This is a genomic window from Campylobacter sp. Cr9 (assembly GCF_020138295.1).
Taxonomy (GTDB): domain Bacteria; phylum Campylobacterota; class Campylobacteria; order Campylobacterales; family Campylobacteraceae; genus Campylobacter_E.
Map to the genome: position 1 here is coordinate 56,313 of NZ_JACGBH010000001.1, position 115,343 is coordinate 171,655.

A 115,343-nucleotide genomic window follows, 5' to 3' on the forward strand; every position below is an offset into this window, starting at 1 on the left:
TTTGCAAGTTCATTTAAACGATGATCAGGAACTTCTACAACTGCTTTATTTGGCTCAATTGTGCAGAATGGATAGTTTGCCGCTTGAGCGTTTGCTGCTTTTGTTAAAGCGTTAAAAGTTGTGCTTTTACCAACGTTTGGAAGTCCAACAATACCTACACTAAGACCCATTATTTTCTCCTTGCCATTCTAAGTAAATTAATAATATTCATTCTAACTCCTGCCGCACTTGCACCATAACTATTCTCTCCCCAAGCTTTTTCTAAATAAGCAGGTCCAGCTATATCTAAGTGCAACCATTTATCTTTATATTCTTTTCTAATAAACTCACCCAAGAACATTCCAGCACTAATAGCTCCACCATATCTTGAGCTACCTGTATTGCTAACATCTGCTATCTTGCTCTTAATTAATTCTTTAATATGTGGATTAAAATGAAGAACGCAAGTATATTCGCCACTTCTTTTTGAGTTTTCATAAAACTCATTTTGAAGCTCTTCATTATAGCCCATAATGCCACTTGTATATTCGCTAAGCCCTACTACACAAGCACCTGTTAAAGTAGCTAAATCTATTAATAAATCAGGTTTTAAATCTTGTGCAAAACTTAAGCAATCTGCTAAAACTAATCTTCCTTCAGCATCTGTGTTTCTTACTTCAATACTTACACCTTCTTTTGAAATTACTACATCATCAGGCATATATGATTTTTCGCTTATGCAGTTTTGTGCTGCACCTAATATTCCATGAATTTCATAATCTAAATTAAGCAATTTTGCAGCTTTTAAAATACCTAAAACAGCAGCAGCTCCGCTCTTATCAGCTTTCATTGTTAGCATATAATCAGCTGGTTTAAGGCTTAGCCCACCTGTATCATATACAAGTCCTTTTCCTACATAAACAATTCTTTTTTTAGCGTTTTTAGGTTTATATGCTAGATGAATTAGCTTTGCTGGATAAGCACTTGCACGATTTACTGCCAAAAACGCATTCATTCCTTCTTTTTGCATATAATCATCGCTATAAATATTGCATTCTAAATCAAATTCTTTAGCAAGTTTTAAAGCGTCTTGTTCAAAGCTTAATTGATTATATGTACTTGGAATTTCATTTACGATATTTTTTACATCTTCACAAGCGTTTGCTAAAACTTCAGCTAATCTAACGCCTTCTTTAATATCATCATTAGCATTTACTAAAAGACTAATAAGCTCAATCTTGCTATTTTTTGACTCTTTTTGATATTTATTAAACTCATATAAAGCTGCTAAAACCCCATAAATAATCGCATAAGCACTATAAAACTCACAAGCTATATTTAAGTATTCAATACTAAGGCTTTTTATATTTAAGTTTTTAATAGTTTTAATAGCACTTCCAACACTAGCTATTAAACTTGCATAAGTTAGCTCTTCGCTTAGCCCTATATAAAGTGTTCTTTTAGCTAAGTTGCAAATACTTCCAACACCTTTATAATCATTTATCTTAAAAAATTCATCATCATCAAATTTACTTAAATCTTTGTTTTGTATAAAACAAACTTTAAAATCAGTATTTGTATCATTAAATACTATTTGCATTTTTTTTACCTTTCTTACTTAATAATTTATTTTCTAAACTTTTAAACGCATATAAAATTAAGCATAAAAATCCAACTATTAAAATAGCTGCTAAATACCAATGGTTTTTAGCCCAATTTATAATAGCCCAAATTTGCTCTCCAAAAATATAAACCGTAAAAATAGTAATAGCCGCCCAAACTTGAGCTGAAATAAAATTAATTATTGCAAATTTCTTAGCACTATAATTAGTAAGCCCTATACTCATAGGAATAACAGTTCTAAAACCATACATATAGCGTTGAATAAATATTATAGGCCAGCCATATTTTTGAAGTAATATTTGAGCTACTGCGAATTTTCTTCTTTGAGTTTTTAGTTTTTTTCTAATATAATTTTTTGAATATCTTCCTATATAAAAATACACTTGATCTCCAACAAAACCACCACAACCAGCAATAAAAGTAATAAGCCCTATATGAATATGTTCTCCATGAGCTGCAAGACCAGCTAAAATTAATGCAGTTTCTCCTTCAAGCGTGCACCATAAAAATATAATAATACTAGCAAGAACAATTTTATCTCTAAATAAAGCCGTTAAAACCCCTTCAGGATCAGCAAAAAACGAAGAAAAAAATTCTAAAATCATATCCATAGCTAATCCTTTATAACACAATAAATATCATTACAATATTCTTTAAGAGCCTTTAAGCCACCTATATTTATATCTATTAAAAAGCAACTTTTTATTTCGCTTGCACCAGCTAGTTTTAATAATTTCATACAGGCAATACTAGTGCCTCCAGTTGCTAATAAATCATCCATAAAAAGAACTTTTACATCTTTTTTGCCTAAAAATGCGTCCTTTTTCATCTCTACTTTATCGCTTCCATACTCTAAATCATATTCAACGCTAATTACATCTCCAGGAAGCTTATTTTTCTTTCTAATAGGAACAAAAGGAATATTTAAAACAGCACCTAAAGCAGCTGCAAATATAAAGCCACGACTCTCAGCTCCTACAATAAAATCAAATCTTTCATTTTTATATTTTTCTTTTAAATGAGAAATTAGCATATTCCAACCATCATTATCTGCTAAAAGTGTAGTAATATCAGCAAAGATTATGCCTTCTTTTGGATAGTTTGCATATCTTTTAATCTTTTGATTTAATAATTTTTCTATTTCCATAGTTTTTCCTTATAGTAAGCTTTCAATTTTTGCTTCTAATTCTTTGATTTTTGCGTTTAGTTTATTATTTTCTAAACGATATTGAGAATTTCTTGTTCTTAAGCTTGTTAATTCGCTTTTTACCTTGTCTAATTCTTCGTTTAATACATCAATGTTTCCAAGTGATCGTTGGAGTTGGGTTTGTAGCTTTCTCATAACTACTTCAGTATCATCAAAATTTGTCTTTAAAAACTCTTTTGAAGCTCTTTCTTTATTTAACAAAGACCTATAATAATAAGTCATTACAATAAAATATATGCAAATACAAACTAAAGCAGTAATTACCATCCATATAAATAGCATTTAATTTCCTAGCTTACGCACTCTAATTTCATGCCTTCCACCTAGAAAAGGCGTATTAATAAAAGTAAGTATTAGCTCTTTTGCTAAGTCAAAATCAATAAATCTAGCTCCAAGTGAAATAACATTAGCATCATTATGTTCTCTTGCTAATTGTGCGTATTCTTTAGAGTGGCAAAGTGCTGCACGGATGTGCGAATGGCGATTTGCTGCTATGCTAATTCCTATTCCTGTGCCACAAATTATAACTCCGATTGAATTAGGATTATTTTTAAGCTCATTTGCTAACTTATTCGCATAATCAGGATAATCAACACTCTCATCGCTATTACAACCTAGATTTATACATTCATAATCTTTAGAAAAATAATCAATTAAATCAAACTTTAGTTTAGTTGCTGCATGGTCGTTTGCAAAATAAATTCTCATCGTTTCCCTTATAATATAAATGTTTTTTAGTTTAATATTTAAGAGTTAATTAATAATACTCTCTAGCTTCTCGCTTTAAATCTCTTTCTTTAATACTTTGACGTTTATCGTGAAGATTTTTACCTTTTGCTAAAGCTAGAGTTCCTTTTAAAATTCCACGCTTAAAATAGCAATTTAATATCACTAAAGTATAACCATCGGTGCTGATTTTGCCTATTAATTTATCAATTTCTGCTCTTTTTAAAAGTAGTTTTCTAGCACGTCTATCTTCGTGCGAAAAATACTTATTATCAGTATTCATATGTCCTACATGCGAATCAAGCAGCCAAGCTTCGCCTTTAATAATTCTTACAAAAGAATCTTTTAAGTTTATTTTGCCGTGTCTAATAGCTACAACTTCACTACCTTGTAATACAAAGCCGCATTCATAAGTATCTATAATGCTGTATTCAAATCTAGCTTTTTTATTTTCTGCAACGCTTTTCATTAATTTCCTTAAAATGAATATATAAGCCCGATTTTAGCGTAATTTTGATTAGCAATTAAGCTTAAGCGATAATTTTTATAATCATAATATGAATTAAAATTTATATGAGATTTATCAAAACTAAGCTTTATTCCAAAATTACTAAAATCCTTCACAAAGCCAAGAGCTAAACCATAATTATTAGCCCCAACAAACAAACCATTATAAGAATATCCTAAGAAAAAATTAGCAAAAGTTCTAGCCTTTTTGTATCTAATTCCTAATTCAAATTCGTAGCTAAAATTATTAAATTCACTTATAATTATAGGAGAAAAATAGCTTTTATTAAAAGAAAATAAATTTAAACTATGAGATAATTTATCATTTAGGCTAAGCATTGTAATTAAAAAATTAGAACTATTAAAACCATCATACTCATAAAATAAAGCTGCTTTATAAAAATTAATTTTTTTATTAGTATTAAGTGATACAAATCTTAAGGGAATTAAACTTTTTTTTAAACTAACATCATATTTTTTTGCATATTCACTTAAAGCTGATGAGCAGTTTTTGCCTAAAAATGTATAAGTATCAAGAATGTCGCTTTCATAAAATAAAGCCGATAAATTAGCTTCTTCGCTATCATTTAAATTTAGTGGATAGCACTCAACAGATCTTTTATCATCTTCATAAAACTTTACTAATTTATCTTTGGGCAAAATTTGTAAAATTCCTTCTACACCAAAAAGCGCTAATAAATTATCTTTAACATTTAAATCGCTGTTTAAATTAAAACTAACAGCTTTATTATTATATGCTAAAAATAAATGCCCAAACATAGTATCAAGTCGCTTATAATCTTCGCTCACATAACAAACACTAATTTCACTAGCTTTTACAAAAATACTTAAAATCAATAAAAATACAAATCTCATCTTATTATTTTACTTTTTTTGTTAGCATAAAAGTAAAAAAGGAGAAATAATGCAAATAATTGAATTATTCAAAAATGTAAAATATCCTAATTTTCAAAAGGATATTGTAAGTTTTGGCTTTGTTAAAAAATGCGAATTAGCAGGCGATATTATTTTAATGGATATTGAAATTCCAGCTACTAGCATTGAAGTTGCAAACGCTATAAGAAACGAATGTGAAGCAATAGCAAGAAATAATAATTACAAGCTAGAGCTTAAAATCATTCAACCAAAACTAGAAGAGCCAGAAATAAAAAGACCAAAAATCAAAAATCTAGCTCCACAAATTAAGCATTTTGTAATGATTAGTAGCGGAAAAGGTGGTGTTGGTAAAAGCACAACAACTCTAAATCTAGCACTAAGCTTAGCAAAATTAGGCAAAAAAGTTGGGGTATTAGATGCTGATATTTATGGACCTAATATGCCTAGAATGCTTGGAGCTGAAGATGAAAAACCAGTAGTAGTAGGCAATAAACTTCGCCCTATTAAAGCTTATGGAATTGAGCTTATGAGTATGGGAAATCTAATTGAAGCAGGTCAAGGGCTAATGTGGAGAGGTTCTATGGTTATGAAAGCGATTGAACAATTATTAAGCGATGTTCTTTGGAGTGAGCTTGATGTATTATTGCTTGATATGCCTCCTGGAACTGGTGATGCGCAAATTACTTTAGCTCAAAGCGTGCCTGTTAGTGCGGGAGTTTGCGTTAGCACTCCACAAACTGTAAGCCTTGATGATAGTAGAAGAGCTATGGATATGTTTGCTAAATTAAACATACCTGTTGCAGGAATAATTGAAAATATGAGTGGTTTTATATGTCCTAATTGCGAGATTGAGCATGAGATTTTTGGTAAAGGTGGAGCACTTAATTTAGCTCATGAATATGATTGCTCTATTTTAGGCTGTATTCCTATTGATTTATCTATTAGAAGTGGTGGAGATAGTGGCAAGCCTGTATCAATGTGCGAGCCAAACTCAGTTGTAGCTAAAAGATACGAAGAAGCTGCGTTTAAATTAATTGAGTTTTTAAACACTGCAAAGGCTGATAATTCTAGTATTCAACCAACTTCAAATACCCCAGCTTGTCATTAAGCAAAATCCTAATTCAAATTCTTTTAGAATTTGAATTAGGAAATTAAAACTATCTTTGAAATTGTATTATTACAATAATATATTTGTTAAAATATTGATATTACAAATGTTTGAATAAAAATTAAATTTAAAACTCAATAATATTTTTAGCTTTTTAAAAATTTAAAAACCAAATTCCTAATTCAAATTCTCTTTGTTTTTGATATATAAAACCCAAATATTTTAATCTTTTATTTAATTCTAATATTTTGCTTTTACTTACTTAAAATAGATTATTTCAAATAGTTTTAATAGAATTTGATTTTTTAAATTCACATAGAATTTTAAAAATAAACCTTATATTTTAATCAGTATAAAAAACAATTAAAATAACAAGTAGTTAAATTAAGAAATTGATTTTAAATTCATGATATTTTGTTTAAAGAATTTGAAATAGGAATTTGAAATTCCTATCTTATAAAGTTTGATTTAGAGTTGAAGTATTTTTGTATTCTTGCTTATAGCCATTTACTTCTATACTGTCTTTTAACATTTCTTCTAACATAGAATCATAAAATTCTTTTACTGATAATACATATCTTGCATATTCTTTATTTTTTGCTAATAAATAATTTAAATTAAATCTTAATTGCTGTAATAAATCATTAGTTTTTTCGCTTAAAACATCAGTTAAGTTGCCGTTATTTTTATTTGCTAAATCTAATAATGCCATATCTAAAGCTTTTTTTTCTTTTAAAAAAGCATTTAAAGCATCTAATTTTTCTTTATTTTGGCTATCTAATCTATCTTTTCTAGCTTCCCTTATATCTGCAATTCCTTGTTCTGTAAGCTTGATGATAGTTAGTAATAAATTATTTGCAGTGCTTAATCTTTTTTCTATCATCAGCTTAACTCATTTAAAATAGCGTTTGCAGTAGCTTTTAAATCTATTTTATAAGTTCCATTAGCAATTTGCTCTGCAATTGCAGCTGCTTTTGGACTAAGAGAGCTTTGTTTTACATCGCTTTTGCTATCAATATTCTCGCTTTTACTTAACTTAGGTTTTAAAATATCTTGACTTGAATAAGCCATAGATGAACTAACTGAGTTTAACATCTTTCAACCTTTTTTAATAATATTTTCTACTATATCGGACAAAGTTTAAAAATCTTTATAGTCTTTCTTTTAAAAAATTAAATAAAATTTCTGAAAAGCCAAGCCCCCCGCTTAAAGCCTTACTCATAGCATCATTATACATAGAGCCATAAATATCATCGGCTGCATCTTTGCCAAACAAAGGATTTTCAATCTTTAAGCTAATATCTAAAACATTTTTTATCATAAAAGCTTCAAAAGCATCGGTTTGCTCTCTTAATAATTTTTCATCAATATTTTGAGTCTTAAACTCTAAATTATTTGCTATATCAAAATGCTTTTTCTTCTCTAATTCATTTGTTTTTTTCTCTAAAATATTAGCAAAATCGCTTTTTTCATTCTCACTTAGTTTTATTAAAGTATTTGTATTAGGTAAAGTATTTTTATAAGTACTTTCATATATTTTTGACAAATCCATTATAAAATCTCCAATTCAGCATTAATAGCACCTGCTTGTTTTAGATTTTTAATAATAGTAATAACATCAGCAGGACTTGCTCCTAATTTATTCAAAGCTCTTGTAATATTTGCAAGAGTTATTTTATCATTTGCAATTCTTAAAATATTTGCACTCGTATCAATTACACTTCCATCTTTTAAATCAACTTCATTATCTTTTAACTCATAAGGTCTTTTTGGCTCAATTTTAATTGTAATATTTCCATGAGAAATCAAAACAGGGCTAACTTCAACATCAATTCCACTAATAATGGTTCCTGTTTTTTCATTTATTATAATTTTACTATTTGCATTCACTTCGCCTGCATCAAGGCTTAAAACCTTAGCTATAAAATCAACTGCGCTTTCTTCTTCAGGACGCTCTATTATTATTGTTTTACCATCGGTTGCTCTTGCAATATCTAAATCAAATGCTTTATTAATTGAGTTTTTAATCTTACTAGCTAATGCAAAATCATTTTGTTTTAAGCTAAGAGTTATCATATTTTGATTACTAAAGTCAAAGCCAACTTCACGCTCAATACTAGCTCCATTAGTAATCTTTGCATTAGTCATACTAGCACCTTTTCCACTACTATCAATGCTTAAAGCTCCTTGTGCTAAAGCATAAATATTGCCATCAACACCCTTTAAAGCACTCAGTAAAAGTGTGCCACCTTTAAGACTTTTGGCATCTCCTAAAGAAGCTACATTTACATCTATTTTATCCCCTGCTTTAGCAAATGCAGGCAACTTTGCACTTATCATAACTGCTGCTGTGTTTTTACTTTTAATGTCATCAGGGCTTATTTTTATATTCATTGAGCCTAGCATATTAGCAATTGATTGAATAGTAAATTCACTACTAGAACCATCTCCGCTACCATTAAGACCTACAACTAGACCATATCCTATTAATTCGTTATCTCTTACCCCAACAATATTTGCAACATCTTTTATAGAAGTTGAAAAAAGATAGCCACAAAACATGAAAATAAAAACTATAAAACGCATAAATTTTCCTTATTATAAATATGTTTAATAAAGCAAATCATATTCCATATTTTTTACAAAAACATTAACCAATTACTAAAGGAGCTTTTGTAAAATCAAGGAATTACTTTCAATTTTAAGGATAATAAATGCACGATAGTTTATTTTTGTTTAGCGAATTTATTACTGATGATATTAAAATGGCTTATTTAATTCATCTAGTTTTAGTTCTTGCAATAATTTTAGTTCTAGCAAAAGCTGCCACTTCTAAAATGCAATTAGTTCCAAAAGGTGTTCAAAATATCATGGAAATGTTCTTAGAAGGCGTATTAAATATGGGTAAAGATACAATAGGTTCAAAAGAAGCTTCTTTAAAATATGTTCCTTTAATTGCTACCTTAGGTCTTGTTGTTTTTGTTAGCAATATGATAGGAATTATTCCAGGTTTTGAAGCTCCAAGTGCTAGTTTAAATTTAACACTTCCTTTAGCTGTTATTGTATTTTTTTACTATCATTATGAAGGTATAAAAACTCAAGGAGTTTGTAAATATTTTAAACATTTCTTAGGACCTGTTAAACTTATTTCTCCGCTTATGTTTGTTGTAGAAGTGATTTCACACTTTTCTCGTATTGTTTCATTATCATTCCGTTTATTTGGAAATATAAAAGGTGATGATTTATTCTTAGGAGTTATCTTAACTCTAGTTCCATTCGTTGCACCACTTCCACCATATTTTCTATTAACTTTTATGGCTTGCTTACAAACATTCGTATTTATGATACTTACTTATGTATATATTGCAGGTGCTATTGCACTTGATGAGGAGCATTAATGGAATTTGAAGTAGTAATCGGTCTTGAAGTTCATACACAACTAAACACAAAAACTAAAATCTTTTGCTCATGCGCAACAAGTTTTGGAGAAGTTGCTAATACTAATGTTTGCCCTGTGTGCTTGGCTTTACCAGGTGCTTTACCAGTATTAAATAAAGAAGCTTTACAAAAGGCAATATATTTTGGTAAAGCTATCAATGCAAAAATAAATGAAGTAAGTATTTTTAATAGAAAAAATTATTTTTATCCTGACTTACCTAAAGCTTATCAAATATCTCAATTTGATGTAGCAATTGTAGAAGGTGGAAAACTTGAAATTGAAGGCGATTTTGGTAAAAAAACAATAGGAATTACAAGAGCACACTTAGAAGAAGATGCAGGTAAAAATATTCACGAAAATGATAATTCTTTAGTAGATTTAAATCGTGCAGGAACTCCGCTTTTAGAAATAGTAAGCGAACCAGAAATTAGAAGTGCAGATGAAGCAGTTGCATATCTAAAAAAACTTCATTCTATTATAAGATTTTTAGATATTAGCGATGCAAATATGCAAGAAGGTTCATTTAGATGTGATGTAAATATCTCAATTCGTCCTAAAGGTGATGAGAAATTTTATACAAGGGTAGAAATTAAAAACCTAAATAGTTTTAGATTTATTCAAAAAGCTATTGAATATGAAAAAGAAAGACAAATAGCAGCTTGGATGGATGGTAAATACGAAAGCGAAATAGTTCAAGAAACAAGATTGTTTGATACAACAAGACTTGTAACAAAATCTATGAGAAGCAAAGAAGAAGCAGCTGAATATAGATATTTTGCTGACCCTGATTTATTGCCTGTATTAGCTACTAAAGAAATGATAGATGTAAAAATTCCAGAATTAGCAGATGAAAAAATAGCTCGCTATATGAGTGAATACGGAATAAAAGAAGATGATGCAAAGGTTTTAGTAAGTTCTCTTGAAATGGCTAAATTCTTTGAATATTTAATAGAAAGTGGTTGCTCGGCTAAACTTAGTACCACATGGCTTAGCGTAGAACTTATGGGGCTTTTAAAAGGTGAGTTAAATATCACAAATTCTCCTGTAAGTAAAGAAAAATTAGCAGATTTAATCAAAGCGATTGATAGTGGAGAAATCTCAAATAAAGCAGGAAAAGATGTTTTAGCATATTTATTTGAAAATGATATTAGCGTAAGTGAATGTATTGAAAAACTTGGCTTAAAACAAGTTAGTGATGATGGTGCAATAAATACAATCATTGATGAAATTCTAGCTAAAAACACAGATAAAGTAGAAGAATATAAATCAGGTAAAGATAAATTATTTGGTTTCTTTGTAGGTCAAGTAATGAAAGAAGGAAAAGGTGCCTTTAATCCTGCAAAAGTAAATGAGCTTTTAAAGGCTAAGCTTGGATGATTAGCGTAATAGGCTCAGGTAAGTGGGGTAGCGCAATAGCTCATGCTATCTCACTTAATAATAAAGTAAATATTTGTCCTTTTAATAAAAAAGATGGAGATTATATAAGTATAGATGAAGCTAAAAAAAGCGAATATTTAGTATTTGCTTTGAGCGCTCAAGGAACTTATGATTATCTTAAAACTAATTTCGCAAGTATAAATAACAATAAAGTTTTAATCGCATCAAAAGGTATTTATGAAGATATGTTCTTACATGATATATTTTCAAATTTTTTTCATAAAGAAAATATATGTGTTTTAACAGGTCCATCATTTGCAGCTGAAGTTAGCAAAAATTTACCAACTGCTTTAGTAATTAGTGGAATTAATGAGAATTTGAATCAGGAATTTGCAGCCTTTTTTCCAAACTTTATTAAAACATACACAGATACTGATGTAATCGGTGCAGAGATTTGTGGTGCTTATAAAAACATAATTGCAATTGCAAGTGGGATTTGTGATGGATTAGAATTAGGCAATAATGCAAGAGCTGCTTTAATATCTCGTGGCCTTATTGAAATTACTAGATTTGGTAAATTTTTTGGAGCAAGAGATAATACATTTTTAGGACTTAGTGGGGCTGGGGATTTATTTTTAACTGCAAGCTCAACACTTTCTAGAAATTATAGAGTTGGTTTAATGCTTGCAAAAGGATATTCAAAAGAGCAAATATATAAGGAATTACAAGAAGTTGCCGAAGGAATTGCCACTACAAAATCAGTGTGTAAAATCGCTAAAACTAATAATATTTATTGCCCTATTGCAAATGAAATATCATTAATTTTAGATGGAAAAGATGTAAAAATAAGCTTACAAGATTTACTTAAAAGATGAAAAAGTTATTAATATTAATATTTGCAATAAGCATAGGCTATTCTTCAAATTTATCAAACATAAGCACACAAAGACTAGCAGGGCAAATGATTATGATAGGCTTTAATGGAAAAGACATTAAAGAATACACAATAAGAAAGCTAGGTCAAGAAGCAAGCTTAGGAAAATTAGGCGGTATTGTATTTAGAGCAAATAATTTTACCGATACAGAACAAGCAAAAAAACTAGTAAAAAGATTTAAAAATATAGCAATAGTAAATCCATTATTTTTAGCAATTGATTATAAAGATTTAGATAAAAATTATGATTTTATGTATTTTAAAGAGCCTGATTTTGTAAATCAAACACTTAATATAAACGATGCAAGACTTAGTTACTTAAAAACAGCACTAAATCTAAAAGAATTAGGATTAAATCTAAATCTAAGCCTTGGAGTAAATACTCAAATTACAAATGATTTGTTAGATAAACTCAGTATTTATGCAAGAGAGTATTCAGATGCCTTTAAACAAAGCAATATTTTAGTATCAGCAAAAACATTTCCTGGTGATATGAATTACTTAGAAAAAGAAGTAAAAGACTATAAAATAAGCTTTTTAAAGCCATTTTATGATTTTTCACAAACAAATAAAGTAGATATGATCATGATCTCAAATAAAATCTATCCTATGCTAGATACAAATCCAGCAGTAATGTCAGAAAAAATCATAAATATTTTAAAAAATGATTTAGCTTATAAAGGCGTTATTATAAGTGATGATATTTTAGGCGGTGATTTAGATAATATTGACTTTAGCGAAAGAATAATAAATAGTATAAATGCAGGTGTTGATATACTATATTTTGGATTATCAAAAATCAAATACGGAGATACAGCAAGCTATGTAGTAGATATAATCACAAAAGCTGTAAATGATGGTAAAATCACTAGAAAAAGGCTTGAAGAATCGTATTTAAAAATAACTAGCCTAAAAGAAAAATTATGATAAAACAATTATTAGATGAAGCAGCAAGTGTTAAAAATACTTTAGATAACCTTTATTCTCATCCTGACCCATTACAAGTTGTTTATGATAATATAAATCATAAAGATATAGAATTTATTGCACTTATTTGTGCTTTATTTGCTTATGGAAACGCTGGAGCTATTGTTAAATTTTTAAAAAAACTTGATTTTTCACTACTTGATAAAAGTGATAATGAAATTAAAGAACTTAATAATTTATATAGATTTCAAAGCTCACAAGATGTAGCGCAGATTTTCATAAGTTTAAAAAGATTTAAAGAAAAAACAAGCATAAAAGACTTTAGCCATAAAATATACAAATCTAGCAAAGAAAATAAATTACTAAATGTAATTTATGCCTTTATTAATGAAATTTATTCTTTAAATGATTATAGAAGTGCTGGTTATGAGTTTTTCTTTAGCAAGGTAAATAAAACAAGTGCTTATAAAAGATATTGTATGTATTATCGTTGGATGGTAAGAAATGATAATTTAGATTTAGGTTTATTTGATGAGATAAACCCAGCTGATTTATTAATGCCACTTGATACACATACACATAAAATGGGCTTAAAATTAGGACTAATTACAAGAAAACAAGCCGATCAAAAATGTATGCTTGAACTAAGCAAGGCTTTAAGAGAATTTTGTCCGAATGATCCTTTAAAATACGATTTCGCACTTTATAGAATATCACAAACTAATGATGAAAAAGCCTTAAACGAGCTTATTAAAAATGCCAGATCTTAGCATAATTCAAGAAATAATCGTATTAATCTCAGCTACTTTTGCAGGATTTATTGACGCTATTTGTGGTGGTGGCGGTCTTATTATAATTCCTATGCTAATAGCCTTTGGATTAGGAGAGCAACTTGCAATAAGCACGCATAAATTTCAAGCAATGTTTGCTATGCTTTGTTCTTTTTCTACGCTTTTTAAATATATTGAGTTTAAAAAGTTATTTTTAGGCATAATTTTTAGCCTAATAGGTGGAATAATTGGTGCTAGAGTTTTAATCATAATAAATCCTGAACCATTAAAACCGATTATTTTATTTACACTTTTAGCCATATTTATCTATTCTATATTTAATTCAAAACTAGGCTCAATTAAAGCAAAACAAATAATGGGCGAAAAATTATTTTATCCATTATTTGGCTTATTAATCGGTTTTTATGATGGATTTTTAGGGCCTGCTACGGGTTCGTTTTGGATATTTGCTAGCATTAGCTTAATAGGACAAGATATAAAACAAGCTAGCATTAATGCAAAAGCTTTATGTATGGCAAGCGGAATGATTTCTCTTCTTGTATTTATAATAGATTTTAATATTTATTATTCTCTTGGTTTTAAAATGGCAGCTTGTGGGATATTTGGAGCATTTTTAGGAGCTAAGTTTGTTCTAAAATATAAAAGCACATCAATTAAAAAAATCTTTTTAATAATAGTATTTTTAACCCTTTCTAAGCTAAGTTATGAATATTTTATGAATTAAATACTTAACAATTTTTAAACCTTACACAAATTATCAAACCAAATTCCTATTTTAAATTCTTCTGCCCTACCCTTTAAAAACAAAGGAATTTGAAATAGGAATTTAAATAAACAATTAACTAAGTTTTACTCTAGTTTAAAGAAATTTAAGTTTTATAAAAGATGATTTAGCCTACACTCAAACATATCAAAGCAAGGTTTTTCATCATAAGCTCTATTTGTATTGCCACAACGATCAATTTCTACTCTAAACTTAAATTTTGAACCTAAATTATTATCAGTTGTCGTATATGAATACTCTAAAAATCCATCTTTTACATCAAATCCACCTTTAAAAAATACAATATCATATCCTCTGCTAGTTGATAAAAACAAAGGCCTTTCTAATAGTTTTTCTGAATAGTTTTTACTATTTATTTTACGTTTTTGAAGACTTTCTATATCAAATGATTTTAAATCATCAAAATCCTTTATCTCATCAAGGGTATAAAAATATATATGTTTTTTTATATATTCATAAGCAATATTTTTATAATAAGCTCTAGTTTTGTCTAAAAAATCATTCGTAGCTCTTTTTACAAGCTTATCTTTACTTAAAATCTCATTATCTTTTACACAAACCCCAAGTAAGTCTTTTTCATAACTACTTTTTAAAACATAGCTAAAATCATTAAAACTAGAATAATCAACAACAGTTCTAACAAAAAGTGCTTCAAAACTAATGATTATTATACTAATGAGTAAAAATTTTTTAAAGCTAATTTTTCTAATTATTTTAATAATTAATAAAATTAAAATCGTAAAAATTGCTAAAGATATTAAAGGATAAGCAGCATCAAAAAGCCTAAAAGCTCTCCATGCAAAATAAAAAAATTCTAAAAAAACACCGATAAAAATAAAAAATCCAAATAGTAAAGAAAGTAAAATTTGCATAGAAATTCCCCTAAAATAGGGAATTTTATCTATCTTCTAATTTGTAATTATTCACAAAATCAGCATTATTGATATTCTCAACACTTCTTCCACCAAAACCTATGTGAGATTGTGGGATTTCTTCTAGCATTATTACTATTCTTTCACGCTTTTTGCCTAATTTTGTTTCAAAATATTCGGTTAAATCTTTTATGATTTCTTCGCATTTTTCTTTATTTGGCATTGGCGCTGCTAGTTTTATATTAATTACTGGCATTTATTCTCCTTTGTAGATTTTTTTAAGGTTGCTTATTTTAGCACACGAATTTAACATTAAAAAATCAGCTATTATAAAGCTTAACATTGATTTTAAAACAACAGCCCCACGCACTCCAACGCAAGGATCATGTCTTCCATGTATTGAATCTTTTATAAGTTTTAAATCTTTATTTAGCATAGTTTGTTCTTTAAAAATTGATGGAGTTGGCTTAAAATGAGCCTTGATATAAATATTTTCCCCTGTGCTAATTCCGCCAACAACTCCGCCACTAAAATTATGTCTAGTATGCAAAAATAAAGGCTTGTTTATATTAGCTTTTGCTTCTTTAAATGATACAAAATTACTTGATTTTTTCACTATACTGCTTGTGGTGTTTGTATGATTTTCACTATTGCTAACACCTAAAATCTCATCATTTGCAAAAGAGCCATTCATTGAGCTTAGCTTTCTTCCTGCTCCAATTTCAACACACTTTACAGCATTAAGCCCCATAAATGCACTTGCAATTCTAGCATCTAACTTATCATAAAGCCCATTTCCTAGCCCTGCCATTACGCCAAATGCAGCAACACTTACACTAGCACCTACGCTATCATTATTATTTTTTGCTTTTATGATTTCATCTTTAAATAATTCTTTTATTAAATCATCGCCTAAGGCGTTAAAATCCTTAGCTAAAGCGTTTTTGTAATCATTTTCGCTAAATTTAAACTCATCTAAACTAACTCCACCAACCCCACAAATACTTGCATAAGTTCTTATATTAAATTCTTTTAGTATTAAATCTGCAAAACTTCCTGCAATAACCCTTGCAAGGCTTTCTCTAGCACTACTTCTACCACCCCCACGATAATCAAAATGCTCGTATTTTGCATAATAGCTAAAATCAGCATGAGCAGGGCGTAAATGCTCTTTATAATCTTTACTTCTAGTGTTGTTATTTTCTACTAGCACACAAATTGGAGCACCTGTGCTAATATCATTAAATACTCCGCTAATTATATTTATCTCATCAGCTTCTTTTCTAGGAGTACTAAATGCTCCGCCACCTTGCCTTAGCTTTAATTGTGAGTTTATATAATCAACATCAATCTTAATTCCTGCTGGATAATTATCTATCACAACGCCTATTGCTTTTCCGTGACTTTCTCCAAAGCTACTAAATTTTAAAAAACTTCCAAAACTATTCATCTTCTAATCTTTCTAGTGCTAATTTTGCAGCACTTTGCTCTGCTTCTTTTTTGCTATTTCCTATGGCTTTTGTAAATAATTCATCGTTTAAGAAAAGCCCTATTTCAAATTCTTTTTTATGATCAGGTCCTTTTGTGCTAAGGATTTTATATTCTGGTGTTTGTGCCATTATTGCTTGAGTTTTTTCTTGAAGCTTTGTTTTATAATCTTTTATAAGTTCTATATCAATCTTAGGAAAAACTTCATTTAAAATCTTTTCGCCAACTTCTCTTGCTTTTTCATAACCACTTTCTAAATAAATTGCACCTATTATTGCTTCGTAAGCATCTGAAAGTAAGCTTGGCTTTGCTCTTCCGCCGTTATTTTCTTCTGAAGTTGATAATTGTAAAAAATCTCCTATATTTAGGTATTTTGCAATTTTTGCAAATGATTTTTCATTTACAAGTGCAGCTCTTAATTTGCTTAAATCTCCCTCACTAAAATGTCCGAAATCTTTAAATAAAATATTTGCTACTATTAAATCAAGCACCGCATCACCCAAAAACTCAAGCCTTTCATTATGAGTTTTGCCAAAACTTTTATGTGTTAGTGCTTGATTTAATAAAGCTTCGTTTTTAAATTTATAATTTAATTTATCTTCTATCTCTTTGTATTTTGAATGTTTTTTTTCTACTATTACACCTTTTTCATACTCAAGTGCTTTTGTCCTTGCTAATTCATCGCACATTTCATTATAAGTATCGCCATTATGAGCTTTAACCCAAATTGCATTGATTTTATGTGATTTTGAAACTTCTAAATAATTTTTCCATAATTCAACATTTTTTTTACCCTTAAAGTTGGTTTTAACCCAACCGCTAAGCCACTCATTAATTCCTTTTACTACATATTGACTATCGCTATATAAATCAATTTCACAAGCTTCATTAAGACTTGAAAGTGCATTGATACAGGCACTTAGTTCCATAATATTATTTGTTGTAGAGCTTTCTCCACCACTATCTTTTGTAATTTTGCCATCATCTAATTTTATCCAAGCCCAACCACCTGCTCCTGGATTGTTTAGGCAACTTCCGTCTGTATATATAGTTATTTTTTTCATATTTTTATCCTTAAATTAGCTTGTAAGCAATCACATCTAAAGCACTGCGAACAAAACGGAGTGTAAAATAAAGAATGCGATGAACAATATTTGCATAAATAAAATTGATTGATAGAACTAGCATCTATTATTTTATCATCTACTTTTACTTGCTTATATGAAAAATTAGGAGAGTTTTTATAATTTTTTATAAATTCCAAATCCTTTTCATAATCATTTAAAACACATAAGCATTTATAAACTTCTATACAATCATTTATTTCATTTAATTTAAAGTGAATATAAGCAAGACTTAACAACGCTGCTTCATCTCTAGCACGATTTTTTAAAATTTTTAATAAATCTTGCTTAGCGTCATTTAACAAACCTAGCCTTAAATCACATTGTGCTAATAGATATAATAAGTCTTTATCATTGCTAAATTCATTTAATAAATTGATTAAAACTTGCTTACATTCTAAAAACATTGATGCTTTAAAAAATCCATTTGCTAAATTAAGCCTTTCATCAAAACTTAAATTACTTAAATATTTAGGCTCAAGTGCGTTAAAATTAGCAAGATATTTTTTAATATTTTTATTAGTTTGACTTTCTTTTAAACTTGCAAAGATGATTTGAGATAGTGCAATGATTAAAACAAGGCTAATTAATACTAAAATACCAAAAATAGGATTTCTATAATAGCTAAGTATTAAATCCACAAATATCCTTTAAAAAAAATTAATTAATTATACATATAATACTTTTATGATTACAAACGAGAGCATTCAAAGATTAAAAGAAAGTGTTAATATTGTTGATTTAATTTCAAATTATATTCCAGTGCATAAAAATGGTGCGAATTATATGTGCGTTTGCCCTTTTCATGCTGATAAAAACCCTAGTATGGCTATTCGTGAAAATGAAGGTTTTTTTCATTGCTTTGGATGTGGGGCTAATGGCGATGCTATAAGTTTTTTACAAAAATATAATAATTTAGATTTTATAGACGCTGTAAAAGAATTAGCAAATATGTATAACTTCGTTTTAGAAGATGATAAAAAAACAAAGGTCTATCAAAAAAACGATGCTTTAGTGGTATTAAATGATTATTATATAAGCGAATTAAACATTCGTGGGAATTTGATTTCGTATCTTGAAAAAAGAAAAATCACAAGAGATTTAAGAATTAAGTTTAATCTTGGCTACGCACCTAGCGCAAACGATACTTTAAGAGTATTGCAAAAAGCAAATATTCCTTTAGAAAATGCTCTAAATGAAGGAGTTCTTAAAAAAAACGAAAATGGAGTTTATGCTTCTTTTATAGAAAGAATTACCTTTCCTATTTATGATAATACAGGCTTTTTAATAGGTTTTGGAGGACGCACACTAAATCCACAAAATCCTGCAAAATATGTAAATTCCCCTGCTTCGGCTCTATTTGATAAAAGCACTATTTTTTATGCTTATCACTTAGCAAAAAACGATATTAATAAGCACAAAAGAATGATAATTTGTGAAGGCTATATGGATACAATTAGCCTACATAAAGCAGGTTTGACATATGCAGTAGCAGTGTTAGGAACTGCACTTACTAAACAGCATTTAAGACTAATTAAAAAAGATTGCTTTGTATCACTTTGTTTTGATAAAGATGGTGCAGGATTAAATGCTGCATTTAAAGCGGGTGTATTGCTTAGTGCAAATGGCTATAACGCCGAAGTAATAAGGCTAAAAACATACAAAGACCCAGGTGAATATATTGAAAATAACGAAGAATTAAAGCTAAAATCAGAATTAAACAATGCAATAAATATCATTACATTTTGTATTGAATATATATTCAAAAAAGAATTAGAGCTTGAATATTTAGATAAATTAAGCATAAGTAAAATTGAGCCATTTTTGATAAAACAAGCTTATTTAAAAGTCTTAGAATATACAAATACAATTGATAGTTTTTTAGCAAATACTCATCTTAAGATATTTTGCGAAAATTATGGGCTTGATTTTAATCTATTAAATGGAATAAAAGCAAAAGTTGTAGAAAAAAAACCACAAATTAAAAAAACAAGCAATATTCAAGAAGATAGAATAATTTATTTTCTAGCTATTTCTAAGGCAAATTTTAATGTTTTGATTTTAAGAGAATATTTTCAAAATCCACTAATTGATGATGTTTTAGACATGAACTATGCAAGTGCAGGACTAATTGAGTTTTTAAACAATTTTAGCAACGCACAAAAAATTGATAATATTTTAGTTTTTTTTAATAATTTAGCTAATTATTACGCAAGTTTTAATATTCTAAACGCTTCTTTATTTAAAAACTATGCAGCAGAGATTATAAAAAACTTAAAATTAATTCACAGCAAAGAAGGTTTAAAAAAGGCTTATCATTGTTTAGTTGAATTAATCTTAGTTCATAACAAAGCCTTAGATGAAGAAGAAAAAGAAAAATTAAAAGACTATATAAGAAAATTAGGAGAATAAATGAAAGCATTAGCTTTATTTAGCGGTGGTCTTGATAGTATGTTAGCAATCACTACCATTGCAAAACAAGGAATAGAAGTTGAAGCCATTCATATTGATACGGGATTTGGTGGAAGCAATTTTGAATTATTAAAACGCCGTGCAAATATGGCAGGAGCTAGCTTTAGAGTAGTTGATATTAGTAGTGCGTATTTGCAAGATGTTTTATTAAATCCAAAATATGGCTATGGAAAAGCTATAAATCCTTGTATTGATTGTCATGGTTATATGTTTAAGACTGCACTTTCTATGTGTGAAGATTTAGGAGCTTCTTTTGTAATTAGTGGAGAGGTTTTAGGTCAGCGTCCTATGAGCCAAAGAGCACAAGCATTAAATAGCGTTGCAAAACTTAGCGAAGATAAGGATAATAAGATTTTACGCCCTTTAAGTGCTAAATTACTTGCACCAACTTTACCTGAGATTAATGGCTGGGTTGATAGAGAAAAACTGCTTGATTTTAGTGGCAGGGGAAGAACTAGACAAATGGAACTTGCAAATATTTATGGATACAGCGATTATGAAAGCCCAGCTGGTGGGTGCTTACTAACCTTGCAAGCTTATAAAAACAAAATACAAGATTATTTAAAATACGATACTTTAGATAGTGAGAATGCCAAATTATTAAGATACGGAAGACATTTAAGACTACCAAATAATGCTAAGATGATAATCTCAAGAGATGAAGCAGAAGGCATAAAAATCTTAGAATTATTAGCAAATGAAAATGTAAAAATGAGCGAGATTAAAACAGGCTTAATCGGTGCGATTTCTTTACTAGATAATAATGCTAGTTTAGATGATATTAATCTTGCCTGCTCACTTGCACTTGCTTATGCTAAAAGTCCAGATGATAAAGAATGTGAGTTTAAAGGGCAAAAATATTTTGCAAAAGCACTCAGCAAAAACGACGCTAAAAAATACTTTATTGTTTAATGAAATTCCTATTTTAAATTCTAGAATTTAAAATAGGAATTAAAACAAAATTATTTTATAACCACCACTGCTTTTTTGCCATTTATTCCTTTGCTTAAATCATTTACAGCTAATGCTAAATCATTAAAATCATATTGAATAATTTTAGGTAATAATAATTCATTATTTAATGCTTTTTTAAATATATATTCTCCAAAATTAACTAATTCTTTAAAATCACCATCGTTTCCATACTGATGGATTGCTCCTAAAGCTATTTCATGCAAAGATGGACATTTGGTAAATCTTTTTGTTGGATTTTCTTCTACCCTTCCTAAAATCGCTACAATATGTCCATTATATTTAAGTAGTTTTACTAATTCTTTTGCGTTTGCAGTAGTATCAAAAATAGCAAAATAATCATCCCCAAAATTATTACAATTTGTATAATCATAACATTTAACAACGCCGTATTTATATAAATCATCATGATTTTTTACGCTTGCAACAGCACTAACAAATGCCCCTTGTTTAGCCAAAATAGAACAAATAATTTTTCCTACAAAACTTCCTGCACCATAAACTAAAATTTTTTTAGCAACACAACTTGGCACTTTTGCTATACTTTGCATAGCTGTAAGAGCTGCACAAGGCAAAGCTGCAGCTAAAGTAAAATCTAAATTTTGTGGCATAGGAATCAAAGCATTTACTTTAACTACCGTATATTTTGCAAATGAACCATCTTTTGTAAGGTCGGTGTGATAAGCATAATTTGAGCCTAATTTAATTAGTGGCGAATTAGATTTAATAGCTATTCCAGCACCATCAACACCCATAATTTGACCATTATGAGAATGATCAAAAATATTAAGCATTTTATAATCTACTGGATTTATCCCTATTGCTTGATTTTGGATTAATACTTCATCATCTTTTAATTCATTTATAGCTAAATCTAATTTTATAAGTTTATTATCTTGAAAACAAAAAGCTTCATTTTTCATTTAGCACCCTTTACGATTTCACTTAAAATATGCTCTTTATAATCTTTTAGATATTTTTCGCCTTGATTTTCTTTATGCACGTCATAGCAAGCAAAGGTTTTAAGTGCTTTCATACCCAAAAACTCAAGAGTTTTCATAATGCTTATACCAACTCCATCAATACCAACACCACCAAAAAACTGATTTTTATCAGTAAATGCTTCCTCAGGTGCATTCCAAGTCCAAGAAATCATAAATTTTTTATCTTGACAAAGCCCACCTGAGCCGTATTTTTTACTTGCATCGCTTCTACTTCTGCCATCATTTGCGAAAAGAACTCCAGCACCTTCTTGAAAAACTTTTGCAAAATATTCCCATACTATCCAAGGTGCATTCATCCAAAATCCTTGCACTTGAAAGATAATAATATCTGCTCTTAATATTTTTTCTACTTCAGTTTTTGGCTCATACCCTTCATCTATAATGGTTTGCTCTACTTTAAAACCATTTTCACTCAAAGTATCAAATGCAACTTGACAAAGACTTGCACTTAATTTTGCTTCTGAAAACCCAAAAGCTTTAGCACCATTAATAAGTAAAACATTTTTCATAAAATCTCCTTGTGTAAAAAATGAAAAAACATTATAATTTACACCTAATTTTTAGTCAATACGAATAATTTTGTTAGATACTAACCAAAAGGAGAGTGTATGGAAAAATGTCATCAAGATGAAAAATATATCGGTAAATGTGGGTTTTATTATACTTTAAGTCTAATTTCAAGTAAGTATAAAATGAGCATATTATACCTTTTGTCAAAACATAAAATTATAAGATACAACGAGCTTAAAAGAATGATAGATGGAGTTTCTTTTAAGAGTTTAACAAAAGCTTTAAAAGAGCTTGAAAGTGATGATTTAATAATTCGCACCGAATACCCACAAATCCCACCAAAGGTTGAATATAGCTTAAGTAAAAGGGGAGAAAGCTTGATTCCTATACTTGATTTAATGTGTAAATGGGGTGTTGATAATAGACAATAATTTAATTCCTATTTCAAATTCTTATAATTTTTTATTAGATATATAAGAGTTGCAATGAAGCTAATAATAAAAAATACTAATATCAGGCTTTGTTTAAATAAAAATATATTTATTAAAGCAACAAATATAAGTCTTATGATTAATTCTTTTTTACCTAAATTAATATTAAGATTTGTTTCATTATTACACAAGCTCAAAAACAATATCAAGAATAAAAAAGTAAAAAATATGTATATATTATAATCTGTAAAATAGCTTGAAGCAAACAAAATAAAAGGAAAAAATATAATTAAAATAAATACAAATTTTTTATACTTTTTCGCCCTATAAATAAGAGTAAAAATAAGTGTAAAAACTAATATTTCTGCTAAACATCGGTAGAATTCAGTAAATTTTATATAAACACTATAATCAATTAATAATAAACCATGTATAAAAAGCGATACTAAAGAAATAACACCCCAAAACTTAAAAAAGTCATTTTTGCTTAAATTCGCATTGAAGTTTAATAAGAACACATTTAAAAAAGTTTTTAAGAAGATATTTTTAAACATTTAAAACCTAAGCCCTACTTCTAAACTAGAAGTAGGAAAAATAAATTATGCTTTAATATCTACTAGATTTCCGCCTAATTCAGCAATTTTGTCATCTATTGCTTTTACAGCTCTTTCTATTGTAGCATTTGCAATATCATCATAACCTTTGCTAAATCCGCCTAGCATTTTATCAGCTTGTTTAAATCCACGCATGATACCTTCACGACCAGCTTTTAGTTTTTCTATATCATCTCCAGCACCAGCTAGAACAAAACCAGCTATTCTATCGCCTGTTTGCTTACTTCCCCAGTAGCCATCTTCGCTAATTAATTCTTTTGCTTTTGCAGGTGTTAAGTCTTGTAAATTTTCAAAACCACTTCCTAATTTACCTAAAGTTCCTAAGAAAGTACTAAGTTGCATTTCGTTTTTTGAAAAACTTGCGATATTTCCTTGAACGCTAAATTGAGTAGAACTTAATTGCATGCTTTGTGCTATATAAGCATTAGTAATATCCTTACCACTAACACTACTTAAGTCCCTATCTCCTAAGTCAATTCCTATATTTTTTAAATTGTCTTTTATTGCATTTCTTGCATCATCTTGAGTTTTTACGCTTTTTGGCATTGTAAAGCCACTTGAGCCAACTGAACTAATACTCATAATTTCTCCTTTGTTAAATTTAAATTAATATCGGATTAATTTATAAAAACTTTAATATTTTAACAATTATTATTAATTATGAGCATTAAATTTAATTATTTCTTCATCTCAATTGCACGCTTTAGCATTTGATCAGCTGTCGTAATACTTTTAGCATTTGCTTCATAGGCTTTTTGAAATACAATAACTTGAGTAAGTTCTGTGCCTAAATCAACGTTACTTTGCTCTAAATAATTTGATTTAATCTTATATGAATTAATTACATCATTATTTGCGTCTTTAAAAAATATTGCATTTCCACTATCAGGAGTGGTGCTAAACTCATTTTCGCCATTTTTATGAAGACCTTGCTCGTTTATAAAATTAAATATTGCAAACTTAGCAACAGCTTGAGATTTGCCATTTGTAAAATTAGCTAATATATTTCCTCTATCATCAATATTGTAATCTCTTAAAATACCTGCAGGATAGCCATCAGCCGATACATAACGCTCTATTTTTGCATTATCTATGCAAGTTAATCCATCATAACCGCCTTTATTATCCCCACCTGCTGTTCCTAGATTTAGATTAATTCCACCTATATTTGTTAGTTCATTGATTTTTAAAGAGCCATCAGGATTAAAAATAATATTTCCACTTACTTCTTCTAAAACATTTCCTTTAGCATCTTTTAACACAGCAGTAGCCTTAAAATCTAAATCTTTTATCGCTTGAATTTGCAAATCAATCTTTCTTATATTTCCATTTGCATCATAAGTTGCTATGTCAAATTTATTAATAGCTCCTACTTTTACACTCTTTACTTGCTTTGCGCTAAAGCTTTTTACATTTCCACTAATTTGTTTTTCTAATTCCCCAAACTCGTTTGCATAAGCTTCAATAGTTTCGCTTCCGCTCCCTCTATCAACTTCTAAAAATATTCTTGCATTTGGCTCTAAATTACTTGCTTTAAAAGTGCTTTTATTATCTTCTGCAAAAAGCTCAATATTTTTAATTTCTGTATATTCATCTACTTCTTTAAATTCATTGCTAAGATTTGCCTTAACATCTACATTTGTAGTTGCAATTGCATTCATAAAAAGTGTTTTTGGCAATTTTATAGGGCTTTGTGCATTTGGCTCATTTAGTTTAATATTTAAATCATTATTTGATATTGTATAACCAGCGTTTGAGCTAATATTTCCATACATTTGTTTAATATTATCATTCATAGTGCTTGCATTAAAACCTGCATTCATAGTGCCAAGCACAAATCTTCCAAAACTATCAACCAAATTATAATCAGCATCAATGTTAAAAGCACCATTTCTAGTGTAATAAGTATTGCCATCATAATCTTTTATGCCATAAAAGCCTTTTCCTTCAATAGCAACATCAAAGGTATTTTGACTTGCTACTAAAAATCCTTGCTTTTGAGAAAAAGTTGAGCTTAGACCACTTGCAGCAAGTCCTACTTGATTTGCTCCAAAATTATTAAGCCCACCAACATCAACTCCTGTTTGATAAAAAATATCTTTAAACTCAGGAATAGCAGCCTTGTAGCCTACTGTGTTAATATTGGCAATATTATTTGCTAATAAATCCATTCCGAAACTATGGGTTTTTACCCCGCTAACTCCGTTATAAAGTGAACGCATCATAGTTTTTCATCCTGAAATTGTTTAACTTCATCAAAGCTTATTTGTAAATCTCCAGCGTTTAAATAAGCCTTGCCATCTTCAAAGGTAACTCCGTCTATTTTAAAATATCCACTAGGAATTTTTACTATATTTCCATTTTCATCTTCGTATTCTGCAAGGAATTTGAATTCGCCCTTTTCTCTAATAGTTCCATCTTCATATCTTGTATCCCACAAGAAATTGTTATTTCCTTTTATAATATGGTCTTTACTTATAGTAAAACCATCAATTTGTTCGTATTTATCATTAAATACTCCAATTCTTACATCGCTAGGAGCACCGTTTGGAAAGTATAAGTTAAATGGTAAATCCACTGCCTTACCATCATGAGTAAAGCCATCTTTTTTAAGTATTGCCATTTTACCAACCGAATTAATCATTCCAATTCCAACGCTATTGCTAAGCAATTCCATTCTTTTTGCAAGTTCATCCATTGTTTTATTAGTTTTTTCTTGGGTTTCAAGTGCTGCTAATTGGCTTGTTTGAGTTAGCATTTTATCACTATCCATAGGGCTTGTTGGGTCTTGATGTTTTAACTCTTCAAGCAATAATCTCATAAAAGCTTCTTGAGAAATCTTAGCATTAGGGTTTGTTCCATCAGCATCTTTTAAAGCTTTAGCTTCTGCTTCTTGCTTTTTAATATCACTTGTATGAGTTGTATTATCTAAGCTAAATCCTGCATCTCTTTGCTTTTTGGTTAAATTATCTACATTTTGTTTTGATATGTCAGTTCTTACACTACTCATTGTATTATTCATAGGTGAAATTGCCATTTTCTTATCCTTGTTCAAAATAATTTATAACATATAGCAAAGTGTGTTCCACATTTAAAGATTTTTGGCAAAATGCGAAAAAAGGAGAATGAATGTTAAGTGAAATTATAAAAAATCACGAATTAAACTTATTTAATTTATACAATCTAAAAAATACAAACGAACACGAATTAAGCAAAATAATAAATAATGCCTTAGATGAATTAGGCTTAGAAAATAATGATTTAAACTTTAATTCTTTCTTATTAAGAATTATTGAATTAAACACTACAAATTATGAAAATACTTGCAAGAAAAATAATATTAATTTAACTCAGGCAAAAAACTTAGCTTATAAAATAGCAAAAGAATTTTATGAAAAAAGACATTTAGAATTAATCACAAATCTAAGCCCTTATTTAGATGAGTTTTATATAGATTTATTACATTTAGTGCATAAAATTGGGCTTATTTTTAATAGTATTCAGCCAAAATGGGATGAAGTAATTAATAAAAATAATGAGTTTTTTAAAAGCTTAGAAAATCCTTATGATTTTATTAAAAACAATAAGCTTTATTATCTTGATGAAAAAGGCGAAATCGCAACTAGGATTTACGCACTTGCTATTAATTTAGACACTAAACCAGAACTAAAACCATACTCTGAGTATTTTAGTGATGAGTTTAGAAAAATTAATGAATATTTTAATGAATTTTTTGCTAAAAATCACAAAAATGAGCCTTATATAAAATACCTTAAAGCCTTGCAAAATGCTTTAATGAGTAAAGAATTAAGCCTTAAGCCTTTTCAAGATGCTGAGATTGCTTGGATGGGGGTAAAAGACTTTATTCAAGTAGGACATTTCTTAGAATACTATGAAGATGCTTTTACTCACTCGGTTGCTCTTGAATGGGATATTAGAATTGATGATTCATATAATTTTAATAATGAAAACTTTGTAAATAAAATGAAGACAAGCCTAAATAAAATCTATGAAGATAGCAATATAAATTGTATAAGCGCATTAAATCTTAGCCTTGCAAATCTAAACAAAATAGAACTTCATATAAGCAAACCTGCGATTTATTACGGAGCTGAGCTAAATGGTTTATTTTCAGCTCAAGTTGTGCCAAATGATGAATTTGTATCGGCAAATTATGGCAAAAAAATCTTCGCATTTTTAGATTTTGTCTATAAAAAAGCAAAATCAAAACCAAAAACTATGCTAAATCAAAAAGTATTTAGCAAAGACTACAACGACTATACACAAAGCGTTTTAGATGATGAGTTTTTATGGAAAAAGATTTATGAAATTAGCACAATAGGACATGAAGCAGGACATATTTTCTTTATAGATAGCGATACTGAAAGTCTTATGAATAAAGATGGAGTATTTAAAAATATTGAAGAATTTAAAGCTAGTGCTGGTGGGGTGTATGATTTTTTAAATAACTTAGATGAAAAATATCAAAAGCCACTTTTAGCAAATATTACAAGCCGTGCAATATCTTTAATGGCTTATAAAAGCACTAAAGAAATAGAGCCTTATTATTGCGAAGGGCTTATATTTTTAGAGATTTTATTTAAAAGCGAAGTTTTAAAATTAGGCGAAAATACTTTAGTAGAAGTTGATTTAAATAGATTTAGTGAATTTGCTAATGAGTTTTTAAAAGTTTATTTAAATCTTGCTAAAACATATTTAAATAAAGAAAATGCGAATAATTTTTTAAAAAATTATGTAGTGTTAAAAGATTTAGAATACATTAGCAAAAACGAAAATATTGTAAAACTTGGCGATGAGTATAGAAGACTTTATGATGAATACGCTAATGTTTTAATAAAAGGAGAATAAATGAGTAATACCCTAATAATAGTAGAATCACCTAGCAAAGCAAAAACAATTTCAAAATTTGTAAGCAGTGATTACTCAGTAATCGCTAGTAAAGGTCATATTAGGGATTTACCTAAAAATAGGCTTGGAATTAGTATAGAAAATGGACATTTTGAGCCTGATTATGAAATAAGCAAAACTCATGCAGGTATAGTAAAAGAGCTAAAAAGCCTTAGCAAAGGTGCAAAAGTACTACTTGCAACAGATGAGGATCGTGAAGGAGAAGCAATTGCTTATCATCTTGCAAATATCTTAGGCGGCGATGTTTTAAGCTATGATAGAATTGTATTTCACGAAATTACAAAAGATGCTATATTAAACGCTATAAAACACCCTAGAAAAATAGATTTAAACAGCGTAAATGCCCAACAAGCAAGGCGTATGCTAGATAGAATTGTAGGCTTTAAACTAAGTGGCTTGCTATCAAGCAAAGTTGCTAGTAAGCTAAGTGCTGGAAGAGTTCAAAGTGCAGCCTTAAGATTAATCGTATTAAAAGAGCGTGAAATTAGAAATTTCGTAAGCATTGAATATTATGAACTTGATACTAAATTTAAACAAGATTTAGAAGTAGAATTAATAGAATATGAAGGCAAAAAAATAGCAAAAACAAGCCTAACTGATAAAGCCTTAGCTGATGAGATTTTAAAACATATAAAAGGTGCTAGATTTAGCGTAGATGAAGTAAATATAAAAGAGCGTAAAGATAGCCCAAAACCACCTTTTATGACCTCAACACTTCAGCAAGCTGCTAGCTCAAAATTAGGCTTTTCACCGAAAAAAACAATGATGTTAGCACAGACTTTATACGAAGGCGTTCAAACTCATGCAGGTTTTATGGGTGCTATTACTTATATGAGAACAGATAGTTTAAACTTAAGCGAAGAAGCAATTAAGGCTGCAAGAGAGCAAATTAACAAAGATTACGGAAAAGAATATGTTCCAAGCAAAGCAAGAGTTTATGAGACAAAAAATAAAGGCGCTCAAGAAGCTCACGAAGCAATTCGTGTAACTAATACAGCCTTTACTCCAGCAATTGCTAAAGAGTATTTAAAACCAGATGAATATAAATTATATAAGCTAATTTATGATAGATTTTTGATGACTCAAATGGCTGATGCAAGGATAGAAAATAATACGATTTATATCACAAGCGATAAGGCTAAGTTTAAATTAAGTGGAAGAAGAGTGCTATTTGATGGGCATTTAAAACTTAATGATGATGCTAGTGGAGATAAAATATTGCCTAATTTAAATAAAGGCGATGAAATGACTTTGCAAAGTGCTAAAGTAAAGACACTTCATACAGAACCACCTGCAAGATACAATGAAGCAAGTCTTATTAAACAGCTTGAAGAATTAGGCATAGGAAGACCTTCTACATACGCTCCTACAACAAGCCTTTTAATAGATAGAGATTATGTAAATGTTGAGAAAAAACAGCTAATTCCTAGTGAAAAAGGCGAGAAAATTATAGAATTTTTAGAAGAGCATTTTATGCAAATTGTAGATGCTAAATTTACTAGTACTATGGAAGAGCGTTTAGATGAGATTGCAACCCATGGGCGTGATTTAGATGAAGTTTTAAACGAATTTTATGAGCCATTTATTACAAAAATAAATGATGGAAAAACAAGCATTCAAAGTCAAAAACAAGTTGAAAAATTAGGCGAGAATTGTCCTGATTGTGGCAAAGAATTATTAATTCGTGAAGGAAGATTTGGCAAATTCATAGCTTGTAGTGGCTATCCTAAATGCAAATATTCAAGGAATTTAAACGAAACAGCAAACGAAACGAAAGAAGAAAAACCAAAAAAAGAAGTAGTAAAGCTTGAAGTTCCTTGCCCTAAATGTGGTGGGGATTTAGTGCAAAGATTTTCTAAGCGTGGAGCGTTTTATGGATGTAGCAACTATCCAAAATGTAATTTTATAAGCTCATATCCATTAGCTAAAGAAAAATGTGAATGCGGTGGAACCATGATTATTAAAGAGCTTAAAAAAGGAACATTTTTAGAATGCTTAGAATGTAAGCAAAAAACAAACAAGGAATAATTATTAACTTTTAGGAGTAAGTTGATGAAAAAAATTATCTTAGCTTTAGCCTTTTTAGGCTCAAGCTTAGCAAACGAAAGCGATATTTTGATGCTTGTTTATACTATGAATAAAAATAATCAAGCTGAAGCTTTAAGATTAGGCAAATACTATCCAAAATCACAAAAAGATAAAATGAATATAATGACAAAATGCCATGAGGGTGATTTGATATATTGCAATAATTTAGGCTATTTATATACAAATAGCATAGGTTTTGCAAAGGATAGTAATAAGGCATTACAAATCTTTACAAAAGCTTGTGAAAATAATTTAGCAATATCTTGCTATAACCTAGCTCAAATGACAAATAACAGTAATAAAAGGCAAGAATATCTTAAAAAAGCTTGTAAGCTAGGGGATAAGTATTCTTGTGATTTATTAAGCGAATAAATATAATTAGCTTAATAATTTTTGCTAACCAAACGATTTATTAAGCTAAATTCCTAACTAGCAATTCTTTTTATTTGTTTTAACAACTCTTAAGGACTATTACACCAAAATCAAATTATTTTAAAAATTATTATTTATGCCCTACTTTTACACAAAACAAAGGAATTTGAAATAGGAATTTCAAATCCAAATTATTCTTATCCTTAAAATTATTTATTTAGCTTTATTAACTTTTCATTAATGTGGGGGGGGGAATTACAATAGCCTTCTATTAAATCAAAGGAGTTGCTATGGATAAAAAATTACAATGAAATCAAACTAATTTATTTAAAAACAAAAATCTAAAAAATCAATTTAAAAGGAAAAAAAATGAAAAAATTATTAAACTTTAAAATTATGGCAACAAGCATAGCTATTTTATTAATATTAGTAATAGGTATAAAAATATTTACAGGAAATTCACACGAAAAAGACAATAGACCTCATAAGGAAATAATGGCTGAACTATATAAGGTTACTAATGAAGAAATTCAAAAAGAATGCATAGTAAAAAAAGAGGGATATTAAATAAATTAGATATAGAACCTATAGACTATACAAAACAAGAAGGATACATAAAACTAGGCAGTGAGCATTATGAGTTAACAAGAAACTTAGATAATAAGAAACATGAAAACTTTTTAGCGTCTTTACATAATAACCCATTTAAAACTTCTAAAGCACAACAAGAAGTATATAAAGCATATAAAGACTACAAGAGAAAAGCATTGTCTATACTGCTAGAGATACAAAGACGTTTAGAGCTTTTAAAAGACGTTTCTGAAGATAATTTATCAAAAAAAGCATCTAGTGAGGAAGTTAATAATTATATACAAAAAAGAGGACTTATAAGTTTATCACATAAAACAGAAAGACAAATTAAACTATATGAATGTCTTGAATAAATAAAAACAATTTTAAAACCAAACACAGAGCTCTATCTTTTGATATCTCTGTAATGTTTATTTAAAACCTAAAAAACAAAAAAATGAGATTAGACCGTCTTGGTATAAAACAAAAATTAAACCGACAAAAGAAGTAGACTTTAAACATTCAAAAACTATTATTTAAAGACTTTAAAAATTTATATAATAGCTTTTTAGTTCTAATTTAATCGTTTAAAATCTTGATTATAAATACAAACTTACTTTATGTTTAACCCTATTCTTTTATATAAAAATAAAAAATTTAAAATAGGAATTAGACTTTTGTTTAGGCTAAAATTAGATTTTATAATTCACACAAAATCTTAAAATATTTTAAAATCTGATTCGTAATTCTTTGATTATTCTAAATATCAAGTTATCTTGATATTTAGAATTTTATAATATATTTTCAAAATTAAATTATTTTAAAGGATTTTTTATGGAATTTTCAAACGAAAAATTACTATCATTTTTTTATGAGTTTTTGTTTTTAACTGCTGAAATAAGCTTTTTATTTATTTTTATCAATATGATTATGTTTTATATTAATTCAAGATATAGCTTTAATAAATATTTAAAAAATAATGTTTTTTCATATTTTATAGCAATATTTTTAGGCTCAATTACTACTTTTTGTTCTTGTTCAACTATACCTGTTTTTAATTCTTTAATTAAAAACAATATTAATCACGGAGTAGCTAGTGCTTTTTTACTAACTTCGCCATTAATTAATCCTATGCTAATTACTATGCTACTTAGTGCATTTGGTTTTAGTATAACTTTTTATTACATAATTTATATAGTTGTATTTGTATTTATTATAAGCTATTTAATAGGTTTAATACCTGCAAGATTGCTATTAAAAGATATTGTAACTAAAGAATTTCAGTTCAATCAAAATGTCAAGCTTAATTTATATGAATGTCTATACAAATCTTTAAAATCATATAAGGATATTTTTTATTATGTATTAGTTGGCATGTTAATAGGTGCTTTTTTGCATAATTTTATGCCTGTTGAGTTTATTAAAGATTATTTATCTAGTTTTGGAATTTATGGTATATTTTTAGCTAGTTTTGTTGGTTTATTGCTTTATATACAAACTTGCTTGATTATTCCACTAGGAGTAACTTTAATAAATGTCGGGTTTCCTATCGGTATATTTTTTAGCTTTTTAATAGCTGGTGGCGGGTGTTCTTTGCCTGAACTTATACTTTTAAAATCAATGTTTAAAACTCGCATGATGATTATATTTATACTTAGTGTTCTTGCTATGGCGAATGTTTTTGGGGTATTATTATATTTATTTTACTAAGGATTAAGATGAAAGATTTGTTAAATTACACAGCAGCGATAAACGATGAAACAAGACTTAAAATAATGGCTTTTTTAGATATTCATAAAAAGCTTTGTGTTTGTGAGATATGCGAGAGTTTTGATATGATACAATCTCGTATTTCAAGGCATTTAAAGATTTTAAAAGACGCGGAATTATTAATTGCAAGTAGAGAGGGGGCGTATATTTTTTACGAGATAAATTATGATAATTTTCATACAAAACTAACATTAGAATTACTAAAAAATAAAAACATTAAGCTACCTATTTTAAAGAAAATTGAATGCTAAAACAAAAAGAATTTGAATTAGGAATTAAAACTAAAAATATTTAAGAATATCTTTGTTTTCAAGGATATTTATAGGTATTTTTAGCATATTTATTATAAGGCTTCTTGCTAATTTATTTTATTATTATTACTTGCTTTTATTTTTAATAAATCTTCAAATAAATTTAAGTAAAAATTATTTTTAAGACTAATAATAATTGCTATTTGTAAGTTTTGCCTAAAGTAAAGTTTATTAATTTTAGCTAATTTAATCTGCGTTTTAATTCCTAGTTTATAAGAAATAAAAATTATAAGAATTTGAAATAGGAATTTGAATTATAAATCATAATTCAAATTCTTAGGCTTTATTTTTTAATTATTACTTCGTATTTATTTTTTTCTTTTTCTTCTTTTAGTGCGTCTGCAACTTTTTTAGTTCCTAAACAAGCATAACTATCACCTAATTCGCAACCTTTTTTATAATATTTTAAAGCCAAATCATAGCTAAACTCAGCCCCATTCCCGCTAAAATGCATATCTCCTAACTTCGTGCAAGATTTTGCTAAAGGAGAATATTTTCTATCACAACCTTTTAAAAGGCATCTTTTTGCTTCTTTGCCATTTCCTACTTTTAAATACTCTATCGCATACATATAAGCTTTATCTTTATCAGCTCCCATAGGGCAAGTTGATGGGAGCATATATCTTTTGCCATTTCTAACATAATAAGTATTATATGGGTCATAAGTGTTATTTGAGCTTATATCGTTTGGATTATAAGAGTTTTGATTATTAGTATTTGCTTGATTTTGATAATAATTATTTACGATATTTTCTATTCTTTGCTTTGCATTTTTTGTAGCATTTACTTTATTGCAAGCCACTGAACCTTTGCAAGCTTTATTATAATATAAAAGCGCTTTGTCAAGATCGGTATTAACACCATCTCCCATATAGTATTTATCGCCTAATTCTTCACAAACTTTATAATTTTTATTATTGCAATCTTTCTCAAGGTTTGTTAAATTGTTTTGATTATTTGTAAAAAAATCTTGATTATTCATAAGAAAATTATGAATTTTGCTTAATTTATCACAAGAAGCACCATTTCCACTTGCACATTCTACTTGATATTGTTTAATAATTTTAGCAATAGCCTCTCCTTCATTTGCCATTGTAAAAATACTAAATAAGCTTAATAAAAATAATTTTTTCATAATATCTCCTTGTTATTTTAAATAAAAATTAAATATTATAAAAATATTATAAATATTTATTAAATAGCTTTTTATAAGCAAGCGCTTATAAAAAGCCTAATTTTAATCTAATTTCTTTCCTAGTTTAAAGCCTAAATCTTCTAAGATTTCTCTTAATTCATCTTCATCATGATCGGTTATGATTACTTTTAAATCATCACTAAAGCTAACATTGTCTAATTCATTTTTAATTTTATTTACACAATGAGAGCAATTTACATTAAATATTTCATATTTACTCATGTGCTAGCTCCTTTTAATTGTTTTCCGTATTTAGGGAATTTTAATTTCTTAATCGCTGTGCTTTCAATCTGTCTTACACGCTCACGAGTAATTTTAAGCTCTGTTCCTATTTCTTCAAGCGTTCTATCACTTTCGTCTTCTGTTAAGCCAAAGCGTAATTTAATAACGGTTTTCTCACGCTCGTTTAATTGTTCTAAAACTCCGTTAATTTGCTCTTTTAAATCTTCTTTTAAGATATGCTCAAGTGGGCTAATGCTACTTCTATCTTCTACGCTATCGCCAAATCTTCCATCATCATCACTTCCAACAGGAGCATCAAGGCTAACAGGCTCTTTTGCAATCTTCATAACTTGCTTAACCTTATCTTCACTCATTCCGATTTCTTTAGCAATTTCATCTATTGTTGGCTCTTTTCCACATTCTTGAACACGCTTTTTGCTAAATTTATTAATCTTATTAATAGTATCAATCATATGAATTGGAATTCTAATAGTTCTAGCTTGATCAGCTACTGCACGGCTAATTGCTTGTCTAATCCACCAAGTTGCATAGGTTGAGAATTTATATCCACGCTTGTATTCAAACTTATCAACAGCCTTCATAAGACCGATATTTCCTTCTTGAATAAGGTCTAAGAATGCTAAGCCACGATTAGTGTAGCGTTTTGCAATACTTACAACTAATCTTAGGTTTGATCTTGCCATTTTACCTTTTGCAGTATCGCTAATATTTTTACCACGCTTAATTTGCTCTAAAATCTCTTTTAATCTTTCTTTATCCATATCAAAGCAATTTTCGCTAGCTTCTTTTGTCTGGAATAATTTCTTAATTTCCATATATGTGCTTACCATTGTGTTTTCAAGTGCAAGTTCAGCAATTTCTTCTTTGCTTAGATTTGTGATATTATCTAAGATTTTTTTATGTCTTTCTTTTAGTTCATCACTAAACATAGGTAAGCGGTATTCTAAGCGTTTTAATTCTTTATCAAAATCTACATCACTTTTTAAAACAGTTTCCATAGATTTTACAATTTCATTTATTAGCTTAGAAGTTGGTCCAAGTGCTAATAATTTTTCTTTTAAAATATTTTTCTTAAACGCAATATTTATATGATTTTGTAATTCATCTTTGCTAAGTTGTTCTTTATGTGAGCTTTTTAGCCATTCTTTTTTAGCTTTTTCTAAAGCTTTAAAGCTTTCTATTACTTTGATTGCTCTTTTATCTTCTTTTAAAGATTTTGCTGGCTTTCTTTCTTCATCGCCATCTTCAAGCTCATCTTCTTCTAATTCTTCTTCGTTTTCTTCTTCGTCATTATCAAAGTTTTTAAATAGCTCTTTTACACGACGCTCACGATTAATTAAAGCATCTTTATAATCAAGTATGAAATCAATCAAATAAGGAACGCTACAAAAAGCATCAATAATTATGTCTTCTCCTAGCTCAATTCTTTTACTGATTTCTACTTCTTCTTCTTTGCTTAATAAATCAATTTGACCCATTTCACGAAGATACATTCTAACAGGGCTTTCACTTCTACTGATTTCGCTTAAATCATAATCCTTGCTTAAATCACCCTCAAGCTCGTTTTCTCTTAATAATTCTCTTTGTTTTGCTCGCTCTTTTGCTTCTTTTAGATTTCTCATTTTAGCAATTTCTGCTGAGCTTAGAAGATTTACATTATATTCTTTTACTAGATTTTTAATAGTTTTTATATTTGCTGCTGTTGGAGCTTTTTTAAATAACTTAACTATCATTTCATAGGTTAAATAATCATCTGTATTGTCCTTAAACAAAACCTCTAATTCTTTATCTAAATCTGCCATTTTTGCTCCTTTTTGAAAAAACTTACATTATACAAAAAATTAATAAATTAAGGATTATTTAAAAAAGAATTTGAAATAGGAATTTCAAATCAAATTCATATTTCGTAATTCTTAAAATTAAAAGCTATATCCAAGTGAAGCTCTGAATGAATAAGAATCAAAATCTTTATTTAATAAAGTTTTTGATAAATCAAAATAAAGATGCAAATTATCTTTTAATAAAAAGTGAGTTTTGATACCTAATTCTAAAGATTTATGTTTATTAAGCTCTAAGATTTCTTTAGAATATCCATCTCTTAAAATCATTTCTCTTTGTTTTGAGAGTTTTTGATAATAATTTGAGCTAAAAGCTAAATCAAAATCGTAAGTTTGATAAATCAAATCAAAGCCTAATTTATAATATAAATTATTTTGTTTTAATAATTTAACCCTTATATCTTCATTTTTAAACTTTGTCTTAGGAAAATACTCAAAAATCATTGCAATATTTGGCTTAAACATAACAAGATTATCGTATATTAAACCAAATTCTAGCTTTGTATTAGCGTGAAAATATTTACTATCTAAAATTCCAAAATCATCAAGGTTTACTTTATTTGTGTGTTCGCTATACTTAAAATCTGTGTTTATATAATAATCTTTAAAATCAAAATTAGCATATATTCCACCACCTTTGATTTTGTGATAAGTGTTTTGCGTATCAAGTTTATATAAGAAAAATCCTAAATTATTATTAACATTAAAATAATCATTAAATTTATTAAACTTTAATAAAGTCATTTGATAATTATCATCGTTTATATCACCACTATGATATTCGTAATTAAAAGAATCTTTATTAATATCATCAAAATTAAGTCTTAAAATAGCGTAATTTAATAATTCGTTTTTATAAAATTTGTCCTTAATATTTGCTATTATTTTTCTATCTACGCCAACTTTATTTAAGGCTGAATCAAAAGCATAAATTCTATCTTTGCTAACATTTTCAAAAATATTTTTATATTCATCTTTAAATAATTCGTTTATATCGCTAATTCCTAAAGAATTAAAATCTCCTATACCTAATAAAAACGCTCCGTTTTGATTAATCTTAGCTACAAGCTCTTTATCAAAACCAAAAACACTAAAGCCTTTTATAGTATAAAGCGAAAAATCATTCATAATATCTTTATTAGTTTTAGCTAATAATATAGGATAAAAACCTGTGCTTGGGTCGTAATTAAGAATTTTAATTGAGTTATTTTCTCCATTTATTTCTTCGGTAACTACGATAGAACCACTAAAACCATCGTTAAAATATACTACAAACTCACTATCTTTAGCATATAGTTTTTTAGTTCTAAAACCACCATAAACTTGAGAATTATCCACTACATTTAAGCTATCAAAATTCATATTAGTTGAATTAAGCAAAGTATGACTTGCTAAAAAATTTCTAGCATTTATAGAATTATTTACTACCTTACTATAAGCAATCTCATAATCTCCACCATCTAAATCATTGCTAAAAAATGAAGCGTTTGCGTATAAATACGCATTATTAAATTGAGTAATCTTACCTGCAAAATAACTTTTATAAGCACTTAAATTATCATAATTTTTTATTTCTTGAAAATCTGAATACATACAATCAAGATTTAAATGATTTTCTAGACTATTTTGAAAATGTAGCCTTGCTCCTATAATATCGCCTTTATTAATAGTTGGGCTAGCAAAGGTTATTTCATTTCCTATTATCCAACCTTCTTCATAGTTTTCAACTTCGTCTTTAAAATTAACATAATCTCCTAATATCATTGAATTGTTAAAGACTTTTTGAAACTCCATAGTTTCGCCTGAAATAGTGCTTTCTAAATTATTATTTAAAGTCGCATTAAAGACTAAATTTTCACCATTAATAGTATCGTTATTATGCACTTCGCCATTAAAAGTAAGGTTGTTTCCATCAATTACTGAATCATTAACCACTTCGTTAAATTCTGCACCACTGCCTACAAAAATATAAGAATTATCACTATTTGTAACCTTACCATTAAAGTTAAGATTACTACCTGATATTAAACTATTAGATTCGTTTAAAACTTCTCCATCAAAAGTTAGATTATCTCCGAAAATCCAACCATCATAATAATTTATAAAATTATTAAAAGTATTAAAATCTCCGTAAATTAAGCCAAAATTATGAGTATTTGCAAAATAATTACCACTACCTTCAATAATACCATCATAAGTATTTGTAAAAGTATTGTTAATATTAGTATCCGAGCTTAAAAAATATCCATTATTTATAAATTCATTTACAATATGACCTGAGCCTTCAAAAAAGCCATCATTATTTACAATATTAAACATAGAGCCACTGCCACGCAAACTAGCTCCATAATTATTATTAAAAGTTCCTAAAAACTCATTATTATCGCTACTTATAGTGCCGTTATTATTAACTTCTTCGCTGGTTTTAATAGGGGTTGTAATTTCGTCGAACTCATCAATATCTAAAGCAAAAATATAAGATAAGCTTAGTAATAAAATTAAATATTTTTTAAACAATTTGCACCTTCAAAGAAAATAAAGCTTATTATATTTTAAAAATAGCTAATATTTTTATTTTTCAAATTCCTATTTCAAATTCTTGAAAAATAAAAGGCAAATAAATGCCTTTTAAAATCTATAACTTATGCTAAATCTAAAATCTCTTCCAGCTTCCCAATCAGCACTCTTAGCACTTTTGTAGCTTCTTTTGTAGTGTGAAAAATATAATTTATTAAAAATATTATTAACACTAAAACCTAAATCAAGATTTTTATTAACTTCGTAATTTACATAAAAATCATGCTTTGCATAAGCTGGTTTAATATAATCATCTACTAAAATAGAACTAAAATAAATTAAATCATATCCGAAAATGAAATTTTGATATAAATATTCAAGATTTAAAGTATATTTATCTCCTGCATCACTATAAGCTAAAGCATATCCAGCTCTTACTAAACTATCTTTTTCATCATAAGTTCTAGCTCTTGAATAACCAAGCCTTGATTTAAACTGCTTGTAGCTAAAAATTGCTTCTAAATCAACTCCATAAATATTATATTTTCCACCATTTAGCCTTGTATAATATCCACCTGCTTCGCCAATTCTTTTAGTCTCTTCTCTAATTAGGTTTTTGTAAAATCTATTATAGTATTTTGCACTTGCACCCATAGTAAAATCATTTATTTCTTTAAAATAGTCAAGCCCGAACTCATATCCATAACCACTCTCAAATTTTAAATCTTCATTTGTTTTTAGCTTTGCTCTATTTTCACGCAAAACAATCATTTCAAGTGGGTCAATTCCTTTAGAAATCTTAGAATATCCTGCATAAATTGAAAAATCTTTAGAAAAATTATATTTAAGTCTTGCAGCGTAATCAATTGAATTAAAATTATGCTTTATTCTATCTTGATTTAAATTAGCAATTGTATTGATTTTATAATTATTAAACTTAGTTCCTAAAATCAAATCAAAATCTCCTAAACTCATCTTATCTTGTAAAAACACTGAAAGAGTTTGGGAAATATCATTTGAAGCTGGTGTGAATTTTTCATAAATTGCTATATCTTTACTTAAATTATATTTATAATAATTATTCTTAACATAGCTTTGGGTATTAAAATATTCAAGCCCGTAAGTAAAAAGATGAGAAATATCAAATGTTTTTAATTCACTTTTATTATCAAGATATAATCCATAAGTTTTAACTCCACCTTTTAGATATTCTAAAACATCTTCTTTTAATAGGTTTTTTTGCTTCCAGTTATCAAGCTCAAGCACTCTATTTGTATAATAAGTCTTAAAATTAAGATTTATATATTCATCTAAATCATAATTATAATCAAGCACAAAGGTATTTCTTCTCATTTCTTGATTAATCAAATCAAATCCCCTTGTCCCTGCACTAATTAAGTTAGCTCCTTGATAATAATCATAGGCAACACTTCCAGCCCATTCAGGCACTAATGGATAATCGCCTTTATACTCAACATTTTCATAACTTATATTTAAATTATGCTCATCTTTAGTATATCCACCCTTTAAAAGATAGCTTAAATTATTGCCTTTTCCACCACTTTCGTGCTTTAAAGCATCTTTTGAAAAGCTATGGTTTTTATGATTTATATAAGCTAATAAATGTAAGCCATTATCACTTTTGCCATAAGTTTGCAAGCTTTTTTGCCATTCTTTATTATTACTTGCAAAGCTTGTTTTAATCTTTGCTCCTAAATGCTCGTTAGATTCAAGTAAATCAAGCGCATTTAAGGTATTAAACTTAACACTACCTGCTAAAGATGAAGAAATAATATTTAAATTATCAGTATTTATCTCAATTGCTTTTAAAATATCAGTATCAACGACTAAATCGGCTGAGTGATGCCAATTATTTCCAACTTGTCTTGCACCATCTATGCTAATATTTACTGCCCTATCACTCATTCCACGCATAAATATTTTTTGATTTAAATTATTTGTCCCACCTAAATAAATGCTAGGAAGGTTTCTTAAAATATCTCTTGTGCTTGTTGTGTTTTTGTTTTGAATGCTAAACTCATCAATGGAATTTGATTTTACATTTATTAAATCAAGTTCAACATTAGCATAAGCACCCCCCCCCATTAGCAAAATTGCTGCGATACTAAAACGAAACATAAGTTCTCCTTAATTAATAATAAAACCAAGCATTAAAGCATTTTATTATTAATAATTATTTTCATTTTAATAATTCAGCAAGATAATCATAAAATTTTTTAGCCCTTGCAAGGTCAAAAAAAGCATGATGAAAATTAGCATAAATTACTAATTCTTCATTATCTTTTAAGCTTGTAAATATAGGTTGATAAAACTCAAAGCCATTTTTTAAATGCAAAGAAAAAGAATCAAAATACCCCTTAAAACTTGATACATAAAAACAATTAATATCACTTTGTTTTAAGCTAAAAGCTAAAGGTGATTGCAAAAATAATTCATAATCTTTTTCATAATTTCTTACAAATTCTTCGTAATTACTAGAATAATTTGTAAAAGTATTTACAATTTCTTGATTTTTTTCTAAAACATACGCAGGATTTAACACATTAAATTCTATTATTTCACCATTTATTACGCTTAATTTTAATTCTTTTGTATCATTTACAACCTTACTTAAATTAAATAAAAAATCCACATTTTTAAGCTTTTTGATTTTAAATCTTTTGCTTACTTCAAATCTACTATTTGCACTGCTTGTATAAACCTTAAATTTATCTAATTCATAGTTTGATAAAAAAGCTTTTTTATACATTTTAAACCTTTTTTATGATTTCGTAATTCCTATTACAAATTCCTTCTGCGATTTCTTTAACATGGCTTATTAAAATCATAGAATTTTCATAAGCTTGGCAGTGTTTTATAAATTTCTTTATAGCATTTTTATCAAGTCCAGCTTCTACTTCATCTAAGATTAGCAATTTTGGTTTTACAAAAAATGCTCTTAAAAGTCCTATTATTTGAGCTTCTCCACCACTTAGTTCGCTTGGATATTGATACAAAATCTTATCATCGCTAAAAAAATCATAAAATAATTCATCATTAAACCTAACATTATAATTTTTACAAACCATATCAAAATGCCATTTAATATTTTTGAATGGATTTAGGGCTGATTTTTGATTTTGCATTATTAAAATCAAATCTTTTCTTATCTCTCTTTTTTCATTATATGTTAGGTTTTTTAAAGATTTTTGATTAAAAATAATATCTCCATCATTAAAATTATCAAGCATTGCAATGATTTTTACTAAAGTAGTTTTTCCGCAGCCATTTGCACCTTTTAAGTTTAACTTATCGCCTAAATCAAGCTTAAAATTAATATCTTTAAAAACTTCAAAAATCGTAGTTTTTGAATAAAAATGCTCTTTTATTTCAAATCTTTTTGATAAGTTTTTAATTTCTAGCAAGAGAGTCTCCTTTAAATTCATAAATCTCATCACAAAGGCTTAAAAATCTTTTATCATGGCTTGTTAAGATTATATTTATATCAAGCTCTTTTAAATATGCCATTATATTTATAAGGCTTTTTTCATCAAGACCAGCGCTTAATTCATCTAAAATTAATAATTTTGGCTGTTTTACTAAAGCCATTATTAAACTAATCTTTTTAGACTCTCCTATGCTTAATTCATAAGGATTACTATGCCAAACATCTTTTAAATTAAACTTTTCGCAAAAACTTAAGGTTTTTTCTTTTACATTGCTTATTTTTCTATCTTTTGCTAAAAACAGCATTAATCTTCCTATATCAAACAAAGGATTTAAAGTGCTTTTTGCATCTTGAAAGACTATGCTAAAATCATCTATATTTTTTTCTTTTAATAAATCGTGATTTAATACCATAAATTTATTAGCTCTTGTATTTACTCCCATAAACTGAAGTAAAAAAGTGCTTTTTCCTATGCCATTTTCTCCGATTATGCCTATTGTTTTTGCATTTGTTGTAAGGTCAATATTACTAAAAATTACTTTGTTATCTTTAATACAACTTGCGTTTTTAATATCAATCACTTTATTTCCTAATTATTGAGCTTAAATTATTTAAAGAATATATAAGCAAGAACAAATATATCCCTGGAGCTAAAATCAAATGATAATGTCCTAAATAAATACATTTTGCATTATCATTTAGCATATTTCCTATGCTTGCTTCATAAGGTTTAAGACCAAGTCCAAAAAAGCTAAGCGTTGATTCGCTAAGTATGATATGAGCTACATTTTGTATAAATAAAACTAAAATTATATTAAATAAAACAAAGCTAATTTGCTTAAAAATATCAAATTTACTAGCTCTAAAAATAATTAAGTTTAAAATATAATCTTGTTTTAAATATGTGCTAAAAAATACATTTAAAGTTTTAGAAGTAATCGCAAAATGTGTAAAACCAAATAATAATATTATTGTTAATTTTCCGCCATCAAATAAGCTTTGTATAAACATAATTAAGATTAAAGATGGAGTTGCTATTAATAAATCAAGGATTTTTAAAATTGCATTTTTGAAGAAAAACTGCATAAAAATAGCAACAATAACTCCTATTACACAAGCAAGTAATGATGAAAATATTCCTATTTGAAGTGATGAATTGCTTGCATGTATTAATTCAACTACAACATCTTTTCCTAAAAAATCCGTCCCAAAAATATGCTCTAAGCTAGGATTTGCGAACATATTTGCAAGATTTATTTCAGGTCTTTGTATAAAAAAACTAAGCATTGAAAAACAAATACAAAAGACTAAAATCAAAATATTAAGTATTTTCATAAAGCCTCTTTCTTTGCAAAAATTATTTTTTCTAAAAATAAAGCTAGAAAATTAAAAAAACTAACAATAAAAAAGCTAACAATTATCAAAACCAAGCTTAATGGATAATCTTTAAAAATCAAAGAATCAATAAACAAACTTCCTATTCCAGAATAAGAAAAAACTTTTTCAATAATATATGAACTTCCTAAAAGCCCTATAAAATTAGCACTAAAATATCCAAAAATAGAGCTAAAAGCATCATAAATTATAAAAAAATAAACTCTTCTTCTTTTAAACCCCATTAAAAAAGCAGCGTTTATGTAAGGCTTATTTAGAGTTTGTATAAAGGTATTTTTGCAAAAACTTACCAAAATTCCAAGACCACTTAAAATAAGCGCACTAAGTGGTAAGATTAAATGATGCAAATAGTTTAAAAAAGTTGGATTTTGAATATCATTTGATAAAGAACTAGGAAAAAGCTCAAGCCAAATGCTAAAAGTTAAAATCAAAAGAATTCCCATATAAAAACTAGGCAAACAAAAGCAAAGCATTAAAACAAAATTAATGCTTTTATCAATTAAACTTTTATTCATTAATGCAGAAATTAATCCTAATAAAATCCCAAAAACTAGCATTAAAAATCCGCCGCCAAAGATTAAAACAATAGAATTAAACAATCTTTCTTTAATTAATAAAAATATATTTTTATCGCTTGTTAAAGACTTTAAATCAAGGCTTATTAAACCTTTTAAAAACTGAAAATATTGATAAAACAACCCTTCATTTAAACCAAGTCTTTTAAGCTCATTATCTATGAAAGATTTTGATAATAATATGGATTTATTTGCATAAACTGCACTACCATTTGTGTAATAAATCAAACAAAATAGCACAAAGCTAAGTATTAAACTAAGTAATACAAAACTAAGTGCTTTTTTAATAAAATAAATCATTATTTATCTTCGTAATAAAAATCTTCTATTCCGTATAAATATCCGTTTCCATGGTGTCCTAATGCGTGGTTTTTAACACCTTTTAGATTTTTATTGAAAGCAATTACATAATCTATATAAGCTAAGAAAACATAAGGAGGATTGTCCTTTAATGCAAGCATAGCTTTTGTGTAATATTCATTTTTTTCTTTTTCATTATCGGTAATCCTTGCAAGATTTAAGTATTTTGAAACTTCTGCATCATCGTAATGATTATAATTTAAACCATTTTCATTAGTTTCTACATCATATTCTTTAGAAAATACTCTGTAAGTATAAAAATCAGCACCATAAACACTACCCCAACCTATCAAAAAGCTATCAACCTTGTCAATCTCAAAACTTCCATGCTCTTTAGCATAAACATTTGCACTAATTCCAACTTTATCTAATTCTTGCTTAATATAATAAGCCATTTGAGTGCGTAATAAGTCAAAGTTAAATGTATAAATATCAAAGCTTAAAGCCTTACCATCTTTATCATAAAACTTATTGTTTTTTAATGTATAACCTAAATCAATTAACTTTTGTTTTGCCAAATCTTTATTGCAAGTGCTATAAGCAATATCAGTTTTTACTTGTTTTTCAATAGGATTATTTGCAACACTGCCTAAGTTATTTAAAATACCTTTCACTAAATCTTCTTTACAAATAGCTAAATCAATAGCTTTTCTAAAGTCCTTATTATGGAATTTTTTCATATTAAACATTAAAGCTCTATAATCATTTGAAGGCATAATTTGATAATTTACCTTATTATTTTTAGCTAATTTATCTAAAAATATAGGAGCAACGATAGAAATATCTAATTTATTATTTTCTAACTCAAGTGCTACTAGGTTTGGGTCTTGAATAAACTTTAAAATAACTTCTTTTATATGAGCTTTATGCTTATAAAATTTATCATTTGCAACTAATTTAATATATTCGCCTGATTTTCTTTCTACGAATTTATAAGGACCAGTTCCTACTGGATGCTTGTCAAACTCATCAAGACCGATTTTTTCTACAATATGCTTTGGCATAATTCCTAAGCTAAGAACTTCATAAAAGCTAGGATATGGGTGTTTTAAAGTTACTTTAAAGCTTAAATCATCAATTTTGCTAATTTCTTTAATATCTAAGAAATTGCCTAAAACTTCTGAATTGAGTTTTTCATCACGAGCAAGATTAAGAGTATAAATTACATCATCACTGCTAAGTTTTGCACCATCGTGAAAATAAACATCATCTCTTAAAGTAAAAGTATAAACCAAGCCATCTTTTTTTACATCTTTTACCAAATCTTTTTCTAATGTATCATTTCTATAAGAAAATAAGCCATTAAAAACTAAACCTAGCATTACGTTATGATCTTCATCATAAAGTGGATTTAGCCTTTCGGTTTCGTTTTCTACCCCTACAACTAAAACATCTTTAGCATTTAAACAACTAAAGAGTAAAACAAAAATAAAAAATAATTTTTTAAACATCTTCTCCCCTTAAAAATAATTTAAAGTTTTATTATAATAAAAAAAAAAAAAAAAAACGATTAATACTTTTTTAAAAAATTATTTAATTTTTTATTTAATTTAACTTTTATAAAACCTATTTCAAATTCTTATTTTAAAAACAAGAATTTGAATTCGGAATTTAATCTTTTAAATAGTCTAAAACTAAAGTAGAAAAATATTTGCTAGCAAGCAATAAAACTTCATCATTAAAATCATATTCAGGATGATGAAGGTTCGCACTATCGCCATTGTTTATGAAAGCATAAGTTCCTTTTACCTCATCTAAGAATGCTGAAAAATCTTCGCTACCCATTAAATGCGGATGATTAAACTCGCAATCATTTTCACCAAATGATTTTATAGCTGCATTTTTTGCAATGTCGTAAGCTTCATCATTATTTATTGTTGCTTTTATATTTTCTGCTCTTTTAACATTTACTTCTACATTGAATGCTGCTGCAATGCCTTTTGCAATTTCGTTAATTCTTTTATGAATAAAGCTAAGCTCATCATTGCTAAGCCCTCTTACATTTATCATAACAGTTGCTTCATTTGGAATAATATTAAACGCTTTTGTTGTTCCTGCTAAAAAGCCTGTAACATTTAAAACACTATCTTTTAATTCAAGAGATTTGAATGTATATAAAGCATTTACGAAATTGTTTGCAACACTTATTGGGTCTTTACATAAATGTGGAGCCGATGCGTGTCCGCCTAAACCTATAAAATCAACCCTATAAGCACTAACTCCAGCCATCATAACGCCACGCTTCATAAAAAACTTTTTGTTTTCATAGCCTTTCATTTGAGAGCTTGGCATATTGTGAATTCCATAAATATAATCAACCCTAAAGCGTTCTAGTGCTTTATCTTTTATCATTCTCATTGCACCACTTAATAATTCTTCATCACAGCATTCTTCAGCAGGTTGAAAGAATAAATTAAGTGTTCCATTAAATTCAGCATTTGCTAAATACTTTGCAGCCATTAAAAGCCCTGCGGTGTGTCCATCATGTCCGCATGCGTGCATACAGCCGTTTTTACTTGCATAAGAAAAATTATTACATTCATTAATACTAAGTGCGTCCATATCTGCTCTAAGTCCTATGCTTTTAGCTGAACTACCCTTTTTAAGCACTCCTACAACGCCGGTTTTTCCAATGCCTTCATAAACTTCGTATCCAAATTCTTTTAGCTTACTTGCAACTAATTTTGCTGTATTTAGCTCATTAAATCCTAGTTCTGGATTTTGATGAATAAAATGTCTTAGTTCTTTAAATTCCTGATACAAATTCTCTAAATTTTTCATTAGTAATACACCTTATTTTCTTTTAAAAAGCTTCTTAAATCTTCATACTCGCTATTAGTTAAAAATCTATATTTTTTAGGTTTTAAAACACCTAAATCAACTCTACCAAAAGCTACTCTTTTAAGCTCAACAACTTCTAAATCAAACTCAGCAAAAAAGCGTCTTAACTCTCTATTTTTACCCTCATCAATTATTACTCTTAGCTTTGTATATCCGCCACTACTTCCAAATATTTCGTATTCTAAAAATGGCTTTAAGCTAAGATTTGTGATTTTACTTTTTGGGTGCGCTCCTTTTAAGCTATTTACGATTTCAAGCCCATTTTCCATAGCATTGATTACTTCTTTTGTGATAGTTCCTTTAATTTTTAAGTAATATTCACGCTCTAGGTTACTTTGCATTAAAAAATCCGCTATCACAGGACTATCAACCAATAAAAGTATCCCAGTAGATGCGTAATCTAGTCTTCCAACAGGATTAAAATGTCTAAAATCTCTTGGTAAATTATCAAATATCAAAGCTCTTCCACGCTCATCTTTATGACTTACCAATTCGCCTTTATCTTTGTGATATACGATTACGCTAAATTCGCTTTTTTTATAAATTCTTTTACCTTTTACAAAAACTTTATCATCAACCCCAACTTCGCTCCAGTCTTCTAAAACGACTTTATTATTGATTTTTACTAAACCATCTTTAATTAGCTTATCAGCTTCTTTTCTTGAATATTTGCTATTGTGTGCAATAAATTTATTAAGTCTCATCACTCATCCAATAATTGTAATAAACCTATTATTTTTTCATCTTCAACAACTACTAAAATAGATATTTTGTTCTCTTTCATATAAGAAAACGCCTTGTGAGCTAGCTCTGTTTTTATTATTGTTTTAGGATTTTTACTTGCGTATGTTAAAGCTAATTGCTCTAAAGAAAAATCTTCTTTTGCCATTGCTCTTCTTAAGTCTCCATCGCTTAAAAATCCAAGTAATTTTTCATTATCAACTATTAAAGCACAACCAAAACTTGCCTTACTCATACATAAAATTGCCTCTTTTAAATTAGCGTCTTTATTAATAATAGGAAGATTATTTTTATGCATTAAATCACTTACTTTTACATAATATCTCTTACCTAAAGCTCCACCAGGATGATTTATACCAAAATCACTTACACTAAAATCTCTTAAAGCAATTACACAAGCTAGTAATGCGTCTGCTAAAGCTAGTGTTAGGGTTGTTGAGCTAGTTGGTGCAGGTAGATTTGTGATTGCTTCATTACAATTTGTTGCGATATTAAATAAGCATGAATTAGCTAGTGGAGAATTGCTTTGCGAAATGCTAATTAAAGTGCAAGCTCTATCTTTTAAAAAAGGAATAATTTTTAAAACTTCTTCGCTTTTTCCACTAAATGAAATTAAAATCACTAAATCTTCTTTAGAAATATTTCCTAAATCTCCATGCATTAATTCACTTGCATGAATAAAAAACGACTTTACCCCACAACTAGCAAATGAAGCAGCAATTTTGCGTCCAACTATGCCACTTTTACCAACTCCAACCACTATTAAATTACCCTTACAATCATTAACTAAATTAGCAATTTTAATAAAACTCTCATCTAAACTTAAAGCTGCTTCTTCTAAAGCGAAAGCTTCTCGCTTTAGAATGTTTTTTGCAATTTCTAGCATAATTTATCCTTAATGTATATTTAATAATAAATATGGATATTTCTTATACTTTTTAAAGAAATACTTTTTAAGTGCGTTTCTTAGTGCTGGCTCAAAAGCTTTTTTGTCTTTCATAATGCCTTCTTTTGCATCTGCAATGAATAATTTAATGTAATTACTCACATCAGTTCCAAAATCTTGAGCTAGTTTATTTGATACAAGACCAAAATTTATAATATGTGCGTGATTTAGAGTTTTTGCACCCATATTTATATGAAGATTTAGCTGAACTATTCCATGCTCTGCTAGATTTTTTCTAGTATTTAATAAATCATCATGAACTTCTCTATCCACTTGATTATCTATATAAGTCTTTCCTGTTTTAACGCTCTTTAGTTTTCTTAATTTATTCCAGCTTATTTCCATTTGATCGCCGTTATCTAATAAATAAATATTTCTTTCATTTACACCACAAGCAATCGCACTAGCTTTATGTTTGCTAATATGAGAATATTCCCCATGAACAGGTAGAAAATACTTAGGTTTTACTAATCTTAATATTAATTTTTGCTCTTCAGCAGCTGCGTGTCCGCTTACATGAATTTCGCTAAATTCTTGATATGCCACACTTGCCCCATGACGCATTAATAAATCAATCACACCTGAAACACTTGCTTCATTACCTGGAATTGCTTTTGCGCTTATAATTACTTGATCGCTTGGTTTAATCTTTACATGCTTATGCTCGCTTGTTGCCATTCTATATAATGCACTCATACTCTCACCTTGTGAGCCAGTAGTAATGATTAAAATCTCTTCATCAGGGAATTTATCAAGTTCATCAGCACTTATGAAAATCTTTTTATCAAATTTTAAATAGCCTAGCTCAATTGCTGTAAATAAGTTTCTTTCCATTGAGCGACCTATAATACAAACTTTTCTATTATAAACTAGAGCTTGAGAAATCGCTTGATGAATTCTGTGAATATTTGAGCTAAATGTACTCATTATCACACGACCCTTGCAGCGTGAATAAATTAAATCAAATGTAGCCCCCACAGTGCTTTCACTCTTAGTTACACCTTCACGGTAACTATTAGTGCTATCACTAAACAGACATAAAACTCCCTTTTCGCCATAATAAGCTAAACGATGTAAATCACTCGCATAACCATCTATTGGAGTATGGTCTATTTTAAAATCTCCTGTATGAATGATAGTTCCAGCAGGCGTATTTATAGCTAAAGCACAGCTATCAATAATACTATGTGTTATATGAATAAACTCAACCTTAAATGAGCCAATTTCATATATTTCACGCTTTGTTATAGGTCTAAATAATTTGCATTTATCTTTAAGTCCGTGTTCGCTAAATTTATTTGAAATCATTCCTAATGGAAGCGGAGTTGCATAAATAGGAAAATCAAATTCTTTATAAAAATAAGGCATTGCTCCAATATGATCTTCATGAGCGTGAGTAATTAATACAGCTTTAACCTTATCTTTAATCTTTCTAATATATGAAAAATCAGGCACTACAATATCAACACCTAAAGTATCGGCATCAGGAAAGCTCATTCCAACATCAATGATAATTGCCTCATCTTCATACTCAATTACACTCATATTTCCACCGATTGCACCTAAACCACCAAGTGGAGTGAATTTCACGCTAGCATTACCTTTATAATTAATCCATGGGCTTAATCTTTTTTCTTGAGCTTTTTCGTTTGCTTTCATTGATTCAGCTAAAGCTTTTTGCCAATCTAAATCACCTTTTAAAGAAGCTGGTAAGATTTTTTTCTTGCGTTTTTTCTTCTTTTTTGATTTTTTTTCGTCAATTTCTTCTTCTAATTCTTCTAAAAGTTCATCTTCATTTTCTGCGTTTTCATAACTTCTAGCTATTTTTGTCTTATTTAATTCATCTATACTCATTGTCATCCTTTAGTAATTTAAAAATTTCTAAGAATGATTTAACCGATACCTCATGAGCTCTTACATTTTCGTTTATTCCTAATAAATCTAATGCTTTTTTTACTTTTTCTTTATTTGAAAATGAGCTTAGCATTTTTTTTCTAGGTTGATTAAAGGCTGTTTTTATAAAAGCATTAAAGCCTTTTATATCCTTTTTATCCATTAAACTTGGCTTTTTAATAAGCTTAATTACGCTTGAATTTACTTTCGGCATAGGTACAAAAGCACTAGGTGGCACTTCACAAACTAGTGATTTTTCACAAAGTAATTCAGTAATTACGCTTAAAGCACAATAATCATCGCCAAAAAATCTATCAGCAAGCTCTTTTTGAATCATAACAAGCATACCTGTGCAGTTATCATCAAACAAAGCATTTAGGATAATTTGCGAACTAATATAATACGGCAAATTAGCACATATAAAATAAGGCTCATCACTAATTTTCACGCTCATAACATCAGCATTAATTAATGTAAAATCTCCACTTAAAATCTCTTTATTAAAACGCTCATTTAAAATAGGTATCAAACTATCATCTATTTCAATACTAGTGAGCTTAAAACCACTTTTAAGTATAGGAGCAGTTAAATCACCTAAGCCAGGCCCAATCTCAATTAAAATTGACTTTAAATCTTTGGGTATCGCTTGGATGATCTGCTGTTTTACTAATTCATCTTTTAAAAAATTTTGTCCGAATTTCTTTTTTGCCTTAATCATTGCAGGAGTATAAAGAAAAATATTTAATACTTAGAAAAAAATAAAAAAGATTAAAAATAAAAAAATGGGAAAAATAAAAATGGTGGTTAGAGGCAGAATCGAACTGCCGACACGCAGATTTTCAGTCTGCTGCTCTACCGACTGAGCTATCCAACCACCTGAAGTAAAAGCTTGAATTATATGCAAAAATTCTTAAACTTTGCTTAAAATATTTTCTAAAGCAAAAATTTGTTGTTTTAAAAATGAATAATTTAAAATAGAAAGTATAAAAACCACGATACTTGCAATTGTTAAAAACGAAATTCCTATTTCAAATTCCGTGAAAAATAATGCTATAAAAAGTGCAAGGCATATTATAAATGTAATAAAAATTGCTCTTTTTTGCCTTGCTTTTGCATTTTTAAAATTATCTTCATCTTTATTCTTAAATAAAATTACTCTATCAATAGCAACTACAAAATAAGTATTATCAGGGTTTTTTAATTCATCTTGTAATAAAAATTCTTTATTTTTATAAATTAATTTATTTTCTTTTACTTCATAATCGCTATTTATTAAAGCACTTTTTGCAAGTCTTAAAAAACTAAACATCAAGTTCTTTCATATATTTTATAAATAAATCCCCACGCTCAGCATATGAGCTAAACTCATCTAAACTTGCACACGCAGGACTTAATAAAGCGATTTCATCTATTTTTAAATCTTTATATATTAAGGTAGCAGCTTCTTTTAAATTCGTTCTAATAGGATTAAATCCATTTGCCTTTGCTATATCGCTAAAATCTGTCTTTCCTATTAGATAAAGTTTTGTATTTTTAGGTAAATATTTAAAAAACTCATTTAAATCTTGACCTTTAGCATCTCCACCTGCAATTAAATGTAAGGGTTCTTTAAAGCTATTAATCGCTGCAAGTGCTGCAGAAATATTTGTAGCCTTGCTATCATCAATCCAAGTTCTATTTTTACTATCTTTAAATACTTCAACCCTATGACGACCGATTTTAAATAAACTTAATTTATCATATTTAATCTCACCACTAATTATTTTTGTGGCTGCTAATGCTAAACACGCATCTAATAAAAACGGCTCTTTATAGTTTAATTTAGACAAATCAATATCAAAAGTTTTTGCTAAATCGCTTGAGTTTTCATAAAAATATTTAATACATTTTGCACTCTCTAAATATTGTTTATATTTTTTAGGAACTATTACGCTAGCAGTTTTATTCATTCTAAAAATCAAATCAAGCTTTGCTTTTTCGTAATTACTAAAGCTTCCATGCCAACTTATATGATCATCACAAATAGGGAGTAATACATAAAGCTCAGGTCTTGCAACCTTAGTATAATGAAGAGCAAAAGAGCTCATCTCAAGCACTACTAAAGGCGCTTTAAGATTCATTAAAGCCAAAGGTTTTCCTATATTTGCTCCAGCTTCAATGTCTAATAAATGAGCTATCATCTCAGTTGTTGTTGTTTTACCGTTTGTTCCACTTACCCAAATGCTAAGTCCTAAAGCTTCATTATAAAAATCAATCTCGCTTGTAAGATTTCTTGCCTTTTTGCATAAAATATGATTAGGAGCAATTCCTGGGCTTACTACTTCAATGCTACTTAGCTCAGGATTAAACTCATTTACAGGCAAAAGTTTATTGCCAAACTCATCTTCACTAGCTACGCTAAATTTATCATCATATATATTCCACTCGCCTTTTTTATAAGTGCTAGTAATTGCTTTAGCAACATTTCCATATCCAAACATTGATAACATAATCTCACCTTAATTTAATAGTAATTAATGCAAACACATTGCATAAAAACGCAATTAGCCAAAATCTAACGATTATTTTATTTTCACTCCAACCGATTTGTTCAAAATGATGATGAATTGGTGCCATTTTGAAAATTCTTTTATGAAAAATCTTAAAGCTTCCAACTTGTAAAATAACGCTAATTGTCTCAAGCACAAAAACAAAACCTATTAATATAAGCAAAATTTCATTCTTTGAAATAATCGCTAAATACCCAACAATAGCTCCTAATGTAAGCGAACCGCTATCTCCCATAAATACTTGCGCAGGATGGCAGTTATACCATAAAAAGCCTAGTAAAGAGCCAATTAATGCAAGTGCAATTACAACGCATTCTTCAGCACCGCTAACCTTAGGTAATAATAAATAATTAGCATACACAGCATTAGAACTAAGATATAAAAACACAGATAATGTAAATAAAGAAAATACACTTGGCACACAAGCAAGGCCATCAAGACCATCGGTTAGATTAATAGCATTTGAGCTTGAAATTAATACCAAAATCCAAAAAATTAAAGCAAAATATTTCATATCTATTATTGGATATTTATAAAAAGGAACGAAAAGCTCCGTGCTAAAATCGCTAAAAATCATAATAGGAAGTAAGGTAATTAATGAAGCAATTATCATTAAAAGCATTTTTGAGCGTGGTTTAAGACCTGCTTTATTAGCCTTTTTTAAAACCTTACCTAAATCATCAATAATTCCAATCGCTCCAAAGCACACTAAGCACAAAAACGCAGAAATACTATAAATATTAAAAGTAGCAAAAATAAGGCTTGAAAGAAGTGTTGAGCCTAAAAATATCACTCCGCCCATTGTAGGGGTATTGCACTTTTTTTGATGAGTTTTTGGAGCATCACTTAAGATAGGTTGATTTGCACCTATATTTTTTGCCCAAGAAATAAAAAGTGGCATAATAATTAAAGTCATAAAAAAAGACAATAAAAAAGCTAAAAACGCCCTAACGCTAATGTATGAAAATAAGTTTATATCAATGTTAAACATATTTGTTCCTAAAAAATTAATAAAAAAGGCAAATATTATAATAAAATTATAAATTTTTAAGTATTATTTCGCTTCTAATTCATATTAAGGAGCTTATATGTTAAATCCAGTTCTAACGATTGCAGGTAGTGATTGCAGTGGGGGTAGCGGACTTGAGGCTGATTTAAAAACTTTTACAATGCATAAAACTTTTGGAATGGCAGTGGTTTTAGGTGTTTATTCTGTAAATACTCAAGGTGTTTATGGAGCTTGTGTTATGGATAAAGAAATTGTTGCATCTCAATTTGATGCAGTTTTTAATGATATAAGACCAAAAGCTCTTAAAACAGGTTTAATGGGAGATGCTGATTTAATTAGATTAATCACTGCAAAATTTAAAGAATTTAAGCCAGAAAATATAGTAATTGACCCTGTTATGTTTTCAAAAAGTGGCTTTAGATTAATTGGCGATGAAGATTTTAAATTATATGTAGAAGAATTCATACAATTTGCCGATGTTTTAACACCTAATAAACTTGAAGCTGAACTTCTTTGTGGATTTAGCATTGATTCAAAAGAAAAATTAAAAGATTCAGCTAAAAAACTAATTGATTTAGGAGCTAAAAGCGTTTTAGCTAAAGGTGGAAAATATTTTGATTTAGCAGTGGATTATTTTTATGATGGAAAAGATTTTCACGAACTTTGTGGTAAAAACTTGCAAACTTCAAATGACCACGGAGCAGGTTGTACTCTTAGTGCTGCAATAGCTGCAAATCTAGCAAATGGCTTAGATAAATTAAGTGCAGTTGCAAATGCAAAAATTTATACTCAAAATGCTATGGAAAACGCACCAAAATTAGGTGCTGGAAGAGGCCCTTTAAATCATATGTTTGATTTATAGAATTTAAATTAGGAATTTCAAATTCCTAAATGAAATTCCTAAGCAAATTATCTAAAAAATAGCTTTATTTATCTTACTTACTTATTTTTAAGCTTGTGAGTTTATAATTTTTGTTTTTATTTTGAAAAAAGGAGATTTTTTGGACCCCAGTTATACAGCTTTAATGCTGTTTTTAGCATTATTTTGTGTTTTTTTAAATGGATTTTTCGTATTATCTGAATTTAGCATTGTAAAAATTAGAAAAAGTAAGCTAGAAGAATTTGTAAATCAAGGAAGAACTAACGCTAAATTAGCCTTAGAAATGTATAAAAACTTAGATACTTATTTATCAGCTACTCAGCTAGGAATTACTTTAAGCTCACTTGCTCTTGGTTGGTTGGGCGAGAGTTCTGTTGCGGTTTTATTAAACAAACTTTTATCTAATTTTAATGTAAATCCTATCGCAATTCATAGTGTTTCTGTTGTTATTTCTTTTATATTAATTACGCTTTTGCATGTTGTTTTAGGCGAAATTGTTCCAAAAAGTATAGCAATAGCAAAGACTGAAACCGTTGTATTATGGATAGCAAGACCGCTTTATTTATTTAGAATAATTTTTGCACCTTTTATTGCTACATTTGATTTTTTATCTTTATCAATTTTAAAAATGTTAAGAATAAAAACAAACGAGCACGCAGCTCACTCTGAAGAAGAAATTAAATTTATAGCAAGTGAAAGCCAAAAAAGTGGAGTTTTAGATGAATTTGAAACTGAACTTATCCAAAATGCAGTTGATTTTAGCGATATTGTAGCTAAAGAAATTATGACTCCAAGACGCGATATGATATGCTTAAACAAAAGCAATACTTATGAAGAAAATATAAAAATAGTTCATGATTATAAACACACTAGATTTCCTTTCATAGATGCTAGTAAAGATAATGTATTAGGTATGATTCATATTAGAGATTTATTAGATAATCAAAATAAAGACCTAAATGAATGTGTTAGAAAAGTTCTTTTTGTTCCTGAAAATATCAGTATTTCAAAAGTTCTAGTTCAAATGAATAAAGAGCAAATCCATACAGCAATAGTAATGGATGAATACGGCGGAACTGCAGGATTACTTACTATGGAAGATATTATTGAAGAATTAGTAGGTGATATTAACGATGAGCACGACAAAAAAGAACAAGATTATAGAAAAATAAATGATGATATTTATATCGTAAATGGAAGGCTTGATATTGAAAGCGTTGAAGAATTGCTTGATATAAAATACGATGATGAATTAGAAGAGCTAACCATAGGCGGATATATATTTAATCGCTTAGGGCATGTTCCTAGCGAAAAAGAGCGTTGTGAAGACGAACACTGCTATTATGAAGTAAAACAAATGCAATCAAATAGCATAAAATATTTAAAAATAATCAAAAAGCAAAGGAAAAATAATGAATAAATATAGATTAATAACTAGAAGTGATATGGATGGACTTGTATGTGCTGTATTATTAAAGCACATGGATTTAATTAGCGATATTAAATTCGTTCATCCTAAAGATATGCAAGATGGCACAATAGAAATTACAAGCAATGATATAGTAACAAACTTGCCGTATTGCCCTAATGCACATTTAGTATTTGATCATCATGAAAGCGAAAGTATTAGAAATGGTAAGGCTGATAATCATATCATCATACCTGATGCACCAAGTGCTGCTAGGGTTGTGTATGATTATTACACTAAACAAGGCGTAGAATTCCCTAAAGAATGGGATGATATGATGGTTGCAGTTGATAAAGCTGATAGCGCACAATTTTTAATGGAAGATGTGCTTGAGCCTAAAGGTTGGGAATTTTTAAGCTTTTTAATGGATAGCAGAACTGGTCTTGGAAGATTTCACGACTTTAGAATAAGCAACTATAACCTTATGATGGATTTAATTGATTATTGCAAAAATCACAAAATTGAAGATATTATGAAATTACCTGATGTTGTTGAAAGAAGTGATTTATATAAAAAATACGAAAATGAATTTAAAGAACAATTAAAAAGATGCTCAAAAGTATATAAAAATCTAGTTGTATTAGATTTAAGCAAAGAAGAAATTATTTATCCGGGCAATCGCTTTATGATTTATGCACTTTATCCAGAATGCAATATCTCTATTCATAAAATCTTAGGCTTTAGAGGTCAAAATATGGTTTATGCAACAGGTAAGAGCATATTCAATAGAACTAGCAAAACAAATATCGGAGAGCTAATGCTAAAATACGGCGGAGGCGGACACGAAGCAGCAGGCACTTGCCAAGTATCTCACGAAGATGCCGAAAAAGTTTTAAACGAACTAATAGCAAAAATCAACGCAGACGGCTAAAAAAATCACAATTCCTATTTGAGAATTTCAAATAGGAATTTAATTAGGAATTATAGAGTTTTTTCTAGCTGTTTTTTGTAAAGAAAATAAACATAAAATCATAAGAATATAATAAATTATGTTAATTCTAGTCATAAATTCATCAGCGTTTTTACCTTTTAGTAAGGCTTCATTATAAGCATTTAAAATAAGTTCATCTTCTTTGATTATGTCTTTATTAGCTAATAAATCTTTTTTAGCTTGACTTTCGTTTAGATAAATTGCCGTTGGATTTAGCCTATTTGCAATACTTATAGCTTGATAATCTTCAAGATTAATTATGGCTTTATTTAAAAAATGATTTTTGGCATTATCTGAAAATACTCCTATAAATGGAGTGATAATGCTTGGTGCCTGAATTATTCCACACAATGAACTAACAATAAGTGCAAAAACCACATAACGCTTAATTCCATATAGGCAAATTTTGATACCAAAATAACATTCAATAAACGAAAAAACAATACAGCACAATACAATAGATACTAAAAAATAAAACCCATAATTAATTATATTTATAATATCACAATTAAAACCAAAAAAACAACTTTCTACTGCAATACTAAATAAATAATACCCACCTATCACACTAAGAGTAGTAAACACTATTAAAAGTAAATCTGAATGATGATTGCTAGTTGTTTTATATAGACATAATAGAAATCGATCTATTACATTTTTTATTTTATTTTTACGATTAATCTCTAAAACACGCTGTGATTCATTATCTGGACTATTTCCGTATTTTTTACATAGACATTCAATTGTTATTCTATAACATAACTCTACTTCTTTAGCGTATAATTCTAATTGATGCCATTTTTGAGATTCTAACAAATTACTTTGAGCAATTAAAACATTTTTAATAGTCCTAAAACTATCTCTAGCTCCTTGAGCATGTTGTATTAAATAATAATAATCTGCTTTTTTATTTTTGCTATCTGTTCTATTTCTATCTTTATTTTTCATTTTTTTTGTATATTGTTTAATTTTTCCAATATCAATCAATGATAAATCAACACCGATTAAATTTACTAGGTTTGTTTTTTCAAATGCACAAGTTGAAAAATTAGGAACGTATTCAAAAATAGCAAAATAAAAATTTGCAATTTCTTTAAAATTAGTGTTATAAAAATGAACTATACGCTTAGAATGTATCCAAGGAAAATAAGCATGTTTAAAAAATGTGCTATCTGAAAAATCTGCTAATTTATAAAAAATAGAATTATTAAATACAACTTTTTCTTTAAATTCACAATGCGAAAAATCTGCATTTCCTTTAAATTCCACTTTGCTAAAGGTTAATTCCTTAGTAATTTCTAAATGCTTACATTTAAAATCTTTTTCAAACTCGCACTCAATAAACTTTACATTATATTTTTGATTAAATATTTCATAATTTACAAATTCAATATCGTAATTAAATTTAATATTCTTAAAACTAAGATTTTTCGGTTTTTTATCTTTTAATGTTATTGTTTTAAGAATATCAAATTCTATATTTTCAAAAATAATTTCTTCAATATCAAAGCAAAAATCTAAAATCATATTTTTATTCAATTCACAATTATTAAAATGTATTACACCATATTTATCATTTATTTTGCCATCTTGTTTATGCTCTAAGTTTTTGCAATTTTTAAAAATTATATTTGACTTTATTTCAAGGTTATTATTATAGACTTTTCCAAAATTTTTTAATAATTTATGTAAATTAAAGTGTTTAAAAGAAACATTACTAAACTCTATTGTTTTGTATGTGCTTAGATTTTTAGTAATGTCAAGTATTTTACCTGTATCAATTTCACAATCTTTTATAGATAATTGCTCTAATTCTCTTGAATAACTTATTGAGCTTTCATCTATGCTAAAAATTTTACTTATTTCTTCCATTTTAAACCTTTGTTTTTGAAAGATTATACCAAAAGCTTGAAGTTTTATAATGATTAAATAATTTATTAAAAATCCTAATTCCTATTTCAAATTCCAAAGTTTTTTTAAGAATTTGAAATAGGAATTTGAAATTCCTATTTAACCTTTACAGGATATAGCGAAGGGTATTCGTAGATTTTCCACTCGCCGTTTTCGTTGTGTAAAATCACATCTTTACTGAATTTATGCTGCTGTATTTTATAATTTGTATCAACTTGTACCACAGCTATTTCGCTACTTTTATTCTTCTTAGTAAAGCTCATTTCAATAGTATCATCATTACCCTTGTAATCATAATCTATAAAAATCATATCCTTACCTTTATCTTGAAACTTCTTAAAATAATCTACATTATTCTTTTTTGCAAGAAGTTTTGAAGCTTCATTCATTTTTCCAGCTTCACATAAAAGCACAAAATCCTTAACCACCATTTCAGGCTCTTTTTTCTCGTTACCGCAAGCACTTAAAATAAGTGCTGCAGTAACTAAAGAAGAAGCCATAAAACTTAAAATTATATTAGCATCTTTATTTTTCATCAACTCAACCTATCAACATATCTGCAAATGCATAAATTATCAAGAACAGAAAAATTAGTCCAGTAAATAGCATTAAAAATCCAACAACTCTTGCAAAATAAAAATACTTAGCAAAAGAATTGCTTTCATTTTTAAGGCTCTCTAATTTTCCACTAGCCTTAAGCCTTGCATACCATTCAGGTCTATCGTGCTTTAATTCTTCTTCTGTTAATTCTCCACTAAATATAACCATATCCATTGGGAATCTATCAGCTCTAAAGTGAGTATTAAAGAAGTGAACTGCAAAAATAAATCCAGTAGCCAAAAGTGCTTCATCAGAATGCACAAGCGTTGCAAGATTTAGCATAAAGCCAGGTAAAATCTTTGTAAATTCAACAGGGAACCATAATACAAGCCCACTAAATCCTATAATAAACATACCCCAGAATACTGCTATATAATCAAACTTCTCCCAGTAAGTAAATCTATCAAACTTAGGTCTTTCGCCTCTACCAATAAACCATTTAAAGTGAGCTACAACATCTCTTAAGTCTTGCATTCTAGGCATTAAACTATCAGGTCCAAATAATTTTGCTAAGAATAATTTAAAGCTTAGTTTTCCATTAGCATCACGAATAGCGTCACGCTTAATCCAAGAATTATAAATTACTTCAGCAATATGGCTTAAGAACACTGCTATCATAATAAATGCACTAAAGTGGTGTATCTTAGTAGCCATTACAATTCCACCCATCATATCAATCATAGTTTGCGCCCAAGGAGCTGTATAGAACTTTTGTGGTAAACCACTAAAGCTAAGTCCTAAGAAGCTTGAAGCTACGAAGAAATGTTGAATTCTATGCAATGTGCTAAAGCGTTTAATATTTACCTTATCTTTATGCATTTTTTCTTTTGCTGCACGCCACTCATCTTTATATTTAATACTCATATAAATTAGTTTCATACTCCACAAGAACGTGTGTAAGCCAAAGAATGCAAATACACTAATTACAAGCCCTGTCATAAATACATAAGCCCAATAAAGTAATGGGAAATTCTCTTTATCTGTATGGTCAGCATGAGCTATAAAATCACTAAAGTTAGCATTAGCACCTTCATGGCACTTTTCACAAGTTTTGATTTTTGCTTCACCATAAAGCGTTGATTTTTTATCTTCAGGTTTATGAATATTGTGTGCTCCATGGCAGTCAAAACAAGCAGCTATTTTTTTACTCTCACCATCTTGTGCTAAAACCATAGCTTTACCATGGAATGTTTCATGATAATGCTTTTGTTCTTTTTCGTGGCAACTTCCACATTTAACATCGCTTAATTTTTTAACAGCTAAAGAAGTTAATTGTTGTTTATCATGCACATTATGGCAATCCGAACATGATGGAGATTTTTCTCTTGGATTTGTTCTTTTATCATGAACACTTCCGCTAAACTCAGATTTTACTTCTTTATGACAGCTTGAGCAGTTATTATTTACATTATCTTTATCATTTGCTAATTCATTGATTTTTCCACTATCACCATGACAATCTCTACAAGCAGGAAGATTACCAAATCTTAGATTTTTATGTAACTCATCTTTAAAACTACTAACTTCACTACCTTCATGCCAACTATTTATATCATAGCTTTTTACAAGTGGTTTTATTCCGCCTTTTTCAATAGGTCTTGCACTAAGAATCCAGCTTTCAATTCCATCAAGCATTACACGAACATTTGTGTAGCCTAATTTTTGTGCTTTTAAAGCTGCATCAGAGCTTGCATAACACATTCTATTTAAACAATAAAAAATAATCTTAGCATCTTTATTGCTAGGTAATAAACTTACCCATTCAGGAGTATTAATAAAAATAGAGCCTTTTAAATAGCCGTATTTTATTCTTTCTTCTTTTGTGTTTGCATCAAATATATAAACATCTTTTTTACCTAATTCTTTTTCTACATCAGCCATAGATATGGGAATTACCCCATCAACTACTGCAAAATCGCCTTCTGATGCAAAAAGGTTAAAGCTTAAAAAGATGGCAAAAATAAGTCTTAACAACATATTTTATCCTTTCACGAAGGCTAGGAAAACCCCTAGCCTTTTATTTCTTACCATCTAATAAATCTTGAGCTTGTTGTGCATAAACTAATGCTTCATTTATTAATTTAAGAGCATATTTTGGACCATGCACACCCCAGCTGCCGTCTTTTTCAATTTTTTCATAAATTGTTCTTGCTTCTTTTGTAAGTAGAATAATTTCAGCTTTAACTTTTGTGCTTAAATTATCCATTTTTGCTTGTTCTCTATCAATTTTGCGAATTGCAAGCTCAAGTTTTTTAAATCCTTCTTTAACAGGTAATTGCCACTCCATAACCTTGTCATAGATTTGCTCTTGGTCTGTAAAGTGTAATTCTTTTGGTAAAGTTGATTGAACTGCACTATGGCATCCACTAGCCCCAGGCCCAACAAGATTTACATCACTCCAGCTAGTTCTTCCACAACTCCACATTAAATCAACGAAGAATTTTCCATCTTTTCTAGCAATTGTCCAACCCTTAGTATTTTGTGGATCTCTTGGCTTGCCTGCTGGTGGATTTAGAGTTTTTGCGTCTTTATCTACATAAATCTTCCAAATATGACTTGCACGAACGTTATCAAATCCACCTTTATCAGGGTTTTGAACGCTTGCAAAGTTTTCACAACTCATCATATTTGGCATATGACAACCTGTACAATTATCTTTTGAGTGTGCTCCGCCGTATTTAAACATATCAGCTTGAGTTTCGTGGCAATCACTACAAGTTTTCTTAAGCCCTACTTTTGTATATGGATCTTTCCAATCGTTTGCAGTAACTTCGTGTGGGTCATGGCAAGTTGAACATCTCATACCTTTATCATAGTGCATTGTGTTATACATTTGTGAGCCTTCTGTTCCACAAGATGGACATGCTGATTTAAAGTAGCTATTAAATGGCTTTCTTGGATCAATCTTAGCATCTTCACTATCATAAGCAAATCTTTGATGACATCTTTCACAGTTACTTGGCATACCAGCACCTCTTGCTCCATAAAGGTGAGCTCCGGCTCCATGGCATTCTTCACAGCTAATTCCTTTAGAAATTGCGTGTTTTCTAAGCTCGTCTTTATTACCAATTGCTGCTAAAAATTCTTCTTTAGATTTAAAGTCAAATTTAAAGCTATGGCAAACTTCGCAATATGCAGATGCAGGTTGAAACATCATCTTTTCTTTATAAGTCGAACCATAAGAGTTAATTCCCCAAACGCTTGAAGTTTGTTTGCCAAAATCTTCTAATTTTGTAGGGAAATTTGGAGAAAATTCAGCTATTTTTTTCGCAACTTCAGGTGTAAGTGATTCAACCCAAAGGCGTGAGAATTGATTACCACCAGCAACCATTTTACCTGTTCCATCAGCTAATTTTCCATCTTCAATGTGATAAGTTCCACGCACTAGCCACTTATCAATAAAACCATATTTTGTTCTAGGAGTTCCTACGATAACGAATACATCATCAGCTTCAACACCCTTAGGTAAAATTGTAGCTTCGCTACTTCCATACATAGGCTTTTTAGGATCTCCTCCTGCTTCTTCTAGCTCATCAGGAAAGCGAATAACTTTTGAGTGGCGTGAGCGTTGCCAAGCTTCATATTGTGCAGGGTGGCACTCTCCACATTTTTTAGGACCAACGAATTTGTTTGGATAATCTAAAATACTTTCCATACCTAAGCGATATGTAATTGAAGCACCATGTCCTTTGTCTTTTTCATAGTTTGCTGCACCACCAAATTCTACGAATTCTTCTTGGCGATTTGAAATAGAATATTTTCCTACTAATCTGCCTTCTTTTTCGTATTTAAACATAGGGTGGCGATCTTTTAAAAACTCTATAAAATCAGTTTCTTGATTTACATAATCATGAAGAGTTCTAGGTTCTATACCATCAGCTTGCGGCGTAACACCAAATAGCATTGAGCTAATACAGGCACTAAGCACCAATAATCGTTTCATAACATTCTCCTTAAAAAATATTTTGGAACTAAAGTTTAGTCCATTTTCATTTAAAGCTTTCTTAAAAAAACTTAAAAAAATAAATATAATTTATAAATTTAAAATAAGATATAAATAGTATGAAATAAAATTTTATAATTTTTCTATTTTTTAAGGCTTTTATTATAAAATAATAACTTAAGTTTATATGATAAAATTTATCAGTTAATAAAGATTTTAAGAATAAGGTTTGTAATTTATGAAGTTTTTTAATAAGATTTTTTCTTTAAAATTTAGTTTATTTTATATGTTTATATTCGCATTTTTATGTATGATTGCAACTTTTGCTGAGAGCAAAAACGGCACAGCTTATGCAAATAGCTTGATTTATAATGCTTGGTATTTTTACTTAATTATGATTTTGTTATTTTTAAGCACAATTTTTTGTATATTTAAATATAAACTTTATAAAAATCTTTCATTATTTTTAATACATAGTTCTTTTATTTTTATTTTTATAGGTGCTGTGCTTACACATTTTTTTGGCTTTGAAGGAGTAATTCATTTAAGAGTTGATAATAAAGCTAACGAGATTAAAAGCACTAAAACCAAATTAATCTTAAAACATAATGATGAAATAATTAGCACGGATAATTTAAACGAAAGTCTAAAGCTAAATAATGTTAGTTTAAAGTTTTTAGATTTTAGCAACGAAGCAGGTCTTACTAAAGTAAAAAGCGATAATTTAAACGACCCAAGTTATTTGAAATTAAGATTTAACTTCGCAAGTGGTTATAGCGATGTTGAGATTAATTATAATGATTGCCTTTTAGTTGGCAAAACTAATTTTTGCTTTAATAAAACAAGCTCAAATAATTATGTAAATTTTTATATTAAAGATAATGAGTTTTATGTAGCTACAAATGAAAAAATCAAATTCCTAAATCAAATTCTTGATTTTGATTTTAAGCTAAAAGATGGAATATATACTTTAGATGATTTTTCATTTTCTGCTTTAAATTATTTAGTTCATTCAAAAGATGCTCTTAGTATGAGTGGGGGCAATTTACAAGCAATTAAAGTGGAATTTAAAATAGGATCATCAAAAGAAAATATAATCCTAGCTCTAAATGATAGTATTAAAATAAATGATTATGAAATATTGTGGAGCCAAGAAAGCTTAAAGCTTGATTTTGATATTTATTTAAAAAGATTTAATCTAATAACCTATGCAAACAGCAATAGCCCAAAAGATTATGAAAGCGAAATCGTAATAATTGATAAAGATAAAAACATTCATACAAAAATCGCTATGAATAAAGTGCTTGATTATAAAGGTATTAGGTATTTTCAGCATTCATACGATGAAGATTTAAAAGGCTCAATTTTAAGTGCGAATAAAGACCTAGGCAAAACCCCTACTTATATAGGATATTTTTTATTATTTTTAGGCTGCTTTTTAAATCTATTTAGCAAAAAAACCATAAGTTATTTTAAGGCTTTAAGCTTAGTATTTTTAGTATTTTTTAACACTAATTTAAGAGCAAATCATATAGATAATTTAAACACTTTAATTATTCAAGATTACAATGATAGATTTTTGCCATTTTATTCATATTCAAAAAATTTATGCAATAAAATAGGCTGTCCTGATATATCAAATGCAAGTAGCGAGATTTTTAGGCTAATTAGCGATGTTAATTATGTAAATGAAGCAAGATTAATAAAGGTAAAAAATCCTAAATTAAGAGAGTTTTTAAACTGCGAAAAACAAGCAAAATTTAGCGATTTTTACGAAGGTTCAAGCTATAAATTAAAAGATGAACTTAAAAAAACTTATGCAAAAGGCGAAGCAAATTTCAATGATTATGATAAAGACTTAATTAGAGTTGATGAAAGCGTAAATATTCTTTATTTAATTTTCACAGGAGAATTATTCAAAATATTGCCAAACGAAAATCACTTGCAAAGCCCATTTGCAAACAATGTAAGTTTAGAAAATCAAAAGCTTGTAAATGATTATTTAAGCGCATTATTAATTGCTAAAAAAACAAATAATTATGATGAAGCTAACATTGCTTTAGAAAAAATCAAAAATCTTCAAAAAATGCAAGATTTTTTACCTAGCGAAAATCAAATAAAAGCCGAAATACTTCTTAATAAATACGATGTTTTTTATAATCTATGTTTAGCTTATTTGATATTATTTTTCATATCTTTATTTTTTATAAATAAAAGAAGCAAAATCATATTTTATTTAAGCTTAATTCTTTTTGTAATTCATCTAGCCTTAATCATTACAAGGGGCTTTGTGGCTGGATTTGCTCCGCTTAGCAATACTTATGAGAGTTTAATTTATATTGCTTTAAGCTCTGTTTTTGCTGGACTTGTATTTAGAAAAAATCTCTTGCTAAGCTTATGTTTATTGCTTAGCGTTGCTGTCTTAATGACTGCTCATTTAAACGATATAAATCCACAAATTACAAACCTAATTCCTGTTTTAAATTCTCCTTATCTTAGCATTCATGTTAGCTTAATTACAGCTTCTTATGGCTTTTTTGCTTTAAGTGCTTTAATTGCATTTGTAAAATTAGTTTGTATTATCATAAAGCGACCTTACGAAAAAGCACTAATTCAAATGCACTTAGCAAATCTTTTAGGCTTATTATTGTTAGTTTGTGGCAATTTCTTAGGCGCTATTTGGGCGAATGAATCATGGGGAAGATACTGGGGCTGGGATTCTAAAGAAACTTGGTCTTTAATTAGTATTTTAATTTATGCAATATTAGTGCATTTAAAATTAAAATCAGAACTTATTAAAAGTTTGCTTAGTTTATGGAGTTTTGGCTCAATTTTAATGACTTATTTTGGGGTTAATTATTATCTAGTTGGCAAGCATTCTTATGCAGGAGAACAAAGTAATTTTAACTCACCTATGTGGCTAATAATTAGCGTTTTAGTATTGCTAATCTTTAGTTTAGTTGCAGTTTTTAGGAGTAAAAAATGAAAGCTTTTTTAATATTAATAGCGCTTTTTTTTATTGCTTGTAATGATGAAAAAATTGATGAAAATTACTTAAATACTCCGCTTAAATGCTCTATAAATAAAGATATTTGTGAAGTTAGCTTTAAAGGAAAGCAAATTAGCTTTGAGATACTAAACCGCCCTATTCGTTTTATGGAAGAATCTAAATTAATAATTAAAGGCTTACCTAAATACGATAATCTAAGCCTTAATTTATACGGGCTTAATATGGATATGGGAGTAATAAAAGCTGATTTTATACGCTTAGAAAATGGTGATTATGAAAGCATTTTTGTAGTAAGCTCATGCTTATTAAGCACTATGAGATATAGATTAGAATTACTAAATAGTAATAAAAAAATAGGTTTATTTATAGATTTTGATATGAAAAGGTAAAATATGAGAATACTTCTTACAAACGATGACGGATACGATGCGCCAGGTCTTATTGCTCTTAGAAAAAGACTTAAAAAAATTAAAGATTTAGAAGTTTTTGTAGTAGCTCCTTGGTCTAATAAAAGTGCATGCGCACACTCACTAACCCTAAATCACCCACTAAGCTTTGTAAAAATAAAGAAAAATTATTATGCCTTAAAAGATGGCACTCCGAGCGATTGCGTAAATCTTGCATTTTGCACTATTTTTAAGGATAAATTGCCTGATTTAGTAGTAAGTGGGATTAATAATGGAGCAAATCTAGCCGAAGATATCACTTATTCAGGCACGGCAGCTGCTTGTATGGAAAGCGTTTTATGTGGAGTAAATGCCATTGCTTTTTCGCAACTTTATGAAAAAGAAGTAGATTTTAAACGTTCAAGCAAACTTGCCGTTAAATTAATCTTAAAATTACTTAAGATGAATCCACTTAAAAAAAGAAGATTTTTAAATGTAAATTATCCAAGTTGCGAGAGTGATTATAAAGGTTATAAAGTTTGTAAAATGGGTAAAATGAGATATGTATTCTCAAGCAAAATGCAAAAAAATCCTAGAGGATTAGAGTATTATTGGCTAGATAGTTTGTATGATTTAAGCAAGGTAAAAGCAAGTAATGATGATATTGATTTCGTAAGACGTGGCTATGCAAGTATAACTCCAATAAAACTAAACCTAACAGCAAAAAAAGAAATAAAAAAAGTTAAAAAGTGGCTAGAAAATGAATGATAAATATACAAGGTCAAGGCTTTTATTTGCCGAAAATTACGAAGAATTAACAAATAAAAAGGTTTTAATTTGTGGGCTTGGTGGCGTTGGTGGAATGTGTTTTAGCTCGCTTGCTAGAGTTGGGATTAATGTAAGCGGAATTGATAAAGATTATTTTGATATAACAAATTGCAACCGCCAACTACATTCTGAAAATACAGGGCTTAGCAAGGCTAGTGTTTTTGCTAAGTTTTATAATGCAAATTGCTATGAGCTACTAATTACTAAAGAAAGCTTTTTAGAGTTTTTAAAGGATAAAGAATTTGATTTAGTGATTGATTGCATTGATGATGTTAAGGCTAAATGTGATTTAGCTGAAATTTGCTATGAAAAAGGCATTGCGTTTATTAGCTCTGGTGGAGCTGCAAAAAGAATTGATCCCACAAAAATAAAAATTGCTAACTGGGATAAAACCAAAATGTGTGCTTTAGCAAAAGCTGTTAGGCTTGAACTTAAAAAACGCAAGTTTAAAGGTAAGTTTAAAATGACTTATAGTGAAGAAGAGCCTATGTGTCAAGGTTTAGGCTCGTTTATGGGAATGACAGGCTCAATGGGGCTAATGCTTTCAAGCTTAGCAATACAAAAATTACAAAACATTAGCTTTAATAAAAAGTAACAATAAAAGAAATACGCAAATTCCTAATATAATAACTCCTGCCATATTAGGAGCGCATTTATTATTAGTTTCTAATCCTAAATCCGTACTTTCAATAAATTTTTTAATTAAAAAATAATAATGCAATTTGCCAAAAACAAATATACAAGCAACATATACCAAAAAAGATATAATTATTGTCTCAACAATCAAGCTTATAAAATCAACCGTAAATGATATAAAAAAGGCTGTCCAAAGCCTTCTATATACAAAAGAAAATTCAATAAAAAATCCAGAAATCCAAAAAAACGGCAATTGCATAAAATCATAAATCAAAACCTTATCTTGCTTATGCCCTGATAATAATAAATTTGTCATTGTCATAACATTTTGAGTTTGTTCTGGCTCAGCTAAAAACCCAGCTACTTTTTGTCTTAAAGCATTTTCATCTTTTAATAATTCACGTGACCTATCGCCTAAAAAAATATTCATAAAATCTCCTTTTAAAAAATTCAAAAAGAATGATAACCCCCCCCCTTAAATTAAACTTAAAAATTTAATCATCTGGAATTTGAATTCGGAATTAACTTTATTTTATTTTGCTTGGGCGTGGTAAATTTAGCTGTTATCTTTTGCCAATATTTGGCTTTATTATTGAAGTGTATCCACCAAAACCATCTTTATCCCATACGTTATGAAATTCTTTTTTAAGGCTTATATAGATATAAATATTTATTTTACTAAAATGATTGATATTTATTAGATTTAGCAAGGTTGCTAAGTCTAGTAAGATTGTTCATGATTTTATTTAATTAAAAATTCATTTTTAATTTGTCTATAAGAGCAAACTTAACATAAAAACTAGTTAGCATTATAACACTACTAAAACGCAACTCATATGAATATAACAAGCTAAATTAGGCTAATGCTTTCTTCTCTTGCGATTAAAGAACTTTCAAAGAATTTGAAATAGGAATTTCAAATTCTTTTTATATTAAAACTTTCATTTTCATAAAACACTACATAAGAGCTAATTTTGTGATTAGAAAAATTAGTTTTTATAAAGTTTTCATAAGTTTTTAGCTGTTTTTCATAAGATTTATTAAAAAACGAGCTTTTATAATCAATTATCTTAACCTCATCATCGCTAATAGCTAATAAATCTATTCTATTCACTTTATTCTCATACAAAAAGTTATATTCTTTAACCAAATTATGATTTTTGATTAGTTCTTTAAACTCCACGCATTTAAGCAAATCTTCGCAAAGTTTTTTTAATTTATCAAAATCTACCTGATTAAACTTATTATATGCAAGTCTTAAGCACTCATTTAAACTTTCATCATTAAAATCGCTTAATTCGCAAAAATAGTGAAATGCGTTTCCTAACATAATCGCATCAGTGCTAAACTCTTTAGCCTTTACATTTTGAAGTGGCACGCAAGGATTAAACTCATAGCTAATATTTATAACACTTGCTTCATTTTCTTTATATCTAAAATTAAGCAAATCATCATCTAAACTCTCATTAGTAATTTCAGCATAATTAATCCCGCTAAGCCCAGCTCCTTCATTCATAACGATACAAAGTGAGCTAATCGCTCTTGTATAAGCTACATAATAGGTATTTATCTCATCATTTTTTTTCGTGTTTTCATAAATTTCAAGCTTTTTTGCATAATCTTTATCATATACACATCTAAGATTTCTAATAGCACTAGCGTCTTTTTTAAAGCCATACCATTTATGGCTAGAAAAATCATATTCAATTTTAAGCCCTGTATCATGTGGGGCATTTTTACTTAAATGAACGCAGATTAAATGCTCAAATTGTAAGCCTTTACTCTTATGAATGGTCATGATATTTATGCCTTTTGCTTCATTGCTTGATGCAAGTTTGCTGCTAAGATTAAAAATAGTATCTAAAAAATCTTTAGAGCTAATATCATCTAAAAACTCTAAAACATATTCATCTTTACATAAATCAAGATGAGTGATTATTTCGTTATAAATCTCATAAGCGCTTTTTGTAATATCAATTTTAAGCTTTGAATAATCCTTGCCTAGCACAGATTTTACAAAATAGCCATAAATCTCATCTTCTAAAAGAGAGTATTTAGCAAATTCTATTAAAACCCTAACGCTCATTTTTGAAACTAACAAAGAATTATTATTTACATTAGTTTTTAATCCAAATTCATTTAAAAAATTAGCTATTTCATTTGCATTTGCATTATCTCTTGTAAGTATGCAAATATCATCTAATTTTGCTCCATTTTGTAGCAAACTTGCAATTTTTTTATAAACATCGTTTAAGTAATTTTCTGTGATTATTTTGCTTACAGCTCCGTTTTCTTTACTTGCAACTAATTGCTCGTAATAATCATCATAAAGATTTTTAAAATTATTATTTACAAACTCTACTATGGCTTTTTTACTGCGATAATTAGTATCAAGATTTTGCAAGGTTATATTATAGGTTTTATTTTTGTGAAATAAATCAAATACTTCTTGCTTAGCACCCCTAAATGAATAAATTGATTGCTTTTTATCTCCTACATAAAAAAAGCTTTTTTGTTTATCATCTATGCCAATTCCAGCTACTATTTCCTCAACCAAAGGCTTAATGATTTCGTATTGAATAACTGAAGTATCTTGAAACTCATCTATTAAAAGATGGCTTAAGTTTGAGTTAAGTCTAAAATAAAAAAGGTCTTTTAAATCCTTATTTTGCAATATTTTATGAACATAAATCGCAACATCACTAAAGCTTAAAATATTTTGCTCTTTATGATAGTTTTTCGCAACTTCGCTAAATTTATCTAAATAATTAAAGCATAATTTTAATTGATTGCTTTCTAAAAAGCCGTAATATTTAGCAACGATTGATAATAATTCTTCATAAGCAGCTGCAAAAGTTGGCAAATCTAGGGCTTTTTGCACATTTGATTTACTAGCGTCTAAAAGTGAGCTAGAAAGTAAAGAATTTAAATCCGTAATTTTGCCAAGCCATTCATCAACTTTTTTATTCGCTCCAGTAAAATTATCTTTAAGCCTTAAAAACTCATCAAAAGGGCTAATAATTTCTATATCATTTATGATTTTTTCGCCTGTGTAATTTAAATATAAACTCTCAAGCCAGTTTAAAAAATCTCCTAAGCTCATATTAAAATCTTTTAAGTCTTTTACTAATTTTATGGCTTCATTTGTATCTAAAGACTTTAAAAACTCTTCTTTAATATCTAAATAATCAATTAATTCCGCATCAACGCTTAAGCCCTCATGAGTTGCAAAAAGCCTTAAAATCTTAGAAAAAAAGCTATCAAAAGTATAAATCCTAAGCTCATCTTCTTTAAAGTTTTTTAAGAATTTATTTCGTGTATTTATGATTTGCTCTGCACTTAAGCCTAATGAATCTTGCAAAACTTTTAGTTCAGCAGCTCTATTTTCAAGATTTAAAAATACATTTGTAATTCTTTCTTTCATCTCATTTACAGCTTTTTTTGTAAATGTAAGAGCTACTATATCATTAATACTAGCACCACTTAAAACTAGAGCAATATATCTAATACTTAAGGTAAATGTCTTGCCACTTCCAGCACTTGCTGATAATGCGATATGTTTCATGCTCTGTCCTTTTTATTGATTATTAGATGATAATAGCCGTAAGCGTTTTCGTTTTTATCTAAAACAAAGCCATCTTTTAGCGTTGCGATATCGTTTTCAATTTCTTTAGATAATTTATCAAATTTAGCACATTCAAGCACTGCTCCACGGGTGCTTTTTAGATAAATTAAAGCTGTTTTTATTAAAGGCTTATCTAAAAGCATTGCATAAAAGGCTAATTGTTTTTCATGATTTTTGCTTGAGTTTGGCTTATTTGAAGTCTTATAATCAATTATTAGCTCATCACTTATTCTATCTGCAATCCCGTAGGCATTGATATTTGCGATTTTACCCGAGATTTTTTCTTCACATTTTGCACTTGGCTGATTATTATTAATATAATACGCAATTTCATCTAAATTATCGTATATTAAAGCATAATCAATAGGGCTTAAATTATCTTTTAGCTCTTTTTCAAATTCCTGTTTTAAATTCTTAAAATCAGCGTTTTGAAAAAACTCATGAACCTTTAATCCGATTGCTGCTTTTTCGTTTAAATTACTTGGCTCACTTAATTTTAAAATATATTTTAAATAGTATTCATAAGGCGAGTTTAAATAGCATGATAATCTTGAAAAACTCAGTGGCTCTGCAAAAAAATCATGATTTTTTATAAGTTCTAAATCAGGCTCAAGTATGTTTTCATTTGCTTTTGTTTTGCCATTAAATGCTTTTAAAAACGACTCTATAAGTCCTTTTTCATCTACGATTTGTCTTTCACAATTAAAATCTTTTAGCATTCTAGCAGGTGATTTTTCTTCATTTTCAAGGTATAAAACAAAAACTTCCTTAGCATTAAAAAGCTCTTTATAATAATGTCTTTGTAAATTTTCTCTATCAGCATAGCTAATTAGCCCAGCCTTTGTGCGAACTGCGTTGTTTAAAAACATTTCATTCACACTTCTTTTTGGCACTAAATCATCGTTAAAATCAAGAACGATTACTATATCCTTACTCATCCCACGACTTTCTAACACTCCTAGAGCATCAACATTTCCGCCGTTTGTATGAGAGATTTTAATGTTATTAGCGTCAAGTAGCTTGATAATTTGCGAAAAATCTAATTTAAACTCATTATTTAAAAGCTTTATTTCATTTAAGCGATTTTTTAAGATTTCTTTAACTTCAGCGTTTTTACTAAGGCTTAATAGTTGCTCTTTTAATTTATCAAAATCATTTTTATTAAGCTCAATACAACCCAGCAATTTTTTTTGTAAAGTTGCTATTTCATCTTCGTTTAAAATAGCATTTAGTTTTTGTGCGATTTCGTTTGAGTTTAGCCCACTTGCTATATTTAAATAATTATGAATATCAAGAGCTTTTAAGCTACTTGCAACACTTTCATCTGGCATAATAAGTGCGATTTGTTTATCATCTTGATAATATTTTGAAATTAAACTAAGTGCATAAATGTATTGATAAATTGAGCTTTTAAACGAAGCAGTTTTTATAGTGTTATTATAATTTAGCCCAGTTTGTTCTAAGATTTGCCAAGAATTATTAAAGCTTAGAGTATAAGTATAATTTGGCTTAAAGTCTATTTTAAAAGATTTTTTTAATAAATTTGCGTTGTAATCGCTTATATTTGTGATGATTTTTACATTAGTTTCATTTGATAACTTTTCAAAAAATTCTAATTCATATTGCTTTAAAAAGCCGTTTAAATAAAAGGTAATTGATTTAAATTGATTTAATAAAAAATAATTAGGTCTAAGCTCATTAATCGTTATATCATCATATAAATTTTGGCTATCTAGTTCATTTTTATAATGCTTTAAACACTCTTCTAAAATGTCTAAATATTCATCAAAAAAGCTATATAAATCATTATTTCTTAAATCATTTATGCTTACTTTTTGGCTATTTAATTCGCTAAAAAATGAGAATAAATATTCTTTATTTTTTAAAAAACTTAAAAAATCATTTGAAAAATTAAGCTTTTTATAATCTTTAGTTTTATTACAAGCTTTATTCATTGCGATGATTTGCTCTACTTCGGTTGCTCTTCTTTTATCATTTATCGCATAATCTTGAAAAAACTCATTAATACTAATCGTAGTCGCAAAAAAACCATCATTTTTAAGATTTTTTATATAATCTTTTATCTGCCTTAAATTAGAAAATATAATCAAGTCTTTTTTAATCATCTTAATTCCTATTTCAAATTCTTTTTTATCTTTTATTTATTCAGCTTTTTTATCCAAAAAATTATCAATATTTTTAGTAATATACATAAGAACATATAAAACTATCATTATAAGAATTGTTCCTGTAAGTAATGCGAATTGCTCCATTTGAAGCACAGAAAATAACACAGCATAAACTCCACCTAAAAATAACAGCATTCCAAGGCCAAATTTCTTGCTTTTTGTAAGGGCTTTTATATAAAGTGCGTTTGGTATTACAACCATTAATGTAGCGATAATATAGGCAAGTTCAAAACTAAGATACTCTGACATTGAAAGTAAAACCAAATAAAACAAAGTTAGCGAAAATCCAACAACTCCGTATTGAATATAATGAGTTGGTTTTTTGCCTAAAATTTCAAAAACATAAACCACAAATAAACTAAGCATTATAAATAATATGCTGTATTTAGTAGCTCTTATTACTTGTCTATAATGAGTAATGCCTTCGTATAGATTAATTCCGATTAGATTATCGCTTAGATATTGATTTGAATTATTTATAGCTTTTTGATAATTCATAGTAAATGGCATAATTTCATATTTTGCATTAAAACCATTATTATCAAGATTTTTGCTAACTGGCAATGTCCCATAAAAACTAGGCTTGCTTTCTTTTGAATTAATATCTAAGGTATTCTTTTGCGCTAAAGGAAGTATCTCTATGCCTTTTGAACCCCTTAATGTAAAAGAGATTTCAAAAGATGTATTATTTGCTAATAAATTCTTATTAACTAATGATGAGATTCCATATATTAAGTGATAATTTTTACTATTTGTTCCTGCATTTGGTTTTAAATCAACGCCATTTAATTTAAGAGTTGAGATATTTACTAATGATTTTGCATCTAATAAACCTAAAGATAAATAAATTTCATCAAAATCTTGCGGTAATTTTTCATCTAAATCAATAAAATTACCACTAATGCCAATATTTGCATTATAAACACTTGCTTTATATATTCCTTTTTGTCTAATCTCATCTAAAATATCAACTTTTACATCAATTTGGCTTGGGATTATGATTTTTTCGTAGGCGATTTTTTGTGTAGTGATATTGCCTTCTTGATCTTTTATATCTTGCTCTTTAGTACCATTAATTACTAGAAAAATCCCATGTATAGTTTGCTTTTTGCCCCATTCATTGCCTAGATTATCAATCATATTTTCATAAGTATTATTTCTTTCATTTATTATGCCATCTATAAAAAACAATGGGATTTGAAGCAATATTGCAAGTAAAAATATAAAGCCTACTTTTTTGGTTATTGAATTAGATGGTGTTTTAATCATTTTATTTCCTTTAAATACTTTTATAAGCTTAAAATTATCATTAAACTTAGCTTATTTTAAAATGATTATCATATACTAAATAAGCTTAAATTACGAATAGCAAACGAAATTCCTATTTCAAATTCCACTCACAAACCAACCTAAAGGCTAAGCTTAATAAGTTTCATTTTAATTTAGCTTGGATATTTCACTTAGCCTTTTCTAACAATTTTAACCCCTTTAATATCTTAAAGGTATATTAAACAAAAATTATAAAAAATTAACAACTGAGTTTATGGTTTTTAAAATATAGTTTTTTGAAATTTCTAACTTTTCTTTTTCGCTTTCGCTTAGGTTTAAATCAAGAACTTTTTTAATCCCACCTTTGCCTAAAATAACAGGGCGAGAATAAGCTAAATTGCCTTGAACGAAACTTAAAGGCGTGATTAAATTCTCATCATCTTTAATAGCCTTAATAATTCTTGCAATCGTGCTTCCTATTCCAAATTCCGTTTTGCCTTTAACCTTAAAAATCTCTCCGCCTTTAAAACGAGCTTTGTTTTCAATTTCTTCTAAATTTAAATTAAATTCGCTTATATTTTTACCTGCAATACTAGCATTGCTAGCATATAAAAACTGAGTATCTCCATGCTCTGCTAACATATAAGCATTTATATTTTTATACGAAACATTAGTTCTTTTTGCTATTTCAATCTTTACTCTTGCACTATCTAGGGTAGTTCCTGTTCCTATTACTTTTGTAGCATCAATTTTGCTTAATTTTTGAGCATAATAAACTATGCTATCATTTGGATTAGTAGCGATTACAAAAATACCTTTGAAACCATCTAAGCCTTTAATGATTTCTTTTAAAGGTTCATAATTTGCCTTAAGCTCAAGCGTTCTATCAGGCTCAATACAAGCTGTATAAGCTAGAACAATAACATCACATTGAACTAATTCGCTTAAATTATTTGCTGCGATTATTTTAGAATTTGAATTCGTATATTCTAACGAATCTTCAAGATCTTGCATACTTGCAAGTGCAAGACCTTGTATCTTATCAAACAAATAAAGTTCGTTTGCTATATTGCAACTTGCAATCATAAAAGAAGCTGCACTGCCAACTGCACCTAATCCAATAACTCCGACTTTCATTTCGCTAAACTTTTAAAAATCTCAACGCTATCAAGCTTTTCCCAAGGATATGATGCAACGCCAACTTGTCCGTAAGTTGCCACATCAGCATAAGAAAATCCTGCTTTGCTTGGTTCATCTAATCTAAATTTTTCTTTAATCCATCTAGGAGTTAAAGCGAAATTGCTTTCAACAAATGCACTTAAAATATTATCATCTACACTTGTATTTGTTCCCATACAATCAACATTTACGCTTGTTGGTTTTGCAATACCTATTGCATAGCTAATTTGCACTATGCACTTTTTAGCTAAGCCACTTGCTACGATATTTTTTGCAATGTATCTTGCAGCATATAGCCCACTTCTATCAACCTTGGTATAATCTTTAGAGCTTTGAGCACCCCCACCTATTGGACTATACCCACCAAAACTATCTACTATTAGTTTTCTTCCTGTAAGACCACTATCATGTAAGCTTGAGTGATTTACATAGCGACCCGTTGGGTTAATATAAATAATGCAATCGTTTTTATTAAATAATTCTTTTGGTAAGCCTGAGTTTTCTATTAAACTCATAATTTTTGTGCGAACCTCATCAAGACTTAAAGAACTCACACTTGGAGCTGAAACTACTATTGTATGGATTTTTTTAGGCTTACAATTTTCGTAATTTTCTTTGCTCTCATAATCAATTGTAACTTGAGTTTTTATATCAACTCCAAACTCATGCGGATTATTTAGAGCGTATTCATAAACTTTATTGCAAATTAATCTTGCATAATAAATTGCAGCAGGCATAAATTCAGGCGCTTCACTACTTGCAAAGCCAAACATCATACCCTGATCTCCTGCTCCTATTTCGCCGTCTTTTTGATCAACACCTTGATTAATATCATTACTTTGTTCGTTTAATAAAACTTGCACTTTAACATCACTTGGGTGTAAGCACTCAGCCTTGCTAAAATGTGAATCTTCTTTATAACCTATCTTAATTAAAGCGTTTTTTACTAATTCTTCGTATTCTTCTTGACTAACTTTTAAATTTGATTTGATTTCTCCGCCGATTATTACATTTTTACCAGCTACGAATACTTCGCTTGCTACACGAGCATTTTTATCATAGTTTATATGCAAATCAACTATGCTATCAGCAATGATATCAGCACATTTATCAGGATGACCCGCACTAACTACTTCACTTGTGAATAAATACATTTATTATCCTTTATAATAAATTTTTGCTTAATTTTAGCCTTTATAGTTAATGTTTTGTAAGAGTGATTTGCTATATTTTTTCCTTTTTAAGGAGAGTTTATGAGTATGCTAAGTTCAGTTATTACAAGGTATAAAAGCACTAATTTAATCGTGCAAATACTAATAGGCATTATTTTAGGTGTTATTGTTGGAATTTTTGTTCCTAGTTTGGTTGATTTTACTTCACTTTTGGGTAATTTTTTTATAGGTGCATTGAAAGCTATTGCTCCAATTTTAGTATTTATTTTAGTGCTTAGTGCGATTTCTACTAGAGAATACGGAGATGGAACAAAGAAAATTAAAAAAGTTATAATTTTATATTTAATAGGAACATTTTTAGCTTCTGTTTGCGCTGTTATAGCGTCATTTTTATTCCCTACAAAACTAATTTTAGAAATCCCACAAAATACTGATTTGATCCCACCTAGTAGTGTTATTAAAGTATTTCAAGATTTATTATTTAGTATGGTTGAAAACCCTGTAAAAGCCTTAGCTAACGGAAATTATATAGGTATTTTAACTTGGGCGATTGCAGCAGGAATTGCACTTAAGACTTGCTCAAAAGAAGTAAAAAGAGTTTTTATAGATATTAACGAAGGAACTATTAAAATCGTAGCATTTATAGTTCGCTTAGCACCATTTGGAATCTTTGGACTTGTAAGCTCAAATATAGCAAGAACAGGAATTGAAACAATGGCAAATTATGCGATGTTATTAGTAGTTTTGGTTGGCACTATGCTATTTGTAACATTTGTAATAAATCCTTTAATAGTATTTGTTGTAACTAAGAAAAATCCTTATCCTTTAGTTTGGGTTTGTTTAAAACATTCTGCAATTTATGCTTTCTTTACTAGAAGTTCGGCTGCAAATATTCCTGTAAATATGGCACTTTGCTCAAAAATAAATGTAGATAAAGAATTATATGGAGTTTCAATTCCACTAGGTGCAACCATCAATATGGCAGGAGCAGCTGTAACCATTGCTATATTAGCACTTTCGGCTGTGCATACTCTAGGAATTAATGTAAGCTTTACTCAGGCATTATTATTAAGCTTTTTAGCTGCATTTGCTGCTTGTGGGGCTAGTGGGGTTGCTGGGGGTTCTTTACTTTTAGTTCCACTTGCTTGCTCGTTATTTGGAATAAGCGATGATATTGCTATGCAAGTAGTTGGAGTTGGCTTTATAATAGGTGTTATTCAAGATAGCGTTGAAACTGCACTAAATAGCTCAACTGATGTGCTATTTTCTGCGATTTGCTCTGATACACAAATAGATTTAAGTAGGGTTTAAAATGGAATGGGATTTAAGCATAATTTATAAAAATAAAGAAGACTTATATGATAATTTAAAAGATTTAGAAAAAAGAGCCGATGATTTTGCTAGTAAATATGAAAACAAGCTTAACGAATGCGTGGAATTTGAAATAGGAATTAAAGAATTAGAAAATATTTACGAAGGACTTAGCAAGGCTGGTGCTTATGCTTATTTAAACTTTGCAAAAGATAGCTCAAACGGAGCATTTTTGCAAGAAATAAGCGAAATTTGCACAAAAATCTCTTCAAAATTAGTATTTTTTGAAATTGAGTTTTGTGAACTTGAAAACGCACAAGAAATTGCAAACAAAAGTAGCGAATACTCATATTTGCTAAATAACTGGCTAAAAAGCAAAAAATATCAGCTAAGCAAAAGTAACGAACAAATATTTATGAAAATGAGCGTAAATGGAAATGAAGCCTTTTCAAGATTATTTGATGAGTATTTAAGCAATATTACTTTTAAGCTTGATTTAGAAAAAATTAGCGAAGAAGAATTGCTAAGCAAACTTTATAGCCCTGATAGAGCTTTAAGAAAAAGAGCTGCCGACGCACTTACAAAAGGACTTAAGAAAAATATCAAAACTCTAAGCTTTATTTTTAATATGATTAAAAATCATCACAAAACCGAATGTGAATTAAGAGGATATGAAAATCCTTTAAGAGCAAGGAATTTAAGCAATCAAATAAGCGATGAAAGCGTTATGAGTTTAATCAAAGTTGCTGAAAGCAATTATCATCTGGTAGAAAAATATTATAATAAAAAGTGTGAAATTCTAGGCTTAAAAGAGCTAAAAGATTATGATAGATACGCACCGCTTTACTCTGATGCTAGCAATGATTGGGATTTTGAAAAGTCTTGTAAGGTAGTAAAAGATACATTTAATAAATTTAGTCCAAAATTTGCTGATATTATGCAAAAAGCTTTAAATAATCATGCACTTGATGTATATCCAGCTAAAAATAAGCGTGGTGGAGCATTTAGCTATGGTATAAATCCTCAACCATTCGTAATGCTAAATCATACAAATAATAGAAGAGATTTATTTACCTTAGCTCATGAATTAGGACATTTAATTCATCAAAGTTTAGCTGGGCAAAAGCTTGGATATTTTAATGCAAACACTCCATTAACAACGGCTGAAACTGCTAGTGTATTTGCTGAAATGCTAACCTATGATGCTATTAAAGATACGCTTAGTGCAAAAGAGAAAAAAGCACTTCTAGCAAGTAAAATTGAAGATATTTTCGCAACATTTTTTAGACAAATTAATTTTACAAATTTCGAAATAGCTTTACATAATCACGAAGGCGAATTAAGTGTAGATGAGCTTTGCGATTTATGGCTAGCTGAAGGGCAAAAAATGTTTGGTAAAAGCGTAAAATTACGCAAAAAATATAAATATTGGTTTAGCTATATTCCGCATTTTATACATTCGCCGTTTTATTGTTATGCGTATTCTTATGCGCAATTATTAGTTTTAGCTTTATTTGGACTTTATAAGAGTGGAAAATGCCCTAATTTTGTGGATATTTATACTGAGTTTTTAGCAAGTGGGGGTTCTAAATCACCAGCCGAATTAGTTGCTCTTTTTGGTCTTGATTTAAATAGTGATGAGTTTTGGCAATTAGGTATAAATGAAATTTCAAAAATGGTTCAGGAGTTTTGTGAATGAGTTATTTAGATAAACTAAATCCCGCTCAAAAAGAGGCGGCTACTTTTGTAGATGGAAGTTTGCTAATTTTAGCAGGTGCTGGAACAGGTAAAACCCAAACTATGATTAGTAGATTAGTTTATCTAATAAGCGAAGTTGGAATTAGTCCTGAATCAATCTTAAGCCTTACATTTACAAATAAGGCTGCAGCTTCTATGAAAGAGCGAGCAGTTTCAATGCTAAATGATATTGGCTTTAGTGGAAATTTACCAACCCTTAGCACATTTCATAGCTTTGGAATGGAGTTTTTGAGTGAATATATAGAATTACTTGATGGGCGTAGAAGAAAAAATTATAGGCTAATTGATACTGATGATAAAAAAGACATTATAAAAAGCCTAGTCTTAGATAAAATTAGGCTAGATGATATTAATTTCTTAGTAAAAGATAAAAAAGATAAAGAAATTTTAAAAGAAGAAAGAGAGTTTTTAAACGATGAAACAAAAAAAGCTCTTGCTTATATAGAAGAAGTAAAAAATACTTTGGAATTTGAAACAGCAAATACAAATCACGAAATATATGTAAAATACGAAGAAATTTTAACTAGAGATAATTTAATTGACTTTGATGATTTAATCATTTTACCGCACGATATTTTAAAGCAAAACCTTGCAACTGCAAAAAAAGTAAGCGAAAAATACTCTTATATAATGGTAGATGAGTATCAAGATACTAACCTAGCTCAATTAAAATTATTAAAGCTACTTTGCACGGCTCATCAAAATATAGTAGTAGTTGGCGATGATGACCAAAGCATTTATTCATTTCGCCATGCAAGGGTGCAAAATATTTTAGGTTTTGCTGATGATTTTAAGGGTGCAAAGATAATAAAACTTGAAGAAAATTATAGAAGCACGAAAACTATATTAACTCATGCAAACAATGTAATCTCAAACAATAAATCAAGATATGGAAAAGAGCTTTTTACTAATAATAAAATAGATGATGATATTACTAGACTTGAAAATTATCATGAAGTAGTTTATGAGATAAAAAAACTTATAGAAAACGATGTAAAACCTAGTGAGATTTGTATTATTTATAGAATGAATATGAGTGCAAACTTCATTGAGCCTAGGCTAATTAGCGAAAATATTCCTTATAAAGTGATAGGCTCGGTGCCGTTTTTTGAAAGAGCTGAGATAAAACTGCTTTTAAATTATTTAAGGCTTTATATTAATCATAATGATAATTTAGCTTTCAAAAAAATCATAAATATGCCTAAAAGAAAGTTCGGTGAAAAAGCCTTAGAAAAGCTAGAAAATAATGCTACTAAGCTTTCTTTACTTGAAAGTCTAAAGGATAATCTAGCAAGTTTTAAAAATAAAGAAATTAATGATTTTGTGGAGCTTTTTACTAACACACAAGATAAATTTGCTTTATTTTTAAATAAATTATTAGGCTTAGAAGTTCATAAATTATTTGATAATGTAAAGGCTAGAGAAGAAAACTGCTCGGTGTTTTTTGATATTATTAGAAGAGAATGTGGCTTTAATGCTGATATTACTAAACTTACTAATTTTTTAAACAAAATCATCTTACAAGAGCAAATCCTAAAAGAAAGTAATGAGTGCATAAATCTTTTAAGCATACATGCTAGCAAGGGGCTTGAGTTTTCTTATGTATTTTTAATTGATTGTGATAATGGCAAAATGCCTTGTGCTTTTATGGGTGGCGGGGTTGATATTGAAGAAGAGAGAAGGCTTTTATATGTAGCAATTACTAGGGCTAAAAAGAAATTTTATTTTCAATACGATTTAACAAATCCAAGTATTTTTGTAAGCGAAATAATGCTAATTAAAGCAAAAGAAGAAGTAAAAGAAGAAAATTCAGAGTTTAAAATAAATGCTTTAGTATCTCATAAATTATTTGGCATAGGCAAAGTAACAAATGTAGAAAACAACACAATCAGCGTTAATTTTCAAGGAAATATAAGAAAATTAAACAAAAGCTTTTTAACTCTTATCTAAGAATTACGAATAAAAATTCGTAATTCTCTCAATCAATCATTGATATGTGGGCTGCAATACAATGTGCCATACCAAGTAATTGTGCAATGATTTACTGGTCTTTTATATTCATGCCCAGCAGCATATACAACTGAGCTTAAAGCTAACAATAAAACAACAGATGAAAATAATTTCTTCATAATCTCTCCTTTTTTTAAAAATTTAGTAAATTATTACTAAAAACTCTTAAAAAAAAATAAAATTAACCGATATAAGTTAAATAAAGGAGAATAAAAATGGATTTAAGTATTTGCGATATGGGAGGGTTCTTAAACTCTAGCCTACATAAAATAAAAAATGTAAATAGCACTATTAATCTAAGCCAAATAAGAAAAGATATAAAAACAAATAATTTTGAATATAAAACAAGTGATAAAGAATTAAATGTATTTTTTAGCCTTGATAATAAAAGCGTAGGAATTAGCTTAGATAAAGATATTTTAAAAGATTTAAAAAGCTTTTTTAATAAAAATGATTTTTTAGAAGAAAATGGAAAAACTATTTTAAAAGGCGATGTGGCTAATTATGTAGCGGGTTGGTTTAGTGAGATTGCATTTGATTTAAAATATCTTGAAAGCGATAGTGATAATAATGGGGTTTTAAATAGTGAAGAGTTGATGAATACTTTTACCAATGGGCTTTACTTTAACCAACAAAAAAATGGAATATATGTATTAGATGAAATTGTTCTAAATGAAAAAGCAGATGAAGACTATTTAAGTCAAATCGGCGAAAAAAACATAAACACTATTTCAAAAATGATTAATAATAGAATATTTTTTGATAAAGATAAAGATGGAGAAATATTAGTAAAAGAACAATACATTGAAGATGAAAGCGAATATTTTAAAAACTTAAATCAAGCAAAAGAAGAATTAAAAGATAAGAAAGAAAAAATAGAAATTAATCCAAAGCTAAAAGAATACGCAATAAATGAAGAAAACAATCACATAAGAAAACTAAAGCAAGATATACAACTATTTAAAAACTCAAATGCTTTAAAGATAAATGAAGATAAAGAAAAAGAATTAAAAGATAAAAATACCTTAGAAGATTTTTGCGAGTTTAGTATAAAGCTAATTGATGAGCTTAAAGATTATAAACTGCTAGATTTAAAAGCCTAATTCAAATTCTTTTAATTAAGAGGAACATATTTTGCTACTTCTTATCAAATAAAGGAGAGCAAATGATAATAAATGATAGGATTGTTCTTAGTTCTTACACTAAAACAAATAATTTAAAAGATAATAAAAACGCTTCATTTGAAGAAGCCTTACAAACTCAAAGTAAAGCAGCAAATACTATAAATGATGAACTAATCAATAAGTGTATATCAAATGCTGAAGATGATTTTGCTTGGTCTATGTTTGGTTTTTGTACTTACTTTCCAACCGAATGGCACACTCCTAGAAAAGATAAAGAATTAGATAGTGAGTATTTAAATAGAATTCCTAAAGAAGATGTAGGGGTAATGATGTTTTTAGAAGCTTGTGGAATAGCTGAGACTAGAAAATTAGATCCAATTAAAAATGATTTAGATTATAAAGTGTTAAAAGCAGCAGAAGAAGTATTGGAAAACTATCAAATAACACCTGATTTAGAATTAAAAATAATTGAATTTGCTAAAAAATCATCAAAAGAATTTATGAATAATTTTGATTTACCATCTGGAAGTGTAGGACTTGATCACCCTAAATTACAAGCTATTTTTAAAAAACATGGAATTTCAATGGATGAATTTGTAGATAAAGAAAAACTAATGAAACAAAGCTTTAAATTTGATTTTGATAAAGAAAAGGATAAATTATTTGATGAACTTTTAAAACTAGGAGAAAACAATAAAATAAGATTAGGAATTAGTTAATTTAAGTATTAGTAAAAATGGAACTTAAATTTCGGAAAGTCTTTTGTAATTTTAAGATTAGCAATTTAAAACAGATATTGAAATTCCTATTTCAAATTCCTTAAAATTTATGGCAATTTAACTTGCCATAAATTATACAGGAATTACTCTTATATTTGGACTTAAGTTTTCTTGTAAAACATTTTCAATCGCATATAATGTCCCAGTGCTTCCACTAGAACAGCCACTACATGCTCCTAAATAGCGAATATATAAATCGCACATACCATCATTGCCTTTTTGAATATCAATAACTTCTAAATCACCGCCATCCATATGAAGCATTGGGCGAATTTCAGCATCTAATAGCTCTTCTACAGCTTTAATTTGTTTTACAACGGTTAAATCATCAAAATTATCACTTAGCGTAGCTTTTGCTAAACGCTCTTTATCCATTTGTGCTCTAGTTTCAGCTAAAATATCTACTAGATAGTATTCTCTTTTTTCATGTCCGCCAGCTCTTACGCAAGATTTACAAAACGCTCCTGCTTTAGTATATTGCGTGATTTGTTCAACTGATTTTAAATCATTTAATCTTATTACTTCTTTTATTGTCTTAAGGCTAACTCTTGCACACTCACATACTATTATTTCTTCTTCAAAATCTTCAGGATTTACACCTTTATACTGAGCAGCTGCAGCTTTTATAACATCATAAGCCATTACACTACAATGCATTTTTTGAGGTGGAACTGCAGGAGTTTCTGGATTATCACGCATAGCAAACTCAACATCAATATTTGTAATCTTTACTGCTTCATCTACCGTTTTACCTATACATAAACCTGCCATAGTATCGCTACTTGCAATCGCTGTTCCACAGCCAAAGCTTTTAAATTTAGCATCTTTTATGATATTTGTAGCTTCATCAACTAACCAATAAAGCCTAACAGCATCTCCACAACTCTCAGCTCCAAAATCTGCTACAATAAGCTTTGTATTAGTTGCTTTTGCATCTTCTTCAGTTAGCTCTCCCATGTGTCTTGGATTATTCATTAAATCCTGAACTTTTTGTGAATACTCATCCCAAATTGAACCGCTTATTAAATTATTCTTTGCCATTATTTATCCTTTTTAAGAAAGCTTGGTGTATAAGCATAAGTGCTTGAAATTGCTCTTAAACGCTTTGCAGCTATTTTGATTTGCTCTGCTGCATAATCAATTTCGCTTTCTGTATTAAATCTACTTAAACTAAGTCTTAATGCAGTATGGGCTAAATCAGCTTCAGCTCCGATAGCTTCCATTATAGGATTGCTCTCAAGGTTTTCAGATGCACACGCACTTCCTGTGCTTGCAGCTATGCCAGCCTTGTTTAAATCCCAAAGCATTGCTTCGCCTTCAACGCCTTTAATACTTGCTAAAATAGTATTAGGAACTCTATTTTCTCTACTTCCAACCACACTAACATCAGGTATAGTTAAAATCTCATCTTCAAGCTTATCTCTTAATCTTCTTATGTGTGAATTCTCGTAATCTAGCATTAAATTTGCAAGTCTTAAAGCCTCAGCCATTCCAACAATTCCTGCAACATTTAATGTCCCACTTCTACGACCACCCATATGCTCTCCACCATGAAGTAATGAAGTAAGCTTTAAGCCTTGTTTAATATAAAGCCCACCAACTCCTTTTGGTCCGTGGAATTTATGAGCTGAAAATGAAGCAAAATCAACCCCTGCACTTCTAAAATCTACTTTGATTTTACCTACTGCCTGAGTTGCGTCTGTATGAAATAAAGCCCCATGCTCATGAGCAATATCGCATAATTGCTTAATAGGGAAAATCATTCCTGTTTCATTGTTCGCCCACATGATATTTACAAGTGCAGTTTTGTCGCTTATCATTTCTTTTAAATCTTGCACATTGCAAGTGCCTTCGCTATTTACAGGTAAGGTTTTGATTTTTACACCAAGTCTTGCTTCTAAAAAAGCACAGGTAGCCCCAACTGCAGGGTGTTCTACTCCACTTATTATGATTTCGTTTTTATCTTTGTTTAAAATCTCATCAAAATAAATGCCTTTTAAAACCCAGTTGATACTCTCAGTAGCACATGAAGTAATGATTACATCATCTAAATCACTTGCACCTAAACCTGAATATAATTTATCTAAAGCCTCATTTAGTGGCTTATGTGTTGCTTGTCCAAAACGATGAAGCGAATTTGGATTACCATAAATGTTTTCTAAATATGGTTTCATAAGTTCAAAAACGCTAGGATCAATCATCGTTGTAGCGTTATTATCTAAATAAATCTCTTTCATATTTTTTCCTTCTTTTTAACCATTTTAAAAATGGGATAAAAATTATCTTTTATAAATAATATTCCAAATTATTAAATGAATTATTATTCTTCAATTCTAATTAAATTAATTTCACCTTTTACAAATTCTTGAGTTTGTAACTCGCTTAGCAATTTAGTAATTTTTGCTTCATTTGCAATATGTGTTGTTATAAAAATCGTTCTTGTTTGATTTTTTGATGGGCGTTGCATTAGGCTATCTATGCTAATTTCGTTATTACTCATAAAGCTTGTAATTTTGTTTAAAACACCTATTTTATCATCTACGCAAAGTCTTAGGTAGTATTTTGAACTTATATCATTAATACTTACAAGGTTTACTTTTGGCAATTCATTGTAGCCTAACATTTTGCGAGTTTTATTATCAGCAATTTGCATTAAATCGCTTAAAACCGCACTAGCAGTCTCAAGACTACCAGCACCTGCTCCATAATATAAACTCTCACCTAAAGCGTTGTCATTTAGTAAAATTGCGTTCATAGAATTATTTACACTTGCTAAAATATGATTTTTGTCTATTAAAGTAGGATGAACTCTTATTTCTACTTTATCTTCGTTTTGCTTTGCGATTGCTAAAAGCTTAATTCCGAATTCAAATTCCTTTGCAAAATAAAAATCATCATTGCTAATCTTATCAATTCCTTGAACCAAAATATCTTCAGGCTTAACATTAATCCCATAAGCTAAACTTGCTAAAATCGTAAGCTTATGGGCTGCATCCATTCCATTAATATCAAGCGAAGGATTTGCTTCAGCATAGCCTAATTCTTGAGCTTGTTTTAAGGCTATTTCATAGCTTATCCCTTCATTTTGCATTTTTGTTAGAATATAATTTGATGTGCCGTTTAAAATACCTTTTATACAATTAAATTTATTAGCACTCAAACCTTCTTTAATAATCTTAATAATAGGCACTCCACCAGCAACACTAGCTTCATAACCAAAGTATTGATTTGGCTTTAGTATTTTTTCAATATCGTAACGATAATAAGCTAGTAAGGCTTTATTTGCCGTAATTACATGCTTATCTTTAGCTAAAGCTTGTTTTATACACTCATAAGCAAATGTTGTCCCGCCCATTAACTCGCAAACTACATCAACATCGCTATTTAAAATATCTTCAAAATTATTTGTTTGTTTATAAGGACAATTATTTTTATGTGTTCTTGAATAAACTAAAGATATTTCTATATCTTTTCCAAGGCGTTTTTTTATTAATTCCTTGTTTGTTTCTATTAATTTTGCTACCCCACTAGCAACCGTTCCAAATCCTAATAATGCTATTTTCATTACATTCCTTTTATATTTAATCCTAGCTTAATATTTTCTAAGGTAAATGCATCTCCTACAATTATATAAGCACACATTTTTGGCACTGCAAGATTTAATTCTTTAAATGATTTATCACTTTTATAAGTTGAAATTAAATTAAGATTTTTATCTAAAAATTCAATTTTTGGATACCAAATATTATTTAGATTTCTATCAATAATAAGCTTTGAAACATTGTTAATCTTTATAAAATAAGAATCAAGCGGCTTGCTAAGTTCTAATAAACTTCCACTATTTAGCATAAAATCTGCTTGAATACTTGCTCTACTAAAGTCTAATTCATAGCTAAATTCATTGCCATTTCTTTTAGCATCTACTATATAAACACCTGTTTTTCTTAAAGCTTCATATAAAGAACCTGGGTCTATGCTAAATTTTGAATTAATAGTAAAAGCAACGCTCATTTCATCGTTGTTTTTTGAGTATTCGCTTATTAAATAATAATTAATTCCGATTTGCTCATAAGCAAGAGTTATTGCTTTTAAAAATATTCCAGCTTTTGCCTTTGCTTTAAATTTTACTTGCATATTTAAAGCATCGTTATATGCGTAAGTAAGTAATGAATTCATTTTTAAAACTTGCGTAATTGCCTTAATATTTGGCATTCCACCTTGCATATAAGAACCACTTGGAAATAATAATCTAAGCTTAGCATCTTTTGAGCTATCATTTACTAATTTAGAAGCTATTTCATAAGATGAACTTGCATATATTAAAGAGCTAAATACTAATAAAGATAATAATTTTTTCATCATTTCGCCTTGTCTAATTTAGAATATTCTTTTTGTGTTATAAATTTAACTTTTCCATCTTTAAATAATATATATCTTGGGTCGCTATTTTTAGGAAGTTCTACATTCGTTTCGTTTAAAGATAGTGAAAATAAATTATTTCCTACGAAAATCAAAGAATCTTGATTAAAGCTTACATTTTTTGTAACCATATAATTTTTGGTTTCTTTTGTTTTAAGATTTTTTACACTAACCCATGCTTTAGTGCTTGGAGTAAGTAATAATTTGTTTTCTTTTTTTACTTCTACCTTTACTTCTTCTTTAATTTCTTCTTTTGGTTTTGGGGTATCTTTGAGTTCTTTAATTTCTATATTTTCTTGAACTTCTTCTTTTATAGGTTTAATAATTTCTTGCTTATTTTCTTCTACTTCTTTTACTTCTTGTTTGATTTCTTCTTTTACTTCTTGAGCTTGTTTGATTTCTTTTATAGGTTCTTTTATGATTTCTTTTATAGGCTCTTTTTTAATCTCTTCTAAAGGTATTATTATTTCTTCTTTTACTTCTTCTTTTACAAGTTGTTGCGGAGTTTCTTTTACTTCTTCGGTGTCTTCATTATAATAATTAAAATAATAAAAAGCCCCTGCAATTACAACAATCGTAGCTATACTAAGATAGATAAAATAAGCTAAATTACTGCTTGATTCATTACCTGAATTATAGCCCATTACCTTTGGCTTTACTTTTAAAGAATTCTTAGTATTTGTAAGGTTATTGCTTTTGTATTCATTATATTCTTGTAGCCATTCGCTAAAGTCTATATTATACTCACGCTCTAAGATTTTAATATTCATAGCCACATTAACATTACTTAAACTCTCATAATCTTTATTAATAATAGCCTTTATTCTAGCTTCATCTAAATGTGTTTTTGAGGCAATTTCTTTTACCGAAAAACTTTTTAAATAATCTAAATTATTCATTCATTATCCTATCTCCTAAAATAGCAAAAGCATTGCTAACATTTAGGCTATCAAAATTATTCTTCATTGTAATTTTTACTTCTAAATCACAAGCTCTTATTATCTTAGCACTTAAGCCTTTTCCTTCACTTCCCATAATTAAAGCTGATTTAGAAGCAAAAGTTATTTTATTATGCTCTTTTGCATTTTCTGAATGATTTGCTGCATAAAAATTAAAACCAATTTGCTTAAACTCATTAATCAAGCTTAAAATATCTTTAGTTTGAGTAAATTTCATCTCAAGCAAAGCACCTGCACTAGCTCTCATAACAGCTTCAAGATTAACATTATTTCCTGAATGAATTATCCCATCAAAGCCTAAAGCATAAGCACTTCTAGTAATTGAGCCTATATTTCCTACATCGCTTAACTCATGTAAGATTACAATTTTTTGCATATTTTTAAAATCTTTAATATTAGCTAATTCATACTCGCTAACTTTTGCTAAAAAACCTTGATGATTTCCACCCTTAGCCATTGCTTGAGCTTTTATAAAATCAAGTTTTGTGATTTTTTTACCTATTTTATTAATATCTTTAAAAGTTTGTTTATCTAAATCTTTTGCTAAATATATTTCTTCTATTTTTTCTGGTGCTTTGCTAAGATAGTGCATAAACACTTGTTTGCCATAAATTATCATTTTTCTTCACTTTTTAATAAATTTTCATAATTTTGTTTTGGGCTAAGTCCGTTTAATTTACTAAGTAATTTTGACTTATCCTTTAAAGAAATATTAAGGCTTAAAATATCTTCGCTTGAGATATTAGAATTTGAATTAGGAATTTGATTATTAATTACTACTACCCATTCGCCTTTTAAATTCTCATTTTTTAGCAATTTAGCTAAATTTTTTGCCTTGTCTTTGTATGTTTTTTCATACATTTTTGATATTTCTTTAATTAAAAATATTTCCTTATCTTCATCAATTTTAGCAATATCTTGTATCAAATCCATAATTCTTGTAGGTGCTTCATATAAAATAGTAGGATAAGCTTGATTTAGTGCATTTTCTATTTGTGCTTGACGATTTTTTTTGATATTTAAAAATCCTAAAAATATAAACTCTTTATCGCTAAATCCACTAGCTACAAGTGCTGTAATAGCAGCATTTGCACCTGGCATTACACAATATTTTATATCATTTTCTTGAGCATATTTTACTAACGAAATTCCAGGATCACTTATACAAGGCATTCCTGCATCACTTAAAAAAGCTATATTTTTTGAAAAATCAATATTTGAAAAATCAAATTCTTTTTCATTATGTGAATGTAATGATATGTAGTTTTTACTTCCAAAATCTATATTATATTTAGCACTAAGTAAGTTAATTAAAGCCTTACAAACTCGCACATCTTCGCAAAAAATCAACTCACAAACTTGTAAGACTTCTAAAGCACGATATGAGATATCGCCTAGATTTCCTATTGGTGTAGGAACGAAATAAAGCATTATTGCATTTGATATTTTTTCTTAAATTTCTCAACTCTACCTGCAGCATCTACGATTTTTTCACTACCTGTGAAAAATGGATGGCAATTTGAACAAATATCTACTCTTAATTCTTCTTTATTTGATTTAGTAACAAAAGTATTTCCACAAGCACAAACTACGGTGCAATTTTTATAATCTGGGTGAATGTCTTTTTTCATAATATTTCCTTTTTTGCGTAAATAAAAACGCAGATTGTATCTTAAATTACATTAAATCTACATTAAAATTTTTGCACTTATGCCAATTACTGCGGTTTTTGCCTTTAAAATATTTGATATTTTTAATCCTTGAGTTTTGAATAATTTTCTTTCTTTTTCGCTAAATCCGCCTTCAGGGCCTATTACATATAAACAATCTTTATTAAATTCACATAAGTCGTTTTTATTAAAATCAATCAAAATAAAATCTTTATATAGTTTTGCAAGCTCACTTAAGCTATTTAAAATAGTAATTTTTAAAATATCGGCTCTTGCACATTGTGAGCTTGAATTATGCAAAATCTTTTCAAGCTTTGCTAATTTTTTCTCATCAAATTTATAAGATTTTTGAGAAAAATCTGTATAAACTAAAAATAATTCTTCAAGCCCTAATTCATTTAAATAAGGAGCAATTTCTAAAATACTATCTATTTCTATCATTGCAAGGGCTAATCTTAATCCGCTTTTATTTGTTTTAAATTCAAAAGTATTTTTAAGACTTAATCTAATATCATTTCTTTGCATAAATACGATTTCGTATTCGTGTAATAGTCCATCTAATTTACTTAATTTTACGATATCTCCTAAGCTTTGTCTTCTTGCCTTAAAATGAGCTACTAATTCACTATCAAGCCTAATTTCGCTTTCACCTGCGTCTTTATTAAAATAATAAAACATTAAAAAGCCCCATCATAATAAGTAATTTTGCTAGTTCTAAAAACAAGCTTAGTTTTTTAAATTTCGTATATTCTTTACTTCTTCTATATTTTTTAAACTTAATAAATTGAAAGATAGAAATTGCAAGAATTAAAATTAATCCAAACAACATTAAAAATCTAAAATCATTAAAGCCTTTCATTGCTTCAAGCAAAATCCCTGTAAAAAACACACAAGCAATTATGGTGTAATATGCTGGTAGTAGCACTCTAATTCTAAAAATATATTTATGAATGTCTTTAAGATATTGCGAAAAAACAAAATATAAAATTTCTAAAAACACTAAAATATAGACAAAAAACAAATGTATGCTAATAAAATCGCTCATTAAACTTCCTTAGGATTTATAAAAATTTCATTATTTTTTATTTTTTCTAATAATCTAGGGTCGCTAAAATCATCTAAAATAGCTTGTGAGAATGTGATTTTAGAAATATCAATTATAGGCAAATCATTATAAAACGCATCTTCGTATTCGCATTCAGCCCAGCCTGTTCTAGTCTCATTTAGCTTGATTTTATCAACTTTTACGCTTTCATTATTATGCATTTGGGTGTTTTTTAAAATAATTGAAATTAATATAAAAAATACTATGCTTAAATTTTCTGCACTGATATTGCAAGGTAGTTCTATCCATCTTGCTGAATGTTTTTTAATATCTTCTAAATATTCTTTATCATCATCTATATAAAGGCAAGTGCTATGATCAAAAGCATCTATGATTTGCTTAATATTTCCTTTTAAAAGCCCGAAATCATAGACCATTCCAGCCTTATCAAGTGTATTTGCCTTTAATACTAATTCAAGTTTATATGAATGTCCGTGAATGCTAGTTTTGCACCTTTTTGAGCTACAAAATCTAACTATATGAGCGTTTTCAAACTCAAATAATTTTCCTATTCTCATACACCCTCCAAATCATCATAAATTCTAATATGCACCCTATCGGTATAATTAAAACCATTATTAATTGCATATTCTAAAACGCTTTTTGCATTCATACTTAATTCTTTATTAGTTGAGCCTTTTGGCATTAAATAAAAATCATTATTAGAATAATCTTTTCTTAAAGCAAGTAATTCGCTAGTATCATTTAAATCAAACTTATCTAAAACTATTTTAAAAAATGCTCCTTTTGAATTGTTTATAATTGAATTAATTGCTTCGTGATTAATTCTTTTGTTTTTTGGCATTTTGCTATTTTCAAGCTTTACACCCATTGCAAAATAGCACTTTTTGTAAAAATCATAATTTTTTAGTTTTATACTAGCATTTGTTTCAAACTGAACCAAATAATCATTATTCGTTAAATACTCTAAAAGCTCTATAAATTCAGGCTCTTCTTGATGAATTAAAGGCTCTCCACCTGTAATTACTATCATAGGTTTATGCTTAAATGAGCTTAATTTATCTTTTAAAATTCCTATTTCAAATTCTTTGTATTCATCGCTAAAATCTGCTGTATAAACAGCTCTTAAAGTATCACAACCTATAAATTCTTTATTATTCTTACTTTTTTTAACACCAAAACCAAAGCAAGAGAAATTACAACCCGCAAAACGAATAAAATAAGCCAATTTTCCAGCAAAAATTCCCTCACCTTGAATACTCAAAAACTCTTCAACCAGCTTCATCATCCACCCGTTTGCGAAAACGACCTAGCTGAACTTTTATTATCATCTTCGCCCCATTTATTCTTCTCAGGTTTGTTTTCTAAAACCGTATTTAAAATACTTAAAGCCTTATTAATATCCTTATCTCTTAAAGCTTTTTTAATACTCATAGCCTCATCAAAATAAAGGCAAGGTATTAAAAATCCTTCAGCACTAAGTCTTAAGCGATTGCAACTTTCACAAAAATCATGCTTATGTGGATTAATCACACCAAAAACATAATCAAGCTCGTTAATTTTAAATAAACTTGCAGGTGAATTTGGCTCTTTTTCTAAAGCTGTGATTTCATATTTTTCCTTTACTTTACCTAAAATCTCAGCTTCTCTTAAGCCTTTTAATTGTCCGTAAGCGTGTTCGTTTTCCATAAATTCAATAAATCTTATTTGGATATTTCTTTGCTTTGCAAAAAGTATTAAATCACATAATTCATCTTCATTAATGCCTTTTAAAGGAACACAATTTACCTTTACTTTTAGCCCTACCCTTAAGGCTTCTTCAATGCCTTCTAAAACTTCTTTTAATATATCTTTTTGAGAAATTAACTTAGCCCTACTAGGCACTAAAGTATCTAAAGAAACATTAATTCTTACAAGTCCAGCAGCTTTTAGTTTAGCAGCTTGTTCTTTTAATAAATAGCCATTTGTAGTAAGTGCTAAATCTAAATCACTTTTATAATCAATTAGCATTTTTATAAATTTATCCAAATCTGCTCTTACAAGTGGCTCTCCACCTGTTAAACGGATTTTATCCACGCCTTTATCCATACATAATTTTGCAAATAAAAACAATTCTTCATAACTTAATAAATTTTCTTTTGGCACATGATTAAAAGGAACTTTTGGCATACAATATAAACACCTAAAATTACACCTTTGAGTAAGTGAAATTCTTAAATAATTTATTCTTCTTCCATACGAATCTATTAACATTTTTAAACCTTATAAACTTTTTAAAATTATATTAATTACTTGCGGACTTTTATTTAAAAGACTTGCGATTTCATCAACACTTTTGCCATCGCCATAAAGCTTTAAAATCTGCATTCTAGTAGAATCATCATCAGGTTTTAGTCTAGAGATTGGCTCGGTTGCTAATTCTAAATTAGCAATTCTGCTATCTTGACTTTTGGTTACTTCTTGAATACTTTCTTGAATAATGCCTAAATCACTATTTAATTCGTTAATTCTTTCATCAATAATAGAATGTATTAAAAACTCGCAATTTTGCATAATATTATCATTAAATTCGTTTTGTTTTGAATGATTTATTTCAGCGATTTTCATCTTTTCAATAACTTGCTCTAGCCTATGAATTGATTTGTAATTTTCATCAATAGCCTTTAAAACCCCATCTAATTTATCATTTAAATCTCTTGATGTAAGCCTTACATACAAAAACATCAAAATAATAAAAATTATAAAAACAATATAAATTATTAAATCAATCCCCATTTTTTTCCTTTTTAATATGAATTAGATTTCTTTGAGTATCTGCTACGAAAATATTTAAACCTTCTTGATCATATCTTTTCATTTGTGTGATTTTGAAAGTATCTTCGCTAATAGCCTTGAGCCAACAAGATATGGTTCTATCTACTAAAACAAGCCTTGCATAATAGCTTTGATTAACTTCTAAAACGCCATCAACTCTAATAAAATCATAATTAATTGCATTAGCAAATGTTTCATCACTAAGAGTTATTAATTCATCTTTTTTAAGGTTTTTAAGCTCTAAAATATCCCTTTTAATATCACAAAGCATTTCAAAAAACAATTTATCTTCAGGATACATATCCATTTTAGAAGCTCTGTGTCTATAATCTTGCAAAGATTTATGATAATTCATAGCGTTATATTCTTGTAAAAATTTATCGCTTAATTCATCACATTTTTCATATTCAATCTTAAATCTTGTTTCATACATAATCATTAGCTAACCTTTAAATCAATTATAAAAAATACTAAGAATAATATACTAATAAAAGCATTAATATCAAAAAAAGCTCTTTCAATATTTTTTGTATTTTTTCTTACAATAATATGCTCTAAAATAAGCATAAGCCCTACAATAATTAAGCCTAAATATGCATAAAATCCAACATTTACACTAGCTAAAAATACTAGCCAAAACAAAAACGCAATTAAATGAAAAATAGCAGCGATAAATAATGTAGCCTTTTCTCCAAAACATGATGGAATTGAAAATAATTCTTGATTTTTATCAAATTCTAAATCTTGTAAAGCATACAAACAATCAAATCCAGCAGTCCAAAAACAAACAGCAAAACATAAAGCTATAGAATAAGAGCTAACACTATTAGTAAGAACAATTTCTCCAGCAATACAAGCAAAACCTAACGATAAGCCTAAAATTATATGAGCTAGATATGAAAAGCGTTTAAATAAAGAATAAGAACCAAGTAAAATAAGTGTAAAAAAGCTAAGATAAAAGCACAATTCATTTATAAAATATGCTAATAGAACAAAAATACAAGCATTAGCAATTATAAATAAAGCTAAATTAAATCTACCTACCCTACCATCTACGCTAGGACGATTTTTTGTCCTTTCATTTAAGATATCAATATCTGCATCAAGCAAGCGATTTAACGCCATTGCATAATTTCTTGCACTAACAGCACAAAGAAGAGCCAAAATAAACTTAAGCCAAATATCATTAAAGCTTAAATCATATAATTTTATAGCACTAAGCATTGAAACTAATAAAAACGGCAAAGCAAAAATGCTATGCTTAAATACAATTAATTCTAAAATATTTTTTAACTTTTGCATAACTATCCTTTATGCTAGTTTATAATATTTTAATTAAGATTTAAGGATAAAAATGAAAAAAATAGCCCTAATAGGAACAACAGCAAGTGGCAAAACAGCCTTGGCTCATAAGCTTGCTCTAAAGCATAATGCAGTGATTTTAAGTCTTGATAGCTTATGTTTATATAAAGAGCTAAATATTATAAATGCTAAGCCTGATAATGCTATGCTTAATGAAGTTAAATATTTTGGAATAAATCTAATTAGCGTTAAAGATGATTATAATGTAGGGCTTTATTTTGATGAATACAAAAATGCTTTAAATTATGCAAAAAAATATGAAAAAAATCTAATAATAGTAGGTGGAAGTGGATTTTATCTAAGCGCTTTAACTAATGGTTTAAGCCCTAAAATTGATGATATTAAGCATAATTTAAGCCTTGATGAAATCTATAATCTAATGCAAAGTATTGATAAAGATAGCAAAATCGCAGCTAATGATAAGTATCGATTAAATAAATGGTATAGCATTTATTTAACTACAAATGAAATCCCTAGTCTTTGGCTTAAAAATAACACTCAAGAGCCTTTAATAAAGGATATTTTAATTTATGATATTTTATGGGACAAAGAAGAATTAAACAAAAGAATAGAGCTAAGAACTAAGCAAATGCTAGAACTTAATGCCTTTAATGAAGTGATAAATCAATATAAATTACATGGATATACAAAAGCCTTACAATCAATTGGAGCAAAAGAAATAATAGATTGCTATGAAGGAAGAATTAAAAAAGAAGAATTAGAAGAATTAATTACAATTCATACAAGACAACTTGCTAAAAGACAACGCACATTTAATAAGAAATTTAACGCTCATACCTTTGAAATCTCAACGGAATTTGAATTAGGAATTTGCTTTGATAAATTAAGCGAGATTTTGAAATAATCTCGCTTAAAAATAAAAATATACAAACAATGAAATAATAATAACACAGCCTATATTTAAATATCCACCCGCCTTTATCATATCTTTTTGTCTTATATGTCCTGTTCCAAAAACAATAGCATTTGGCGGTGTTGCAACTGGTAACATAAAAGCACAGCTTGCACCAACTCCTATTACCATAACTAAGATTTCTTTAGGCATTCCCATATTACTAGCAATGGTCGCAAATACAGGAACTAATAAAGCCGCTGAAGCAGTATTGCTTGTAAATTCAGTAAGAATTATTATGAAAGTACAAACTACAAAAATAATTCCTAAAGTAGAAAAATCTCCAAATATTCTTGCAACTTCTTTACCTAAAATAAGTGAAGCGCCTGAATCTTTAAGAATTGAGCTAAGTGCTAAACCACCGCCAAATAATATTAAAACTCCCCAATCAGTTCCTTTTGAGATTTGCTCCCAAGTTGCAAGATGAAGCACCACAATAACAGCAGTTGCACTAAGAGCAATCAAAGCATCAGAAAAGGGAATGCCTGTTAGTTTGCTAAGTGGTTTGCTAAAAATCCACGCAAGTGCAGTTACGCTAAATAATATCAAAGTTGCAACTCTTGGCCTTGTCCAAGGGATTTCTTCTATTTGCATATTAATTTTTTGTGATAAATTAGGACGAAATACAAAATAAAGAACAATAATCATTAAAGGTAAAATCATTAGCATTAAAGGTGTTCCTATTTTCATCCAAGATGCAAAATCAAGCCCTAAAGCCTGAGAAGCGATTGCATTAGGTGGTGAGCCAACGATAGTTCCAAGCCCTCCAATGCTAGCAGAATACGCAACGCATAAAAGTGCAAAAACAAAGGTATTTCTATCCTTTTTAGGGTCAAGCTCGCTTAAAATACCCATTACAAGTGGTAACATCATAGCTGCTGTTGCTGTATTTGATATCCACATTGAAAGGGCTGCAGTTGCAATACATATTGCAATTATAGCTACTCCTAAATGAGATTTAGAAAGCGATAAAATCTTCATAGCAATTTTTTTATCAATGCTTTGCATATGAAGTGCAGTTGCTAGTGCAAAACCACCAAAAAATAAAAATATAGTAGGATCAGAAAAATTAGCCAAAGCTTGTTTGATACTAAAAGCAGAAAAGCTCCCATCAGCATTGCTTTTACCTACCCCGATAAAAATAGCAATAACAGGAACTAAAATAGCCGTCATAGAAATATGAATAGCCTCACTAAACCACATAATCGCTACAAAAAGTAACAAAGCTAAACCTTTGTTTGCATTTGTATCATAAGGTAACAAATAATACAAAGCAACGCTTGAAACAATTGCAATAGCGATAATTAGCCAAGATTTAAGCCTTTTGGCTCTATCATCTACAAACAATTCTTCTTGCATAAAACCCTCCTTAATTGATTTACATCAATAAATTATCAAAAAATATAAAAGAAATTTTGATGGAGTTTTAAATATCATAAAAATTACAAAAAAAGTATTACTTAAAGTTACAAGTTATTAAAATAATACAAATAGTTACAAATTAGTTTAAAAATCATTTGATAAAAACCAAAGAATTTGAAATAGGAATTTGCTTTTAACTTATTTAAAAGAAGTTTAAATTCCTAATTCAAATTCTTTAGAATTTTAGCCCTAAATTAAGATAAATCATTCTTCTATGTAGCTAATCTCATCTATAAAAAGATTTCTAATGCCATAAATTTTACTTAATATAACATCGCTATTTTTAACGCTTTTTAGATTGCTTCCTGCATCTATTGTAGTGATTGCAACTTTGCCTACAACGATTCTGCTTTCTTTACCACTATTATAATTTTTAATACCCCATAGATTATGCAAGATATACATTTTATCATTAAACTCACCAAGATATAAAACAATATGACCTTTAAGAGCTAGCAAACTTGCAAAAGGAATTGCGTGTGTTTTTATGTATTTATATTTTTCTTTATTGTTTAATTTGCCTATGTTTATGAAATTTGACCTATTTAAATAGTCTTTTTGCATTATTTGATCTTGCGAATTTCTTTTTAAATATATACCAAAACTTCCAAAAACATCTTTTAAAAACGCCGAGCAATCTCTATTGCCATTCATTCCGCCCCAGCCATAATTTTGACCTATTAATTCATTAGCAATATTTTTTAAATCCTTGCTTGAAAAACTTGAACCTAGCTTAAAAAAATCTTCTTTATTAACCTTAATTTCTACTAATTTTGCTTGATTATTTATGCCTTTTTTAAATGCTTTTATAGTGTAATAATTAGCACTTTCTTTACTAAGCGCTAAAAGCATTCCTATTCTTGCGTATTCAACAAAATCATTGTTTTTATCAATTAAAGGGATTTTATCTTTTTTAGGGCTTATGTAACCAATTGAGCTTTTTAAAGCATTTAAATCATCATCACTAATAAAAGCGATATTTTTATCTTCAACAAAGCCAACTATAAAACTATTATAAATAAAACTCCAGCCAAAATCTTTGCTAAAATGACTAATCTTAACAGGCGTATAGGCATAAATGAAAGAATTTTGTAAATAATCAAACGGATAGCCTTCACCTGCAAGATTTGGATTTTTAAACCTTGGCTTTTTAGTTGGCAATAGCCTTACATTGCTTGAATGTATGATGATTGCGTTTTTAAAAACCGAATTCAAATTCTTAAAATCAGCATTGTTAATTAACTGCTTTAAAAACTCTTTATCATAAGGTTGATAATTTTCTGAATATGATTTTTCATTTAGTAAATTATTTGCAAATTCGTTCATATTGATATTAGTCTTTTCATCGCTCCACGCACTAAAAAAGTTATTTAAATAATCATCTTTTAGCTTAGCAGAAATATCATCATTAATATAAAAATCCTTACTCTCATAATCGCTTAAATCTTGCGATGGCAAGATAAAATCATCATTATAAGCACAAGATGAAAAGAATAAAATAAAAAGAAAAAATATATAATTTTTCATATAAACTTAACTAATATTGCTCCTATAAATTTGTTTTCTTCATAAGCTTCAATTCTATAAATCTTTGCTGCTTTATCTACCGAATACTGCTTTTGCATATTTTTAAGCTCAAGCTTTATATTATCTTCACTGCCCTTACCATTAAAACCTATGATATTAATTCTTACATTTTCTTGTTTTTTTACTAAAAAGTCTTTTTTTACTTCAATTAATTTAGCAAATTCAGTGCTTATTTCTTTTCCATCTACAACTAAATCTAATTTATTTATAATATCGCTATATTCAACATTTTTTTCTAAATACAATTTAGTTTGAAATCTGTTTCCATATTGCACTACATAGCCATTATCATTTTTACTTTTAAAAATAGCTGTTAATTCATTACTTGCCTTGTAATTAAAAGGTAGCTTTATAGGAACGAAATTTATTCTATCTCTTGGCTTTTGCAAACTTAGTAAAAAGCGATTTTCTAAATTAATCAAAATCGGTTTTTCAATTGCATTTCTTACTTCTTTTGGATTTAGCTCAAAACTACGCTCAAACTCAATTCCAGCAGCTTCTAAATAGCTTTCAATCGCAAGTAAATGATAATAAACTCTTTCATGGGTTAAAAGATTTTTACTAGCTTCATTTGCATAAGCTGCTTTTCCTTGAGTAATAGCATAATAAGTAAGGCTTTTTAGCATTTCTTCATCGCCTTTTGCTGTGTTTGTATTTTTTAAATGATAGCTGTGAAGTTTATGAAGTAGTTTTTTATTTATACTCTCACATGCCTTATCAGCAATTTCATTTAAATTACCATATTTAGCATCAATTACTTCTTGATCTATTATGCAAGAATTTCCCCATTTTTTAGGGTTTTTATCTTTGTTTATATAATGTGGAGAATAATAGCCACTACCATCATGAAGATTTATGATTAGCTTTATTTCTGGCATTGTGATTATTTTTTTGATTAATGCAACGGTGTAATAATCAGGATCATTTTCGCTAAGTTCAGCAAATTTGCGATTTAAGTCTCCAAATTCTCCACGACTTCTAGCAATAATAGAATCAAATGCTAGATTTGGCACTACAATTACTTTTCCTTTTTTAATTTTATAATCAGTTAAAAGCAAGCTTGCAGCATGAAATCCCCCTGGCTCATCTCCTTGTATTCCACCAAAGATTAAAACCGTATTATCACAAACCTTATCGCACTCTCCAAGAGTATTTATAGTAAAATTAAGTGCAAATAAATTTATACTTAAAAAGACTAAAAAAATCCTAAGCATTCACAAACTCTCTTGTTAATTTATCTAAGCTAAATACATCATCAATAGTATTTATTTTAGCGTCGCTAAATTTATCAAGAGCTTTAAATACTGCATTACTAATATCATAGAATTTACATTCATCTTTTAAATATTTATAAACAAATTCTTCATTAGCAGCATTTATAATCACTCCTAAATCAGGATTATTCAATAAATCATTTTTTAGTTTAAAAATAGGATATTTATTAGGATTTATTTCAAAAAATTCTAATTTTGCTAATTTTAAAATATCAATATATTCACAAGCTTGAAATTCACTTTCTCCTAAAAGTGCATTTGCAATGCTAAGCTTCATATCAGGCACACTAAAATAAGCACTCATAGCACCATTTACACTTTCACAAAATGCGTGAATGCTTGAGCTTGGCTCAATTATTGCATCTAATTCTATATTTGGATATAAATGTTTAGCTTCTACTAATTCATAAAGCTTATTTGTCATTGTTGCACTATCAATAGTAATTTTTGCTCCCATATCCCAATTAGGATGCTTTAAGGCTTCATTTGCTTTTAGATTTGCAACTTCATTATATTTAAAAAACGCTCCACCACTAGCTGTAATAGTAAGCTTTTTAGGGTGTTTTACGCCCCTTAAAAGTGCTGCTAATGCACTATGTTCGCTATCAATAGGAGAAATACTAAGACAATCTAAAAACTTACCTGCTACAACCAAGCTTTCTTTATTTGCTAGGAATAATTTTTTATCTAATTCTTGAGTTTTTAAAGATATTTTTAGCCCTGCAAAGCCTACAATTGCATTAATAATTCCATCGCTTTTTAAATCTTCCATAACAAATAAAGCATCTTTGATTGAATATTTATTAGAATGATTTACCTTATCTAATATCTCATCACTTGCTAAAACTATTTTTGGATTAAACATTTTTATTTGTTCGTTTAATAATTCATAGTTTTTATAAGCACTTATACATTCAAGCTTAATATCTGCTTGTTTGATGATTTTTAAGGCATTTACTCCGATTGAGCCTGTTGAGCCAAAAAGACTTACGATTTCTGGTTTCATAATATCACCACCATTATAATACTTGCAAAAATTAAAGCATCAACTCTATCTAAAACCCCACCATGACCAGGGAAAAGCTCTCCACTATCTTTTACTCCTGCAAGGCGTTTTAAGTAGCTTTCAAATAAATCGCCAAACACAGCAAAAAATGCCATTAAAAATGTAACAAATAAGCTTTCTAAAACTCCTAAATTAATCACAAAATATGAATAAATTGAAGAAACAATAGTGCTAATTAAAACCCCACCTACAACACCTTCTAAGGTCTTTTTAGGAGAGCTTGGGCTAAAGCTAGTTTTTCCATATTTTTTACCTACAAAATATGCAAAACTATCACATAATACAACACTTAAAAGTAATAATATAAAACCACTTAATCCAAATCTTAAATAACATTCAAATATAAACGCAATCCCTAAACTAGCATATAAAAAAGGTAAAAGCGCTTTTAAATCTTTTTGCTTATACGCTATGTAAGATGCAAAAACAATAATTGCAAATATCATTGACATTACAGGCGTTTGAGTAAATATACTCATGATTAAACCAAAAGCTAAAACCAAATAATTAGCTTCAGTTTTAAATAATTTACAAGCTTCTAAATAACCAATAACACTAGCTAATAAAAACACAATTAGCCATAAATAATATGAATTAATAGCAAGAAAAATTATTGCAAAAATTGCAAAAATTAAACCTGTTTTTACTTTTTCATTAAGCATTTAAACTCCTTTAAACCAACTTATCAAATATTTTATTTTCTTTAATTTCTTCTTCGCAATCTTCATCTTCTTCTATTTCTATGCCGAAAAAATTAGCTTTTTTATGCTCTTTTTTAGGGCGTTCTTGAAAAGATTTTTCTTCATCTAAATCAGTGCTAGTTTTTGCACTTTCGCTACTTTCTTCTATCACTTTTACTTCAGGAGTAACCAAAGTTATTTGCTCATCTGCAAACATTTTTGCGTTATGTTTTGCTAGATTATCAATCGCTACGCCTTGATTTTGATTTATATAATTTATATTTCCTATACCACTAACACTCATAAAAAAACCTTTATAGTATCGTAATTAACGTAATTTACGTAAGCTTTTTCAATAATTTTTACATTTGCTCTTTTTGTAAAATCTACTAAAAAATTACCATCTTTTTTACCTGAATAACAAGCACAAAGACTTGCTGCATGATAAATTAAATCTATATCGTAATTTTTTTTGTTACTTGAGATTATTACATGTGAGCCTTTTAAATCCTTTAAATGAAACCACAAATCATCTTTTTTGCTATTTTTTAGCAAATATTCATTTGCGTTTTCATTAAGCCCAACGCTTATTTTATAATCATTTACATAAAAATTAAGAACATTTGGATTTTGCTCATTTTTACCTTTTTTATTTTGCTTAGCAAAAAGTGAGCGTAAAAATACCTCATCTTTAGTGCAAATTATTGCTTGAAGTTGATTTTGCAAAATCTCTATTTTTTCATTTAAATTATCTTTTTCTATGCTTATGTTTTTTGCTTTTTGGCTTAATTTTTTAGCGTTTTTATAAATATTATTTAGCTCGTATCTAGCTGAATTTATTAAATTATATTTGTAAATTCCTATTTCAAATTCTCTTTCGTAATCTTTGATTTTATATAGATTTTCTTTTAAAGCATCGCCTTTTGCGTATTCGTATTTTGCTTTTTGCTCTAAAATTTCTTCATCTTCTAAAGAAGAAATTAATATTTGCAATTTTTCTATTTTTTTATTTATTTCTAAGATTTTTTGAGCTTTTAGTGAGTTTAATTTCTCATTTTGAAGTTTATTAAAAATATTTGCAAAATATTCTTGAAAATCAATAATTTTTATATTTTTTTCAGTGATTTTTGTAGGTTCTAAATCAATATAAGGCTCATTTTGTAAAATATCTCTAAGATTATTTTTACCATATCTTAAAGCACTTATTATGTTTCTTTTATCATCTAAAATTAGTGCGTTTGTAAATTTGCCAGAAAACTCAAGCACCAAATAAAACTCTAATCTTTTATAAGCATGTGCTAAAGCTAGTTTAAATTCTAAAATTCTATTATTAGTAGGCACATTTATATCTAAAATAGCAGCATTAAAAAGCATTTTTTTAAGCTGTAAATCAAAGGGGCTATTATAATCTTTAGCATATAAATTACCACTATAAATCGCACTTTTGCCTTTTGTTAAATCAAAATATAATTTTTCTTTAAACTCAATGCATAAACAATTATCATTAATTCTATAAGCACGATTTATTTTTTTATACTGCTTTAAATAGTCCTTAATTTGCACTAAATCATAATAATTCATTTTTAATCCTTTTTTTAATTTTAACGGCTAAAATTAATAAAACTAGAAAAAAGGGAAAATTATGACTTTAACAGAACAAATATTTGCTCATCACATAGGTCGTGATGTAAAAGCAGGAGAAATAATTGATTGTCCGATTGATATGGTAATAGGAAACGATATTACAACTCCAATTTCAATCAAACAATTTAAAAAGAGTGGTGCTACAAAATTAGCTAATCCTGACGGCTTTGCAATAGTGCTAGATCACTACATTCCTGCTAAAGACATCTTGAGTGCAAATCAAGCAAAAATTAGTAGAGATTTTGCAAAAGAACATAATTTAAAATATCTTTTTGATGAAAAAAATATGGGAATTGAGCACGCACTTTTACCTGAAAATGGACTTATTAGCCCAGGTGATGTAATAATCGGAGCAGATAGCCATACCTGTACGCATGGAGCTTTAGGAGCATTTGCTACTGGAATGGGAAGTACTGATTTAGCATACGCAATGATAACTGGTAAAAACTGGTTTAAAGTGCCAAGCGCAATTAAAGTTCAATTTCGTGGGAAATTAAAGCCTTGGGTATATGGAAAAGACTTAATATTAGAAATTATTAGAATTTTAGGCGTTGATGGAGCGCTTTATAAATCATTAGAATTTTTTGGCATTGAAGAGCTTGATATGGATAGCCGCTTTAGCTTATGCAATATGGCTATTGAAGCAGGTGCAAAGAATGGAATATGTGCTGTTGATGATACTACAAGAGAGTTTTTAAACTCAGTTCCGTTAAAAAGAAAGGGTGTAGAATTTAGCCATTTACCTAATGCTGTTTATGAAAGAGTAATTGAAATTGATTTAGATAAACTTGATCCTGTGGTAGCTTACCCATTCTTACCAAGTAATGGAAAAAGTATCAAACAAGCTGTAAGTGAAAAGGTAAAAATTGATCAAGCATTCGTAGGCTCATGCACAAATGGAAGGCTAAATGATTTAAGAATTGCAGCAAATATTTTAAAGGGTAAAAAAGTTCATAGCGATGTTAGAATGATTATAACTCCAGCAACAACCAAAATTGCTTTACAAGCTCAAAAAGAAGGCTTAATGAATATATTTGCTGAAGCAGGTGCAGTAGTTAGTAATCCAACTTGTGGTGCATGTTTAGGCGGATATATGGGGATTTTAGCTGATGGTGAGCGTTGTATATCTACTACAAATAGAAATTTCGTAGGTCGTATGGGTGCAAGAACTTCTGAAGTTTATCTTGCAAATAGTGCAATAGCAGCCGCAAGTGCAATCAAAGGCTATATCTGTTCTCCTGATGAGCTTTAAAAATAGTGTTTGCTTAATTTTAGGCGGTGGAAAATCAAGCCGAATGGGACAAGATAAGGCTAATTTACGCTTTAATTATAAAAAGCGTGAAATTAGCCTAATTAATTATTTATATGAAAAATTAAATCCTTTGTTTAATGAAATTTATTTTTGCGCTAAAACTAAGCCAAATGATTTAAAATGCAAGTTTTTAAAAGATGAATATGAATACTTTCATCCTATCAATGGTTTAAAGACTTTTGCAAAAAATGAAATTCCTAATTCAAATTCCTTTTTCATAATCGCAGTAGATTTTGTAAATATTAAAAAAAGTGCTATAAAAAGGCTTTATTACAAGCATAAAAAACGCAAAACCTCAGTGGTTGCAAAAAGCATTAAAACTCACTTTTTATGTGGATTTTATAAAAAAAGTGATTTTATATATTTAAACGAATTTGATGAAAATTGCAAGATAAAGGATTTTTTTAATAAAACTGAGGCTAACACTTTAAGTTTTAAAAATGATGAAACTTTTTTAAATATGAATACAAAAAGCGATTTTCAAAAGTTCTTAAAAAGTAATAAATATTAAACAAAATATGGTATAAATAAGCCTTTTTTCGTGGAGAGTTTGGCCTACTGGTGTAGCCCTAAGACTTCAAATCTTGTGGTGGGATAGTTGACTATTCTGCGGGGGGTTCGATTCCCTCACTCTCTAGCCAGTGTAATATATAGTTAAATTTAAGAATTTAAAGTAGGAAAAATTGAGTAAAGTAAGAATTGTTAATAATTTTGAATACATAATCAAAGCTACGGTAATAATAATATGCCTTGTGCATGTTATATATATGATTAGCTTTAGCTTAACAGGTCTTTATTTTTTATTACCTGTTGTTACTGCTCAATTATTTATTTCAATAATAGTTGCTTATTTTGTATTTTGTAAAAATAAAGGCATAGGATTAGCAGTATTTTACGCTCATTTTGATATTTTATTTTCTTGTTGTTATTGCACTTTTATGCTTGGTTGGGGATATGGCTTTACTATGATTATAGTGCTTTTACTATCCTTAGCATACTTACAAAATTTTAACACTTTTTTAGTTCCAATAGGTATTTGTTTAGTTGAAGCTACTGCGTTTTTTGTTATGTTATATCTTACAAAAGATACGCCAAACTATCCAAATCCTTTTATGCCTTATATAAATATTGCAAACTTTTTATTCATGGTAGTAACTCTACTTGCTTATATCTGGCTAAACGATAGAGAAAATTCAAAGATAATCAAACAGCTAGACGATAGAAAAGAATATCTACAATATAAAGCAGAAAACGATTATCTAACAACTCTTTTAAATCGTCGTGCGATGAATGATATTTTAGATGAGAAATTAGAGAATTTAAAAGAGAAAACAATCAATTCTTTATCGGTTGCAATAGGTGATTTGGATAACTTCAAACATTTAAATGATACTTATGGCCATAATTTTGGAGATTTAGTATTAAAAAAAGTTTCACAAGTATTTAAAAAAGAATACGATTTAAATCCAAATATTTTCGTAGCTCGTTGGGGTGGAGAAGAATTTTTAATTTTATTTATTGATTATTCTTATGATGAAACTTATGCTTTATTAGAAAATATTAGAAAAATAATAGAAAAATTAGAAATAAAAGATGAATTAAATAGCACAAATGTAAGTATTTCCATGGGATTTAGCTATTCAAACAATGTTTATAATAAAGATTTATTGATTACAAAAGCAGATTCAGCACTATATATAGCTAAAGATTCGGGTAAAAATAGAGTAAAATCGGTAAAGTTAGGTTAATATGAATAGTATCTTAAGTAGCGAAGACATCGTAATTGCAAGCAAAATAGGAAAATATATACTAGCAATATTTTCTCTTTTATATTTAACATTATCTGCATTTTTTGCTTACACAGGACATACATTTCCTATGTATATCAATTTATTTTTGGCATTTATATATATATGCTTTTTTATAAGACAAAAAACAATAGGATTAAATAGTATCGCGTATGTAGTTCATTGTGTATGTGTTATATATTCAGTATTTATGGTCTATTATTTTGGTTGGAGCTTTGGAGCACAATATTATCTAATTCCTTGCATAGCCTTTTGTTATGTAGGAAAATTTGATAATAAGATTACAATTTATTCAATAGCTATTTTAGAGAGTATTATTTTTGAATTACTATATTTTTTCATGGAAGTTCAACATTTTTCATTATCTAATGAACTCGTTATATATGGCAAAAATATAAATGGAGTTTTTTATATCATACATAGTTTTGTAGCTTGTGTTACAATAATTTTGGTAATGTATTTTGTAAAAGTTAAAGCCTATAAAACAATAGAATTAAAAGAAAATATAAATGAAGCATTAAGCATAAACGCATCAACTGATCCTTTAACGTATTTATTAAATCGTTGGGCTTTTATGGAAAAAGTCCATTTGATTAAATATAAAAAACCTTTTCATTTTGCAATCATTGATATAGATTTTTTTAAAAAAGTAAATGATACCTACGGACATAGCGTAGGAGATGAAGTATTAAGAGTAACTGCTAGCTGTATTAAGTCAAATTTTAGTAAATACACAGATATGATAGCTAGATGGGGCGGAGAAGAGTTTTTAATATTTGCATTAGGTTGCTCTAATGAAGAATTTTATGAAGCTTGCAACAAATTTAGACTTGATTTAAATAATTCTAAATTTTGCGGTGGTGATTTTAAGGTGAGTGCAAGTATAGGATGTTTGCATATAGACAATGATTTTTCTTATGTTGATTTTGACAAATATATTAAAGAAGTAGATGATTTATTATATAAAGCAAAAAATTCTGGAAGAAATAGAATAGTATCAAAAAGCACTTAACATGAATGACATTAGAAAAATAGACAATATTAAGCAAATCGTTAAAATTACAATGATTTTGCTTACACTAACACATACAACTTATGGAACTATATTTTACTTTTTAAATATTCATGTAATGGCTAAAGTAAAAATTATTGAAGCTTTAATTGCTTTAATATTTACGATAATTACTTTTAGATTTGATAAATTTCATAATATTGCAGTTTATTTTACACATCTTTCAATTTTAATATCATGCTCAATTTGCACTTATATATTAGGTCAAGGGTATGGATTTTTAATAGTTATGATGACAATACTATCACTTGGATATATTCATGATTTTAGAAACTCAAGATACCCTTTTATTATAGGTGCTTTTGAAGTAATACTAGTATTAGTTGTTTTATGTGTAACTAAAGATATTCCTAATTATGAAAGTGAATATAAGACATTTTTTTATGTTTTTAATGTTGTTAATATGGCTTTAGTTGTTATATTTTATTCAAGCTATACAAATAGTATAGATGAAAACGAAGCAAGAAATCTTGAAAAAGAAAATCTTAAATTACAAAATAAAGCTGATTATGATTATTTAACTAGTATTTTAAATCGTCGTGCAATGAATGAGATACTAAAAACTTATCATAGTTATTTTCAAAAAGATCAAATCCGTTCAATGGCTATTGTCTTAGGTGATATTGATAATTTTAAAAGCCTAAATGATGAGTGCGGACACAATTTTGGAGATATTGTTTTAAAAAATACAGCAAAAATAATTAAAGACAAATTAGCAAAAAAACAATCTCATTATGTTTCAAGATGGGGTGGAGAAGAGTTTTTAATATTTATAACAGGTTCTGGAATAGATGAGTGTGAAGAATTAATTGATGATATAAGAAATGAATTTTCTAATTTTACACATAAAGATGGCTACAATGCTAGGAAAACTACAATTACATTTGGAATATGCTATTCTTTAAGAGTTGAAAGTATTGATTATATGCTATCACAGGCAGATAATGCGCTATATCAAGGCAAAAAAAGTGGTAAAAATAAAGTAGAAACCATAGTTTTAGGACAAATATGATTAATTTTTTAAAAAGAAAAGAAGAGCTGATTAAAGTATTACAAGTAGAAAGAATTATAAAAGCTCTTTTAGTGTTTAATTTAGTTTATGCTTTAATTATGCTAATTAATGATATACCTTACTTATTTTTATCATATTTTATGCTATCAGGATTGTTTTTAATATCCTTAGTTTTTGTCAAAAGCAATAATTTTAACGCTTGTGTAGCTGTTGTCTTTTTTGCTGCTGTTGTATTTTCATCAAGTTCTATTTATTATCTTGGGTGGGGATATGGATTTGAATATTATATTTTACCTATGATTACTTATTGCTATATAGGAATTTATTCAAAAAGATGGATAATTTATATAATTGCAACTCTATCTTTAGCATACTATTTAACTATGTATTATTTATTTTGTGTAGAAAATTATTCCTTGGAAGTTCCACTTCATCTATTTAAAGATAATGCTAAATTTGTATTTAAATGTATTAATGCCTTTGTAGTATGCTCTATTTTCATACTAGTATCAAATGTTCTAAGAAAACAAATCTATATTGAATTAGAAAATAGACAAAGCTTAAATAAAAAGCTAGATAAAAGTGCTAATTTTGATTATCTTACAAAGCTTATGAACAGATGGTGTTTTCTTGATAACATAGAAGACTTGGTTATTACTGATAAAGTTGGCATAGCTTTAATTGATATAGATTTTTTCAAAAAAGTAAATGATAATTACGGACACAGCATAGGTGATGAAGTATTAAAAAATTGCGCAAACCTTATGAAAAAACATTTTGGAGAACATACGGAATTAATTTGTAGATGGGGTGGAGAAGAATTTTTAGTATTAGCCTACAATGTATCAGAATATGATTTTGAAAATACTTGTGAAAACTTTAGAGCAGAATACGGAAATTCTATATTTTCAGTTGAAGGGCTTAAATCAAGTGTTAGCATAGGTTTTGTCTATGTAGAGAGCAGTTTTGCAAGCAATATTTTAGATGAATATATTACAAAAGTTGATAAATGCTTATACGAAGCAAAAAATACAGGAAGAAATAAAATTATTAAAAACATAATATAATTTAAGCAAAAATTAATTTTATTAAGATAATATACAGCTTTTATTTTTAGATGCGTTCATAGCTCAGCTGGATAGAGCAACGGCCTTCTAAGCCGTAGGTCAGAGGTTCGAATCCTCTTGGGCGTACCACTTAGCGGATGTGGTGAAATTGGCAGACACGCCAGACTTAGGATCTGGTGCAGCAATGCGTGGAGGTTCAAGTCCTCTCATCCGCACCACTTCTAATTCCGATTTCAAATTCTGTTACCAAAAGTTACAATTTAACATAAAATTAACATTATTTTTTGCATAAAACTAGAAAATATAGTAACATTGAAGCTTTTATTTTCTTAAAAGGAGCTTTAATGGTAGAAAACCAACAAATTAAGCGAAATGGATTTGAAAAAATCTTACACAAAATTGAAGTATTAGGAAACAAATTACCTGATATTACAATTTTATTTTTAATTGCATTTTTTATTGTAATGCTTTTAAGTTTTGCTTTAAGCTTTATTGATTTTTCTTATGTTCACCCAGTAAGTCACGAAAAAATCGTAGTGAAAAATATGTTTGAAATGCATAATTTAACTGAACTTATCGTAAGATTAGGCGTTAACTTTATAACATTTCCTGCTTTACAATTAGTTTTAGTTGCAACTTTGGGTGTAAGTATTGCCGAAGGAAGTGGGTATATTAGAGCTTTACTTATCAAAATGATAGGAATTGTTCCAAAAAATATCGTTGTTCCTGTTGTTATTATTATTTCTATAATTTGCCACATAGTTTCTGATAGTGCTTATGTATTCTTAATGCCAATTGCAGCTGCTATGTATTATAGTGCGGGTCGTCATCCAATAGCTGGAATTACAACTTCATTTGCTGCTTTAGCAGGCGGATTTAGTGCTTGTTATATTCCAAGTGTTGTTGATCCACTAATGCAAGAATTCACTCAAAAAGCTGCAAGAACGATTGATCCTAGCATTGATATAAATGTTTTATGTAATTATTTTTTAAGTATTTTTTCAACCTTTAGTGTAATTGCTGCATGTTGGTTTGTAAGTAGCAAAATAATTGAGCCTATGCTTAATAAAACTATGCCTATTGATAGTGATTGCAAAATTGCACATTTAGAAAACGAAAAGCTTACAAGTATTGAAAACAAAGCTTATTGGGGTGCAACTTTAACATTTATATTTATGGCTGTTGTTTTATTTGCTGTATCTATTCCAGAAAACTCAGTTATGCGTGGAAGCAACGGCTCACTTACTAGTGCTGATGCTGCTTTAATGAAAGCTATTGTTCCTTTAGTATTCTTGTTCTTAGCAATTCCTGGCTATGTATATGGAAAAATAAGTGGCTCAATCAAAACTTCAAGCGATTTATCAAAAATGGCTGCAAGTAGCTTAAATACTCTAACAACATTTATAGTATTTTGTTTTGTTTGTGGGCAATTTTTATATGTATTTAATACATCAAACCTTTCAACATTATTGGCAATTTCAGGTGCTGAATTATTAAAGAGTATGAATATGCCTTCAGTTTTCACCGTTTTAGGGGTTATTATATTTACAAGCTTTTTAAATATATTTGTTACATCGGCAACTTCAAAATGGGCAATTTTGAGCGTAATTTTCGTTCCTATGCTAATGCTTTTAGGAATTAGTCCAGAGCTTACTCAAGCAGCATATAGAACAAGCGATAGTGCGGTAAACGTTATGACACCGATGTTTCCATTCTATCCATTAGTTATAAGCTATTGCCAAAAATACTACAAAAAAACCGGAGTTGGAACGCTAAGCTCATTAATGCTACCTTTTGGTATCGCGTTATGG

The 115,343-nt window shown here is 28.4% G+C and carries 112 protein-coding genes, 4 tRNA genes and 1 pseudogene (2 of these 117 cut by a window edge); 40 read left to right on the top strand and 77 right to left on the bottom strand.

Annotated elements, in window-relative coordinates; translation table 11 throughout:
* The 8 genes in view from ychF to AVANS14531_RS00365 are tightly spaced (at most 49 nt apart) and all read right to left on the bottom strand, a layout consistent with a single transcriptional unit that may run on beyond the window.
* Positions 1 to 170 carry the beginning of a redox-regulated ATPase YchF gene (gene ychF / locus AVANS14531_RS00330; protein ID WP_336610894.1) on the bottom strand. Its footprint begins 934 nt before the window's first position, so the window shows 170 of its 1,104 coding nt (coding positions 1-170); it begins with the start codon at positions 168 to 170; the stop codon falls past the left edge of the window.
* A complete protein-coding gene (locus tag AVANS14531_RS00335) occupies positions 170 to 1,579 on the bottom strand; it encodes a leucyl aminopeptidase (RefSeq protein ID WP_336610895.1) in 1,410 nt (469 codons plus the stop codon). Before AVANS14531_RS00335 ends, ychF begins: the two co-directional genes overlap by 1 nt.
* A complete protein-coding gene (locus tag AVANS14531_RS00340; protein WP_336610896.1) occupies positions 1,563 to 2,213 on the bottom strand; it encodes a DedA family protein in 651 nt (216 codons plus the stop codon). The genes AVANS14531_RS00335 and AVANS14531_RS00340 overlap by 17 nt, the downstream gene beginning before the upstream one ends.
* 2 nt (positions 2,214 to 2,215) lie before the next feature.
* A complete protein-coding gene (gene apt / locus AVANS14531_RS00345) occupies positions 2,216 to 2,749 on the bottom strand; it encodes an adenine phosphoribosyltransferase (protein ID WP_336610897.1) in 534 nt (177 codons plus the stop codon).
* Between the two features lie 9 nt (positions 2,750 to 2,758).
* Positions 2,759 to 3,091 (bottom strand): hypothetical protein, encoded by a 333-nt coding sequence (locus AVANS14531_RS00350; protein WP_336610898.1) that lies wholly within the window; start codon positions 3,089 to 3,091, stop codon positions 2,759 to 2,761.
* Positions 3,092 to 3,517 (bottom strand): RpiB/LacA/LacB family sugar-phosphate isomerase, encoded by a 426-nt coding sequence (locus AVANS14531_RS00355; RefSeq protein ID WP_336610899.1) that lies wholly within the window; start codon positions 3,515 to 3,517, stop codon positions 3,092 to 3,094.
* 49 nt (positions 3,518 to 3,566) lie between these two features.
* Complete coding sequence (gene smpB / locus AVANS14531_RS00360) at positions 3,567 to 4,004, bottom strand: SsrA-binding protein SmpB (RefSeq protein WP_239817243.1); 438 nt, start codon at positions 4,002 to 4,004, stop codon at positions 3,567 to 3,569.
* Positions 4,005 to 4,012: 8 nt separating this feature from the next.
* Positions 4,013 to 4,918 carry a lipoprotein N-acyltransferase Lnb domain-containing protein gene (locus AVANS14531_RS00365; protein WP_336610900.1) on the bottom strand — a complete coding sequence of 302 codons (906 nt, stop codon included), beginning with the start codon at positions 4,916 to 4,918 and terminating at the stop codon, positions 4,013 to 4,015.
* A gap of 49 nt (positions 4,919 to 4,967) precedes the next feature.
* Between AVANS14531_RS00365 and AVANS14531_RS00370 the strand changes: the two genes are divergently transcribed.
* On the top strand, positions 4,968 to 6,047 hold the full coding sequence (locus AVANS14531_RS00370) for an Mrp/NBP35 family ATP-binding protein (protein WP_336610901.1): 1,080 nt from the start codon (positions 4,968 to 4,970) through the stop codon (positions 6,045 to 6,047).
* Between the two features lie 454 nt (positions 6,048 to 6,501).
* On the opposite strand, the gene AVANS14531_RS00375 is transcribed toward AVANS14531_RS00370, so the two are convergent.
* The 4 genes from AVANS14531_RS00375 to AVANS14531_RS00390 form a co-directional block, all read right to left on the bottom strand.
* Positions 6,502 to 6,930, bottom strand: coding sequence for a flagellar biosynthesis protein FlgN (locus tag AVANS14531_RS00375; RefSeq protein WP_239817246.1), 429 nt, complete (start codon positions 6,928 to 6,930; stop codon positions 6,502 to 6,504).
* Positions 6,930 to 7,142 (bottom strand): flagellar biosynthesis anti-sigma factor FlgM, encoded by a 213-nt coding sequence (locus AVANS14531_RS00380; RefSeq protein WP_336610902.1) that lies wholly within the window; start codon positions 7,140 to 7,142, stop codon positions 6,930 to 6,932. The genes AVANS14531_RS00375 and AVANS14531_RS00380 overlap by 1 nt, the downstream gene beginning before the upstream one ends.
* A gap of 55 nt (positions 7,143 to 7,197) precedes the next feature.
* On the bottom strand, positions 7,198 to 7,449 hold the full coding sequence (locus AVANS14531_RS00385) for a rod-binding protein (RefSeq protein ID WP_239818544.1): 252 nt from the start codon (positions 7,447 to 7,449) through the stop codon (positions 7,198 to 7,200).
* 149 nt (positions 7,450 to 7,598) lie between these two features.
* The gene (locus AVANS14531_RS00390; protein ID WP_336610903.1) at positions 7,599 to 8,633 is read right to left on the bottom strand and encodes a flagellar basal body P-ring protein FlgI; all 1,035 of its coding nucleotides are present in this window, start codon (positions 8,631 to 8,633) and stop codon (positions 7,599 to 7,601) included.
* A 128-nt stretch (positions 8,634 to 8,761) separates the two neighbouring features.
* Here AVANS14531_RS00390 and AVANS14531_RS00395 point away from each other — a divergent pair, with 128 nt between their 5' ends.
* The 6 genes from AVANS14531_RS00395 to AVANS14531_RS00420 are packed head-to-tail and all read left to right on the top strand — an operon-like array spanning position 8,762 to position 14,239.
* Entirely contained in the window at positions 8,762 to 9,445 is a 684-nt protein-coding gene (locus AVANS14531_RS00395; RefSeq protein ID WP_239817249.1) for a F0F1 ATP synthase subunit A, read from the top strand.
* On the top strand, positions 9,445 to 10,863 hold the full coding sequence (gene gatB / locus AVANS14531_RS00400; protein ID WP_336610904.1) for an Asp-tRNA(Asn)/Glu-tRNA(Gln) amidotransferase subunit GatB: 1,419 nt from the start codon (positions 9,445 to 9,447) through the stop codon (positions 10,861 to 10,863). The genes AVANS14531_RS00395 and gatB overlap by 1 nt, the downstream gene beginning before the upstream one ends.
* Entirely contained in the window at positions 10,860 to 11,738 is an 879-nt protein-coding gene (locus AVANS14531_RS00405) for an NAD(P)H-dependent glycerol-3-phosphate dehydrogenase (protein ID WP_336610905.1), read from the top strand. Before gatB ends, AVANS14531_RS00405 begins: the two co-directional genes overlap by 4 nt.
* A complete protein-coding gene (locus tag AVANS14531_RS00410; RefSeq protein WP_336610906.1) occupies positions 11,735 to 12,724 on the top strand; it encodes a glycoside hydrolase family 3 N-terminal domain-containing protein in 990 nt (329 codons plus the stop codon). Before AVANS14531_RS00405 ends, AVANS14531_RS00410 begins: the two co-directional genes overlap by 4 nt.
* The gene (locus AVANS14531_RS00415) at positions 12,721 to 13,494 is read left to right on the top strand and encodes a TIGR02757 family protein (RefSeq protein WP_336610907.1); all 774 of its coding nucleotides are present in this window, start codon (positions 12,721 to 12,723) and stop codon (positions 13,492 to 13,494) included. Before AVANS14531_RS00410 ends, AVANS14531_RS00415 begins: the two co-directional genes overlap by 4 nt.
* On the top strand, positions 13,481 to 14,239 hold the full coding sequence (locus AVANS14531_RS00420; RefSeq protein WP_336610908.1) for a TSUP family transporter: 759 nt from the start codon (positions 13,481 to 13,483) through the stop codon (positions 14,237 to 14,239). Before AVANS14531_RS00415 ends, AVANS14531_RS00420 begins: the two co-directional genes overlap by 14 nt.
* 152 nt (positions 14,240 to 14,391) lie before the next feature.
* Here the strand turns inward: AVANS14531_RS00420 and AVANS14531_RS00425 are convergent, their stop codons facing one another.
* The 6 genes and pseudogenes from AVANS14531_RS00425 to AVANS14531_RS00450 form a co-directional block, all read right to left on the bottom strand.
* Complete coding sequence (locus AVANS14531_RS00425) at positions 14,392 to 15,171, bottom strand: hypothetical protein (protein WP_336610909.1); 780 nt, start codon at positions 15,169 to 15,171, stop codon at positions 14,392 to 14,394.
* A gap of 25 nt (positions 15,172 to 15,196) precedes the next feature.
* Positions 15,197 to 15,427, bottom strand: coding sequence for a tautomerase family protein (locus tag AVANS14531_RS00430; protein ID WP_239817256.1), 231 nt, complete (start codon positions 15,425 to 15,427; stop codon positions 15,197 to 15,199).
* The gene (gene aroC / locus AVANS14531_RS00435; RefSeq protein WP_336610910.1) at positions 15,428 to 16,621 is read right to left on the bottom strand and encodes a chorismate synthase; all 1,194 of its coding nucleotides are present in this window, start codon (positions 16,619 to 16,621) and stop codon (positions 15,428 to 15,430) included.
* Positions 16,614 to 17,297: a ribonuclease III gene (gene rnc, locus AVANS14531_RS00440; protein ID WP_239818545.1), complete on the bottom strand. Its 684-nt coding sequence runs from the start codon at positions 17,295 to 17,297 to the stop codon at positions 16,614 to 16,616. Before rnc ends, aroC begins: the two co-directional genes overlap by 8 nt.
* 36 nt (positions 17,298 to 17,333) lie before the next feature.
* Positions 17,334 to 17,723: pseudogene (gene rnhA / locus AVANS14531_RS00445) on the bottom strand (ribonuclease HI); the annotation flags it as partial.
* Positions 17,720 to 18,424, bottom strand: coding sequence for a tetratricopeptide repeat protein (locus tag AVANS14531_RS00450; RefSeq protein ID WP_239817258.1), 705 nt, complete (start codon positions 18,422 to 18,424; stop codon positions 17,720 to 17,722). The pseudogene rnhA and the gene AVANS14531_RS00450, both read right to left, overlap by 4 nt.
* Before the next feature lie 46 nt (positions 18,425 to 18,470).
* Between AVANS14531_RS00450 and dnaG the strand changes: the two genes are divergently transcribed.
* On the top strand, positions 18,471 to 20,195 hold the full coding sequence (gene dnaG / locus AVANS14531_RS00455) for a DNA primase (RefSeq protein WP_336610911.1): 1,725 nt from the start codon (positions 18,471 to 18,473) through the stop codon (positions 20,193 to 20,195).
* Entirely contained in the window at positions 20,196 to 21,167 is a 972-nt protein-coding gene (locus AVANS14531_RS00460; RefSeq protein ID WP_336610912.1) for an argininosuccinate synthase domain-containing protein, read from the top strand. It begins immediately after the preceding gene.
* Between the two features lie 50 nt (positions 21,168 to 21,217).
* Here the strand turns inward: AVANS14531_RS00460 and AVANS14531_RS00465 are convergent, their stop codons facing one another.
* Both AVANS14531_RS00465 and AVANS14531_RS00470 read right to left on the bottom strand, forming a co-directional pair.
* Positions 21,218 to 22,150 (bottom strand): alcohol dehydrogenase catalytic domain-containing protein, encoded by a 933-nt coding sequence (locus tag AVANS14531_RS00465; protein ID WP_336610913.1) that lies wholly within the window; start codon positions 22,148 to 22,150, stop codon positions 21,218 to 21,220.
* Positions 22,147 to 22,740, bottom strand: a complete 594-nt coding sequence (locus tag AVANS14531_RS00470; RefSeq protein ID WP_336610914.1) for an NAD(P)H-dependent oxidoreductase — start codon at positions 22,738 to 22,740, stop codon at positions 22,147 to 22,149. The genes AVANS14531_RS00465 and AVANS14531_RS00470 overlap by 4 nt, the downstream gene beginning before the upstream one ends.
* 99 nt (positions 22,741 to 22,839) lie before the next feature.
* Between AVANS14531_RS00470 and AVANS14531_RS00475 the strand changes: the two genes are divergently transcribed.
* Positions 22,840 to 23,172, top strand: a complete 333-nt coding sequence (locus AVANS14531_RS00475; protein ID WP_336610915.1) for a winged helix-turn-helix transcriptional regulator — start codon at positions 22,840 to 22,842, stop codon at positions 23,170 to 23,172.
* A 599-nt stretch (positions 23,173 to 23,771) separates the two neighbouring features.
* Here AVANS14531_RS00475 and AVANS14531_RS00480 read toward each other — a convergent pair.
* From AVANS14531_RS00480 to AVANS14531_RS00490, 3 genes are all read right to left on the bottom strand, one after another.
* Positions 23,772 to 24,368: a hydrogenase-4 component G gene (locus tag AVANS14531_RS00480; protein ID WP_239817264.1), complete on the bottom strand. Its 597-nt coding sequence runs from the start codon at positions 24,366 to 24,368 to the stop codon at positions 23,772 to 23,774.
* 95 nt (positions 24,369 to 24,463) lie between these two features.
* Positions 24,464 to 26,011, bottom strand: a complete 1,548-nt coding sequence (locus AVANS14531_RS00485; protein ID WP_239817265.1) for a flagellar hook-basal body complex protein — start codon at positions 26,009 to 26,011, stop codon at positions 24,464 to 24,466.
* Positions 26,008 to 26,823: a flagellar hook capping FlgD N-terminal domain-containing protein gene (locus AVANS14531_RS00490; RefSeq protein ID WP_336610916.1), complete on the bottom strand. Its 816-nt coding sequence runs from the start codon at positions 26,821 to 26,823 to the stop codon at positions 26,008 to 26,010. The genes AVANS14531_RS00485 and AVANS14531_RS00490 overlap by 4 nt, the downstream gene beginning before the upstream one ends.
* Before the next feature lie 92 nt (positions 26,824 to 26,915).
* On the opposite strand from AVANS14531_RS00490, the gene ciaB reads away from it, so the two are divergent.
* The 7 genes from ciaB to AVANS14531_RS00525 all read left to right on the top strand — a co-directional run bounded on the left by ciaB (position 26,916) and on the right by AVANS14531_RS00525 (position 33,766).
* Entirely contained in the window at positions 26,916 to 28,655 is a 1,740-nt protein-coding gene (ciaB, locus tag AVANS14531_RS00495) for an invasion protein CiaB (protein ID WP_336610917.1), read from the top strand.
* A complete protein-coding gene (topA, locus tag AVANS14531_RS00500; RefSeq protein WP_336610918.1) occupies positions 28,656 to 30,743 on the top strand; it encodes a type I DNA topoisomerase in 2,088 nt (695 codons plus the stop codon).
* Between the two features lie 24 nt (positions 30,744 to 30,767).
* On the top strand, positions 30,768 to 31,175 hold the full coding sequence (locus AVANS14531_RS00505; protein WP_336610919.1) for a tetratricopeptide repeat protein: 408 nt from the start codon (positions 30,768 to 30,770) through the stop codon (positions 31,173 to 31,175).
* 369 nt (positions 31,176 to 31,544) lie between these two features.
* Positions 31,545 to 31,742 carry a hypothetical protein gene (locus tag AVANS14531_RS00510; protein WP_336610920.1) on the top strand — a complete coding sequence of 66 codons (198 nt, stop codon included), beginning with the start codon at positions 31,545 to 31,547 and terminating at the stop codon, positions 31,740 to 31,742.
* The gene (locus AVANS14531_RS00515) at positions 31,715 to 32,119 is read left to right on the top strand and encodes a hypothetical protein (RefSeq protein WP_336610921.1); all 405 of its coding nucleotides are present in this window, start codon (positions 31,715 to 31,717) and stop codon (positions 32,117 to 32,119) included. Before AVANS14531_RS00510 ends, AVANS14531_RS00515 begins: the two co-directional genes overlap by 28 nt.
* A 460-nt stretch (positions 32,120 to 32,579) precedes the next feature.
* A complete protein-coding gene (locus tag AVANS14531_RS00520) occupies positions 32,580 to 33,455 on the top strand; it encodes a permease (protein ID WP_336610922.1) in 876 nt (291 codons plus the stop codon).
* Positions 33,456 to 33,463: 8 nt separating this feature from the next.
* Entirely contained in the window at positions 33,464 to 33,766 is a 303-nt protein-coding gene (locus AVANS14531_RS00525; protein WP_336610923.1) for an ArsR/SmtB family transcription factor, read from the top strand.
* Between the two features lie 343 nt (positions 33,767 to 34,109).
* Here AVANS14531_RS00525 and AVANS14531_RS00530 read toward each other — a convergent pair whose 3' ends face one another.
* From AVANS14531_RS00530 to mraY, 20 genes are all read right to left on the bottom strand, one after another.
* Positions 34,110 to 34,961: an SEL1-like repeat protein gene (locus AVANS14531_RS00530; protein WP_336610924.1), complete on the bottom strand. Its 852-nt coding sequence runs from the start codon at positions 34,959 to 34,961 to the stop codon at positions 34,110 to 34,112.
* 102 nt (positions 34,962 to 35,063) lie between these two features.
* A complete protein-coding gene (locus AVANS14531_RS00535) occupies positions 35,064 to 35,243 on the bottom strand; it encodes a heavy-metal-associated domain-containing protein (protein ID WP_336610925.1) in 180 nt (59 codons plus the stop codon).
* Complete coding sequence (gene rpoD / locus AVANS14531_RS00540; protein WP_239817281.1) at positions 35,240 to 37,066, bottom strand: RNA polymerase sigma factor RpoD; 1,827 nt, start codon at positions 37,064 to 37,066, stop codon at positions 35,240 to 35,242. The genes AVANS14531_RS00535 and rpoD overlap by 4 nt, the downstream gene beginning before the upstream one ends.
* 117 nt (positions 37,067 to 37,183) lie before the next feature.
* Positions 37,184 to 39,619, bottom strand: coding sequence for a hypothetical protein (locus tag AVANS14531_RS00545; RefSeq protein ID WP_336610926.1), 2,436 nt, complete (start codon positions 39,617 to 39,619; stop codon positions 37,184 to 37,186).
* 111 nt (positions 39,620 to 39,730) lie between these two features.
* Positions 39,731 to 41,758, bottom strand: a complete 2,028-nt coding sequence (locus AVANS14531_RS00550) for a TonB-dependent receptor (protein WP_336610927.1) — start codon at positions 41,756 to 41,758, stop codon at positions 39,731 to 39,733.
* Positions 41,759 to 41,819: 61 nt separating this feature from the next.
* Complete coding sequence (locus tag AVANS14531_RS00555) at positions 41,820 to 42,389, bottom strand: CatA-like O-acetyltransferase (protein WP_336610928.1); 570 nt, start codon at positions 42,387 to 42,389, stop codon at positions 41,820 to 41,822.
* 1 nt (position 42,390) lies between these two features.
* Entirely contained in the window at positions 42,391 to 43,044 is a 654-nt protein-coding gene (locus tag AVANS14531_RS00560) for an ATP-binding cassette domain-containing protein (RefSeq protein WP_239817285.1), read from the bottom strand.
* Positions 43,031 to 43,648, bottom strand: coding sequence for an ATP-binding cassette domain-containing protein (locus AVANS14531_RS00565; RefSeq protein ID WP_336610929.1), 618 nt, complete (start codon positions 43,646 to 43,648; stop codon positions 43,031 to 43,033). Before AVANS14531_RS00565 ends, AVANS14531_RS00560 begins: the two co-directional genes overlap by 14 nt.
* 1 nt (position 43,649) lies before the next feature.
* Positions 43,650 to 44,402: an ABC transporter permease gene (locus AVANS14531_RS00570; protein WP_239817287.1), complete on the bottom strand. Its 753-nt coding sequence runs from the start codon at positions 44,400 to 44,402 to the stop codon at positions 43,650 to 43,652.
* On the bottom strand, positions 44,399 to 45,337 hold the full coding sequence (locus tag AVANS14531_RS00575; RefSeq protein WP_336610930.1) for an ABC transporter permease: 939 nt from the start codon (positions 45,335 to 45,337) through the stop codon (positions 44,399 to 44,401). The genes AVANS14531_RS00570 and AVANS14531_RS00575 overlap by 4 nt, the downstream gene beginning before the upstream one ends.
* Positions 45,337 to 46,848 (bottom strand): ABC transporter substrate-binding protein, encoded by a 1,512-nt coding sequence (locus AVANS14531_RS00580; protein WP_336610931.1) that lies wholly within the window; start codon positions 46,846 to 46,848, stop codon positions 45,337 to 45,339. Before AVANS14531_RS00580 ends, AVANS14531_RS00575 begins: the two co-directional genes overlap by 1 nt.
* Before the next feature lie 160 nt (positions 46,849 to 47,008).
* A complete protein-coding gene (locus AVANS14531_RS00585) occupies positions 47,009 to 48,178 on the bottom strand; it encodes an amidohydrolase (protein WP_336610932.1) in 1,170 nt (389 codons plus the stop codon).
* The gene (locus AVANS14531_RS00590; RefSeq protein ID WP_336610933.1) at positions 48,178 to 48,942 is read right to left on the bottom strand and encodes a pseudouridine synthase; all 765 of its coding nucleotides are present in this window, start codon (positions 48,940 to 48,942) and stop codon (positions 48,178 to 48,180) included. The genes AVANS14531_RS00585 and AVANS14531_RS00590 overlap by 1 nt, the downstream gene beginning before the upstream one ends.
* A complete protein-coding gene (locus tag AVANS14531_RS00595; protein WP_239817292.1) occupies positions 48,942 to 49,865 on the bottom strand; it encodes a KpsF/GutQ family sugar-phosphate isomerase in 924 nt (307 codons plus the stop codon). The genes AVANS14531_RS00590 and AVANS14531_RS00595 overlap by 1 nt, the downstream gene beginning before the upstream one ends.
* 9 nt (positions 49,866 to 49,874) lie before the next feature.
* Positions 49,875 to 51,779 carry a ribonuclease J gene (locus AVANS14531_RS00600; RefSeq protein ID WP_336610934.1) on the bottom strand — a complete coding sequence of 635 codons (1,905 nt, stop codon included), beginning with the start codon at positions 51,777 to 51,779 and terminating at the stop codon, positions 49,875 to 49,877.
* A complete protein-coding gene (gene rsmA / locus AVANS14531_RS00605; protein WP_239817294.1) occupies positions 51,766 to 52,536 on the bottom strand; it encodes a 16S rRNA (adenine(1518)-N(6)/adenine(1519)-N(6))-dimethyltransferase RsmA in 771 nt (256 codons plus the stop codon). The genes AVANS14531_RS00600 and rsmA overlap by 14 nt, the downstream gene beginning before the upstream one ends.
* 80 nt (positions 52,537 to 52,616) lie before the next feature.
* A tRNA-Phe gene (locus tag AVANS14531_RS00610) sits at positions 52,617 to 52,692 on the bottom strand.
* 36 nt (positions 52,693 to 52,728) lie between these two features.
* Positions 52,729 to 53,127: a hypothetical protein gene (locus AVANS14531_RS00615; protein WP_336610935.1), complete on the bottom strand. Its 399-nt coding sequence runs from the start codon at positions 53,125 to 53,127 to the stop codon at positions 52,729 to 52,731.
* A complete protein-coding gene (gene murD / locus AVANS14531_RS00620) occupies positions 53,120 to 54,307 on the bottom strand; it encodes a UDP-N-acetylmuramoyl-L-alanine--D-glutamate ligase (protein ID WP_336610936.1) in 1,188 nt (395 codons plus the stop codon). The genes AVANS14531_RS00615 and murD overlap by 8 nt, the downstream gene beginning before the upstream one ends.
* A 4-nt stretch (positions 54,308 to 54,311) precedes the next feature.
* Positions 54,312 to 55,358, bottom strand: a complete 1,047-nt coding sequence (gene mraY, locus AVANS14531_RS00625) for a phospho-N-acetylmuramoyl-pentapeptide-transferase (protein WP_336610937.1) — start codon at positions 55,356 to 55,358, stop codon at positions 54,312 to 54,314.
* 97 nt (positions 55,359 to 55,455) lie between these two features.
* Between mraY and thiD the strand changes: the two genes are divergently transcribed.
* The 3 genes from thiD to AVANS14531_RS00640 all read left to right on the top strand — a co-directional run bounded on the left by thiD (position 55,456) and on the right by AVANS14531_RS00640 (position 58,595).
* Positions 55,456 to 56,238, top strand: coding sequence for a bifunctional hydroxymethylpyrimidine kinase/phosphomethylpyrimidine kinase (gene thiD, locus AVANS14531_RS00630; protein WP_239817298.1), 783 nt, complete (start codon positions 55,456 to 55,458; stop codon positions 56,236 to 56,238).
* A gap of 163 nt (positions 56,239 to 56,401) precedes the next feature.
* Positions 56,402 to 57,676 (top strand): hemolysin family protein, encoded by a 1,275-nt coding sequence (locus AVANS14531_RS00635; RefSeq protein ID WP_239818546.1) that lies wholly within the window; start codon positions 56,402 to 56,404, stop codon positions 57,674 to 57,676.
* Positions 57,669 to 58,595, top strand: a complete 927-nt coding sequence (locus AVANS14531_RS00640) for a DHH family phosphoesterase (protein WP_239817299.1) — start codon at positions 57,669 to 57,671, stop codon at positions 58,593 to 58,595. Before AVANS14531_RS00635 ends, AVANS14531_RS00640 begins: the two co-directional genes overlap by 8 nt.
* Positions 58,596 to 58,634: 39 nt before the next feature.
* Here the strand turns inward: AVANS14531_RS00640 and AVANS14531_RS00645 are convergent, their stop codons facing one another.
* The 4 genes from AVANS14531_RS00645 to AVANS14531_RS00660 all read right to left on the bottom strand — a co-directional run bounded on the left by AVANS14531_RS00645 (position 58,635) and on the right by AVANS14531_RS00660 (position 65,109).
* Complete coding sequence (locus AVANS14531_RS00645; protein WP_336610938.1) at positions 58,635 to 60,527, bottom strand: pentapeptide repeat-containing protein; 1,893 nt, start codon at positions 60,525 to 60,527, stop codon at positions 58,635 to 58,637.
* A 134-nt stretch (positions 60,528 to 60,661) separates the two neighbouring features.
* Positions 60,662 to 61,102, bottom strand: a complete 441-nt coding sequence (locus AVANS14531_RS00650; protein ID WP_239817301.1) for a hypothetical protein — start codon at positions 61,100 to 61,102, stop codon at positions 60,662 to 60,664.
* A gap of 4 nt (positions 61,103 to 61,106) precedes the next feature.
* Positions 61,107 to 63,143, bottom strand: a complete 2,037-nt coding sequence (locus tag AVANS14531_RS00655; protein ID WP_336610939.1) for a rhodanese-like domain-containing protein — start codon at positions 63,141 to 63,143, stop codon at positions 61,107 to 61,109.
* 40 nt (positions 63,144 to 63,183) lie between these two features.
* Positions 63,184 to 65,109: a multiheme c-type cytochrome gene (locus AVANS14531_RS00660; RefSeq protein ID WP_442862381.1), complete on the bottom strand. Its 1,926-nt coding sequence runs from the start codon at positions 65,107 to 65,109 to the stop codon at positions 63,184 to 63,186.
* A gap of 238 nt (positions 65,110 to 65,347) precedes the next feature.
* Between AVANS14531_RS00660 and ccsA the strand changes: the two genes are divergently transcribed.
* Genes ccsA through AVANS14531_RS00680 form a run of 4 tightly spaced genes read left to right on the top strand, consistent with a single transcriptional unit; the run spans position 65,348 to position 69,928 of the window.
* Positions 65,348 to 68,095: a cytochrome c biogenesis protein gene (gene ccsA, locus AVANS14531_RS00665; protein ID WP_336610940.1), complete on the top strand. Its 2,748-nt coding sequence runs from the start codon at positions 65,348 to 65,350 to the stop codon at positions 68,093 to 68,095.
* A complete protein-coding gene (locus AVANS14531_RS00670; RefSeq protein ID WP_336610941.1) occupies positions 68,092 to 68,508 on the top strand; it encodes a hypothetical protein in 417 nt (138 codons plus the stop codon). The genes ccsA and AVANS14531_RS00670 overlap by 4 nt, the downstream gene beginning before the upstream one ends.
* 3 nt (positions 68,509 to 68,511) lie before the next feature.
* Positions 68,512 to 69,273: a 5'/3'-nucleotidase SurE gene (gene surE / locus AVANS14531_RS00675; RefSeq protein WP_336610942.1), complete on the top strand. Its 762-nt coding sequence runs from the start codon at positions 68,512 to 68,514 to the stop codon at positions 69,271 to 69,273.
* The gene (locus AVANS14531_RS00680) at positions 69,266 to 69,928 is read left to right on the top strand and encodes a tRNA threonylcarbamoyladenosine dehydratase (RefSeq protein WP_336610943.1); all 663 of its coding nucleotides are present in this window, start codon (positions 69,266 to 69,268) and stop codon (positions 69,926 to 69,928) included. Before surE ends, AVANS14531_RS00680 begins: the two co-directional genes overlap by 8 nt.
* Here the strand turns inward: AVANS14531_RS00680 and AVANS14531_RS00685 are convergent.
* The 6 genes from AVANS14531_RS00685 to metK form a co-directional block, all read right to left on the bottom strand.
* Positions 69,899 to 70,399 carry a hypothetical protein gene (locus tag AVANS14531_RS00685; RefSeq protein WP_239817307.1) on the bottom strand — a complete coding sequence of 167 codons (501 nt, stop codon included), beginning with the start codon at positions 70,397 to 70,399 and terminating at the stop codon, positions 69,899 to 69,901. The two genes, AVANS14531_RS00680 and AVANS14531_RS00685, sit on opposite strands and share 30 nt — an antisense overlap.
* A gap of 486 nt (positions 70,400 to 70,885) precedes the next feature.
* Positions 70,886 to 73,534: a UvrD-helicase domain-containing protein gene (locus tag AVANS14531_RS00690; protein ID WP_336610944.1), complete on the bottom strand. Its 2,649-nt coding sequence runs from the start codon at positions 73,532 to 73,534 to the stop codon at positions 70,886 to 70,888.
* On the bottom strand, positions 73,531 to 75,720 hold the full coding sequence (locus AVANS14531_RS00695) for a PD-(D/E)XK nuclease family protein (RefSeq protein WP_336610945.1): 2,190 nt from the start codon (positions 75,718 to 75,720) through the stop codon (positions 73,531 to 73,533). Before AVANS14531_RS00695 ends, AVANS14531_RS00690 begins: the two co-directional genes overlap by 4 nt.
* Positions 75,721 to 75,756: 36 nt before the next feature.
* Positions 75,757 to 77,052, bottom strand: coding sequence for a cell envelope integrity protein CreD (gene creD / locus AVANS14531_RS00700; RefSeq protein ID WP_336610946.1), 1,296 nt, complete (start codon positions 77,050 to 77,052; stop codon positions 75,757 to 75,759).
* Between the two features lie 249 nt (positions 77,053 to 77,301).
* Complete coding sequence (locus tag AVANS14531_RS00705; RefSeq protein ID WP_336610947.1) at positions 77,302 to 78,189, bottom strand: lactate/malate family dehydrogenase; 888 nt, start codon at positions 78,187 to 78,189, stop codon at positions 77,302 to 77,304.
* The gene (gene metK, locus AVANS14531_RS00710) at positions 78,186 to 79,385 is read right to left on the bottom strand and encodes a methionine adenosyltransferase (RefSeq protein WP_336610948.1); all 1,200 of its coding nucleotides are present in this window, start codon (positions 79,383 to 79,385) and stop codon (positions 78,186 to 78,188) included. The genes AVANS14531_RS00705 and metK overlap by 4 nt, the downstream gene beginning before the upstream one ends.
* A 105-nt stretch (positions 79,386 to 79,490) precedes the next feature.
* Between metK and sstT the strand changes: the two genes are divergently transcribed.
* From sstT to AVANS14531_RS00725, 3 genes are read left to right on the top strand one after another with little or no spacing between them, the layout of a single operon-like run.
* The gene (gene sstT, locus AVANS14531_RS00715; RefSeq protein ID WP_336611029.1) at positions 79,491 to 80,714 is read left to right on the top strand and encodes a serine/threonine transporter SstT; all 1,224 of its coding nucleotides are present in this window, start codon (positions 79,491 to 79,493) and stop codon (positions 80,712 to 80,714) included.
* A 1-nt stretch (position 80,715) separates the two neighbouring features.
* Positions 80,716 to 82,413 (top strand): M3 family oligoendopeptidase, encoded by a 1,698-nt coding sequence (locus AVANS14531_RS00720; protein WP_336610949.1) that lies wholly within the window; start codon positions 80,716 to 80,718, stop codon positions 82,411 to 82,413.
* Positions 82,410 to 84,422 carry an ATP-dependent helicase gene (locus AVANS14531_RS00725; protein ID WP_336610950.1) on the top strand — a complete coding sequence of 671 codons (2,013 nt, stop codon included), beginning with the start codon at positions 82,410 to 82,412 and terminating at the stop codon, positions 84,420 to 84,422. The genes AVANS14531_RS00720 and AVANS14531_RS00725 overlap by 4 nt, the downstream gene beginning before the upstream one ends.
* Positions 84,423 to 84,454: 32 nt before the next feature.
* Here AVANS14531_RS00725 and AVANS14531_RS00730 read toward each other — a convergent pair whose 3' ends face one another.
* Entirely contained in the window at positions 84,455 to 84,601 is a 147-nt protein-coding gene (locus tag AVANS14531_RS00730; RefSeq protein WP_336610951.1) for a hypothetical protein, read from the bottom strand.
* A 96-nt stretch (positions 84,602 to 84,697) separates the two neighbouring features.
* Here AVANS14531_RS00730 and AVANS14531_RS00735 point away from each other — a divergent pair, with 96 nt between their 5' ends.
* Positions 84,698 to 85,585, top strand: coding sequence for a hypothetical protein (locus AVANS14531_RS00735; RefSeq protein ID WP_336610952.1), 888 nt, complete (start codon positions 84,698 to 84,700; stop codon positions 85,583 to 85,585).
* Between the two features lie 62 nt (positions 85,586 to 85,647).
* Positions 85,648 to 86,325: a hypothetical protein gene (locus AVANS14531_RS00740; RefSeq protein WP_336610953.1), complete on the top strand. Its 678-nt coding sequence runs from the start codon at positions 85,648 to 85,650 to the stop codon at positions 86,323 to 86,325.
* 132 nt (positions 86,326 to 86,457) lie between these two features.
* Here the strand turns inward: AVANS14531_RS00740 and AVANS14531_RS00745 are convergent, their stop codons facing one another.
* The 16 genes from AVANS14531_RS00745 to AVANS14531_RS00820 form a co-directional block, all read right to left on the bottom strand.
* Entirely contained in the window at positions 86,458 to 87,426 is a 969-nt protein-coding gene (locus AVANS14531_RS00745; RefSeq protein WP_336610954.1) for an iron-sulfur cluster assembly scaffold protein, read from the bottom strand.
* Complete coding sequence (locus AVANS14531_RS00750) at positions 87,426 to 88,622, bottom strand: NifS family cysteine desulfurase (protein ID WP_239817322.1); 1,197 nt, start codon at positions 88,620 to 88,622, stop codon at positions 87,426 to 87,428. The genes AVANS14531_RS00745 and AVANS14531_RS00750 overlap by 1 nt, the downstream gene beginning before the upstream one ends.
* A gap of 83 nt (positions 88,623 to 88,705) precedes the next feature.
* On the bottom strand, positions 88,706 to 89,950 hold the full coding sequence (locus AVANS14531_RS00755; RefSeq protein WP_336610955.1) for a homoserine dehydrogenase: 1,245 nt from the start codon (positions 89,948 to 89,950) through the stop codon (positions 88,706 to 88,708).
* The gene (locus AVANS14531_RS00760; RefSeq protein WP_336610956.1) at positions 89,950 to 90,744 is read right to left on the bottom strand and encodes a hypothetical protein; all 795 of its coding nucleotides are present in this window, start codon (positions 90,742 to 90,744) and stop codon (positions 89,950 to 89,952) included. Before AVANS14531_RS00760 ends, AVANS14531_RS00755 begins: the two co-directional genes overlap by 1 nt.
* The gene (locus tag AVANS14531_RS00765) at positions 90,744 to 91,703 is read right to left on the bottom strand and encodes a hypothetical protein (RefSeq protein WP_336610957.1); all 960 of its coding nucleotides are present in this window, start codon (positions 91,701 to 91,703) and stop codon (positions 90,744 to 90,746) included. The genes AVANS14531_RS00760 and AVANS14531_RS00765 overlap by 1 nt, the downstream gene beginning before the upstream one ends.
* The gene (gene rlmB / locus AVANS14531_RS00770) at positions 91,696 to 92,382 is read right to left on the bottom strand and encodes a 23S rRNA (guanosine(2251)-2'-O)-methyltransferase RlmB (RefSeq protein ID WP_336610958.1); all 687 of its coding nucleotides are present in this window, start codon (positions 92,380 to 92,382) and stop codon (positions 91,696 to 91,698) included. Before rlmB ends, AVANS14531_RS00765 begins: the two co-directional genes overlap by 8 nt.
* A complete protein-coding gene (gene rsmI / locus AVANS14531_RS00775; protein ID WP_336610959.1) occupies positions 92,379 to 93,194 on the bottom strand; it encodes a 16S rRNA (cytidine(1402)-2'-O)-methyltransferase in 816 nt (271 codons plus the stop codon). The genes rlmB and rsmI overlap by 4 nt, the downstream gene beginning before the upstream one ends.
* The gene (gene rpmE, locus AVANS14531_RS00780) at positions 93,194 to 93,394 is read right to left on the bottom strand and encodes a 50S ribosomal protein L31 (RefSeq protein WP_239817328.1); all 201 of its coding nucleotides are present in this window, start codon (positions 93,392 to 93,394) and stop codon (positions 93,194 to 93,196) included. The genes rsmI and rpmE overlap by 1 nt, the downstream gene beginning before the upstream one ends.
* Positions 93,395 to 93,451: 57 nt before the next feature.
* On the bottom strand, positions 93,452 to 94,111 hold the full coding sequence (locus AVANS14531_RS00785; RefSeq protein WP_336610960.1) for a 16S rRNA (uracil(1498)-N(3))-methyltransferase: 660 nt from the start codon (positions 94,109 to 94,111) through the stop codon (positions 93,452 to 93,454).
* On the bottom strand, positions 94,095 to 94,478 hold the full coding sequence (locus tag AVANS14531_RS00790; RefSeq protein WP_336610961.1) for a hypothetical protein: 384 nt from the start codon (positions 94,476 to 94,478) through the stop codon (positions 94,095 to 94,097). Before AVANS14531_RS00790 ends, AVANS14531_RS00785 begins: the two co-directional genes overlap by 17 nt.
* Positions 94,478 to 95,056, bottom strand: coding sequence for a 6-pyruvoyl trahydropterin synthase family protein (locus tag AVANS14531_RS00795; RefSeq protein ID WP_336610962.1), 579 nt, complete (start codon positions 95,054 to 95,056; stop codon positions 94,478 to 94,480). The genes AVANS14531_RS00790 and AVANS14531_RS00795 overlap by 1 nt, the downstream gene beginning before the upstream one ends.
* On the bottom strand, positions 95,053 to 95,784 hold the full coding sequence (locus AVANS14531_RS00800; RefSeq protein WP_239817332.1) for a 7-carboxy-7-deazaguanine synthase QueE: 732 nt from the start codon (positions 95,782 to 95,784) through the stop codon (positions 95,053 to 95,055). The genes AVANS14531_RS00795 and AVANS14531_RS00800 overlap by 4 nt, the downstream gene beginning before the upstream one ends.
* A complete protein-coding gene (moaA, locus tag AVANS14531_RS00805; protein WP_239817333.1) occupies positions 95,784 to 96,752 on the bottom strand; it encodes a GTP 3',8-cyclase MoaA in 969 nt (322 codons plus the stop codon). Before moaA ends, AVANS14531_RS00800 begins: the two co-directional genes overlap by 1 nt.
* 9 nt (positions 96,753 to 96,761) lie before the next feature.
* Positions 96,762 to 97,274 carry a helix-turn-helix domain-containing protein gene (locus tag AVANS14531_RS00810; protein ID WP_336610963.1) on the bottom strand — a complete coding sequence of 171 codons (513 nt, stop codon included), beginning with the start codon at positions 97,272 to 97,274 and terminating at the stop codon, positions 96,762 to 96,764.
* Complete coding sequence (locus AVANS14531_RS00815) at positions 97,264 to 97,752, bottom strand: hypothetical protein (RefSeq protein ID WP_239817335.1); 489 nt, start codon at positions 97,750 to 97,752, stop codon at positions 97,264 to 97,266. The genes AVANS14531_RS00810 and AVANS14531_RS00815 overlap by 11 nt, the downstream gene beginning before the upstream one ends.
* Positions 97,752 to 98,615 (bottom strand): UbiA-like polyprenyltransferase, encoded by an 864-nt coding sequence (locus AVANS14531_RS00820; protein ID WP_336610964.1) that lies wholly within the window; start codon positions 98,613 to 98,615, stop codon positions 97,752 to 97,754. Before AVANS14531_RS00820 ends, AVANS14531_RS00815 begins: the two co-directional genes overlap by 1 nt.
* A 52-nt stretch (positions 98,616 to 98,667) precedes the next feature.
* On the opposite strand from AVANS14531_RS00820, the gene miaA reads away from it, so the two are divergent.
* On the top strand, positions 98,668 to 99,540 hold the full coding sequence (gene miaA, locus AVANS14531_RS00825; protein WP_336610965.1) for a tRNA (adenosine(37)-N6)-dimethylallyltransferase MiaA: 873 nt from the start codon (positions 98,668 to 98,670) through the stop codon (positions 99,538 to 99,540).
* A gap of 6 nt (positions 99,541 to 99,546) precedes the next feature.
* Here the strand turns inward: miaA and AVANS14531_RS00830 are convergent, their stop codons facing one another.
* The 7 genes from AVANS14531_RS00830 to AVANS14531_RS00860 all read right to left on the bottom strand — a co-directional run bounded on the left by AVANS14531_RS00830 (position 99,547) and on the right by AVANS14531_RS00860 (position 107,198).
* Positions 99,547 to 100,947, bottom strand: a complete 1,401-nt coding sequence (locus tag AVANS14531_RS00830; protein WP_336610966.1) for an SLC13 family permease — start codon at positions 100,945 to 100,947, stop codon at positions 99,547 to 99,549.
* A gap of 267 nt (positions 100,948 to 101,214) precedes the next feature.
* The gene (locus tag AVANS14531_RS00835; RefSeq protein WP_336610967.1) at positions 101,215 to 102,537 is read right to left on the bottom strand and encodes an SH3 domain-containing protein; all 1,323 of its coding nucleotides are present in this window, start codon (positions 102,535 to 102,537) and stop codon (positions 101,215 to 101,217) included.
* Positions 102,534 to 103,811, bottom strand: coding sequence for a M99 family carboxypeptidase catalytic domain-containing protein (locus AVANS14531_RS00840; protein WP_239817340.1), 1,278 nt, complete (start codon positions 103,809 to 103,811; stop codon positions 102,534 to 102,536). The genes AVANS14531_RS00835 and AVANS14531_RS00840 overlap by 4 nt, the downstream gene beginning before the upstream one ends.
* Positions 103,804 to 104,877 carry a 1-deoxy-D-xylulose-5-phosphate reductoisomerase gene (locus AVANS14531_RS00845; protein WP_336610968.1) on the bottom strand — a complete coding sequence of 358 codons (1,074 nt, stop codon included), beginning with the start codon at positions 104,875 to 104,877 and terminating at the stop codon, positions 103,804 to 103,806. The genes AVANS14531_RS00840 and AVANS14531_RS00845 overlap by 8 nt, the downstream gene beginning before the upstream one ends.
* Positions 104,874 to 105,599, bottom strand: coding sequence for a phosphatidate cytidylyltransferase (locus AVANS14531_RS00850; RefSeq protein WP_239817342.1), 726 nt, complete (start codon positions 105,597 to 105,599; stop codon positions 104,874 to 104,876). The genes AVANS14531_RS00845 and AVANS14531_RS00850 overlap by 4 nt, the downstream gene beginning before the upstream one ends.
* A 10-nt stretch (positions 105,600 to 105,609) precedes the next feature.
* Entirely contained in the window at positions 105,610 to 105,921 is a 312-nt protein-coding gene (locus AVANS14531_RS00855) for a hypothetical protein (protein ID WP_239817343.1), read from the bottom strand.
* A complete protein-coding gene (locus AVANS14531_RS00860; protein WP_336610969.1) occupies positions 105,918 to 107,198 on the bottom strand; it encodes an NFACT RNA binding domain-containing protein in 1,281 nt (426 codons plus the stop codon). Before AVANS14531_RS00860 ends, AVANS14531_RS00855 begins: the two co-directional genes overlap by 4 nt.
* A 61-nt stretch (positions 107,199 to 107,259) precedes the next feature.
* Between AVANS14531_RS00860 and AVANS14531_RS00865 the strand changes: the two genes are divergently transcribed.
* The 10 genes from AVANS14531_RS00865 to AVANS14531_RS00910 all read left to right on the top strand — a co-directional run.
* Positions 107,260 to 108,513, top strand: coding sequence for a 3-isopropylmalate dehydratase large subunit (locus AVANS14531_RS00865; protein ID WP_336610970.1), 1,254 nt, complete (start codon positions 107,260 to 107,262; stop codon positions 108,511 to 108,513).
* Positions 108,503 to 109,084, top strand: a complete 582-nt coding sequence (locus AVANS14531_RS00870; RefSeq protein WP_336610971.1) for a molybdenum cofactor guanylyltransferase — start codon at positions 108,503 to 108,505, stop codon at positions 109,082 to 109,084. Before AVANS14531_RS00865 ends, AVANS14531_RS00870 begins: the two co-directional genes overlap by 11 nt.
* Before the next feature lie 31 nt (positions 109,085 to 109,115).
* A tRNA-Sec gene (locus AVANS14531_RS00875) sits at positions 109,116 to 109,214 on the top strand.
* A gap of 42 nt (positions 109,215 to 109,256) precedes the next feature.
* Positions 109,257 to 110,321, top strand: a complete 1,065-nt coding sequence (locus tag AVANS14531_RS00880) for a GGDEF domain-containing protein (RefSeq protein ID WP_239817347.1) — start codon at positions 109,257 to 109,259, stop codon at positions 110,319 to 110,321.
* 1 nt (position 110,322) lies between these two features.
* Positions 110,323 to 111,393, top strand: coding sequence for a GGDEF domain-containing protein (locus AVANS14531_RS00885; RefSeq protein WP_336610972.1), 1,071 nt, complete (start codon positions 110,323 to 110,325; stop codon positions 111,391 to 111,393).
* 1 nt (position 111,394) lies between these two features.
* A complete protein-coding gene (locus AVANS14531_RS00890) occupies positions 111,395 to 112,465 on the top strand; it encodes a GGDEF domain-containing protein (RefSeq protein ID WP_239817349.1) in 1,071 nt (356 codons plus the stop codon).
* The gene (locus AVANS14531_RS00895) at positions 112,462 to 113,532 is read left to right on the top strand and encodes a GGDEF domain-containing protein (RefSeq protein ID WP_336610973.1); all 1,071 of its coding nucleotides are present in this window, start codon (positions 112,462 to 112,464) and stop codon (positions 113,530 to 113,532) included. The genes AVANS14531_RS00890 and AVANS14531_RS00895 overlap by 4 nt, the downstream gene beginning before the upstream one ends.
* 52 nt (positions 113,533 to 113,584) lie before the next feature.
* Positions 113,585 to 113,661: transfer RNA gene (locus tag AVANS14531_RS00900), tRNA-Arg, on the top strand.
* 4 nt (positions 113,662 to 113,665) lie between these two features.
* Positions 113,666 to 113,750 (top strand) — tRNA-Leu (locus tag AVANS14531_RS00905).
* A 126-nt stretch (positions 113,751 to 113,876) separates the two neighbouring features.
* Positions 113,877 to 115,343, top strand: partial view of an AbgT family transporter gene (locus AVANS14531_RS00910; protein WP_239817351.1) — the 5' portion only. It continues 90 nt past the right edge of the window; only the first 1,467 of its 1,557 coding nucleotides appear in the window; it begins with the start codon at positions 113,877 to 113,879; its stop codon lies off the right edge, out of view.

Coding starts and splice junctions, on each gene's coding strand:
- AVANS14531_RS00405 (WP_336610905.1), top strand. CDS start 10,860: ATGATTAGCGTAATAGGCTCAGGTAAGTGGGGTAGCGCAATAGCTCAT.
- AVANS14531_RS00460 (WP_336610912.1), top strand. CDS start 20,196: ATGAAAGCATTAGCTTTATTTAGCGGTGGTCTTGATAGTATGTTAGCA.
- AVANS14531_RS00575 (WP_336610930.1), bottom strand. CDS start 45,337: ATGATTTATTTTATTAAAAAAGCACTTAGTTTTGTATTACTTAGTTTA.
- apt (WP_336610897.1), bottom strand. CDS start 2,749: ATGGAAATAGAAAAATTATTAAATCAAAAGATTAAAAGATATGCAAAC.
- smpB (WP_239817243.1), bottom strand. CDS start 4,004: ATGAAAAGCGTTGCAGAAAATAAAAAAGCTAGATTTGAATACAGCATT.
- AVANS14531_RS00640 (WP_239817299.1), top strand. CDS start 57,669: ATGAATAAATATAGATTAATAACTAGAAGTGATATGGATGGACTTGTA.
- ciaB (WP_336610917.1), top strand. CDS start 26,916: ATGTTAAGTGAAATTATAAAAAATCACGAATTAAACTTATTTAATTTA.
- AVANS14531_RS00740 (WP_336610953.1), top strand. CDS start 85,648: ATGATAATAAATGATAGGATTGTTCTTAGTTCTTACACTAAAACAAAT.
- AVANS14531_RS00890 (WP_239817349.1), top strand. CDS start 111,395: ATGAATGACATTAGAAAAATAGACAATATTAAGCAAATCGTTAAAATT.
- AVANS14531_RS00840 (WP_239817340.1), bottom strand. CDS start 103,811: ATGCTTAGGATTTTTTTAGTCTTTTTAAGTATAAATTTATTTGCACTT.
- AVANS14531_RS00590 (WP_336610933.1), bottom strand. CDS start 48,942: ATGAGACTTAATAAATTTATTGCACACAATAGCAAATATTCAAGAAAA.
- AVANS14531_RS00530 (WP_336610924.1), bottom strand. CDS start 34,961: ATGAAAAAATTATTTTTATTAAGCTTATTTAGTATTTTTACAATGGCA.
- AVANS14531_RS00765 (WP_336610957.1), bottom strand. CDS start 91,703: ATGAATAATTTAGATTATTTAAAAAGTTTTTCGGTAAAAGAAATTGCC.
- AVANS14531_RS00535 (WP_336610925.1), bottom strand. CDS start 35,243: ATGAGTAAATATGAAATATTTAATGTAAATTGCTCTCATTGTGTAAAT.
- AVANS14531_RS00595 (WP_239817292.1), bottom strand. CDS start 49,865: ATGCTAGAAATTGCAAAAAACATTCTAAAGCGAGAAGCTTTCGCTTTA.
- ccsA (WP_336610940.1), top strand. CDS start 65,348: ATGAAGTTTTTTAATAAGATTTTTTCTTTAAAATTTAGTTTATTTTAT.
- AVANS14531_RS00525 (WP_336610923.1), top strand. CDS start 33,464: ATGAAAGATTTGTTAAATTACACAGCAGCGATAAACGATGAAACAAGA.
- sstT (WP_336611029.1), top strand. CDS start 79,491: ATGCTAAGTTCAGTTATTACAAGGTATAAAAGCACTAATTTAATCGTG.
- AVANS14531_RS00670 (WP_336610941.1), top strand. CDS start 68,092: ATGAAAGCTTTTTTAATATTAATAGCGCTTTTTTTTATTGCTTGTAAT.
- AVANS14531_RS00515 (WP_336610921.1), top strand. CDS start 31,715: ATGCATAGTAAAAAAAGAGGGATATTAAATAAATTAGATATAGAACCT.
- AVANS14531_RS00340 (WP_336610896.1), bottom strand. CDS start 2,213: ATGGATATGATTTTAGAATTTTTTTCTTCGTTTTTTGCTGATCCTGAA.
- AVANS14531_RS00820 (WP_336610964.1), bottom strand. CDS start 98,615: ATGCAAAAGTTAAAAAATATTTTAGAATTAATTGTATTTAAGCATAGC.
- AVANS14531_RS00410 (WP_336610906.1), top strand. CDS start 11,735: ATGAAAAAGTTATTAATATTAATATTTGCAATAAGCATAGGCTATTCT.
- AVANS14531_RS00755 (WP_336610955.1), bottom strand. CDS start 89,950: ATGAAAATAGCATTATTAGGATTTGGAACGGTTGCTAGTGGGGTAGCA.
- miaA (WP_336610965.1), top strand. CDS start 98,668: ATGAAAAAAATAGCCCTAATAGGAACAACAGCAAGTGGCAAAACAGCC.
- AVANS14531_RS00490 (WP_336610916.1), bottom strand. CDS start 26,823: ATGGCAATTTCACCTATGAATAATACAATGAGTAGTGTAAGAACTGAC.
- AVANS14531_RS00390 (WP_336610903.1), bottom strand. CDS start 8,633: ATGCGTTTTATAGTTTTTATTTTCATGTTTTGTGGCTATCTTTTTTCA.
- AVANS14531_RS00635 (WP_239818546.1), top strand. CDS start 56,402: ATGCTGTTTTTAGCATTATTTTGTGTTTTTTTAAATGGATTTTTCGTA.
- AVANS14531_RS00555 (WP_336610928.1), bottom strand. CDS start 42,389: ATGTATAAAAAAGCTTTTTTATCAAACTATGAATTAGATAAATTTAAG.
- AVANS14531_RS00850 (WP_239817342.1), bottom strand. CDS start 105,599: ATGCTTAATGAAAAAGTAAAAACAGGTTTAATTTTTGCAATTTTTGCA.
- mraY (WP_336610937.1), bottom strand. CDS start 55,358: ATGTTTAACATTGATATAAACTTATTTTCATACATTAGCGTTAGGGCG.
- metK (WP_336610948.1), bottom strand. CDS start 79,385: ATGTATTTATTCACAAGTGAAGTAGTTAGTGCGGGTCATCCTGATAAA.
- AVANS14531_RS00845 (WP_336610968.1), bottom strand. CDS start 104,877: ATGAAACCAGAAATCGTAAGTCTTTTTGGCTCAACAGGCTCAATCGGA.
- AVANS14531_RS00680 (WP_336610943.1), top strand. CDS start 69,266: ATGAATGATAAATATACAAGGTCAAGGCTTTTATTTGCCGAAAATTAC.
- AVANS14531_RS00785 (WP_336610960.1), bottom strand. CDS start 94,111: ATGTTTTATTATTTTAATAAAGACGCAGGTGAAAGCGAAATTAGGCTT.
- AVANS14531_RS00355 (WP_336610899.1), bottom strand. CDS start 3,517: ATGAGAATTTATTTTGCAAACGACCATGCAGCAACTAAACTAAAGTTT.
- AVANS14531_RS00335 (WP_336610895.1), bottom strand. CDS start 1,579: ATGCAAATAGTATTTAATGATACAAATACTGATTTTAAAGTTTGTTTT.
- AVANS14531_RS00830 (WP_336610966.1), bottom strand. CDS start 100,947: ATGCAAGAAGAATTGTTTGTAGATGATAGAGCCAAAAGGCTTAAATCT.
- AVANS14531_RS00570 (WP_239817287.1), bottom strand. CDS start 44,402: ATGAAAATACTTAATATTTTGATTTTAGTCTTTTGTATTTGTTTTTCA.
- surE (WP_336610942.1), top strand. CDS start 68,512: ATGAGAATACTTCTTACAAACGATGACGGATACGATGCGCCAGGTCTT.
- AVANS14531_RS00695 (WP_336610945.1), bottom strand. CDS start 75,720: ATGATTAAAAAAGACTTGATTATATTTTCTAATTTAAGGCAGATAAAA.
- AVANS14531_RS00395 (WP_239817249.1), top strand. CDS start 8,762: ATGCACGATAGTTTATTTTTGTTTAGCGAATTTATTACTGATGATATT.
- AVANS14531_RS00895 (WP_336610973.1), top strand. CDS start 112,462: ATGATTAATTTTTTAAAAAGAAAAGAAGAGCTGATTAAAGTATTACAA.
- AVANS14531_RS00760 (WP_336610956.1), bottom strand. CDS start 90,744: ATGAAAAAATTATTATCTTTATTAGTATTTAGCTCTTTAATATATGCA.
- AVANS14531_RS00615 (WP_336610935.1), bottom strand. CDS start 53,127: ATGTTTAGTTTTTTAAGACTTGCAAAAAGTGCTTTAATAAATAGCGAT.
- thiD (WP_239817298.1), top strand. CDS start 55,456: ATGTTAAATCCAGTTCTAACGATTGCAGGTAGTGATTGCAGTGGGGGT.
- AVANS14531_RS00585 (WP_336610932.1), bottom strand. CDS start 48,178: ATGAAAAATTTAGAGAATTTGTATCAGGAATTTAAAGAACTAAGACAT.
- AVANS14531_RS00720 (WP_336610949.1), top strand. CDS start 80,716: ATGGAATGGGATTTAAGCATAATTTATAAAAATAAAGAAGACTTATAT.
- AVANS14531_RS00600 (WP_336610934.1), bottom strand. CDS start 51,779: ATGAGTATAGATGAATTAAATAAGACAAAAATAGCTAGAAGTTATGAA.
- AVANS14531_RS00865 (WP_336610970.1), top strand. CDS start 107,260: ATGACTTTAACAGAACAAATATTTGCTCATCACATAGGTCGTGATGTA.
- AVANS14531_RS00835 (WP_336610967.1), bottom strand. CDS start 102,537: ATGAAAAATTATATATTTTTTCTTTTTATTTTATTCTTTTCATCTTGT.
- AVANS14531_RS00475 (WP_336610915.1), top strand. CDS start 22,840: ATGGAAAAATGTCATCAAGATGAAAAATATATCGGTAAATGTGGGTTT.
- AVANS14531_RS00470 (WP_336610914.1), bottom strand. CDS start 22,740: ATGAAAAATGTTTTACTTATTAATGGTGCTAAAGCTTTTGGGTTTTCA.
- topA (WP_336610918.1), top strand. CDS start 28,656: ATGAGTAATACCCTAATAATAGTAGAATCACCTAGCAAAGCAAAAACA.
- AVANS14531_RS00365 (WP_336610900.1), bottom strand. CDS start 4,918: ATGAGATTTGTATTTTTATTGATTTTAAGTATTTTTGTAAAAGCTAGT.
- AVANS14531_RS00430 (WP_239817256.1), bottom strand. CDS start 15,427: ATGCCAGTAATTAATATAAAACTAGCAGCGCCAATGCCAAATAAAGAA.
- AVANS14531_RS00745 (WP_336610954.1), bottom strand. CDS start 87,426: ATGGCAAAGAATAATTTAATAAGCGGTTCAATTTGGGATGAGTATTCA.
- AVANS14531_RS00790 (WP_336610961.1), bottom strand. CDS start 94,478: ATGAGCGATTTTATTAGCATACATTTGTTTTTTGTCTATATTTTAGTG.
- AVANS14531_RS00815 (WP_239817335.1), bottom strand. CDS start 97,752: ATGATTATGTATGAAACAAGATTTAAGATTGAATATGAAAAATGTGAT.
- creD (WP_336610946.1), bottom strand. CDS start 77,052: ATGATTAAAACACCATCTAATTCAATAACCAAAAAAGTAGGCTTTATA.
- rpmE (WP_239817328.1), bottom strand. CDS start 93,394: ATGAAAAAAGACATTCACCCAGATTATAAAAATTGCACCGTAGTTTGT.
- AVANS14531_RS00380 (WP_336610902.1), bottom strand. CDS start 7,142: ATGTTAAACTCAGTTAGTTCATCTATGGCTTATTCAAGTCAAGATATT.
- AVANS14531_RS00350 (WP_336610898.1), bottom strand. CDS start 3,091: ATGCTATTTATATGGATGGTAATTACTGCTTTAGTTTGTATTTGCATA.
- murD (WP_336610936.1), bottom strand. CDS start 54,307: ATGTTATCAATGTTTGGATATGGAAATGTTGCTAAAGCAATTACTAGC.
- AVANS14531_RS00650 (WP_239817301.1), bottom strand. CDS start 61,102: ATGAAAAATAAAGATGCTAATATAATTTTAAGTTTTATGGCTTCTTCT.
- AVANS14531_RS00685 (WP_239817307.1), bottom strand. CDS start 70,399: ATGAATATTTTTTTAGGCGATAGGTCACGTGAATTATTAAAAGATGAA.
- AVANS14531_RS00550 (WP_336610927.1), bottom strand. CDS start 41,758: ATGTTTCGTTTTAGTATCGCAGCAATTTTGCTAATGGGGGGGGGTGCT.
- AVANS14531_RS00505 (WP_336610919.1), top strand. CDS start 30,768: ATGAAAAAAATTATCTTAGCTTTAGCCTTTTTAGGCTCAAGCTTAGCA.
- AVANS14531_RS00375 (WP_239817246.1), bottom strand. CDS start 6,930: ATGATAGAAAAAAGATTAAGCACTGCAAATAATTTATTACTAACTATC.
- AVANS14531_RS00510 (WP_336610920.1), top strand. CDS start 31,545: ATGAAAAAATTATTAAACTTTAAAATTATGGCAACAAGCATAGCTATT.
- AVANS14531_RS00480 (WP_239817264.1), bottom strand. CDS start 24,368: ATGAGTATTAGTTCAGTTGGCTCAAGTGGCTTTACAATGCCAAAAAGC.
- AVANS14531_RS00885 (WP_336610972.1), top strand. CDS start 110,323: ATGAATAGTATCTTAAGTAGCGAAGACATCGTAATTGCAAGCAAAATA.
- AVANS14531_RS00705 (WP_336610947.1), bottom strand. CDS start 78,189: ATGAAAGTCGGAGTTATTGGATTAGGTGCAGTTGGCAGTGCAGCTTCT.
- AVANS14531_RS00750 (WP_239817322.1), bottom strand. CDS start 88,622: ATGAAAGAGATTTATTTAGATAATAACGCTACAACGATGATTGATCCT.
- AVANS14531_RS00580 (WP_336610931.1), bottom strand. CDS start 46,848: ATGTTTAAAAAATTATTTTTTATTTTTGTTTTACTCTTTAGTTGTTTA.
- AVANS14531_RS00660 (WP_442862381.1), bottom strand. CDS start 65,109: ATGAAACGATTATTGGTGCTTAGTGCCTGTATTAGCTCAATGCTATTT.
- AVANS14531_RS00485 (WP_239817265.1), bottom strand. CDS start 26,011: ATGATGCGTTCACTTTATAACGGAGTTAGCGGGGTAAAAACCCATAGT.
- AVANS14531_RS00870 (WP_336610971.1), top strand. CDS start 108,503: ATGAGCTTTAAAAATAGTGTTTGCTTAATTTTAGGCGGTGGAAAATCA.
- moaA (WP_239817333.1), bottom strand. CDS start 96,752: ATGTTAATAGATTCGTATGGAAGAAGAATAAATTATTTAAGAATTTCA.
- rlmB (WP_336610958.1), bottom strand. CDS start 92,382: ATGATAATTTATGGCAAACAAGTGTTTATGCACTATCTTAGCAAAGCA.
- AVANS14531_RS00420 (WP_336610908.1), top strand. CDS start 13,481: ATGCCAGATCTTAGCATAATTCAAGAAATAATCGTATTAATCTCAGCT.
- AVANS14531_RS00520 (WP_336610922.1), top strand. CDS start 32,580: ATGGAATTTTCAAACGAAAAATTACTATCATTTTTTTATGAGTTTTTG.
- aroC (WP_336610910.1), bottom strand. CDS start 16,621: ATGAATAGTTTTGGAAGTTTTTTAAAATTTAGTAGCTTTGGAGAAAGT.
- dnaG (WP_336610911.1), top strand. CDS start 18,471: ATGATTACAAACGAGAGCATTCAAAGATTAAAAGAAAGTGTTAATATT.
- gatB (WP_336610904.1), top strand. CDS start 9,445: ATGGAATTTGAAGTAGTAATCGGTCTTGAAGTTCATACACAACTAAAC.
- AVANS14531_RS00725 (WP_336610950.1), top strand. CDS start 82,410: ATGAGTTATTTAGATAAACTAAATCCCGCTCAAAAAGAGGCGGCTACT.
- AVANS14531_RS00370 (WP_336610901.1), top strand. CDS start 4,968: ATGCAAATAATTGAATTATTCAAAAATGTAAAATATCCTAATTTTCAA.
- AVANS14531_RS00425 (WP_336610909.1), bottom strand. CDS start 15,171: ATGCAAATTTTACTTTCTTTACTATTTGGATTTTTTATTTTTATCGGT.
- AVANS14531_RS00415 (WP_336610907.1), top strand. CDS start 12,721: ATGATAAAACAATTATTAGATGAAGCAGCAAGTGTTAAAAATACTTTA.
- AVANS14531_RS00795 (WP_336610962.1), bottom strand. CDS start 95,056: ATGAGAATAGGAAAATTATTTGAGTTTGAAAACGCTCATATAGTTAGA.
- rpoD (WP_239817281.1), bottom strand. CDS start 37,066: ATGGCAGATTTAGATAAAGAATTAGAGGTTTTGTTTAAGGACAATACA.
- AVANS14531_RS00690 (WP_336610944.1), bottom strand. CDS start 73,534: ATGAAACATATCGCATTATCAGCAAGTGCTGGAAGTGGCAAGACATTT.
- AVANS14531_RS00860 (WP_336610969.1), bottom strand. CDS start 107,198: ATGAATTATTATGATTTAGTGCAAATTAAGGACTATTTAAAGCAGTAT.
- rsmI (WP_336610959.1), bottom strand. CDS start 93,194: ATGCTTTATTTCGTTCCTACACCAATAGGAAATCTAGGCGATATCTCA.
- rsmA (WP_239817294.1), bottom strand. CDS start 52,536: ATGATTAAGGCAAAAAAGAAATTCGGACAAAATTTTTTAAAAGATGAA.
- AVANS14531_RS00655 (WP_336610939.1), bottom strand. CDS start 63,143: ATGTTGTTAAGACTTATTTTTGCCATCTTTTTAAGCTTTAACCTTTTT.
- AVANS14531_RS00810 (WP_336610963.1), bottom strand. CDS start 97,274: ATGGGGATTGATTTAATAATTTATATTGTTTTTATAATTTTTATTATT.
- AVANS14531_RS00735 (WP_336610952.1), top strand. CDS start 84,698: ATGGATTTAAGTATTTGCGATATGGGAGGGTTCTTAAACTCTAGCCTA.
- AVANS14531_RS00855 (WP_239817343.1), bottom strand. CDS start 105,921: ATGAGTGTTAGTGGTATAGGAAATATAAATTATATAAATCAAAATCAA.
- AVANS14531_RS00730 (WP_336610951.1), bottom strand. CDS start 84,601: ATGAAGAAATTATTTTCATCTGTTGTTTTATTGTTAGCTTTAAGCTCA.
- AVANS14531_RS00800 (WP_239817332.1), bottom strand. CDS start 95,784: ATGAAGCTGGTTGAAGAGTTTTTGAGTATTCAAGGTGAGGGAATTTTT.
- AVANS14531_RS00645 (WP_336610938.1), bottom strand. CDS start 60,527: ATGGAAGAAATAAGTAAAATTTTTAGCATAGATGAAAGCTCAATAAGT.
- AVANS14531_RS00465 (WP_336610913.1), bottom strand. CDS start 22,150: ATGAAAAATGAAGCTTTTTGTTTTCAAGATAATAAACTTATAAAATTA.